Origin of the sequence: Blastococcus jejuensis, from assembly GCF_039534705.1 — a bacterium.
Taxonomy (GTDB): domain Bacteria; phylum Actinomycetota; class Actinomycetes; order Mycobacteriales; family Geodermatophilaceae; genus Blastococcus_B; species Blastococcus_B jejuensis.
Genome location: NZ_BAAAVV010000001.1, coordinates 398,940 through 510,105, shown reverse-complemented (window position 1 = coordinate 510,105; position 111,166 = coordinate 398,940). Strand labels below are relative to the sequence as shown.

Here is a 111,166-nt window from a genome sequence, read left to right as displayed (position 1 = left end):
GTCGAGGACGCTAAGCAGCCGAAGTGGCCAGATCCGGGTGGCTCGGTGAACGCGGGGTGAACGACGGCGGAGCACTGCCTGCACGGGTGAGAGACAGCTCACGTCCGCTGGGTGAACCGCCGCGCGGAGGCGTGGAGCCGGTGGGGTGGCCCGGTAGTCAGAGGGGTCGGGCGGCGCCCGGTTCGCGCCGCCAGGCGACGTCGACCGAGTAGCGACGGAAGCCGCGCCCTTCGTACAGCCGCACCGCGGTGGCGTTGGCCTCCTCCACGTACAGGAGCACCTCGGACAGGCCGCGCGAGCGCAGGTGCGCCAGGCCCAGGTCGGTCAGCGCGCTGCCGAGCCGCATCCCCTGGGCGCCGGGATCGATGCCCAGGACGTACACCTCGCCCACCGGCTCGTCGCCGACGTCACCGGCGGGGTGGACCTTCGTCCAGTGGAAGCCGAGCAGCTCGCCGCCGTCGTCGGGATCGCCCCGCCAGGCGAGCAGGAAGCCGGCCGGGTCGAACCACGGTTCGGCCTGGCGCAGCCGGAGGTCGTCGGCGGTCCAGCTGCCCTGCTCGGGGTGGTCGGCGAAGGCCCGGGCGTTGACCTGCAGCCAGGCGGCGTCGTCCCGCCCGGGCCGGAACGGCCGTACGGCGACCCCGTCGGGCAGCGGCGGTCGTGGGTCGGCGGCGACACCGGCCAGGTCGCGCCGCATCTGCAGCAGCACCCGGGCGCGGGTGTAGCCGCGGCTGGCGGCGAGCTCGGCCGAGCCGGGCAGGTCGCCGTGCGCCCACACCGACAGGCGTCCGGCACCGGCGATCTGCTCGAGCCGGCCGGCCAGCGCGGACCCGACGCCGCGCCGCCGGTGGGCGGGGTGCACGACCAGCTCGGCCGCGCCTTCGTCGAACCGGGCGTACCCGGCCAGGGCGCCGTCCAGGGACGCGGTGACGTCCCGACCCCCGGGAGGGCCGCCGTGCTGGAGGCGCAGCTCGGCCTCCTCCGAGACCGGCCGGACGCCGTCGGCGGCCGCGGCGGCGCGCAGCAGCGCGAGGACGGCGGCGACGCCGTCGGGGTCGAGCCGCTCGGTGTCGGCGATCGCGGGGTCGGACAAGCGCGGGGTCAGACGAGCTCGGCGTCGGCCCCGGCGTGGGCGCTGTTCCCGGGCACGGTCTCCGCGTGGGCCTTGGCGGTCGCGTCGGCCACCTGCTGGTCGAGCTTGTAGCCGACGTTGCGCACCGTGCCGATCAGCGCCTCGTGCTCGGTGCCGAGCTTGGCGCGCAGGCGGCGCACGTGGACGTCGACCGTCCGGGTGCCGCCGAAGTAGTCGTAGCCCCAGATCTCCTGCAGCAGCTGGGCCCGCGAGAAGACCCGCCCCGGGTGCTGGGCCAGGTACTTCAGCAGCTCGAACTCCTTGTAGGTGAGGTCGAGCGGGCGGCCGCGCAGCTTGGCGGAGTAGCTGTGCTCGTCGATGACCAGCTCGCCGGCCTGGGTGACCGCGCCGTCGGCGCCGTCGGCGGGCGTGCTGGCGGCCATCCGGCGGGCGGTGGCCCACTTCAGCCGCGCATCGACCTCGGCGGGCCCGGCGGTGTCGAGCAGGACGTCGTCGACCCCCCAGTCGGCCGACAGCGCGACCAGGCCGCCCTCGGACAGGACCGCCACGAGCGACGCGGCGACGCCGGTCGAGGACAGCAGGCCGCACAGCGTGCGGGCCTGGATGAGGTCGTGGCGCGCGTCGACGAGGACGACGTCACCGGAATCTCCGTCGAGCAGGCTGGACAGCTCGGGGGCCACCACGCGCACCTGGTGGGCGAGCAGCCCCAGGGCGGGCAGCACCTCGGTCGTGGCCTGGCGCGCCGCGGTCATGAGCACGAGTCGCATGTCGTCTCCTCGAGATCTCATCGACGGCGCTGTCGAGGACGAGTAGGCAGGATAGCCGACGTGCCCCCGAACAGCGCGCTTCCACCGGGGACCCGGTCGGTGACGGTGGTCTCCGACGACGGCACGGTGCTCTCCGGGATCGTCGTGCCGGCCGCGGGCGTGCCGTCGCTGACGTTCGTGGTGGCCCACGGATTCACCAACTCGGTGTCCCGTCCCTCCTTCCTGCGGCTGGCCGGCTGGCTGCGCCCGTTCGGGGAGGTGCGGGCGGTGGACTTCCGGGGGCACGGCCGGTCCGCGGGAGGGTCGACCGCCGGTGGCGACCCCGAGACGCAGGACGTGGACGCCGCCGTGGCGGCGGCCCGGGCCGACGGCGCGCAGGCCGTGGTGACGCTCGGACTGTCGATGGGCGGGGGTGCGGTGCTGCGGCAGGCGGCACTCGGGCGGCACCGCCCCGACGCCGTGGTGAGCCTGTCGGCGGTGAGCCGCTGGTACGTGCGCGACACCCGCCCCATGCAGCGGGTGCACTGGCTCCTGGAGACGACGCCGGGGAGGAGGCTGGTCGCCCGGCTGCTGGGCCTGCGGCTGGACGCCCCGTGGCTCGTGCCGCCGCCGGCTCCGCTGCAGGTGGTCAGCGACATCGCGCCCACCCCGCTGCTCCTGGTGCACGGGGACCGGGACGAGTACTTCCCGCTCGAGCACTTCCGGACGCTGGCCCAGGCGGCCGGCCCGGGGGCGACCGCCTGGGTGGTCCCGGGCTTCGGACACGCCGAGAGCGGAGCGACTGCTCCGCTCGTCGAGCGGATCGGGCGCTGGGCGTCTGCGACCATCCGGTCGTGACCTCCGTGCCTGTGCAGTCCCTCCTCCCGGCCCGGGGACACCATCTCCCGGCCGCGGTGGTGTCGCTGCTCGCGGTCGGGCTGCTGATCGGGCTCCCCGAGGTGCTCGGTGACCTCGGCCGCCTGGCCGCCGTCCTGGTGCTCCAGCTCGGCCTGGTGCTCTCGTGGGTGCTGGTGACGGGCGCGCAGGGTTTCGCCGGGTCCCTCGCCGTGGGCGCGGCGGCGGCCGTCGCGGCGGATCTGATGCTGGTGCTGCCCGAGCGCCCGGAGCTGGGCGGGCTGCTGGCGGTCTTCGGCCTGGGCTTCCTCGCGGTCGTCCTGCAGCAGATGCTGCGGCGACCGCGTTCCGAGCTCGTGGCCTCGCTGTCGGGCGGGGTGCTGCTGATCGGCGTGATCGGGGCACTGGGCGCGCTGCTCCTGCTGGGCCGCACGCCGGGTGGCGACGGGCGGGCCGCGCTGGCGCTGGGGGCGGTGGGCGCCGCGCTGGTGGTGGGGCACGTCGTCGATCTCGTGCTCCCGCGCCCGCAGCTGGCCTTCGACGTGCCGCGCGGGGCGGTCGGGCTGGTGCTCGCGGTGCTGGCCGCGGCCGCCGTCACGTGGGTGCTGCGGGACGTCGGCGACCTGGCGGGAGACGTGGCCGCCGCCGGGTTCGGAGCGGCGATCGGCGGGGTGACCGCGCTGACCGCGGTGGCGGCCAGCTACGTGGTCGTGGAGGCGACGGCGGCCGATGACGACGGCGACCTGGGCCCGCACGTCTCGCTCTGGGCGCTCCCGGTCGTCCAGGCGGTGGTGCCGATCGCCGCTGCCGCACCCGTGGCGCTGGCCCTGCAGTCGGTGCTGTGAGGCGTTTTCCGGGTAGGGCGCTGCGGTGAAGGTCCTCGTCGTGCTCGTCGTGATCATCGCCGTCCTGCTCGGGGTCGGCCTGCTGGCCGACCGGGCGGTGGAGCGGTGGGCCGAGGGGTACGTCGCCGACCAGCTGACCCAGCAGGCCGGGCTGGCGGGCACCCCGGACGTCGACGTGCGGGGCTTCCCGTTCCTGACCCAGGCGCTCGAGGGGCGCTACGACGACGTGCGTATCTCGCTGACCGCCGACGAGCTGGGCCAGCAGGGGACGACCGCCGCCGTCCGGCTCACCGGCGTGCACCTGCCCCTCTCGACGGTCCTCTCGGGGGACGTGCAGGAGGTGCCGGTGGACCGGATCGAGGGGACCGCGACGCTCTCCTACGACCTGCTCTCCGACCAGTTGGGCGGCGACAGCACCCTGGGTCCGGAGGGCGACGGGCTGCGGGTGACCAAGACCGTCGAGATCCTCGGGTACACGCTGCCGCTGACCGCGACGGGGACCGTCACCCTCGACGGGGACGAGCTCGTCGTCGACGTGGAGAACGCCTCGGGTGCGGGCGTGGACGTGCCCGGCTTCCTGGTCGACCGGGCCAGCGACCTGCTCGACCTGCGGTACGCGGTCCCCGCGCTGCCCTTCGGTCTCCAGCTCACCAGCGTGACGCCGGCCCCCGACGGCGTGGTCGTCGAGGTCGAGGCGATCGACACGGTGCTGGCCCCGCTGGAATAACCGCGCGGCGGCGCCGGGTTCGTCGGGAGATGAGCGGGATCGGAGCAGCCGTCCTCGGGGCGGTGCTCGTGCTGACGGCCCTGGGCGCCTGGTGGCTGCGCAGCCGGAACGGCGTCGTCCGTCCCGTGGTCGTCGGTCCTGCGGGCAGGGAGGAGGGCGCGGTGGACCCGGTCTTCGACGCCCTCGGCGTGCGCCCCGGCGACGCGGACCTGACCGTCGTCCAGTTCTCGACCGCGTTCTGCGCCCCCTGCCGGACGACGAAGGCGCGGCTGGAGCAGCTCGAGGCCACCCGGCCGGGCCTCGCGGTCGTGCACGTCGACGCCGAGAGCCACCTCGACGAGGTGCGGGCGCTCGACGTCCGCCGGACGCCCACCCTCTTCTACCTCGACCGCGCCGGCACCGTGATCGGGCGCAGCAGCGGAGCCCCGCGGCCCGAGGAGCTCACCGCCCTCGTGGACGCCCGGGTCGGCCCGCGACCGTGATCGGCTACCCTCGCGCCGTGGGCATCCTGCTGACCTCGCGCCGCACAGTGGACCTGTGCCGCGTCGGCAGCTGCCTCTGTCCGACCTCCTAGGTCGGTTCCCCGACCGACCAGACGTGCCCTGTCCGCCGTCTTCGAAGGTCATCCCATGAGTTCTGCCACCCCGTCCGTCGACGTGAGGGGTCCCCGCTTCGCCGCGTGGGTCACCAGCGTCGTGCTCGCCGTCGCCCTGCTCACCGGGAGCGGCGTGCTGGTCGCCGTCCAGGCGGTGGTGTTCGCCGTCGGCGCGTTCGCCGGGCTCCGGTACGCGCCCTACGGCCTGCTCTTCCGCACCCTCGTCGCGCCCCGGCTCGGGCCGGTGCGCGAGCGCGAGGCCGAGGCGCCGCCGCGGTTCGCCCAGCTCGTGGGTCTGCTCTTCGCGGTGGTCGGGGCGGCCGGCTACCTGCTCGGCGCCCCTGTCGTCGGCGCCGTCGCCACGGGCCTGGCGCTCGTGGCCGCCCTGCTCAACGCTGTCACCGGCTTCTGCCTCGGCTGCGAGATGTACCTGATCGCCCGGCGGGCCCTGCCGGCCCGCGCCTGAACGAATCCATCAACGGAGGAACCCGACCATGAGCCGTACCGACGTGCTCGTCACCGCCGACTGGGCCCAGGAGAACCTGGGCAAGCCCGGCCTCGTCTTCGTCGAGGTCGACGAGGACACCACCGCCTACGACGGCGGACACCTCGAGGGCGCGATCAAGCTGGACTGGAAGAAGGACCTCCAGGACCCGCTGCGCCGCGACTTCGTCGACAAGGAGGGCTTCGAGGCGCTGCTCTCCTCGCGCGGCGTCAGCAACGACGACACCGTGATCCTCTACGGCGGCAACAACAACTGGTTCGCCGCCTACGCGTACTGGTACTTCAAGCTGTACGGCCACGAGAGCGTCAAGCTGATCGACGGCGGCCGCAAGAAGTGGGAGCTCGACAGCCGTCCGCTGTCCTCCGACACGGTCACGCGCCCGGCCACCCAGTACACGGCCAAGGACCCCGACCTCTCGATCCGGGCGTTCCGCGACGAGGTCGTGGCCTCGATCGGCTCGAAGAACCTCATCGACGTGCGCTCGCCCGACGAGTTCTCCGGCAAGATCCTCGCCCCGGCGCACCTGCCGCAGGAGCAGGCGCAGAAGGCCGGCCACGTGCCGACGGCCAAGAACATCCCGTGGAGCAAGGCGGCCAACGAGGACGGCACGTTCAAGAGCGACGAGGAGCTGGCCAAGCTCTACGACGAGCAGGGCTACGACGAGAGCAAGGCGACCATCGCCTACTGCCGGATCGGCGAGCGCTCGAGCCACACCTGGTTCGTGCTGCACGAGCTGCTCGGCAAGCCCGACGTCAAGAACTACGACGGCAGCTGGGTCGAGTACGGCTCGCTCGTCGGCGTCCCGATCGAGAAGTGAGCTGACATGTGCGGAGCACCCAAGCAGGGGACCGGCCTCGAGGGGGTCGACCTGACGACGCAGACCGTCATCCAGGGCCAGGTGTGGCACGACGGCGCCCCGGTGGCCGGTGCCTACGTCCGGCTGCTGGACACAACCGACGAGTTCACCGCGGAGGTGGTCACGAGCCCGGAGGGTGAGTTCCGCTTCTTCGCCGCTCCCGGTCAGTGGAAGCTGCGGACCCTGGCGCCCGTGGGCCGCGGCGAGCGGGTCATCTCGGCCGAGGTCGGCATCAACGAGACGACCGTCGCCATCGACTGAGCGCGATGGTGATCGCCTGGCTGATCACCGGGCAACCTGGCTCACCGTCGACCGTGAGCCAGGTTGCCCGTAGCAGATCCAGGACGGCCGGTCAGGCCATGTTCCGGCGACGCAGGTGCCACCCGGTCGCGCACAGCAGTCCGACGACCAGGGCCGCGCCACCGCCCCAGGTCGCGCCGTCGTAGCCGGCCGCACCGAGGTCGGGGGCGGCGAGCGCTGCGGTACCGCCCACACCCGCGGCCACGGCCAGCAGCAGCACCCAAGGCCACCAGGGCGCGCGGTGGTCGGGCATCGCTCGGACCGGCGAGCGCCGCCACCACCGGACCAGCCAGGCGAGCAGCAGCAGAGCCCCGACGAGGCCGCTGGTGTGCTGGAGCCAGCGGTAGCCGGGCAGGGGCCCCCACAGCTCGCCGAGCGCCGGGAAGACCTCCGGGCCCCAGCGCCCGGCGTGGGTGAACTCGTCCCAGAGGACGTGGGTGGCCGAGCCCACGGCGAGCGCGACGAGGGTGAGCAGCACCGTCCGCAGGTCGCGCAGGCGCACCCGCACCCCGAGCGGGACCGCCGCCAGTCGGGCGCGCAGGGCGCGGGGCGCCGCCCAGAGCGCCGGGGCGGCGAGCAGCCCGTGCCAGACGAGCCACGCCAGCGCCCCGAAGAGGACGTCGGTGCTGCCGACCGCCGCGGCCGTGTGCGTGCGGAGCCCCGGGTCGAACGGCAGGTAGAAGGGGATGTCGGGGGCCATGCTCCCGATCACCAGCGCCGAGGCGGGCAGCGGCGTCCGCAGGAACGGCAGGACGGCGGCGGCGTGGCTCGGGGTGAAGGGCATCAGAACCCGATCATGCGGGCCAGTTCCGTCATGGCCCGGTCGAAGAAGCGGTCGCCGTCCTCGACCGACCCGACGAAGTGACCGAAGAGCTCGAAGCTGATCGCCCCGTAGAGCGAGCTCCAGGCCAGCAGCGCGCGCAGCCGGACGGCGTCGTCGAGCGACGGGTGCTCGCCGCCCAGCACGGCGACGGCGTCGTCGCTGACCAGGGCCGCGTCCCGCTCGTCGCCCGCCGGAGGCAGCGCGCCGGCGCGGGCGGCATCGCCGAGGATCCGGCCGAGCACGACACCGACGCGGGAGGCGGCCGCGACGGTGTCCTCCGGCGCCTGGTAGCCGGGGACCGGGGAGCCGAAGAGCAGGGCGTACTCGTGGGGGTGCGCCCGGGCCCAGGTGCGGACGCCGCGGCACACCGCCAGCCACCGCTCCAGCGGCGGCGCGTCCGGCGCGTCGGCCGCTTCGGCCGCGGCACCGAGGTCGTCGTAGCCGTCGATGATCAGCCGGGTGAGCAGGTCGTCGCGGCTCGGGAAGTAGCGGTACACCGCGGACGAGGCCATGCCGAGCTCGCGCGCCACCGCGCGCAGCGAGAGCGCCGCCGCCCCGACCTCGGCCAGCTGGCGCCGGGCGGAGTCGGTGATCTCGGCGGTGAGTTCCGCGCGGGCGCGCTCCCGCGCAGTGGTGACCATGCGGCCAGCATGGCAGAAAGAGAGCGCCGATCGCAAATGTGAGCACTGCTCTTGACAACCGTGTCGTGGAAGCGCGAGCATTGTTCGCGAACGAGAGCACCGCTCTCGTCGAACACGAGGAGACTCCCATGGCACTGCACGTCATCGTCGGCAAGGGCCCGGTCGGCGCCACCACCGCTGCTGCCCTCGTCGAGCGCGGCCATGAGGTCCGCGTCCTCTCGCGCAGCGGGGGCACGAGCACCGCGACCGTCGAGCACCGGCAGGTCGACGCGACCGACGCCGCGGCGCTCACCGCGGCCGCCCGCGGAGCCGACGCCCTCTACAACGCCGTCAACCCCGCCTACCACCGGTGGGCCACCGACTGGCCGCCGGTGGCCACCGCACTGCTGACGGCCGCCGAGCGCACCGGCGCCGTCCTGGTGACGATGGGCAACCTCTACGTGTACGGCCGCCCGTCCGGGCCGATGACTCCGCACTCGCCGCTGGCGGCGACCGACGTCAAGGGCCGCGTCCGGCTGGGCATGTGGGAGCAGGCCCTCGAGGCGCACCGTGCCGGCCGGGTGCGGGTGACCGAGGCGCGGGCCGCGGACTTCGTCGGGCCGCAGGTCCCGGCCGACCACAGCCACCTGGTCCGCCAGCTCCCGGCCCTGCGCGCGGGCCGCCGCGCCTGGGTGGTCGGCGACCCCGATGTCCCCCGCAGCTGGGCGTACCTCCCCGACGTCGCGGCCACCCTCGCCGTCCTCGGCACCGACGAGCGGGCCTGGGGCCGGGCGTGGCACGTGCCGAGCACGGCGCCCCGCTCGCAGCGGGAGGCGCTGGCCGACCTGGCCGCGGCCATGGATGCACCCGAGCCGCGGGTCAGCGGGCTGCCGTGGGGGTTGCTGCGCGCGATCGGCGTGGCGGTGCCGGTGATGCGGGAGGTCGTGGACATCCGGCACCAGTTCGACCAGGCCTTCGTCATCGACTCGGCCGAGACGACGGCGACGTTCGGCATCGCCGCCACCCCGTGGGACGAGGTCGTCGCGGCGACGGTCTCGCAGGCGGCGCTGTCGATCTGATCAGTCGAGCAGGAGATGGACGGCGGTGCCGATGGCCGGTGCCAATCCGATGAGCCACAGGCCCGCGGGCAGCCGCCGGTCGAGGGCCATGCTCGCGCACCCCACTGCACCGACACCCGTCAGCGAGATGAGCAGCAGTGCGGGGATCGAGTCGCCGAGCCGGGCCCAGCCGGAGCGCCCGTCCGCCCAGCCGGTCAGGACCACGAACGCGGAGCAGGCGATGGCGAGCACAGTGCCGTAGACGAGAGCCAGCACGCGGCCCGATCGCGCGAGACGTCGTCGTTCCCAGGCAGCCATTCAGCGGCCGATCGCCATCGCAGCTCCTCGCCGTCGTCCGGCCTCGCTGTCGTCCGGCCCATCGTGGCCCCTCCGGGGCTCTGGTGCCGGTCCGGGGCCGCGTGATTACCGTGGGGCCATGCTGTCTGCCTGGGCCCTGGTCACCCTCGCGGCGCTCGGCTCGCTCGGGAGCGCCTGGGCCGCCTACCGCCTGGCCCGCCGTCCGCGGGTCGCCCGCCGATGAGCGGGCCGACCGAGCTGCCGGTCCCCGACACCGCCGACGTCCGCAGCGGCCCGGAGGTCCATGAGTCGCTGCTGTCGGTGCTGCCGCTGCTGGGCGAGTGGCACGGCGAGGGCCAGGCGGCGGGCGCCGGTGGTGACCACCGCTTCGGCCAGTGGATCCGCTTCAGCCACGACGGCCGCGGATTCCTCGCCTACGAGTCGCGCACGTGGCGGCTCACCGACGACGGCTCGATCGTCGGACCCGACCTGCGCGAGTCCGGGTTCTGGCGCCCCCGCGGGCAGGACGACGTCGAGCTGCTCGTCGCCAGCCCGGAGGGCCTGGTCGAGCTCTACGTCGGCCGGGCCCGGACGACGACGAGCTGGGAGTTGACGACCGACGTCCTCGCGCGCACGCCCGACGCGCCCGACGTGACCCGCGCCGTCCGGCTCTACGGGATCGTCGACGGAGCCCTCATGTACGCCATCGACCGGGCCGGCGGCGACGAGCCGCTGCGCCCGACGATGTCCGCCCGACTGGAACGGATCCGATGAGCACCCCCACCACCCCGCGCGGGGTCGCCGACCGCTACGTCGACGCCCTCTGCGAGCTGGACCCGCTGGTCGCCACGCAGCTGGGCACCCACCCCGGTGACGACCGGCTGCCCGATCTCAGCCCGGCGGGGCTGGCCGCCGAGGAGGCGCTCGAGCGCGCGACGCTCGCCGAGCTCGACCGCGTCCTGGCGGCCGATCCGTCGCTCGACGACGACCCGGTCGAGCGGCGCTGCGCCCGGTTGCTGCGCGAGCGGCTCGGCGCCGAGCTGGCCGCGCACGAGGCGGGCGAGGGGTTCCGGTCGCTGAACAACCTGTTCAGCCCGATCCACGCGATCCGGCAGGTCTTCTCGATGATGCCGGCCGGCTCCGACGAGGACTGGGCCGTCATCGCGCGCCGGATGGCCCGGGTGCCCGAGGCCTACCGCGGCTTCCGGGAGAGCCTGGAGGAGGGCTGCCGGCGCGGGGCCGTCGTCGCGCCCCGGCAGGCGCGGACCGTCGTCGCGCAGCTCGACGAGTGGATGGCCGGGCCGTACTTCGCCGGATTCGTGGCCACCGGACCCGAGGCGCTGCTGCCCGAGCTCGCCGCCGCCGCCCGCGCGGCCGACGACGCCGTGGCCGAGATCCGCGACTACCTGCGGGACGTGTACGCCCCGCACACCGAGGGGACGCCGGACGCCGTCGGCCGGGAGCGCTACGCCCTGGCGGTGCGCCGCTGGACGGGCTCGGACCTGGGTGCCGGCACCGGTCTCGAGGACGCCTACGCCTGGGGCTGGGCCGAGCACCGGCGGATCCTCGCCGAGCAGCGCATCGAGGCCGAGAAGGTCCTGCCCGGTGGCACCCCGATGGAGGCCATGCGCTGGCTCGGGGTCAACGGTCCCGCCGTCGACGGCGTGGAGGCGATCCGCGAGCGGCTGCAGGCCATGATGGACGACGCGATCGCGGCGCTGGACGGCACGCACTTCGACCTCGCCGAGCCCGTGCGCCGCGTCGAGGCGATGATCGCGCCCCCCGGCAGCGCCGCGGCGCCGTACTACACGCGGCCGTCGCAGGACTTCTCCCGCCCGGGTCGCACCTGGCTGCCGACGCTCGGCCGCATCCGCTTCCCGCTCTGGGACCTCGTCTCGATCTGGTACCACGAGGGCGTCCCCGGCCACCACCTGCAGCTGGCGCAGTGGGCCTACGTCTCGAAGGACCTCTCGACCTACCAGGCGTCCCTGGGGTCGGTCGGCGCCAACGTCGAGGGCTGGGCGCTCTACGCCGAGCGGCTGATGGACGAGCTCGGCTACTTCACCGACCCCGGCGAGCGGTTGGGCTTCCTCGACGCGCAGCAGCTGCGGTCGGTGCGGGTGGTCATCGACATCGGCATGCACCTCGGGCTGCCGATCCCCGACGACGCCGAGGGCGCGCTGGCCGAGCACCGCGGGCAGCCGTGGACGCCGGACCTGGCCCGGGCCTTCCTCGGCGAGAACTCCGGCGCCGACCTCGCCTTCCTCGACAGCGAGCTGGTCCGCTACCTGGGCATCCCCGGCCAGGCCATCAGCTACAAGCTGGGCGAGCGGGCGTGGCTCGACGGCCGGGCGGCCGCCCAGGAGGCCCGCGGCGCCGACTTCGACCTCAAGGCGTGGCACATGGCGGCGCTGTCGCAGGGCTCGCTGGGGCTCGACGACCTCGCTGCGGAGCTGGCGCAGCTGTAGGGCCGAGCACCGCCAGCGCCGCGACGGCGACTCCCCAGCCGATGCAGAGGGCCGACTCGAGCTCGGGCACCCCGGCCCACGTGCCGGGGAAGGCGAAGGAGACCAGCCCGACGTACCCGGCGCACAGGCCGGCGCCGATCCCGAGGAACCGCCGGCCCCGCGGCCAGACGGCGGCGAGCAGCGCCAGCGCCGGCAGCGCCAGGGCGAACGCGCCCTGCACGGCGTAGTGGTCGACCCCCATCGTGACGTCACCGATGATCACGCCCGCCCCGCGGCGGCTGCCCGCGAACATGCGCTCGGCGTGCAGGACGCCGGGGACGACGCCGAGCGCCGCCACGACGAGCAGCGGGACCGACAGCGACCGGGCGAGCGGGAGCACCCGCTCGCGCGCCGGCAGCAGGGCGGTGACGACGGCAGCCTCGACGACCAGGACGCCGACGAAGAGCAGCAGGGGCCACTCCAGCCCTGCGACGACCGCCACGGCCATCGTCGCGAACGCGACGAGCAGGGTCGCCTGGGCGGGTGCCGTGCGGTGCGGGGTCACCGCGACGGCCAGGAACGGGCCGCCGACCAGCACCGTCATGAACATCCCCCAGCTCGCCTCGAGGACGACCGGCCAGTCGGGATCCCAGGTGACCGACAGATCGGTCAGCCCGAAGCCGGGGAGGACCAGCCAGGTCAGGGCGAAGAGGACGGCCATGACACGGACGGCAAGGACGCGGACGGCGAGCAGACGCACCGGCGCAGGATGCCTCAGTCGGGTGCGTCGAAGGGCAACGGGTTCACCGTGTCGGCGTCCCAGGTGAACCGCTGGTCGGCCGGGACGGCCGCCGCCTCGATCCCCGGGTGTGCGAGCAGGTCGGCCACGCACGGGGCGGACCCGCCGACGAACGTCGTCACCAGGTCGATGTCGGTGGCCACGACCCACGACCGGTCGTCGGGCCACCACAGCGACGCGCTCTGCTCCGAGGGCTCGTCGGCCATGTTCGCCGCCGCGAGGTCGACCGGTCCGCGCACCAGCCAGTGATCGCGGGCCGGCAGCGCGAGGGTGGGGGCGTCACCGACGATGAACCCGAAGCCGGACCAGACGCCGAAGAACACGTCGTCCGGTGTGCCCGTGTGCCGGCGCAGCACCGCGGCCAGCGCGTCGGCCACGCCCACCGGCAGGTGCCCGCGGGCGGGTGCCTGGTCCCAGAGCGGCGACTGGTCGGCGTCGTCGAAGAACTCCATCGAACCGGTCAGCGAACCCCACTCCATGGCCGGGTGGGCGACGGTCCGGTTGGCGGCGGCGACCTCCGCCCAGCGGACGTCGACGTCGTCGTCCCCCCGGTAGCGGACGGCGGGGTGGAAGACGCGGACGTAGCCGTCGAAGACCGGCGGGACCAGCGACCCGACCACGTGCTCGTCGAAGGGGTGTACGGCGGCGGCGATCCAGGCCCCGGGGGAGACGTCGTCCTCGAGGGGGCGCCCGGCGAACTGCACGGGGAGGAATTTACCCAGGGAACGGACAACCCCCGGGCTGCTCCGCGGCGCTCCACGCGGAGCGGCTCGCGGGCCGACTGGACAACGTCGGCGGCCCGGGGGTCGGGTGACTGTCCGGTTCTCGCTCGCCGCCGTACGACGGACGGGCGATCTGCCGTCGCTCAGACACGAGTCTGAACGGGCGGCCCATCTGGACGGCGGCTAGCGGACAGCCACCTCACGTGTCCTGTAGCTCATCAAGTTACGGACCACCTCCTCTCTCGTGTACGACGACGGTACGTCGCCGAAAACGAGCGCGGCAAGCGCAATTCTCAGCCCTCGGCGAACGGCCGGTCGCGGCGGTCGTCGACCGGGTCCCAGGCGTCGGGGATCCCGTCCTGGTCGACGTCGCGCACCTCCTCCTCGTGGATCCGCTTGTAGCGGCGATTGCGCAGGCGCAGGACGACGGTGGCCAGCAGCGCCGCGGCGAGGGTGCCGGCGAGGATGCCGACCTTGGCGTGGTCGAACGCGGCGCTCCCCGGGCCGTACGCGAGCTCGGTGATCAGCAGCGAGACGGTGAAGCCGATGCCGCCCAGCAGCGACAGCCCGATGACGTCCGGCCAGCCCAGGCTCTCGTCGAGTTCTGCCCGCGTGAAGCGGGAGACCAGCCAGGTCGCGGCGGTGATGCCGACCGCCTTCCCCGCGACCAGGCCGAGCACGATGCCGATCGCGATGCTGTCGCCCAGCGAGGCGCCGAGCCCGGAGATCCCGCCGACCGCGACCCCCGCGGAGAAGAAGGCGAAGACGGGGACGGCGACGCCCGCCGACAGCGGGCGCAGCCGGTGCTCGAAGTGCTCGGCGAGGCCCGGACCGGCCTCCGGGCCGCCGTCCGCCGGCCTGCGCACCACCGGCACGGTGAAGGCCAGCAGCACGCCGGCGACCGTCGCGTGCACGCCGGACTCGTGCATGAGCACCCACGTGAGCGCGGCGAGCGGGAGCAGCAGCCACCACGACCGGATCCGCTTCTGCACCAGGAACCCGAAGGCCGTCAGGGGCAGCAGTGAGAGCAGCAGGGCGGTCACGTTCAGCCCGGCGGTGTAGAAGATCGCGATCACCACGATCGCCAGCAGGTCGTCGACGACGGCGAGCGTCAGCAGGAAGGTGCGCAGTGCGGTCGGCAGGTGGGTGCTGATCACCGCGAGGACGGCGAGTGCGAAGGCGATGTCGGTCGCCGACGGGATGGCCCAGCCGCGGAGGGCGCCGTCGGCACCGCCGAGGTTGACCAGCACGAAGAACAGCGCGGGCACCGCCATGCCGCCGACCGCCGCGGCGACCGGCAGGGCCGCCCGCCGCGGGTCGCGCAGGTCGCCCGCGACGAACTCGCGCTTGAGCTCCAGCCCGGCGACGAAGAAGAAGATCGCCAGCAGGCCGTCGGCTGCCCAGGTGCCCAGCGACAGGTCCAGGTGCAGCGACGCGGGGCCGACGCGGGCGTCACGGAGGGCCTCGTAGCCGGCGCCCCAGGGGGAGTTGGCCCAGACGAGGGCGATCGCGGCGGCGGCGAGCAGCAGGGCCCCGCCGACCGTCTCCCGGCGCAGCACCTCGGTGACGCGCTTGGCCTCGGTCCACGAGCCCCGGCCGAACAGACGGGTGGGTGCGGTGGTCATGGGGGCGGCTCCGGGGGGCAGCAGGGGTCGGTTCGAGAACTGCCGACCAGACTTCCCGGCGCACCTGACGAGCAGGCTACCGGGCGAGCAGCTCCCGGACGCTCGCGGACAGGCCGCCGTCGCCGCGCGGGACGCCGTCGAGCGTGTGCACGGTCGCCGCGGCCCGCACCCCGGACACCAGCCAGACCGCGTCGGCGGCGCGCAGGTCGTCGACGGTGCCCGGCGTGACCGCCGTCGGCCGCCCGGCGTCGGCCGCGCGGGCGAAGAGCCGGGCCATCGTCGTGCCGGGGAGGATGCCGGTCTCCAGCGGCGGGGTGTGCAGCACGCCGTCGGCGGACCACACGACCGTGGAGGTCGGCCCCTCCAGGATCTGACCCTCGAGCGACGTGAAGATCACGTCGTCGGCCCCCCGGGCGGCGGCGTGCCGCAGGGCGGCCATGTTGACCGCGTAGGACAGCGTCTTGGCGCCGCCCAGGAGCCAGGGTGCGTGCGACCGGAAGTCCGCCGGGACGCCCAGGCCGAGCGTGATCACCGAGATGCCGTCGGTGCGCTGGCGGACGACCTCCGCCGGCACCGGGGAGAGCACGGCGAGTGCGGTCGGGGGCAGGCCCTGGCCGAGACCGCGGGTGAGGAAGAGCCGGATCACGCCGTCGGTACCGGGGTCCCAGCCGGCGAGCACGCTGTCGACCAGCGCTCGCCAGACGGTCTCCCCGACGTCGGAGAGCTCCAGCAGCTCCGCCGACCGCGCCAGCCGGGCGAGGTGCGCCGGCAGGTGCGGGGCGCCGGCGCCGACCACCGCGATCGACTCGAAGACGCCGTCGCCGCGTCCCAACCCCAGGTCGAACGCCGTCACGACCGGCTGGTCGGCGGGCACGCGGACCGCCGCGCCGTCGCGCCAGACCGCCACCACTCGTTCGTCGGTCACGGGGGACAGCCTGCCGCACCCCGGGCATAGGCTCCGCGCATGGGTTCCGAGGACGCCGGGGCGCCGCTGGCGCAACGGTTGCGCGCCCGCGGACTGCGGCTGACCGCGCAGCGGGCGCGCGTGCTGGACGCGGTGACGGCGCTGGAGCACGCGACGCCCGAGGCGATCGGAGCCCGGCTGCGCGAGGAGTCCGGCCCGGGCGAGCCGGCACCGGACGCCTCCACCGTCTACCGGAACCTCGAACTGCTCGAGCGGCTCGGCCTGGTGTGGCACACGCACCTCGGCAAGGGGGCGCCGATCTACCACGCGTCGGAGCACCCGCACCTGCACGTGGTGTGCGCCTCGTGCGGCGCGGTCGAGTCCGCCCCGTCCGGGTTGCTGGACGGCGCCGCGGAACGTCTGGCGGCCGATCTGGGTTTCACCGTGGACGTGGGGCACGTCGCCCTGTCCGGCACGTGCCGGGCCTGCAGCGAACGAGCCGGATCGGAGCACTCATGACCGCATCACCCCTGCTCGCCCTCCCCGGGGCGGTGCAGATCGAGGGCGGGGGCACCTCTGGGTACCGCACAGCCGCTCATTACGGCGACCCGCTGCGCGAGCAGCGGACGCTCGCCGAGGGCGCCGGTCTGGTCGACCGCAGCGACCGCGACGTCGTCGTCGTCCCCGGCGCCGACCGGTTGTCCTGGCTGCACAGCCTGACCAGCCAGCACCTCGACCGGCTGGCCGACGGGACGGGCACCGAGGCGCTGATCCTCTCGCCGCAGGGGCACGTGGAGCACCACCTCGTGCTGGCCGACCTCGACGGCACGACCTGGGCCGACGTCGAGCCCGGCACCGGCGAGGCACTGCACACCTTCCTCGACCGGATGCGGTTCATGCTCCGGGTCGAGCCGCGGCTGGTGACCGACGAGTGGGCGGTGCTCGGCGTCGTCGGTCCGACGGCGGCCGACGTCCTGACGCGCGCGGGCATCCCGGTCCCGGCGGCGCCGTACGAGGTGCACGCGCTCGACCAGGGCTTCGTCCGGCGCATGCCGCCGCTCGGCGACGGTGCGGCCACCGTGTTCGACGTCGTGGTCCCGCGGCGAGAGATCGCCGCCATCGGCGACCGGGTGATCGCGGCCGGCGCCGCCCCCGCCGGGTTCCAGGCCTACGAGGCGCTGCGGGTCGAGGCCCGCCGGCCCCGGTTCGGACTCGACTCCGACCACCGCACCATCCCGAACGAGCTCAGCTGGCTGCGCACGGCCGTCCACCTGGACAAGGGCTGCTACCGCGGCCAGGAGACCGTGGCCCGGGTGCACAACCTGGGCCGCCCGCCGCGACGGCTGGTGCTCCTGCACCTCGACGGCGTGAGCGAGGTGCTGGCCGAGCCCGGCACGCCGGTCCTGGCCGGGGCGCGGGAGGTCGGTCGCGTGGGCACGGTGGTCCGCCACTTCGAGCTCGGCGTCATCGCGCTGGCCCTGGTGAAGCGCTCGGTCGCTGTCGACGCGGCGCTCACGGTGGCCGGTTCCACGGCCTCGATCGACGCCGACGACGTGCTCGACGAGACCGACGACACGGCCCGGGAGCGGATCCGGGCGATCCGGTCTGCCACGATCGGCCGGTGACACCCGCCACCCTGCTCACCGTCGCCCCCACCGGGGCGGAGTCGGCCAAGGCCGACGTCCCGACCCTGCCGGTCACCGTCGAGGAGATCGCGGCGACCGCGCGGGACTGCCAGGCCGTGGGCGCGGCCGTGGTGCACCTGCACATCCGCGACGCCGAGACGCGGCCCACGCTCGACCTGGCGCGGGTGGCCGAGGTCGTGGCGGCGGTGCGCGAGTCGAGCGACCTGATCGTGCAGCTCTCCACCGGGGGAGCGGTCACCGACCCGTTCGACGCGCGCCTCGCCGTCCTCGACGCGCAGCCCGACGCCGCCTCGCTGTCGCTGGGAACGGTCAACTTCGGCCGCGACGTCTTCAGCAACCCGTGGGACCTGATCGTGGAGCTGCACACGCAGATGCAGCAGCGCGGGATCGTGCCCGAGTACGAGGTGTTCGACCTCGGCCACCTGGCGACGCTGACCCGCCTGCTCGACAAGTACGGGCCGCCGCACGGGGGTCACGTGCACGTCGACCTCGTGATGGGCGTGCCCGGCGGCATGCCGGGGACGACGCAGGCCCTGGCCGCCTGCCTGCCGCACATCCCGCCCGGCGCCACCTTCGCCGCCACCGGGGTGGGCCGCACGTCGTTGCCGGTGATGCTCGCCGCGCTGTCGGCCGGCGGTCACCTCCGGGTGGGCATGGAGGACACCCTCACCTACGCTCCGGGCGAGCCGGTGCGCGACAACGCACAACTGGTCGCCCGCGCGGCCGGCCTCGCCCGCATCGCCCAGCGCCCGCCGATGAGTACCGACGACGCCCGCAGCTTGCTGGGCATCAAGCCGATGGAGAGAGCCTCATGAGTCCGAAGCCTTCCCCGGCGGGCGGCGCCGCCGTCGACGAGCTGCTCGAGCCGGCATTCCTCGAGAACGCGATGCGCAGCTCCATGACCGACGTGCGGCTGCTGCGCCGGAAGGCCGAGCAGGAGGAGGTCAACCTCTCCTACACCCGCCGCCTGCTGCAGGGACGGCTCGACATCGTGCGTCGCGAGCTGCAGCGCCGGGCCGAGCACGACGGCCGGTCGCTGGTCGACCTGCTGCCCGAGATCCTGTCGGAGAAGGGCCGCGGTCCCGCGCACGGACTGGGGCGGCACCAGACGGTGCAGCCGCACGCGCCGGAGGAGTACGAGTCGTGGGTCAACGCCCTCACCGGGGGCATCGACATCTCCGCGATCTCCGACCTCAGTGACGCCAAGCTGGAAAAGGTGGCGCGGGCGCTGGCCGCCGCCGAGAGCGGGCTGTCCGAGCGCCGGCGCGGCGTGCAGCAGGTGATGGACGCGCTCGCCGCCGAGCTCGGCCGCCGCTACCGCGACGGCGAGGCCGACGTCGCGGCACTCCTCGCCGACGAGGGACGCCACTGAACGGGTGGCCGGACAACCCCGTCCTGGTCGAGGTCTGGCGGTCCGGCTTCCTGGAGTCGGTGCACCGCGGCGCGCTCGTCGTCCTCGCCGCCGACGGGTCGGTCCGGTTCGCGACCGGCGCCGTCGACCGGCCGATCCTGCCGCGGTCGTCGAACAAGCCGGTGCAGGCCACCGCGCTGCTCGCCGCCGGCTGGGTGCCCCGCTCCGGCGAGGAGCTGGCGATCGGTGCCGGGTCGCACAACGGCGAGGACGGGCACCGCGACCTGGTCGCCGGCATGCTGGCCGCCGCCGGGCTCGGGCCCGACGACCTCGGCTGCCCGCCGGCCCTGCCCCAGCACGAGGCGACGAAGGCGGCCTGGCTGGTCGACGGCCGCGCGCCGGAGCGGCTGGCGATGAACTGCTCGGGCAAGCACGCGGCGATGCTCGCGGCCTGCGTGGCCTCGGGCTGGGCGACGTCGGGGTACCTCGAGCGCGACCACCCGCTGCAGCAGGCGATCGAGGCCCGGCTGGGCGAGGCCGCCGGGGAGTCCGTGACGGCGGTCGTGGTCGACGGGTGCGGGGCCCCGCAGCACGCGCTGTCCCTGACCGGCCTGGCGCGCGGCGTGCTCTCCCTGGTCCACGCCGCCGAGGGGTCGCCGGAACGCTCCGTCGCGGACGCGATGCGGGCCCACCCCTGGCTGGTGGCCGGTACCGGCCGGGAGGACACCGACCTGATGACGGCGGTTCCCGGGCTGCTGGTCAAGGGCGGGGCCGACGGCGTCCACGTGGCCGCGCTGCCGGGTGGCGGTGCCGTGGCGCTCAAGCTCGACGACGGCGGTGACCGCGGGCGGACCCCTGCGCTGTGCGCGGGCCTGCAGCGCATCGGCGTCCCGGCCGAGCAGCTCGGCCGGTGGTTGCTGACGCCGGTCAGCGGTGGTGACGGTGTGGTGGGAGAGGTCCGGGCCGCCCCGGCGATAGCCGGCTGACCTGCGCGTTCCGGCGTGACGGGGGTCACGCTCATCTGCTAGCTCTCCCGCTTGCAACTGCTAGCACCCGGGGCTACCGTAGGACACGTGCAGACACCCGGTGAATTCGTCCGCGAGCAGGTGACGACGGTCCGCGAGAAGGTGGACCGGGTCGCCGGTAGCGTGGCGGAGTCCGTGGGCCCGGCCGCGGTCAGCTCGCAGGTCGGCAACTTCATCCGCGAGCAGCGCAACGCCGCCCGCGTGTCCCTGCGCGAACTGGCCCGTACCGCCGGGGTCAGCAACCCGTACCTGTCCCAGGTGGAGCGGGGCCTCCGCAAGCCGTCAGCGGAGATCCTCGCGTCGATCGCCCGGGGCCTGAAGATCTCGGCCGAGTCGCTCTACGAGCAGGCGGGGATCCTCGACCGGCGTTCCGGCAGCCCGGACACCGTTGCGGCGATCCGTTCCGACGAGTCGCTCTCCGAGCGGCACAAGGCCGTGCTCCTCGAGCTCTACGAGACCTATGTCCGCGAGCACCGCGCAGCGCACCCGGCCGCGAAGTCTTCCCACCCCGCCCCCGACACCACGACCTCCAAGGAGTCAGCATGACCGCCACCCAGACCGTGAAGCAGTACGGCGAGTTCGCCGTCACCCACGCCAAGCCCGCCGTCCTCGCCGTCATCGGCGCCGGTGACCTGGCCGTCGAGCGCGCCAAGACCGTGCTCGACCAGTTCCGCAACAAGGCCACCGCCACCGTCGTGGCTCTGCCGGGCGAGGCCCAGGTGCAGGCCGACCTGGCCGTCAAGGAGGCCCGGACCCGGGCCACCGAGGCCGCCGGAACCGCCCGCACGACCGCCCACCAGCTGGCCGTGGCCGTGCGTCCCGAGGCGCTGAAGAGCACCGTCGCCGGCTTCGTGGAGACCGCCCGCACCCAGGCCGTCGCCACCGTCGGCACGCTGGCCGAGCGCGGTGCCGAGGTCGTCGACGACCTGCGCCGTCAGCCCGGTTTCCGCCGCGTCGTCCGTCGCGCCGAGCGCGCCGTCGACGCCGTCGAGGACACCCTTGAGGACGTCCTCGAGGACACCGCCGACGCCGTCAAGGACGCCGCCAACGAGGTGACCTCGGTCGCGCAGAAGACCGCCGCGCGGGCCACCAAGGTCGCGGCCAAGGCCGAGGCCAAGGTCGAGGACGCCGCCGAGAGCACCAAGGCGACCGCGGAGAAGGCCGTCGCCGAGAAGCCGGCCGCCAAGCCGGCCGCCAAGAAGGCCAGCCCCGCCGCCAAGCGGACGCCGGCCAAGGCGACCACGTCGGCGCGCGTCTCCCGCGCCCGCACCGCCAAGCGCGCCAACCCGACGGCCGTTCCCGCCAAGCGCAACGGCTGACGTACGGCACACAGGATCAGGGCCCCCGAGCTGCGCACGCGCTCGGGGGCCCTGTGCTGTCCCGTGAGACGGTGTCCCGGAGACGATGTCCCTGAGACGGGCGGGGAAACGCCGCGGTCGACACCGGGCACCCCGCGACGGGGTGAGCCGACCCTTCGTCCCGGCTGGTCCGGCGCCGCCCGGCGGGTACCCTGCCCGTCATGGGGTTCGACGGGCTGGTCTTCACCGTCCTGGACTACGGGACGCTCGCGCTGGCGCTGTGGGCCTTCGTCGACGCCCTCGTCCGGCCGGCGGCGGGGTTCGTGGCCGCCGGGAAGCTCACCAAGCCCGGGTGGGCGGCGATCACCGGCCTGGCCGTTCTGGTCATCTTCTTCTTCAGGCCGATGAGCTTCCTCGGGCTGCCCGCGGTGATCGCGGCGGTCGTCTACTTGGTCGACGTCCGTCCCGCCGTCCGTGGCCTGCGCCGCGGCAACAGCTGGTGACCGCTTCCCGCTGACCCTCGCGGGGGTGTCGTTGACCGCGCGTAGGCGTGGTCTTATGGTCATACCAACGGCTGCCGAACGGATACCGCCGTTCGCGCGCGCCCGCGCCGACCACCGACGCCCGACCAGGAGGCCCCTGCATGGCCAAGGACGCTCTCGTCAACGAGACTCTGGCGGCGAAGTTCGCCACCGAGAAGGACTCCCCCTACACGCGCTGGGTCGCCGACGAAGGTCTCGACATCATCGCCGCCCACTACGTGCCCGACCTGAAGACCGTCGAGCTCAAGCCGTGGGGCCGCCGCGGTGGCCGGGGCGTGTTCATCAACCACGAGGCGAGCCGCACGTCGAACGACTGCTACGTGGCCGAGATCCCGGCCGGCGGCGCGCTGAACCCGCAGCGGCAGCTGTTCGAGGAGATGATCCTCGTCCTCTCCGGCCACGGCTCGACCAAGGTGTGGAACGACGCGGGCGCCGAGGTCACCTTCGAGTGGGGCCCGGGCGCGCTGTTCGCCATCCCGCTCAACGCCAACCACCAGCACTTCAACGGCTCGGGCACCGAGGTCGCGCGGTTCGTCTCGTCGACCAACGCCCCGGGCATCATCAACCTCTACGACGACATCGACTTCGTCTTCGGCACCGCCCACGACTTCCCGAAGCGCTTCAACGGGGAGCCGGACTACTTCGCGCCCAAGGGTGAGCAGAAGGGCCTGCTGCTCGACACGAACTTCGTCGCCGACTCGATCAACCTGCCCCTGATCGAGGCCAAGGAGCGCGGTGCCGGAGGCGGGCACATCCGCTTCAACATGGCCAAGGGCTCGATGAACAGCCACATCTCGCAGTTCCCGACCGCCACGTACAAGAAGGGGCACCGGCACGGCCCGGGCGCCCACGTGATCATCCTGTCGGGCGAGGGTTACAGCCTCATGTGGCCCGAGGGCGAGGAGCCGCGGCGCTACGAGTGGGGCCCGGGTTCGATGATCGTCCCCCCGAACATGTGGTACCACCAGCACTTCAACACCGGCACCGAGCCGGCCCGCTACCTCGCCTTCAAGCACGAGGTCGTGTCGATCCGCAACGCGCAGGGTGTGCCGAAGGCCTGGATCAGCCAGCGCGTCGGTGGCGACCAGATCGACTACGCCGACGAGTCGTCGTTCGTGCGCGAGACCTTCCGCGAGGCGCTGGCCAAGCACGGCATGGAGCCGCAGATGGAGACCGCCTACGAGCAGGAGCTCGAGTCGCTGCCGCCCAAGCCGGCCGAGGCCGTCTCGGTCTGAGGTGACCCACGCGCACACGCACGAGCACACGCACGGCGGAGTGGACGACGGAAACGACGTCGTCGTCCACTCCGCCTACGTGCCCGACCACGACCACGAGCACGACGACGACGCCGTCCTGCCCCTCGAGGACAACCCGATCTGGCAGCAGGACAACGTCACCCTGCACAGCGTCGGCATGGACATCGGCTCGTCGGGCACCCAGGTCGTCTTCTCCCGGCTGCACCTGCGGCGGATCGGCGAGGAGCTGACCAGCCGCTACATCGTCGTCCGCCGGGACACCGTCTACCGCTCGCCGGTGGCACTGACGCCGTACGCGAGCAGCGAGCACATCGACGCCGAGGAGCTCGGCTCGATCATCGACCGGGCCTACGGCGACGCTGCCGTGGGGCCGGAGACGATCGACACCGGTGTCGTCATCCTGACCGGGGAGGCGCTGCGCCGGCGCAACGCCGAGGCGATCGCGGGGGTGCTCGCCGAGCGCGGCGGGGAACTGGTCACCGCGACCGCCGGCCACAACATGGAGGCGATGCTCGCCGCCTACGGGTCGGGCGCGGCGCGGGCCTCCTACGAGCAGGGCCTGCGGATCCTCAACGTCGACATCGGCGGCGGCACGACCAAGCTCGCCGTCCTCGACCGGGGACGGGTGGTGGCCACGGCCGCCGTGCACGTCGGCGGCCGGCTGCAAGTGGTCGACGGCGACGGCCGGATCACCCGGCTGGACCCGGCCGGCCAGGAGCACGCCGCCCGGGCGGGCTTCGCCTGGGCGCTGGGCGACCGGGCCGACGCGGACCAGGTGCAGGCCGTCGCGGACCGGATGGCCGACACCCTCGTCGCCGTCGTCACCGCCGCCGTCACCGCCGCCCCGCTGCCCGCCGACGTCGAGCGGCTCTACCTCACCGATCCGCTGGGCCCGCTGGGCGAGATCGACGGCGTCATGTTCTCCGGCGGCGTCGCCGAGTACGTGTACGACCGCGAGACCGAGCTCTTCGGCGACCTCGGCGCCCCCCTGGGCCGGGCGCTGCGCCGCCGGGTGGACGACGGCGCGTTCCCGTTCCCCCTGCTCCCGGCGGGGGAGTGCATCCGGGCCACCGCGCTCGGGGCCTCGGAGTACAGCGTGCAGCTGTCGGGCAACACCGGCTGGATCTCCGACCCGGACGCGCTGCTCCCGCGCCGCAACCTGCAGGTGGTCAAGCCCGTCCACGACCTCGGCGAGGAGGTCGACGCGGCTGCCGTCGCCGCCGCGATCCGCCGGCACCTGGTCGCGCTGGACGCCGAGCACTCCGGCGACGACGTCGCGCTGGCGCTGTCCTGGACCGGGTTGCCGACGCACCGGCGGCTGCACGCGTTCGCCGTCGGCGTCCGCGACGGCCTGGCCGAGCGGATCGCCGACGGCCGGCCGCTCTACCTGATGCTCGACGGCGACGTCGCCATGACGCTGGGCCGGCTGCTGCGCGACGAGCTCGGCGTCGGCAACCCGCTGCTGGTCGTCGACGGCCTGTACCTGCGCGACTTCGACTACATCGACATCGGCAAGGTGCGCCACCCCTCCCGCACGGTGCCGGTGACGATCAAGTCCCTGCTCTTCAGCGAGGACCCGAGGGAGACGGCTCAGTAGTCGGCCGGGAGGAGCAGCCAGAGCAGCAGGTAGGCGATGAACTGCGGGCCCGGCAGCACGCACGAGATCACGAAGGCCCAGCGGAGGCCGGTGCGGGACAGGCCGTAGCGGCGGGCGATGCCGGCGCAGACGCCGCCGAGCACGGCGTTGCGCGTGTCGCGGGTGAGCCTCCGGGAAGCGGGGACGGTCATCGCCCGACCCTACGGCTCCCGCCGGCCGTCAGTGCGCGAGACGGGTCGCGGTCCGGTCGATGTGGGTGCGCATGATCGCCTCGGCCGCGGCGACGTCGCGCCGCCGGACGGCGTGCACGAAGTCCAGGTGCTCGTGCGCCCCGCGGTGCCCCATCAGGGGCGCGGCGATCTGCGCCTCCTTGAGCGACATCAGCAGCGGGCCGTGGAAGCTCTGGACGAGCATCTCGACGGCTTTGTTGTGCGTGGAGGCGGCGACCCGGACGTGGAACTCCGCCGACATCTCCATCGTGTAGCGCTGGTCGTCGAGCGCGGTCTGCTGGTCCTCGCAGAGTCGTTCCAGGGCGACCAGGTCCTCCTCGGTGGCCCGCTCGACCACCAGGGGCACGATGCCCAGCTCGAAGACCATCCGGGCCTCGGTGACCTCCGCCGCGGTGAGCGGGCTGAGCTGCAGCAGGTCGGCCAGGCCCTCGCCGAGCCGCGCGTTGGTGGGGGTGGTGACGAACGCGCCGCCGCGGGCGCCGACGCGGACGTCGATCAGGCCGCCGGCCTCGAGCACCCGGAGAGCCTCCCGCACGGTCACCCGGCTGACGCCGAACCGCTCGCAGAGGTCGCGCTCGGAGGGCAGCCGGTCACCCGGACGGAGCCGCCCCTGGCGGATCAGGGTGCGGATCTGGTCGACGATCACCTGGGACACGCGCCCCACGCTGACCGCGCTGAACAGGTCCATGCCGTCGGCCGGCGCGCCGCTCCCGGCCGGCGCGCTGGTCGGACGGGCGGGTTCCTGCTCCACGATCGGCTCCACGGCAGGAGTCTCCCACGGCGGATGCTGCTGGCCGCCGTCCCGGATCCCCCTTTAGGGTCTGACCAATGGACCACCACCCGGCCGAACCGCCCGTCGATCGCCGCCTGCTGATCGCGCACGCGTGCCGGGTGCTCGGCGCCCGCGGGCTCGCCGAGGACGTGCTGGGGCACGTCAGCCTCCGCACCGGACCGGACCGGATCCTCGTGCGCTGCCGCGGGCCGCAGGAGGAGGGGCTGGTGTTCACCCGTCGCGACGACGTCCACGAGGTCGACCTCGACGGCCGCGCGGTGGACGGCGGGGACCTGGCCGGCTGGGCAGTGCCGAACGAGCTGCCGATCCACGCCGAGGTGCTCCGGGCCCGGCCGGACGTCGACGCGGTGGTGCACTGCCACCCGCCGTCGGTGCTCATCGCCGGGCTGGAGGGCGTACCGCTGCGCCCGATCTTCGGCGCGTACCACCTGCCCGCCGCGCGGCTGGCGCTCGACGGCGTGCCGGTCTACCCGCGGTCGGTGCTGGTCCGCCGTCCCGACCTGGGCCGCGAGGTCGCCGCCGCGCTCGGCGCCGCCCCCGTGCTGGTGATGCGTGGGCACGGCATCACCACGGTCGGCTCGGGGCCGCACGCCGTCGAGCAGGCGGTCGGGCGGGCGCTGGCGCTCGACGCGCTGGCCCGGGTGTGCCTCGAGTCGGCCCGCCTCGGCGGGCGGGCGGCCGACCTGCCGCCGGAGGACGTCGCCGAGCTGCCCGACCTCGGCAGCGCCTTCAACGACGTCATGCTGTTCCGCCACCACCTCGCCCGCCTGCGCCACGAGGGACTCCTGCTCGACCAGTGACGTGCTGGAGCGGCCACTCCTCAGGGGCCCGCGCCGAGCGTGCGAGGCGTGGGGGGAGGAGTGGTCCTTTCAGTCCCGGATGTCCTGGAGCAGCCACTCGGTCGGGATCTCCCGCCCCAGGCCGCGCTCGCGGGCCAGTTCGTAGACCCGGCCGGCCACGGCGAAGAACTGTGCGCCCTGGATGTTGCCCCGCTCCGAGAACGTGATCTGGTCGGGCGACGTGCGCACGGGTTCGCCGCCCAGCGCGTCGGCGTAGGTCACCTGCCGGACGGAGTGCGGGGGGCGCCGGATCCGGCCGTGCGTGTGCTCGGCCCAGACCGGGCTGTCCGGCACGGCGCGGTAGGCGAGGAACTCGTCGTCGGGCTGCCACGTCGGGTCGTTGATCGGTGCCGGGCAGGTGCCCAGGCGGAGCCAGACGTCGTACCGCTCGCGGGCGCGGGCGTCGGGCTTGCCGCCGATGGACGTCACGTGCGTGCCCGGCTCCAGCCAGTCGCCGATGATCACCTCCGACGCCGAGTCGGTGCAGCCGGTGACGACGTCGGCGCCCCGGAAGACCTCGCGGGGCTCGTCGACGGCGACCACGTCGAGGCCGTACCGCTCGCCCATCTCCGCCGCGTACCGCTCGCGGTTCGCGGGGGTGGGGCTGTAGACCTGCACCCGCTCCAGGGGGCGCACCTGCAGCAGTGCCTCGAGGTGGGTGCGGGCCATGCCGCCGGATCCGAGCATCCCCAGGACGCGGGCGTCCTCCCGCGCCGCGAGGCGGGTGCCGATCGCCGAGTCGGCGCCGACCCGCATGTGCTGCAGGACGCCGTCGTTGAGCAGGGCCAGGGGCTCGCCGGTGCGGATGGAGAGGAGCAGCACCATCCCGAAGTAGGTGCCCGGCTGCACGCAGAACTTCTCCTGGGTGCGGGTGCCGCCGTACTCGACCTCGGTGAGGACGTCGGACTTCATGCGGATGGCGTAGTAGCCGCTGCTCGCCGACCCGCCCTCCATCGTGCCCCACTGGTAGGCCTGGGCGTCGGTTCCGGTGGGGAACCGGAGGTCGATCCGCGGCCGGCACAGCGTCGTCCCGTCGGCCAGCCCCCGGTAGGAGAGGTCGAGGACGTCGAGCACGTCGGGCATCCGGAGCACGGCGGCGGTGTCGTCGTTGCCGATCAGGAGCACGGGACCTCCCGGGTCACGGCGCGGCCTCGGCGGACGGCTCGGCCGCGCGCGCCTCGGGCACCGGGTCGTCGCGGTGGCGCAGCCGGCGCAGGGTCGGCATCAGCGCGGCGGCCACCGCGGCCGCGGCGATCCCGCTGATCAGCAGCCCGGTGCGAGGCCCCCACTGCTCGCAGATCCAGCCCATCAGCGGCCCGCCGATCGGGGTGCTGCCGAGGAACACCGTCGAGTGCAGGGCGATCACGCGGCCCTGCATGGAGGCGTCGGTGCCGACCTGCAGGACGGTGCGGGCCAGGGTGTTGAAGCTGATGTTGGCGATGCCCAGGCCCACGAGCAGCCCCAGGGCGGCCACCAGCCCCGGCGCCCCGGCCAGCAGAGCGATGACGAGGGCGAACGCGCCGGTCCAGAGGAGCACCGACCACGCGGTGACCCGCTCGCGCGCCGCGCTGCCCAGGGCGCCGATCACCGCGCCGGCGCCCAGTGCCGAGGTGAGCCAGCCGTAGACCTCCGCCCCACCGCCGAGCACGTCGCGGGCGAACAGGGGGAGGACCACCCGGAAGTTCTGGCCGAACAGTGCGACGACGGCGACCAGCAGCATGCAGGCGCGCAGGTCGGGGCGCTGCCAGACGTAGCGCAGGCCCTCCAGCGCCTGGCCGCGCTTCGGTGGCAGCGGGGCGGCCCGGGTGAGCCCGTGGACGTCGATCCGCCAGAGGCTGACCAGCACGGCCACGAAGGAGACCGCGTTGACGGCGAACGCGGCGCCGCTGCCGACCCAGGCGATGAGCAGGCCGGCGATCGCGGGCCCGACCAGCCGCCCGAGGTTGTGGATCGTGGAGTTCAGCGACTGCGCGTTCACGTAGTCCTCGGGCCCGACCATCTCGGTCACGAAGGCCTGCCGGGCGGGGGAGTCGAGGACCGTCACGAGGCCGAGGCCGAGAGCGAGGGCGAACACCATCCACAGCTGCACCAGGCCGGTGAGGGTGAGCACCGCGAGGACCGCCGCCAGGGCGGCGCTGACCGCCTGGGTCGCCATGATCGTCCGCCGGCGGTCCCACCGGTCGACCAGCACGCCGCCCCACAGCCCGAAGAGGAGGGTCGGCAGCGCCTGCAGCGCGGTGGCGACCCCGACCGCGACCGCGGAGTCGGACAATTCCAGGACGAGCCAGTCCTGGGCGACGCGCTGCATCCAGGTGCCGATGACGCTGACCGCGTGCCCGGCGAAGAAGGTGCGGTAGTTGGGCACCGCCAGGGAGCGGAAGGTGCGGGCCGCCCAGCCGCGCGGCTCCGTCGCGGCGCGCTCAGGGGACCGCTGTCGGCGGGGCCGCCACGGCCTGATGCCCACGGGCCCCCCTTGACGAACGGTATGAAGGTATTACCTTAAGCCCTACGACGTGACGCCCCCCACGTCCCGACCCACCCGTCGAAGGAGACGCCCCTCGTGGTCGAGCAGCAGGCCCCCGTGTTCGCCGTGCTCGGCCTCGGCGCGATGGGTGCGCCCGTCGTCGGCCACCTTCTCGCAGCGGGCGTCCCGGTGCAGGTATACGACCTCGATCCCGCAGCCGTGGCGCGGGCGGTCGGGCTGGGCGCCCGTGCCGCCGACTCCGCAGAGGCCGTGGCCCGTGGCGCCGCGGTGGTCGCCATCTTCGTGCCCAGCGACGACGACGTCCGCGAGGTCTGCCTCGGCGAGGGCGGCGTGCTGGCCGGATGCGCCGAGGGCGCCGTCGTCCTGCTCTGCTCGTCGCTCCGGCCCGAGACCTGCCGGGCGGTCGCCGACGCGGCCCCGCGCGGGGTGGCGGTGCTCGACGCCGCACTCACCGGCGGGGTCCGCGGCGCCGAGGCCGGCCAGATCAATCTCCTCGTCGGCGGTGACGCCGCCGTCCTCGACCGGGTGCGCCCCCTGCTGGAGCCGTGGACCAAGGCGGTGCACCACCTCGGGCCGCTGGGCGCGGGGCAGGTCGGCAAGACCGCCAACAACCTCGTGCACTGGGCCCAGATCTGCGCGATCACCGAGGCGCTCGAACTGGCGCGGCGGGGTGGCGTGTCCGTCCCGGTCCTCCGGGCCGCGCTGCAGGACGGCCCGACCGACTCGCGGACGCTGCGCGAGCTGGAGCACATGCGGCTGACCTGGCACGTCAAGGACCTCGCGAACACCGCGGACCTGGCCGGCCGGGTCGGCATGGACATCCCCGTCGCCGAGACCGCGCGCCGGGTGATGGTCGGGACGACGGTCGAGGACGTCGCGCGACTCCTCGCTGACGGCCCGTTGCGGACCGGGGAGTCCGTATAACGCTCCGATAACTGTTGGTCGAATGGTTAGACCATCGTCGTGTCGATGTGTTGACTGCATCACACACCGCACTCGGTTGCACCACTTCCGGTCCCGGGCCCCGGCCCCGTCCTCGATGGAGAGGCACATGCAGCACCGATTCACGGTTCCCCTGGCGGCAACGGCCACGGCCCTGCTGCTCGCGGCCTGTGGTGGGTCACCCACCGCCTCCTCGTCCTCCGACGGCGGTGACGGCCGGGAGGACTCCGACCTCGCCGTCGCGGCCCAGGAGACCTACGACCGGTTCAACGGCATGTCCGGCCAGGAGCGCACGGACGAGCTGGTGGCCTGTGCCGAGGAGGAGGGCGAGCTCAACGTCTACACGTCCAACACCGACATGGACGACCTGATCGACGGGTTCTCCGACCTCTACGACGTCGAGGTCAACAACTACCGGGCCAACTCCGAGACCGTGCTGCAGCGGATCCTGCAGGAGGACGAGGCCGGCTACTACGGCGCCGACATCTTCGAGACCAACGCGCTGGAACTCGGCGTCGCCTCGCAGGAGGGCCTGCTCTACCCGTACCAGAGCGAGCTGCGCGAGTCGGTCCGCGAGGAGGGGCGCTTGTCGGAGGACTGGACCGCGAGCCGGTTCAACGTCTTCGTCGTCGGCTGGAACACCGACCTGGTCCCCGCCGGGGAGGAGCCGACCTCCCTGGAGGAGCTGGCCGAGCCGGAGTGGCAGGGGAAGATCTCCCTCGAGGTCGGGGACGTCGACTGGTTCACGGCGATGCACGACTACTACGTGGACGAGCAGGGGATGGGCGAGGACGAGTTCGTCGACCTGATGACCCGCCTGGCGTCCAACGCCCAGGTGGCCAAGGGGCACACGACCCAGGGCGAGCTCCTGTCGGCCGGCCAGTTCGCCGTCACCGTGTCCTCCTACAGCCACACCATCGACAAGGCCGCCGCCGACGGCGCCCCGGTCGCGTGGCGGCCGGCCAACGGCGACCCGGTCCAGCCGCTCATCGTGCGGCCCAACGGCATCGGACTGGTCCGCACCGCCACCAACCCGTGTGCGGCCATGCTGTTCGTCGACTACGAGCTGACCGGCGGCCAGGAGGTCTTCGCCGAGAAGTTCCGCATCGGCTCGATCGAGAGCGGCGACGACCCGCTGGCCGGCCTCGAGGTCTTCCCGGTGCCCGAGGAGAAGCTGCTCGAGGACCCCGACACCTGGAACCAGCTCTACGAGGACGTCCTCGCCAACGGCCAGGCCCTCGAGTGACCGAGCTCGTCTGACCCGGCCACCCCCGAACCAGCACCGTCCACAGATCCCAGAAGCCACAGAACAGAAGAGAGTGAGCACCCACATGCGGAAGCCCCGCACCGTCGCCCGCACCGCCCTCGCGGCCGGCACCGTCCTCGTCCTCGCCGCCTGCGGCGGCAACCCGACCTCGTCGACCTCCGGCGACGACGGGGGCTCGGAGTCCGGGCCCACCGCGGCCGAGGAGCTCTACGAGGAGCTCGCCGGCCTGTCCGGCCAGGAGCGGCGCGACCGCCTGGTCGAGCTGGCCGCCGAGGAGAACGGCCTGAACCTCTACACGTCGATGACGTCCGACGTCGCGGACGCGGTGACCGAGGCGTTCAGCGACGCCTTCGACATCGACGTCAGCGTCTACCGGGCCGGCTCGGAGACGGTCCTGCAGCGCATCCTGCAGGAGCAGGACGCCGGCTTCGCGGGCAACGACGTCGTGGAGACCAACGCGACCGAGCTGCTCGCGCTCCAGCAGGAAGGGGTCATGGCCCCGTGCATCGACCAGGAGCGGGTCGATCTCGTGCCCGAGGCGGGTCAGTTCGACGACTGGACGGCGACCCGCTTCAACCTGTTCTCGCCGAGCTGGAACACCAACATCATCTCCGGCGACATGGTCCCGACGTCCTGGGAGGACCTCGCCGACCCCAAGTACGACGGCCAGCTGTCCATGGAGCTCGGTGACTACGACTGGTACCTGACCCTCTACGGGTACTGGCAGGAGCAGGGCAAGAGCGACGAGGAGATCAACCAGCTCTTCGCCGACATGGTCGACGGTGCCAAGCTGGTCAAGGGCCACACCGTGCAGGCCGAGCTGATGAGCGCCGGCGAGTTCGGGGTCACCGCCTCGAACTACACCTACATCGTCCAGCGGGCCAAGGCCGACGGCGCTCCGGTCGAGGTCGAGCCGCTGGTCGACCCGGTCATCGCCCGGCCCAACGGCGGCAGCTGCATGAAGACGGCCGAGAACCCGGCCACCGCCATGCTCTTCATGGACTGGATGCTCACCGAGGGCCAGGACGTGATCGTCGAGGAGCAGCTCACGCCGGCCATCGACGAGAGCGGCTCGCTCGAGGGGGTGAGCGTCATCCCGGTGGACACCGAGGCGCTGCTCAACGAGTCGGACAAGTGGAGCGCCGAGTACGACGAGCTCCTCTCCGGCGGCGAGGTCATCGCCGACTGACCGGCACGGGCGGTGCCGCGGGGTTCCCGCGGCACCGCCCGCACCGGCCGTCCCGCCCCCAGATCCACCGCCCCGAGCACACCCCGAGGAGTTCCTTCGCGATGACGCTGACCAGCCCGCCGGTACGGGCCGAGGAGCGCGCCGAGTCCACCGACCCGACGGCAGACCCCAAGCGCTCGGGTCGGACGTCGCCGATCTCCGGGAAGGTCTTCATCGTCGCGGGCGTCGCCGCCGCGATCGGGTACCTCGCCCTGGTCCCCCTCGGCTACCTGATCTGGGGAACCTTCTTCGACGCCAACAACAACCTCGACTTCAGCGGGTTCCAGCGGGCCTACGGCAACGGCCGGATGGGTGAGCTCTGGGGCAACTCGCTGGCCTTCGCCGGCGGCTCGGCGGCCCTGTCGCTCACCGTGGGCACGACGCTGGCCTACCTCAACGTCCGGACGGCGGTGCCGTTCAAGGCCCTGTTCTTCGCCGCGTCGATCGTCCCCCTGATCGTGCCCGGCATCCTCTACACCGTCTCGTGGATCTTCCTGGCCAGCCCGCAGATCGGGCTGCTGAACGCCATCCTCGAGCCGATCACCGGCGGGAACCCGCCGTTCAACATCTTCAGCATCGAGGGGATGATCTGGGTCGAGGGCCTGCACTCCTCACCCATCGTCTTCCTGCTGATGGTCGCGGCCTTCCGCTCGATGGACCCCTCCCTGGAGGAGTCGGCGCTCATGTCGGGCGCCTCCCGGCTGCAGACGCTGCGCCGCGTCACCCTCCCGCTGGTCCGGCCGGCACTGCTGTCGGCGGTGCTGGTCATCCTCATCACCAGCCTCGAGTCCTTCGAGGTGCCGGCGCTCCTGGGCCTCCAGGACGGCATCTACGTCTTCACCAGCCGCATCTACTTCGTGTTCCGCAGCTACCCGCGCGACCTGCAGGCCGCCGGCGCGCTGGCGGTGAGCCTGCTGCTGATCGCCGTCATCGGGGTGATCGTCGCCCGGCTGCTGGCCGGCAAGGGCAGCAAGACCTACCAGACGGTCACCGGCAAGGGCTTCCGGCCGCGTCCGCTGGACCTCGGCAAGTGGAAGCCCGTCGTCGGCGTCGGCATCCTGATCTACTTCTTCGCCACGGTCATCGGCCCGCTGCTGGTGCTGCTCTACGCCGCGCTGCTGCCCTACTACCAGGCGCCCTCGTGGGACGTGTTCTCGCAGTTCACGTTCGACAACTTCCGCGAGGTGTTCGAGATGCGGTCGGCCGCCCGCGCCCTCGGGAACAGCCTCGTCCTGGGCCTCGGGTCCGCCACGATCGTGATGGCGCTGATGTCGGTCGCCGCCTGGATCTCGGTCCGGTCCAAGATCCCTGGCCGCGGCATCGTCGAGCAGCTCAGCTTCGTGCCGCTGGTCATCCCCGGCATCGTCCTGGGTGTCTCGATCTCGTTCGTGTACCTGCGGTTCCCGTTCCCCGTCTACGGCACGCTGCTCATCCTGCTCATCGCCTACATGACCAAGTACATGCCGTACGGCATGCGCTACGCCTCGACGTCGATGATGCAGATCTCCTCCGAGCTCGAGGAGTCGGCCCAGGTCAGCGGCGCCGGCTGGTTCACCACGTTCCGGCGGGTCCTCCTGCCGCTGCTCTCGCCGGGGCTCCTGGCGGGCTTCATCTACATCCTCGTCGTGAGCTTCCGCGAGCTGTCGAGCTCGCTGCTGCTGTACAGCCCGGGCAACGAGGTGCTCTCGATCCTCATCTGGGAGCAGTTCGAGAACGGGTCGTTCAACGTCCTGGCCGCCATCGGCGTGCTCATGGTCCTCGCGCTGGTCGTCATGGTGACCATCGCCTACAAGCTCGGCGCCAAGGTGGGGCTGCGTGAGGACTGATCCCCGAACCCCCCAGCCGGTCCCCCAGAACGCGCACCCGTCCGAAAGGTCCAGGAACATCCCATGCTGAGGATCGACAACCTCGTCAAGTCCTTCGCCGGCGAGAAGGCGCGCGGGAAGAAGAAGGCGCAGGCCGGGCACACGACGGTCTTCGCAGTGAACGACGTGAGCTTCGAGGTCAAGGAGGGTGAGCTGTTCACCCTGCTCGGCCCCTCGGGCTGCGGCAAGACGACCACGCTGCGCTCCATCGCCGGTCTCGAGCGCCCCGACAGCGGCACGATCACCGTCGGCGACCGGGTGATGTTCTCCGCCAAGGGCGCGAGCAACCGCCAGGTGACGAACCTGCCGGCCAACCAGCGTGGTCTCGGGATGGTGTTCCAGTCCTACGCGATCTGGCCGCACATGACCGTGTTCGACAACGTGGCGTTCCCGCTGCAGGTGCGCAAGCGCTCGGAGCGCCCGAGCAAGGCCGAGATCGAGGAGCGCGTCTCCCGGGTGCTCGAGACGATGGAGCTCTCCGAGCAGGCCGGCCGCCAGGCCACCAAGCTCTCCGGCGGTCAGCAGCAGCGCCTCGCCCTGGCGCGGGCGCTGGTCATCCAGCCGCCGCTGCTGCTGCTCGACGAGCCGCTGTCCAACCTCGACGCCAAGCTGCGCGAGTCGCTGCGGTACGAGCTCAAGCGGCTGCAGCGCGAGCTCGGCATCACCTCGGTCTACGTCACCCACGACCAGGTCGAGGCCCTCGCCCTCTCCACGCACATCGCCGTCATGCAGGCCGGCTCGGTCGTGCAGCTCGGCAAGCCGCGGGAGATCTACGAGACGCCGGCCAACAAGTTCGTCGCCGAGTTCATCGGCACCTCGAACTTCATCCCGGGCACGGTGCGGGCCCGCGAGGGCGCCCACGCGTCGGTGGAGACGGTGAACGGAGCGCTGTACCTGGAGTCGGCGATCGATCTGCCGGTGGGCTCCGAGGCCGTCGTGTCGATCCGTCCCGAGGCCGTCCAGCTCTCGCGGGAGAGCCGGCCGGACGCGGCCAACGAGTGGCACGGCACGGTCATGGCGCGGGCCTTCCTCGGCGACGCGGTCGACCACGTCGTCGCCGTGGGCAAGCACGAGATGCGCGCCCGGGTGAACCCGTCGGTGTCGATCGAGCCGGGCACGCAGGTCTACCTCCAGCTGGACCCGGCGAAGATCTCGCTCGTTCCGGTCGGCTGAGGTGCCGCTGCCGGTCGTCCTGCGCAACCGCGACTTCGATCTCTACTGGACGGGCGTCGTCCTCAGCCAGATCGGCACCCGGGGCACCGTCGCGGCGAACTTCTACCACGTCTACGCGCTGACCGACTCCATCGCCTACACCGGGCTGGTGGGGGCCGGCCAGGCCGTGGCGCTGCTGCTGCTCAGCCCGCTGGGCGGGGCACTGGCCGACCGCTACGACCGGCGGCGGCTGCTCCAGGTGGCGCAGGCGGTGTCGCTGCTGGTCGCGCTCGGGCTGACCGTGGTCACGTTCACCGGGGCGGTCGAGGCGTGGCACGTGGTGCTCAGCGTGCTGTTCACCACCGCGGCGGCGACGTTCGACCAGCCGGCCCGGCAGGCGCTGATCCCCGCTCTCGTCGGCCGCCAGCACATCGGCGAGGCGATCGCGCTGCTCAACCCCTCGCGCGAGGTGGCGGTGCTGCTCGGCCCGCTGCTGGCCGGGCTGCTCATCGCGGTGTCGGGGCCGGGCCTGATGTACGCGGTCGACGTCGGCACGTACGCGGCGCTGATCGTCGTGCTCGCGTTCATCCGGGTGCCGCGCCTGCAACCGACCGGGGCGGCGGCGGGCTCGATCTTCGGCAGCATCGCCGAGGGGGCGCGCTACGTCGTCCACCGGCCGCTGATCACCAGCCTCATGGGCCTCGACCTCTCGGCGACCGTGCTCTCGGCCTACCGGGTCCTCCTGCCGGCCATCGCGACCGACGTGCTCGCCGTCGGCGCCACCGGGTACGGCGTGCTGTCCAGCGCGCCGTCGGCCGGGGCGCTGCTGGCGACCTACACGATCTTCCGGGTGGTCAAGCACTCGCGACGGCAGGGCCGGGTGCTGCTGACGGCCACGTTCCTCTACGGGATCGCGGCGATCCTCCTGGCGCAGTCTCCCGGGATCTGGCTCGCCGTCGGGGCGGCGCTGCTGCTCGGCGGTTTCGACGCGATGGCCACCACCATCCGGCACGCGGCGGTGCAGATCGACACACCGGACGAGATCCGCGGGCGGGTCACGGCGTTCTACCAGATGTCCTCGCGCGGCGGCCCGGCGATCGGTGACGTCGTCATGGGCGCGTTCGCCGGTGTCGTCGGCCCGGTCGTGGCGCTCACGGTCGGTGGCCTCGGGCCGATGCTCGTGGCCCTGGGCTTCTGGTCGCGGCCGAACGTGGTGCGGGACTACCCGGGGGTCGTCGACGAGGAGGAGCCGGAGCCGGTCGCGCCGCCGGACGCCCGCCCGACCGCGGCCGAGACGCCCAGCAGCAACTGACGGTGAGCTTTCGGTACCGAAAGCTCCCGCCTGAGCGGCAGCTTTCGGTACCGAAAGCGAGCTACTTGGGCTGGCAGACCACGTCGACGAGCGCCGGCGTGCCGGTGCGCTGGACGTGCTCCGCGGCCCGGCGGACGGCGGCCTGGATGTCGTCGGGGTCCTCGATCGGCCCCTCCGCCCACCAGCCGAAGGACGTGGCCAGCGCGGCGAAGTCGGGCGCCGGGGTGTCGATGGCCATGCCGATGTGTGCCCGCGCGACGGGGGTGCCCCGCTGCCGGGCCAGCCGCTCCTGGTGCTCCCAGTCGTTGTAGTACGCGCGGTTGTTGAACATGACCACGAGCAGCGGCAGCTCGTAGCGGCTGGCCACCCAGAGCGCGCCGGCGTCGAACATCAGGTCGCCGTCGGGCTGCAGGTCGACGACCAGCCGGCCGGTGCCCTTGTGCGCCAGCGCGACACCGAGGGAGATGCCGATCTGGGTCGCGGTGCCCAGCTGCTTGCCGGGGTGGCGGTGCGGGGCGTCGAAGTCCCAGGTGCGCAACGCCCACTCGGCGGCGGTGCCGGCGGTCAGCACCCAGTCGTGCTCCTGCACGACCTCCCAGACCTCGGCGGCCAGGCGCGCGGTGGACACCGGGACGGAGTCGTGCACCTCCTCGGCCTTCTTGCGCCAGCCGGCCCACACCTCGTCGTGCCGCAGCGCCAGGTCGGCCTTCCACTCCTCGCGCCGCGCCTGCCGCGCCGGGTCGTCCCCGGCCACGATCCGCCGGCACTCCTCGAGCAGCAGCGGGAGCGCCACGGCGGTGTCGGCCGTGACCTGCAGGTCGGTGGGCAGCAGCTCGGCGTAGTCCTCGCTCCACGACGAGATGCCGACGTCGTTGAAGCCGATGTCGAGGACCGTCGCGCCGGGGGCCAGCCGCGAGGTGATCGAGCGGGTCGTCGACTCCAGCTTCTGGGTGGGCTTGCCCATGTCCTTGACGTCGACGAAGAGCACGCAGTCGGCGTCCTCGATCACTGGGCTGCCGGTGACGTTGAGCGGGTGCCGGTTCGGGAAGTTCAGCCGCCAGTGGGTCTCGACGACGCCGATGCCGACCAGCTCGGCGAGCTCCACGAGGGTGTGGAAGCTCTGTGGGTCGCGGCCGGCGTAGGCGGGCACGATCACCGGGCGCTGCGCCGCGCAGAGCCGCTCGGCGAGTTCGCGCAGCGCCGCCGGCTCGGGGGCGAGGCGGGACGGCACGGTGGCCAGCCGGGGGAGGTCCTCGAGCGGCACCGGTTCGGTCACCGGCGACTCCTGCAGGCCGGCGTCCAGGGCGATGTAGACCGGGCCGCGGGGTTCCTCCATGGCGATCCGGTAGGCCCGCGCCAGCACGGTCTGCACCGAGGGCAGGCTGCGCGGCTCGTGGTCCCACTTGGTGTAGGCGCGCACGGCCTCGCCCTGCACGTTGGCGGAGTGGATCCAGTCGATGTTGGGCCGGCGGCGGTCGTGCTCGGCCGGCCCGGAACCGCCCAGCACCAGCACGGGGCTGCGGTCGATGTAGCTGTAGTAGACGCCCATCGTGCCCTGCAGCAGCCCGACGAGGTCGTGCAGGATCACCGCCATCGGCTCGCCGGTGGCCTTCGCGTAGCCGTGGGCGAGGGCGACGGCGATCTTCTCGTGCGGGCACTCGATCATGGTGATCGCGTCGCCGCCGTAGTTGACCAGCGAGTCGTGCAGGCCGCGGAACGACGAGCCCGGGTTCAGGGCCACGTAGCGCAGCCCGAGTCCGCGCAGCACGTCGACCATGACGTCGGAGCCCCACTGCGGCTCGTCGTAGGGGGCGAAGTTGTCGCCGATGGGGTGGTGCTTGTCCTTCGACGCCGGGTGCTTCTCGGTCACGCGGGGCCTCCTGTCTCGATGCGGGAGCGGTCGAGCGCGGCCAGCACCTCGTCGGTGGTGCGCACGCGGCAGACACGGGGGAAGACCTCGTCGGCGAAGAAGGAGCGCTGCGGCTCCCGGCCGGTGAGGCCGTCGCGGACGACGACGACCTGCAGGTCGAGGTCGCGCGCGGCGTAGGCGGTGGCGGCCACACCCACGTGGGTGGAGCCGCCGACGAGCAACAGGGTGTCGGCCCCGCGGGCACGCATGGTCGGCAGCAGGCAGGTGCCCTCCAGCGCCGACCAGCGGTGCTTGGGGACGTCGACGTCGCCGGGCTGCTGGCCGAGCTCGGCCAGGGTCCGGTACGCCGGGTCGCCCTGGCCCGCCGGCGGCCGGTCGGGCCGCGGATGCTCCGGCCCGAAGGCGCGGTGCTTCCCGTCGAGGTCCGACAGCGAGCGGGCGAGGTCGAGGCCGTCGGCGCGGTGGTCGGCGCGGGCCCAGGCCACGACCGCGCCGCGCTCCCGGCAGCCGTCGGCCAGGCGCCGCACCGTCGGGATCACACCCGCGGCCTCCGCGGCCGGCCGGTAGATCTCGAGCAGGTCGAAGACGCAGAGCACCGTCCGACCCGGTTCCAGGCGCTCCGCGCCGCGGAAGAGGGCCGGGTCCGCCGCGAGACTCACAGCAGCGTCACCGTGACCGACTTCTCCCGGGTGTAGGACACCAACTCCTCGGGGCCGTTCTCCTGGCCCAGCCCGCTGCGCTTCCACCCGCCGAAGGGCATGCCGGGCGGGCGCTTGCCGGTGCCGTTGACGTACACGTAGCCGGCCTCGACGGCCGCGGCGGTGCGCAGCGCGGTGCTGACGTCGTTGGTCCAGACGTTGGCGGTCAGGCCCAGCGGCAGGGCGTTGGCGCGGCGGACGACGTCGTCGACGTCCCGCCAGCCGAGGACGGCGATCACCGGCCCGAAGATCTCCTCCCGGACGACGGTCATCTCGTCGTCCAGGTCGGTGATCACGGTCGGCCGCAGGTAGAAGCCGCGGTCCAGGCCGGGCGGCCGGTCGCCGCCGAAGGCGACCGTGGCGCCCTCCCGCCGGGCGGACTCGACGAACCCGGTGACCCGCTCGTAGTGCGCCCGGAACGACAGCGGACCCACCTGGGTGTCCTCGTCCTGCGGGTCGCCGATGCGCAGCGCGGAAAGGCCGCGGTACAGCGCCTCGAGGAACGGCCCGCGGACGTCGTCGTGCACGAACAGCCGGGTGCCCGAGCCGCAGGACTGGCCGGTGGACCGGGAGATGTTCATCCCGGCGATGGCGGCCGTCGCGGCGCGCTCGGGGTCGACGTCGGGGAAGACCAGGACCGGGTTCTTCCCGCCGAGCTCGAGGCTGACGTGCTTGATCTCGTCGGCGGCGCCGTGCAGCACCGCGCGCCCGGTCGGCACCGAGCCGGTGAACGCGACGCGGGGGACGTCGGGGTGCGCGACCAGCCGCCCGCCGACCACGGGCCCGGCGCCGGTGACCACGTTGAGGACGCCGGGCGGGAGGATCTCGCCGGCGATCCGGGCCAGCTCCAGCGCCGACAGCGACGTCTGCTCACCGGGCTTGAGCACCACGGCGTTGCCGGCGGCGAGGGGTGCGGCGGACTTGCCGGCGGCGAACTTCAGCGGGTGGTTGTACGGGATGATCCGGGCCACGACGCCGTAGGGCTGGCGCAGCGTGTAGCTGAGCGAGCCGTCGGCCGGGGGGGCGGTGCTGCCGCGGGTCTGCGAGGCGATGCCGGCGAAGTAGTCCAGCTCGCCGGCGCCGCCGTCGACGTCGGCGCGCATCGCGGTGATGGGGGATCCGCCGTCGCTGGTGTCCAGCCGGGCCAGCAGTTCCCGCTCCTCGCGGATCGCGCCGGCCAGCTCGCGCAGCAGCGCCGCGCGCCTGGCCCAGCCCAGCGCGGCCCAGCCGGGCGCGGCCTGCGCCGCCGCGGCCACGGCCGCGTCGACGTCCTCGGCGGTCCCGGCGGGGAAGGTGCCGATCGTCTCCTCGGTGGCGGGGTTCTCCGACTCGAGGACGCCGCCGTCGCTGGCGTCGCGCCACTCGCCGCCGATCATCATCTGCCGGTGGGGCAGTGTCTCCCGGGCTGTCGCGGTCATCGCGGGGCCACCTTCACGTGCACGACGGCGACGGCGCCGGACAGCGCCTCCTTGAGCGCGCGGCCCAGCGCCGGCGCGAGCTCCTCGGGCTCGGTGACCGGGCCCTCCGCCCAGCAGCCGTAGGAGACGGCGAGGCCGGCCAGGTCGACCGGCGGGTCGCTGATCCGCATGCCGATCCAGCTGTTCTGCTCGGGCCGGCCGCGGTGCCGGGCCACCTCGGCCTGGTGCGGCTCGTCGTTGTAGAAGCTGGAGTTGTCGTTGACCACGACCAGCGCCGGGATGCCGTAGTGCACCGCCGTCCAGAGGGCCGAGGACGCCATGAGCAGGTCGCCGTCGCCGATGATGCCGACGCCGAGCTGACCCCGGTCCCGGGCCGCCAGCGCACCGCCGACCAGGGCGCCCGGGCCGTACCCCACGCCCCCGCCGCCGGAGTGCCCGAGGTAGCTGCCGGCGCCCGGGAACTCCCAGACGCCCTCGGGCCACGTGCGGGTGTTGCGCAGGCAGAGCAGGTGGTCGACGTCGCGGACCGCGGCCCACGTCTCGGCCACCAGCCGGGCGGGGGAGATCGGCCGGTCGTCCCAGCGCGCCCGCACCGCCTCGAGCTGGGCGGCGCGCAGCTGCTGTGCCCGGGCGGTGACGGTGGCGCGACGCTCGTCGGCGGCAGCCAGGTCCCGCCCCTGCAGGGCCTCCACCAGCTGCGCGACGCCGGTGAGCGGGTCGGCGAGCAGCTGCACGTCGCGCGCCACGGGGCTGCCGAAGGCGTTGGTCCACGACGGCTGGGCGAGGTCGCCGTGCGACAGGTCGATGACGACGGGGCCGTCGGTCGCGACCGGGGCGGTGCCCCGCGGGCCGCGGTCGGGCCGGTGCAGCAGCGCGTTGAGGTCCACGACGTCGATGGCCAGCACGACGTCGGCCTCGCGGAGCAGCGCCGCGTCGCCCGTGCAGTTCTGCGGGTGCCGGGTGGGCAGCACGACGGTGTTGCGGTCGTCGCGGTAGGCGCACCCGAGCAGCTCGACCAGCCCGGCGACGGCGGCGGTGGCGCGCGGGTCGAGGCCCACCCGCCCCGCGACGACGACGGGGAACCGGGCGCCGGCGAGCAGCTCCGCGGCCTGGGCCAGCGACGCGGGGTCGGCCGCGATCGGCGGGGCGGGGGCGTGCCGCGTGTGGTCGGGCAGCGGGACCGGGGCGTCGAGCCGCGCCTCCTGCACGCCGGCGTCGAGGCTGACGTAGGCCGGGCCCTGGGGCGCGGACAGCGCGCGCTGGCGGGCCCGGACGACGTCGGCGGCGAACGCGGCCGGCGTTATCGGTTCGGCGTCCCAGACGGTGAAGTCGCGGACCAGCTGCGCCTGGGTGGTGGCCGAGTGGATCCAGTCGATCGGCCGCCGCTGGGCGGGGTCGGCGGGGCCGCTGCCGCCCAGGAGCAGCAGCGGCGTCCGGTCGCAGAACGCGTCGTAGACCGCCATCGAGGCGTGCTGCAGGCCGACGAGGTCGTGGATCGCGGCCACCCCGAGCCGGCCGGTGGCCTTGGCCCAGCCGTGCGCGAGGGCGACCGCCACCTCCTCGTGCAGGCAGAGGAGCAGCTGCGGGTCGGTGTTGCCGCCGTGGTTGACCAGCGAGTCGTGCAGCCCGCGGAAGGAGGAGCCGGGGTTCATCGGCACGTACGGCACGTCGAGCTCGTGCAGCAGGTCGACGACGACGTCGCTGCCCCACTCGGCCGGCCCGCGCTCGGCGGGCACCCCGACCGGACGCTCGACGCTCACGCCGACGCGCGTTCGGCGTCGGCGGCGGCGCGGAGGTCGTCGGCGCCGACGCGGCCCGGGTCCAGCGCCAGCTCGGGGCGCGAGCCCATGGCCGAGAGCACCAGCTTGCGCACCCGCCGGCCGTCGAGCCCGTCGAGGCGTTCGGCCAGATCGGCGACCAGGTCGCCGTCGTCGGCCAGGCCCGCCAACCCGGGGAAGACCGCGGCCGACTCGGCCAGGGTCTGCCGCAGGATCTCGGCGATCGTGTCGCGGTCGGGCAGGCCCAGGCGCAGCACCAGGTCGGCGCGGTCGAGGAACGCCTCGTCCACGGCGGCCGCGAAGTTCGTCGTCCCCAGGACCAGGACCTGCGGGCAGGTCCTCCGGAGGAGATCGAGCCCGGAGAGCAGCGCGTCGGTCGCGCGGTGCACGTCGACCGGGTTGGTCTCGAAGCTCGCCGTGCTGCGGCGGACCGCCAGCGCCTCGATCTCGTCGACCAGCACGATCGTGTGCGGCCGGCGCGCGGCGAGCTCGGGCAGCGTGTCGGAGAACAGCCGCAGCACCGCCCGCGGGCCCTCGCCGAGCATGTCGCTCGGGAACGCGTGCGGGTCGATCTCGACGAACGTCGTCGCCCCGCGCGGAGCCAGGGCCAGCGCCACCTTCTGCGCGAGACCCTGGCAGAGCGTCGTCTTCCCGGTGCCGGGCGGGCCGGAGAGCAGCACCAGCCCGTGCGGCGCACCGTTGAGCTGACCCAGGGCCCGGCCGTGCCGGAGGATCAGCAGGCTGGTGCCGAGCAGCCGCTCCTTGAGCCCGGGCGGGGTGAGGATGCTCTCCCAGGGGCCCTCGTGATGGTCGGCCGGCAGCGCGTGCACCCCCACGATCCCCGGGGGGTAGTTCGCCGCCGGGCCGACCGAGCTCAGCGCCATCCCCGTCACGGCCAGGTGGGACGCTCGACGGCCGGCCAGTCGATGGTGGTGATGTCGCCGGCCTGGGCGTCGCGGATGTGGTCCGGCGGCTCCTCGAAGAGCACCAGCGGGTCGCAGAGCACCCGCATCGTCTCCAGCAGGCTGTCGAACATGTGGATCCGGACGACCTTGGCGGTGTTGTCGGGGTCGTCGTTGAAGTGCTGGTGCCACAGGAAGTGGTCGACCACGATCAGGTCGCCCTTCTTCCACGGGTGGTTCTCGCCGCCCTCGGGCTCGGTGCCCAGGTAGGAGTGGCCGGAGCCCTCGAGGACGTAGAGCCAGGCCTCGCCGGGGTGCCGGTGCATCGACTGGCGGCGGCCGGGGCCGATCTCGAACATCGCCATGGTGATGCCCGACGCCTGGTAGCCGATGGCCTTGTCGAGCAGGAACGTGGTGCGGGTGCCGCGCGGGCTGTTGAGCAGCTCGAGGGACTCGTAGTCGGTGTGCAGCCGGCCGGTGCGGCGCTCGTTCTGCTGGCGGGCGATCCGGCGGAGGCGACGGGCGTAGGGGTCGTCGCCGGCCGGGCCCTCGCTGACCGGCGGGCGCGGGGCGAGGGTCTCGAACGCGGCGTGCCCCGCGTCCTCGATCACGCTCATGCCCATCGTCTCGAGCATCGGCTCGCTGGAGAAGGTGAGGTAGCGCAGGGGGGCGGTGGCGCCGCTCTCGACCCCCGTGCGGTGCCACGCCCAGCAGGGGAGGTGCACCGAGTCGCCGGGGGCGACCGCGATGTGCTCGCCGTCGATCTCGAACCAGCCGGCGCCGCCGACCACGAGCACCATCGCGTCCCACGAGTGCCGGTGGACCGTCGTGGTGACGCCGGGGTCGATCTCGTGGACGAGCGCGTCCATCGTGCGGGTCTGGCGGTCGCCGTCGGCGCCCACGTAGACGCCGACCCGGGAGCCGCGGGCGGTCTCGACCAGCGGGGCGTCCTCGACGCGGACGACGGTGCGCCAGTTGGCGCGCCACTCCTCGACGAACTTCTTCCGGCGACTCTTCTGCACGAAGTAGTGGCTGACCGCTGTCGTCGTCCGTGTGCTCATCGCGTGGTGCTCATCGCGTGCATCGACCCCTGTGTCGGCATAAAGGACTAACCATTGGTCCTGGGATCGTGTCAAACGGCACTGGCAGTGCGCAAGGCCACATCCCGGAGCCACCCCATGTCGATCAGCCCAGCAGGGAGTCGCCGCGTTCCAGGGTCGCGATCATCGCCACCCGTCGGGCGTGCTCGGCGCCCTTGAACGGGGTGGTCAGCCAGCTCGCCACCACTTGCTCGGCGAGGTCCGGGTCGATCACCTTCGCGCCGAGCACGAGCACGTTGGCGTCGTTGTTCCCGCGCGAGATCTCCGCGTGCCACACGTCGGGGCACAGGCCGGCGCGGATGCCGGCGATCTTGTTGCAGGCGATCACCTCGCCCTGCCCGCTGCCCCCGACGACGATCCCGCGGTCGGCGGTCCCGGCGACCACGCGGCGGCAGACGTCCTCGCACAGCGGCGGGTAGTCGATCGTCCCCGCGGCCTCGTCGGCGCCGCGGTCGTCGACGACGTGGCCGGCGGCCCGGAGCGCCTCGATCAGCCGGCGCTTGAGCCCTACCCCGTTGTGGTCCGCCGCGATGGCGATGCGCACGTCAGGCGGTCAGGTCGCGGGTGCCGGGGGCGAACACGTCCTCGAGCGCGGGGGCCGTGGCCAGGATCTTCTGGTCGACCGCGTGCCGCAGCAGCTCCTCGAGCACCGCGCGGTTCGGCTCGATGCCGTAGGGGAGCGGATCGGCGCCGGTCAGCTCCATGACCCGGGCGTACATCCGGTCGGTCTTGTCGCGGACCTCGCCGGCGCGCAGGCGCTGCACGTAGAGCTGCTTGGACCGGGCGAACGCGTCGAACACCTGCGGGCCGAGCTCCGGGCGCTCCGCGAGCAGCTCGTCGCGGATCACCACCAGGTGGTTGATGGGGTACAGGCCGCGGTCCGTCAGCGCCGCGAAGCCGGCCTCGACGGGGTCCGGGATGAGCGGCGCGGCGTCGGGGGAGTCGATCTCGACCCCGACGACGGCGGCGAGCTCGCCGCTGGCGAGCATCTCGTCGAGCTCCCGGCCGGGCGGGATCGACTCGACGTTGGCCGGCGGCCGGTAGTCGGCCACGTGCTCGTCGCCGGAGAGCACCCAGGTGATCGAGTCGAGGTCCACGCCGTGCTCGGCCGCCAGGATCGAGCGGGCCCACACGCCGGTGGTGACCGTGTACCCGCGGCTCACCCCGACCTTCGTGCCCTCGAGGTCCTTCGGGTGGGTGATGCCGTGCCGGGTGTCGACGGTGATGGCGGAGTGGTGGAACCCGCGGACGAGGAACGCGGGGACGGCGGTGAACGGCACGCCGTGCGCCTTGGCGGTCAGGTACGTCGTCAGCGCCATCTCGCAGACGTCGAACTCGAGGCCGCGGACCATGCGGCGGAAGGCCTGGACGAGGACCGGCACCTCCTCGAAGTCGAACCGGAAGCCCTCCGGCACGACCGTGCCGTCCTTGAGTGCCTGGTTGTTCCCCTGGGTGCGCGTCACGGCGCGCAGGTGCAGGTCCGCCATGTGGCCGGACGCTAGCACGCTGATGGTCAGACCATAAGACCGTCGACTAAGGTGCCCTGGGACATAGGGTCGACGGTGGGCAAGGGCGAGGCGAGGAGTGGGAATGGCTGAGCAGGTTCTGGCGGCGGTCCGGACCGGGCCGGGGACGACGGAGATGCGCGAGTTCCCGATGCCGGAGATCGGCGACGACGCCGCGCTGCTCAAGATCGAGGTCGCCGGCATCTGCGGCACCGATGTGAAGCTCTACCGCAAGCCCACGATCGACGAGCCGGTGATCATGGGCCACGAGAACGTCGGCATCGTCGCGCGCGCCGGCGCCCAGTGGTCGCGGATCCACGGTCTCGAGGAGGGCGACCGGATCTTCGTCGAGCACTACGTCGGCTGCATGCACTGCGCGTGGTGCCGGGCCGGCGAGTACCGGCACTGCGAGCTCACCGATTGGCGCACGAACCCCGACGCCCGCCGCTACGGCTACACCTCGTCGAACAACCCGGGGCGGCTGTGGGGCGGGTTCTCCCAGTACATGTACCTGCCCTGGAACGCGGTCACCCACAAGGTGCCCGACGGCGTCTCCGCCGAGCTCGCCGGCCTGGTCACCCCGCTGTCCAACGGCATCGAGTGGGCGCTCAACGCCGGCAAGGTCGGCTACGCGCGGACCGTGCTCATCCAGGGGCCCGGCCAGCAGGGCCTGTCCCAGGTCGTCGCCTCGAAGCAGGCCGGCGCCTCGCTCATCGTCGTCAGCGGCACCACCCGCGACGCCGGCCGGATGGAGCTCGCGAAGGCCCTGGGCGCCGACGCGGTCATCGACGTCCAGCAGGAGGACGCGCTCGCCCGCGTCCTGGAGCTCACCGGCGGCGTCGGGGTCGACGTCGTCCTCGACTGCACCTCCGGGGCCGGCACGGCGCCCGTGCTGCTCGGCATCGACGCCCTGAAGCGGCGCGAGGGGATCATGGTCACCCAGGGCGAGGAGGCGGCGTTCCCCGACTTCCCGCTGAAGCGGATGACCGAGAAGTGCATCACCCTCGCCAGCGCTCGCGGGCACAGCTACCGCTCGGTCGAGCTCGCCCTGGAGCAGCTGGCCTCGCACCGCTTCCCGCTCGAGCGGCTGGCCACGCACAGCTTCGGGCTCGAGGACGTCGACCACGCCATCCGCGCCCTGGCCGGCGAGACCGGCGAGGACGCCCTGCACATCTCCCTCAAGCCGTGGGGCGACGCGTGAGTGCCGTCCGCGGGGACGTCGTCGTCACGAACATCGCCCGGGCCGACCGCGTGGCGGTCGACGGGCTGGCGGCGCTCGGCGTGGCCACCGTGCACGAGGCCCAGGGCCGCACGCACCTGCTCGACCCCGCGCTCCGGCCCGTGTACGCCGGTGCCCGCGTGGCCGGCACCGCGGTCACGGTCAGCCTGCCGCCCGGCGACAACTGGATGGTGCACGTCGCGGTCGAGCAGTGCACCGAGGGCGACGTGCTGGTCATCACGCCGACGAGCCCCTCCCAGGCGGCCTACATCGGCGACCTGCTGGCCACCAGCCTGTCCGCGCGAGGCGTGCGCGGCGTGATCCTCGACGCGGGCTGCCGCGACGTCGCCGACCTGACCGCGATGCGGTTTCCCGTGTGGTCGCGCCACGTGTCGGCGTTCGGCTGCATCAAGGAGACGCTCGGCAGCGTCAACGTCGGCGTGGCCTGCGCAGGGCAGTGGATCGAGCCCGGGGACGTCGTGGTCGCCGACGACGACGGCGTCGTCGTCGTCCCCCGGCGCCGCGCCGCTGCCGTCCTCGACGCCGCCCGCGCCCGCGAGCAGCGCGAGGCGGCCATCCGGGAGCGGTACCGCGCCGGCGAGCTCGGGCTGGACATGAACGACATGCGGCCGCGACTGGCCGCGAAGGGCCTGACCTACGTCGAGCAGGAGCCCGACCGGTGATCATCGACATCCACGGCCACTACACGACGGAACCGGCGCAGCTGAAGCGCTTCCGCCAGGCGCAACTGGCGGCGGTCGAGAGCGGCTCGGCCGCCCCGCAGCTGGACTGCATCAGCGACGACGAGCTGCGCGAGAGCGTGGAGACCAACCAGCTGCGGGTGCTGCGCGAGCGTGGCGGCGACCTGATGATCTTCTCGCCGCGGGCGTCGGGCATGGAGCACCACGTGCCCGATCCGGTGACGGCGGTGGCCTGGGCGCAGGCGAGCAACGACCTCGTCGCCCGCATCGCCGACCTCTACCCGCAGCACTTCGCCGGGGTGTGCCAGCTGCCGCAGACCCCGGGTGGGTCCCAGGACCACGTCGTCGCCGAGCTGCGGCGCTGCGTCGAGGAGCGCGGGTTCGTCGGCGCCAACCTCAACCCCGACCCCTCGGGCGGCTTCTGGACCTCCCCGCCGCTGACCGACCCGTACTGGTTCCCCGTCTACGAGGCGCTGGTCGAGCTCGACGTGCCGGCCATGGTGCACGTGTCCACCTCGTGCAACCCGGTCTTCCACGCCCTCGGTGCGCACTACCTCAACGCGGACACGTCGGCGTTCATGCAACTGCTCGAGGGCGACCTGTTCGCGCGGTTCCCGACGCTGCGGCTGGTCATCCCGCACGGCGGCGGCGCCGTGCCCTACCACTGGGGCCGCTACCGCGGGCTGGCCATGCGCATGGGCTGGCAGGACCCGGCCGAGCTGCTGCGCAACGTCTTCTTCGACACCTGCGTCTACCACCAGCCGGGCATCGACCTGCTGACCCGCGTGATCCCGACGGAGAACATCCTCTTCGCGTCCGAGATGCTCGGCGCCGTCCGCGGCGCGGACCCCGAGACCGGCATCGAGTGGGACGACACCAAGCGCTACCTGGACGCCGCGCAGCTGAGCGGCAAGCAGCGGGACGCCGTCTTCGAGGGCAACGCCCGGCGGGTCTACCCCCGGCTGGCCGCGCGGCTGGAGGGGAACTGATGGCCCGGCTGCACCTGACCTTCGCCTGCGGCGACTACGACCGCACCCGCGCCCTGGAGGACGGGACGGTCCGGCCCGACGGCATCGACCTCACCTACCTGCGGCTGCCCGTCGAGGAGACCTTCTTCCGGATGCTCCGGCACCGGGAGTTCGAGGTCGCCGAGATGTCGATGTCCTCGTACGTGAAGTCCCTGGACCTCGACGAGCCACCGTTCGTCGCGCTGCCGGTCTACACCTCGCGGCAGTTCCGGCACGCCGGCATCTTCGTCAACGCCGACTCCGGGATCGAGAAGCCGGAGGACCTGCGGGGCCGGATCGTCGGGACGCCGGAGTGGCAGCTGACCGCGGGCGTGTGGATCCGCGGCATCCTCGCCGACCACCACGGCGTGCCGGTCGACTCGGTCGAGTACCGGACCGGTGGGCAGGAGACGCCGGGCCGGGTCGAGAAGGCCGCGGTCGACCTCGGGGAGCGGATCCGCATCTCGCCCATCGGCCCGGAGCAGACGCTGGCGCGGATGCTCGCCGACGGCGGGATCGACGCCTTCCAGGGCCCGCGCGTGCCGTCGTCCTTCGTGCCCGGCGGGCGGGTGCGGCGGCTGTTCGCCGACCCGGTCGCGGCCGAGAAGCAGTACTTCGCCGAGACCGGGATCTTCCCGATCATGCACGTCGTCGTCGTCCGCAGGGATGTCTACGAGCGCCACCCGTGGGTGGCCCAGACGCTGACGAAGGCGATGACCGTCGCGAAGAACCGGGCCATGGCCGAGCTGTACGACTCCTCGGCGCTGCGGTTCATGCTGCCCTGGCTGATCCCCGGCCTCGAGGAGGCGCGGTCGCTGCTCGGCGCGGACTACTGGTCCTACGGGCTGGGCGCCAACGAGCACGTCCTGGACACGTTCCTCCGCTACCACCACGACCAGGGGCTGTCCCGCCGGCGGTACGCGCCCGCGGAGCTCTTCGCGCCCGAGGCGACGGAGAACTTCGTCATCTGAGGGGCGGTGCCACCGTCAGGCGGCTGCCATCAGCAGCTGCTTGAGCGGCGTGGCCTCGTCGGCGGCACGGTCGGCCGGGATCGTCGCGCCCTGGGTGAGCGCCTTGCGCACCACCATGTAGTCGGGCGGGCTGTTCACCGCGTCGACGGCGAGCAGCCGGCCCGCGCGGTAGTAGAGGACGGCGAACTTCTCGCTGTCGGGCTCCCCGCGGACGACGAACTCGTCGTAACCGGTCGACAGGCCGGCGATCTGCAGGCGCAGGTCGCCCTGGTTGGACCAGAACCACGGCACGTTCGGCGCGCGGTCGGGCGCGCCGACGATCGCCGCGGCCGCGGCGGTGGCCTGGCTGACCGCGCTGTTCACCGACTCGAGGCGCACCCGCCCCTCGCCGGTGAGGGGGTGCGGGAGCACCGTGCAGTCGCCGGCCGCGACGACGGTGGGCTCGCTGGTGCGTGCCCGGGCGTCGACGACGATGCCGCCGTCGCACTCGAGGCCCAGCTTCTCGGCCAGCTCGGTGCGCGGGATGACGCCCACGCCGACGACGACCAGGTCGGCCGGCAGCTCCGTCCCGTCGGACAGCAGGACGGCCGCGACCCGCCCCTCTACCTCGCGGAAGGCGGTGACCGTCGCGCAGGTGAGCACGGCCGTCCCGCGGCGCTCGTGCGCTCGGCGGTAGAACTCGGAGACGACCGGGGCGACGGCGCGGCCGATCAGCCGGTCGGTCGCCTCCACCACGGTCACCGACGCACCGAACGACCGCGCGACCGCCGCCGCCTCGAGGCCGATGAACCCGCCGCCGACGACGACGACGCGCGCCGCGCCGGTCAGCTGCGCGCGCAGCACCGTCGCGTCGTCGACCCCGCGCAGATAGCAGATGCCGGCGAGGTCGGCGCCGGGCACGGTGAGCCGGCGGGCGCTCGCCCCAACCGTGAGCGCGAGCCGCTCGAACGGCAGCTCCCGCCCGGACGCGGTGCCGGCGATCCCCGTCGCGGAGGCGTCCGAGGCCAGCGTGACGTCGGTGACCTGCTCCCCGCAGACGAGGTCGATGCCGGCCTCGCGGTAGAAGGCGGGGGTGCGGAAGGCGAGCGTCTCGGGCCCCGCGGTGCCGGCGAGGAAGTCCTTGGACAGCGGCGGGCGCTGGTAGGGGGCGTGCGGCTCCTCACCGATCAGCGTGATCGGCGCGGTGTACCCGAGCTCGCGCAGCGACACCGCCAGCTGCAGACCGGCCTGGCTCGCGCCGACGACGAGCGTGCCGGCGCTCACCGGGGGTCCCGGAGCCTGGGCGGCATCGCGTGCCCCTCTCGACGAGTGTCAATGGTCAGACCATTCCACGATAGCGTGCATCGTCGCGCCGTCCAACCCTCGCGCGCGGACGCTCCCCCCGCTCAGTGACCTTCGGCCGCCACCGCGGCGGCCGCGACGGCCGCCGCGCCCGGCTCGAGGTAGGAACCGCCGCGCACCACCGGTGAGAGGTCCGCGGCGAGCTCGTAGTGCAGCGGCATGCCCGTGGGGATGTTCAGGCCGAGCACCTCGTCGGGGGACAGCTGGTCGAGGTGGGCGACCAGGGCCCGCAGCGAGTTGCCGTGGGCCACCACGAGGACGGTCTGGCCGCTGCGGAGGTCCGGCGCGATCACCTCGCGCCAGTACGGCAGCAGGCGGGCGGTGACGTCGGCCAGGCTCTCGGTGCGCGGCAGCGTGCCGGCGGGGAGGTCTGCGTACCGCGGGTCGGCGGCGGGATCGCCCGGGGTGCCGGGTTCGAGCGGCGGGGGTGCGACGTCGAAGGAGCGTCGCCACAGCAGGTACAGGTCGTCGCCGAAGCGCTCGCGGGCGACCGTCCGCGCCATGCCCTGGAGGGCGCCGTAGCAGCGCTCGTTGAGCCGCCAATGCCGCCGGGTCGGCACCTCCGGCCGGCCGAGCGCGTCCAGGACGATCGCGCCGGTCCGCACGGCGCGGGTGAGCACCGAGGTGTGCACGACCGTCGGCAGGAGGCCGGCCTCGCGCAGGAGGGCGGCGCTGTGCCGGGCCTGCGCCTCGCCGCGCGCGGTCAGGTCGACGTCGACCCAGCCGGTGAACAGGTTGCGGGAGTTCCACTCGCTCTCGCCGTGGCGGAGGACGACGAGCGACGGCATGCGGCGACCATAGCGACACCGGGACGTTCGTGGTCTAATGGACAGACCAAAGCACTTCGATGTGGCGAGCCTCGCCGGCTGCCGCCGATGCAAGAGGCCGACGAGAGGACCGCGACCCGTGCCGAAGGTGATCTACGTGAGCGCTTCGGGCGCCGAGCAGGCGGTCGACGCCCTCGATGGCGAGTCCGTCATGGCGACCGCCGTCAAGAACGGCGTCCCCGGGATCATCGGCGAGTGCGGCGGCAACGCCTCCTGCGCGACGTGCCACGTGTGGGTCCGGGACGAGTTCCTGTCTCTCGTCGGGGAGCCGGGCGAGATGGAGGACGACCTCCTCGATCTCGGCGTCGGCGACCGCCGGGCCGGCAGTCGCCTGTCCTGCCAGATCACCTGCACCCCCGAACTGGACGGGCTCACGGTCGACGTCCCTCCGGAGCAGGCCTGACGGCGGTTGACACCGCTCACCCAAAGGTATGACAGTTAGCCCTCCTGCTCCAGCCGGGCTCGCAGGGCAGTAGCGCACAGGGAGAAGAGACGCATGCTCCGCAGGGAGATCAACGAGCTGCTGACCCAGACCGGGCCGGGCACGCCCATGGGCGAGCTGTTCCGGCAGTACTGGTTCCCCGCCTGCCTCGCGGAGGAACTGCCGGAGGACGGCGCCCCGCCGGTCCGGCTCAAGCTGCTCGGCGAGCGGATGGTCGCCTTCCGCGACAGCTACGGCCGCTACGGCCTGATCGACGAGTTCTGCGCGCACCGCGGCGCCTCGCTCTGGTTCGGCCGCAACGAGGACGGTGGCCTCCGCTGCCCGTACCACGGCTGGAAGTACGACACGACCGGGCAGTGCACCGAGGTGCCCTCGGAGGCCGACAACTCCAGCTTCGCCGAGAACGTGAAGCTCACGGCGTACCCGCTGGTCAAGATCGGCGACATCCTCTGGACCTACATGGGCGACCCCGCGAAGCAGCCGCCGCTGCCCGAGTACGAGTTCGCGCTGGTCCCCCCGGAGCAGACCTACACGTCCAAGCGCTGGCAGCAGAGCAACTGGCTGCAGGCCTTCGAGGGCGGGATCGACTCCAGCCACGTCACGTTCCTGCACTCCGGCGGCCTCAAGAGCGACCCGCTGTTCAAGGGCGCCAAGGGCAACCAGTACAACCTCAACGACACCAAGCCCTTCTTCGAGGTCGCCGACAGCGACGGCGGCCTGTTCGTCGGCGCGCGCCGCAACGCCGAGGAGGGCCAGTACTACTGGCGGATCACGCCCTGGGTGATGCCGAACTTCACGATGGTCCCGCCGCGCGGCGACCACCCGATCCACGGGCACTTCTGGGTGCCGATCGACGACGAGAACTGCTGGGCGTACAGCTTCGACTACCACCCGGTGCGGGCGCTGACCCCCGAGGAGCGGCAGGCGATGATCGACGGGCACGGGGTGCACAGCAAGAACATCCCGGGCACCTACCGGCCGGTCGCCAACATGGACAACGACTACCTGATGAACCGCGAGAAGCAGAAGAGCGGCGAGTGGTACTCCGGGGTCGAAGGGATCGCGATCCAGGACTCGTCGCTGCAGGAGAGCATGGGCCCGATCGTCGACCGGACCAAGGAGCGTCTGGTGCCGGCCGACAGCGGCATCATCAAGGCCCGGCAGAAGCTGCGGAAGGCCGCGCTCGCGCTGCGCGACCACGGCACCACCCCGCCCGGCGTCGACCCGAAGCACCACCACGTCCGCTCGGCGGCCGTCGTCCTGCCCCAGGCCGAGGCGTTCCTCGACGCCGCGCGCGAGGACGTCACGGTGCGTCCCGGCATGCCGGTGAGCTCCGTCTGATGGGCAGGGTCTGATCGTGGTCGTCGACACCAGCCTGCTCAGCAGCTGCGCCAAGGCGGCGTCGGCCGCGGAGGCGCGCTACCGGATCGACCGGCCGATCGCGCCCTCGCGGGCCGGGCGCGTCGTGGCGCTGGACGCCGGCGCCGCCGACGTGCTCGCGCGCACGGCCCAGCTGGAGTGGGCCAACGCCCGGTTCTACGTCTGCGAGTCGGCCGGGGAGGACGCCGAGAGCGTCCTGCTCCGTGGCATCGACGGTGGCCCCGCGACGCTGGCCGACGAACTGGCCAGCGCGTCGGTTGTGGTCATGGTCGCCACGAGCGACGCCGGGGCCGACTGCGCGTACGCGCTGGGCAAGGCGTGCTGGGAGCGGGGCGTGCAGACCGCCGGGCTGGTCCTCGGCGACGGCACCGACGAGGGCACCGCGGCCGCCGCGGCGGTGGCGGCACTGCGCCCGCACGCCCGGGTGCTGCTGCCGAAGGCCGACGAGAGCGACGTGGTCGAGCTGCTGAGCGCGCTGCGTGTCTAGGGGGCGGCGTGTCTGACCGGGTGAGCCTGCGCGACCTGCAGGCGATGAAGGACGGCGGACGCAAGATCGTCGGCGTCGTCGCGTGGGACTACCAGGTCGCGCGGATCGTCGACCGAGCCGGCGTCGACCTCGTCTCCGTCGGTGACACCGTCGGGGTCAACCTCTGGGGGCACACGAACCCCTTCGAGGTGACGATGGAGGAGATGCTGGTCGTCGCCAAGGCCGTGCGCCGCGGCGTGCAGCGGGCCCTGGTGAGCGTCGACTTCCCGTTCGGTCCGCTGCAGGAGGGCGCCGACAGCGCGGTCCGGGCCGCGATCCGGTTCGTGAAGGAGGCCGGCGTCGACATGGTCAAGCTCGACGCCGCGTCGGACTACCTCGACGCCGTCGAGGCGGTGACCCGCGCCGGCATCCCGGTGTTCGCGCAGTTCGGCATCACGCCGCAGACCGCGCTGCGCTACGGCGTCGAGTACAAGGCCATCCCGACGGCGGCCGACGCCGTGCCGGTGGAGCTGAAGGACGAGCTGATCTCCGAGGCCAAGCGGCTCGAGGACGCGGGCGCGGCCCTGCTCAACTTCACGAACTCGGGCCCGGTGGTGGGCGCGGCGGTCGCCGACGCCGTCACCGTCCCGGTGGTCGGCGGGTTCGGCGGCGGCCCCTGGCTCGACGGCCGGATGCGCATGGTGAACGCCGCCATCGGCTACGCGGCGTCGGCGATCGACGGCGCGCCGGACACCTACGTCAACGTCGCGAAGCTGACGCTGGAGGCCATGACGGCCTACGCCGACGACGTCCGGTCCGCCCGGCAGCTGCCCGGCGGCATCCCGGTCCCGAACCCCTAGGAGAACCACCCGTGCCCACCGCCGTCGCCGACGGGATCCCGACCCGCTACGAGGTGACCGGGGACGGTCCGCCGCTGCTGATGTTCTCGCCGGGCGGCTTCGACTCGACGCTGGAGAGCTGGCGGACGGTCGGCGTCTACAAGCGGCTGAACCTGCTCGCGCACCTGGAGCAGCGCTACACCTGCATCACCTTCGACCGGCGGGAGTCGGGGCGCTCGGGGGGCCGGCTGGAGCGGATCTCCTGGTCGGACTACGTGCGGCAGGGGCTCGGGCTCCTCGACGCCCTCGGCGTCGACTCCGCGCACCTGATGGGGGGCTGCGTCGGGTGCTCGGCGGTGGCCGCCATCGGCGTCGCCGCCCCGGAGCGGGTGCGGTCGATGGTGCTGTACTCGCCCGCCGGGGGCGTGAAGTACCGGATGAAGCAGCACTCCCGGTTCGAGCAGCACCTCGCGTTCGTCGACGAGCACGGGCTCGGCGCCGTCGTGGACCTGGTGCGGTCCTCGGAGGCCAGCTTCACCAAGGACCCGCGGGTCGGGCCGTGGAACAGCGTGCTCCGGACCGACGCGGCGTTCGCCGCGGCCTACGCCGCGGCCGATGCGGCGCGCTACCGGGTGACGGTCGCCGGGCTGGTGCGGCTGATGTTCGACCGCGACACCGTGCCGGGGGCCGAGCCGGAGGACCTGCTCCGCCTCGACGTCCCGGCCCTCGTCGTCCCCGGTCAGGACGAGTCGCACGCCCCGTCCGCCGCCCGCTACCTCGAGGAGTGCCTGCCCCGGGTCGAGTACTGGGACGTCCCGGTCGTCGACCAGACGGAGGAGACGGCCCCCGCCCGGATCCTGGAGTTCCTGGACGGCGTCGAGGCCGCGCGCTAACTGCCCGGCAGCCAGCGCGGCACGCGCTCGAGGTACTCCTCGTAGGCACGGCCGAACGCCGCCGTCAGCCGGGCCTCGTCGGCCGCGACCCGGCGACCGAACCACGGCCCGGCCAGGGCGAGGGCGCCGATGGCCAGCGGCGAGCGCGTGACCAGGGCAGCCCCGGTCATGAAGGTCAGGTGGCCCAGGTACATCGGGTTGCGGGTCCAGGCGTAGACGCCGTCGGTCACCAGCCGATCGGGCATTCCCTGCGACATGCCGGGCGGGCCACCGGCCCGGCCGGTCCGGTAGCTGCCGGCCAGCTTGTAGGCGGCGAAGCCGGCGGCCAGCAGCGGGGTGCCGGAGGCGTGCAGCCGGGCCCGCCGCAGGCCCTGTTCCGCGAGCAGGGCCAGGGGCAGGGCGACGAACGTGCGAGTCGACGTCGAGCGCAGGGACAGCCTCATGTGGTGGTGCCTTCCGTGCTGGGGTGGCGCGCCCGCCTGGACAGGCGGGCGGAGAGGACGGCGGGGGCCGCGATGAGCGCGCCGCCGAGGGCCAGCGCGACGGCCACGGGGGCGAACGTCACGATCCCGGCGGCGCCGAGCGGGGCGACCAGCAGCGCGGCGGCGCGGAAGGTTCCCGACGCGGCGATCGCCTCGCCGCGCTCCTCGCGGTGCACCGCCTCGGCCGCGACGGCGGGCCCGGCGGTCTGGAGCGCCCCGGCCCCGAGACCCGACACCACCAGCGCCAGCGCGACGAGCGCGGCGGACGTGGCGAACGGCCCGACCGCGGCGGTGCCCGCCCCCGCGGCGAGCGCCCCGACGACGAGGGAGAGAGCCAGGCCGCGAGCACGAAGCCGGCCGACCACGCCGGACCCGGCGAGCTGGGCGCCGTTGGCCAGGGACACCAGGAGCCCGATCGCCGCCGTCGTCTGGCCGGCGGCCTCCAGGGCCACGGGGACGTAGGAGCCGAGCAGCCCGCGCCACGCACCGGAGGACACCGCGGCCCAGCAGCCGGCGTCCACCCCGGGACGGCGCCAGATCCGGCCCGGCGGACGGTCGGCCGGAGGGGTGAACGGGGGGAGCCGGTCGAGCAACAGCGTCGGGACGCAGGCGGCGGCGGCCAGCGCGGTGGCGACGGCGAGGGCGGCCGACAGCGAGCGCTCTCCGACGTACCCGGCGACGACCGGGCCGATCAGCAGGCCGGCGGCCGAGACGAGGTTGATGACGGCGAGGCCCGACACGGCCGGCCGGTCGCCGCGGACCATGTGGGTCTGGCTGCCGGTCCAGAAGAAGGCGCGTGCCACGCCTTGCAGGAGGTGTGCGACGGCGAACGGGACCAGCGCGGTGGTGAGCGCCGCGGCGGCGTTGGAGACGGCGAGGAGGACCGCAGCGGCCAGGATGAAGGTCCAGTCGGGGAACCGGTTCATCCAGGCGCCCATGCCGATGCGGGCCAGCATCTGCGCGAGGGCGCTGAGCGCGACGAGCAGGCCGACCTGGACCCCGCTGTAGCCGGCTTCGAGGGCCAGGAGGGGCAGCGCGACGCTGGCGATGCCGAGGGCGACGGAGAAGACGAGCGCGGCCGTGGTGGTGGCGGCGGTGTCCCGCAGCGAGGACCGACGGGTGTCCTTCGCAGCGGTCATGGGTCTCCCTCGGGGCGGTGGGCGGGCCGGGAACAGAGCGACGGCGTCCCCGCGGGCGCGAGCCGCGGGGACGCCGTCATCGATGTGCGGGGTCGATCAGGCCTGACCGGCCAGCTCCCCGACCCGGCTCTGCTCCGTGTACTCCGGGGAGTCCTCCAGGTAGGCCACGTTGTCGTAGCCCAGGTGCTTGAAGAGGCGGTTCTGGAAGGACAGCACGCGCAGCGGGGTGCCGTCGGCGGCGAAGATCTGGCAGACGTGGTTCTGCGGGACGTAGACCGTGTCGCCCTGCTTGAACTCGTGGCGGGTGGGCTCCTTGGCGATCCGCGCGTAGTACTTCTCCGCGATCTCGGCCTCCACCTCCCACATGAGCGCGTAGCCCTCGCCCTCGAGGATGTAGTGCACCTCGTCGGCCATCTTCCAGTACTTGCCCGAGCGGCCGCCGGCGGGAATCTGCAGCTCGAGGGCGTCGACGGAGAACTGGCGCGCGTCGGTGCGCTCCGGGGCGTTCATGACCCGGACCCGGCCCAGCTGCGTGGTCTCCCAGGTGCAGTCGGAGGGCTTGATGACCTTCTTGCGGTCCAGGACGCCGGGCGTCCAGATCGCCGACCAGTCCTCGCGGGGACCGAAGCGGTCCTCCTCCTCCACCGGACCGCTGCGGCCCTGCTGGATCAGGCCCATGAACATCCAGGAGCACTTGGCCTTGACGACCAGGGCGACGGCCTTCTCGGGGTACGGGTTGAAGTGCCTGTGCACCGAGTCGGTGTGGACGAAGACGAGGTCGTCCTTCTCCCAGTCGTAGCGCTGGTCGTCGTGGATCTCGTAGCCCTTGCCCTCGAGGATGTAGAAGGCGGCCTCGTTCTGGTGGCCGTGGCCGTGGTTGCTCGACTCACCGGGCAGCTCCACGAAGTGGACCTGCAGGGTCTGGGTGAGGAAGTCCTCGTCGCCCGGGCCGATCCGCCACCAGGTGCGGCTCTTCTCGCTGTCGCCGGAGTGGCCGACCTTGGCGTCGTCGACGACGACGCTGTCGTCGCGGACCCGCTCGGCGGCCAGCTGGGCCTTGCGGAAGTGGCCGAGCCCGTAGGTCTCGGACGTCAACCCCCTGACGAAGACGCGGCCCTTCTTGCCCATGTCTGCCTCGCAATCTGTTCGGTGGTGCCTGGCCCGTGGGTCGGACGTCGCGGCCGGCCTCAGACGAGGAGTCGTCGAGGCGCGCGCGGCGGCGGTGGCGACGCCGGCGATCTGGAGCAATGGTCTGACCTTTGTATCACGCGTCACTACGGGAGGGAAGCGGGCTCACCTGGTGAAGACGCCGTCGGGCGGCTCGGGGGAGGCGACGGCGTAGGCGTCGTGGACCGGCGGGGCGTCGCCCACGAAGCGGTCGAGGTCCGCGCCGTCGACGACGCGGGAGGGCATCGGATCGCCGGCGCAGCGCCGGGTGAGCGCGGCCAGCGGCAGGTCGGCGTCGGAGGCCACGGCGACCAGGTTGCCGAACCGGCGGCCCCGGAAGGTGCCGGGCTCGGCGAGCAGGCAGACGTGGCCGAAGACCGCGCGCAGGGTGGCGGCCTGTGCGCGGGCGAAGCGCAGTGGCGGGCCGTCGGCGACGTTGGCGGCGAACACCCCGCCCGGTCGCAGCACGCGCTGCGCCTCGGTCGCGTACTCGACGCTGGTCAGGTGGGCGGGGGTCCGGGCGCCGGCGAACACGTCGCTGAGGACGACGTCGGCGCTGGCGGTGGGCAGGGTGCTCAGACCGGCGCGGGCGTCGGCGGCGCGGACCCGGATGCGCGCCTGCCGGGGGAGCGGCAGGTGGGCGCGGACAAGCTCGGTGAGCGGCTCGTCGATCTCCATCACCCGTTGCCGGGACCCGGGGCGCGTCACAGCCAGGTAGCGGGGGAGGGTGAGGGCGCCGCCGCCGAGGTGGACGACGTCGATCGGGGCGCCGGGCGGAGCCGCGAGGTCGAGCACGTGGCCCATCCGGCGGACGTACTCGAACTCCAGGTGCGCCGGATCGTCGAGGTCGACGTGCGACTGCGGGGTCCCGTCGACCAGCAGCATCCAGGAGGCGTCGCGGTCGGCGTCGGCGAGCAGCTCGGCGATGCCGCCGGCGACCGGAGTGGGCCCCGGCGGGACGAGCATGGGTGGGGTCCGCTGCGGTCGGGGCACCGCCTCATCGTCCCCGGAGGAGGGATTCGGCGGTGCGGTCGCCCTCGACGTCGACGTCCGCCGGTCTGCCCCAGAGGCGCAGCAGGAGCTGGGTGGCGGTGCCGGACAGGTGGGCGTGCTCGTTCCCGGATGCCCTCGGTGCCACGGTCACCGTGCCGCGGTCCACGCGGACCGACCACGTGCGGCCGGTGTCCGTCGCGGTGACCGCCACGGCGCGGTCGGCGCTCACCAGCGGCTCGGTGTGTGCCCAGCGGGGGACGACGACCGTGAGCAGCTCGTCGACGCCGTCGTCGGCCAGCGCGGGCTCGACCGGCGCGAGGGGGATGCCGGCGGCGGATTCGAGGTCCATCCGGTGCACGGTGAGCTCGTGTGCCTGGCGACGCGCCCAGGAGGCGGCGACCTTCTCCGCCGCGGGACTCATGTGCCAGGCCGGCGCCGTCGGTGGGGTGTCGCGCAGGGCGGTGACCAGCGTGGCCAGACCGTCGCCGTACCAGTCGAGGAGTCCCTCGGACGGCGGTTCCTGCCGGGCTGCTGGTCCCGGGGGCTCGGTGGTGCCGGCGCGCAGGATGGCGGTCGCCCAGCGGTGCACCGTGCCGAGGTGGCCGACGAGGTCGCGCGCCCGCCAGTCGGGGATCCAGGGGACGCGGGCGTCGAGGTCCGTACCCGCGGGGGTCGCGCGGAGCTCGAGCTCCTGCGCGATCACGCCGAAGCGCTCGCCCTCTCCGGCGACGGCCGCGATCCACCGTTGCCGCAGCGCCTCGCCGGCGAGTGGTTCCACACGTCCATCGTGCCGCAGGTCGCTCGATCTCAGCCTGCCCCGGAACGCTTCCCCGCACTGCTGCCGGGACTGCCCCCGACGACCGCTCATCCGGTCGGTGGGTGGGCAGTCGGTCGACGGCACGAGAGCGGTGGGTCAGAAGGGCGGTGGGTCAGAAGGGCGGTGGGTCGACGGGCTGGGCATCCCTCGCCGGTGGCGGCTCGGGTTGATCCGACGTCGACGGGAGGTCGTCGGTGCCGAACGGGATCGGGTGGGTGACGATGCGCTCACCGCTGGGGAGGGTCCACTCGAGGCCACCGTCGGCGCGACGCCGCAGCCGCCAGCCGGGTGCCTGGTGGCTGAGCCGGTGGTGGTGGCGGCAGAGGCAGCAGAGGTTCTCCGCGGACGTCGGCCCGTACGGGTAGGGCACGACGTGGTCGAGGTCGCAGCGGACCGGCCGGGCGCGGCAACCGGGGAACCGGCAGCGCCTGTCGCGCGCGCGGACGTACCTGTCGAGCGGGTCCGACGGCCGGTATCGATCGGTGGCTGGCGGCGGTCCGAGCCCGCGGCCGGCCGGCGGGTGGGTGCACGGCCGGCGACCGCTCCGGCAGGCCCGCCGGTGGCACGCAGCCCTCCGACGCACTTCGAAGGCGTCGGTGAGGGCGAGAAGTGCCCCCGAGATCTCGTCGATCACGGCGATGGTGGGCAGCGACGCCAAGGCCGTGCCCCCCTTCGTGCGGAGGCCCAGGAGCGCGGCGACGTCGGCCACGGCCTGCTCGTCCTGGCTGCTGACCGTCGGTGTGCTCTCAGCGCCGTCCTGACCGTCGGGAGGGGCGGGCGAGTCAGCGTCGTCGTCCGCGGCCGTGCTCGGGGCCGGTGCCGCCGGCTCAGCGGAGGCATCGTCGGGCGGGGTGCCGTCAGCCGGTGTGCACTCGGCGGACGGGCGGGGCAGCAGACCCAGGGCGTAGGCCATCTCGCGGATCTCGAGCGCGGACACCGCCATGCCGTCGAGCTCGCCGGGCTCGTCGCCGCCGGAGAGCGTCCGCGCAGGTGCGACCACGGTCAGGGTCACCTGCACCGGCGGCTGGCCGGCCGACCCCTGGCCGATCAGCAGATCGGCCAGGCAGTCGGCCATCCGCTGGTCCTTGGTGCGCTCGTCCCCTGGACTCTTGCAGGCCTCGGCGAGCGCCTCGAGGCGCCGGTAGCACGCACGGGTCACCGGCGCCGACATCATCGCGGTCAGCGACGCCATCCCGTCCCGGTCGCCGTACATCCGCACCGAACGGTCCCGCAGGGCCCGGGCCAAGCGCTTCGCCGCCGCCGACGCGTCAGCGCGGAGCGCTGCTCGCCGGGCGGTCTCCCGGAGTTGGGCCGCGGTGCGCCCCGGCGCCTTGGCCATGAGCGCGGACTCGACCCCGGCCCGGATCTCGTCGTCGAGGCCGGCGACCCAGTCGACCATCACGCGGACGTGGGCCCACGAGATCACCCCTGCGTCGAGCGCCGCCAGTGTTGCCGGTAGCCGCTCGACCAGGCCGATCGACTCGGAGAGCAGTACGCCGGCGGTCCGGGAGGGGAGGTGCAGCGTCGCCATCACCTCGTCGACGGCCCACTCGCTGACCTCCGTGAGCGCCGACGGCCGCGCGGCCCGTGACGCGGCCGCCGCCGCACCCACCTCGTCATCGGGCCGGTCCAGCTCGTCGGCCGGCCGGCACGCCGCGAACGCGGCCAGTTCGCGGGCCTGCACCGCAGCCAGCCGGTTCTGCTCCTCGGCCGCCGCTTTCGCGGCCGCGAGGTGGGCTGCGCCGGACTCGAGCAGTCGGGCGAGCCGGTCGCACTCCTCGCCGAGGGGTGCAGGGCCGGCGGGGGTGGCCTGGGACGGAGCAGGCGATGGAGCGGGGGGCGGGACGTCGGGCAGCGGGGGGTCGCCAGCGCGGCCGTCTGCGTGCGCCGCATCGGGCGTGACGGGACGGCCGTGGGGGCGGAAGCTCCCGGCGAGCTCGAACACGGTCTCGGGCAGGCCGAGGAAGTCGTGCAGAGCACGCTCGACGGCAGACGTCTGGCTGTACACCCACCCCGCTCGGTCATCGAACACGTGTTCGATCATAGGCGAAGTGCGGCGCCCTGACCAGCGGAGATGCGACCTGTGGACAAGCCTCTCAGCTGTGGACGACGAACCCGCTCACGTCGGTGCCACGGACGACCATCGCACCGTGACCTCACCGTGCCGCCACCTCCGCGACGACCCGACCATCGGCCACCCCTGGGCCGCGAGGCCCTCGACGGCCGCGACCCATCGCTGGCGCGGGCCGAACGTCGACAGGCCGGCCGCGGCCGCCCACGCAGCGTCGAACGCGGTGAGGAAGTCGTGCACCGGCTGCCCGGGCACGTTGTGGTGGATCAGCGCCTTCGGCAGCCGTTCGGCGAGGTCCGACGGGGTGCTGATGTCCGACACGCGGGTCGACAGCGTCAGGGTGAGGGGACCGTCGGTGTCGAGCGCGACCCAGGCCGAGCGCCGGCCCCACTCGTCGCACGTCCCCTCGACGATCAGCCCGCCAGGCGCCAGCCCTGCGCGCATCGTGTCCCACGCCTGCGCGGCCGAGTCCAGGTCGTACTGGCGCAGGACGTTGAACGCCCGCACGAGCACGGGCTGCAGGCCGGCGAGTTCGAAGCCGCCGACGCGGAAGTCGACGCGGGGCGGGTCGCGGTCGGTCGCGACGGCGGCCACGCGGGACGGGTCGATCTCCAGCCCGACGACCTCCAGGCCGTTCACCTCCGGGCCCAGGCGTTCCACGAGTTCCAGCGTCGTGACGGCGGAGGACCCGTACCCGAGGTCCACGACGAGCGGGCGGGTCGAGTCGCGCAGTCGCGGGATCTGGGTGGCCAGCAGCCAGCGGTCCACCCGCCGCAGCCGGTTGGCGTTCGTCGTACCCCGCGTCGGGAGGCCGAGCGCACGGGCCCGACCGGCCGCCAGTCGCGGCGCCTTCCGGCTGGGCTGAGGTGACAGGGATGCCCGTGCCTTATCGTCGCTCCCCGCCTCCTTCACCGGTCGGCAGCGTAGTCCCGGCTAGCGTGGGGCCGTGCAGGTTCGACATGACGTCCGGCTGGCGGACCTCACCACTCTCGCCGTCGGTGGGCCCATCGAGCGGCTCGTCGAGGTCGAGGACGCCTCCGAACTCGTCGCAGCCGTCCGCGAGGCGGACGAGGCGGGCCGGCCGCTGCTCGTCCTCGGCGGTGGCTCCAACGTGGTCGCCCCCGACGAGGGGTGGCCGGGGGACGTCGTCGCGGTCCGCACGCGTGGCATCGCGCGGTCGGGGGCCACCCTCACTGTGCAGGCAGGCGAGGAGTGGGACGCGCTCGTCGCCCACACCGTCGTGCACGAGCTGGCGGGCATCGAGGCACTCGCCGGCATCCCCGGCTCGACCGGGGCCACACCGGTGCAGAACGTGGGGGCCTACGGCCAGGAGGTCGCCCAGACGATCACCGCGGTGCGCGTCTACGACCGGGCGGAGAAGGCCGAGCGCGTGCTGGCGCCCGCCGACTGCGGGTTCGCCTACCGCGACAGCCGGCTCAAGCAGCACCCGGGCCGGTTCGTGGTCCTCGACGTCACGTTCGAGCTGTACGTGGGCGCGCGCTCGCGACCGGTCGGGTACGCCGAGCTCGCGCGCCGGCTCGGGGTCGAGGTCGGCGGGACGGCGCCGCTGGCCGACGTGCGGGACGCCGTGCTGGAGCTGCGCCGCGGGAAGGGGATGGTGCTCGACCCGGCCGACCCCGACAGCCGCAGCGCCGGGTCCTTCTTCACCAACCCGGTCGTCCCCGCCGCGCGGTCGGTCGACGGCTGCCCGAGCTGGCCCGCCGGCGACGGGCTGGTCAAGCTCAGCGCGGCCTGGCTCGTCGAGCACGCGGGCTTCGGCAAAGGCACCCGCGAGGGTCGCGTCGGGACGTCGTCGCGCCACAGCCTCGCGCTGACCACCGAACCCGGAGCGACGGCGGCCGAGCTGCTCGCCTTCGCCGACCGCGTGACCGCCGCCGTGCAGGAGCAGTTCGGCGTCACCCTCGTCCGCGAACCGACGGCGGTCCGGGCAACTGCCGAGGGGTGAGTCCGGTCGTGTCCTCGATCGCGTCGAGGTAGGCCTGGAAGGACACCGCGCTCCTCTCCGGGTCAGCCCTCGCGGGCAACCTTGTGCTGGGCGGCTTGCGCCAGCGGCCGCACGACCAGCAGGTCGATGTTCACGTGGTGCGGCCGGGTGACCGCCCAGGCGATGCAGTCGGCGATGTCGTCGGCCACGAGCGGTTCGCGCACCCCGCGGTAGACGGCGTCGGCCTTCTCCTGCGACCCGAGCCGGTTGAGCGAGAACTCCTCGGTGCGCACCATCCCCGGCGCGATCTCCATCACGCGGACGGGCTCCCCGTTCAGCTCGAGCCGCAGCGTCTCCGCCAGCGTGTGCACTCCGTGCTTGGCCGCGGTGTACGAGGCGCCGCCCTCGTAGGAGATGAGCGCGGCGGTCGAGCTCACGAACAGCACGTCCCCGGCGCCTGACGCGCGCAGCGCGGGCAGCAGTGCCTTCGTGAGCCGCACGCTCCCGAGGACGTTGACCTCGTAGGAGCGCGCCCACGAGTCCAGGTCCGCCTCGGCCACCGGGGCGGCGTCGAACGCCCCACCGGCGTTGTTCACCAGCACGTCCACCCGGTCCAGCGCTCCGGCGAAGGCCGTCACCGACGCGTCGTCGGTCACGTCGAGCGGCAGCGCCCGCGCCCCGATCGACGCGGCCAGCGACTCCAGGCGGTCCACCCGCCGGGCGCCGACGACGACGTCGAATCCCTCGGCCGCCAGCCGGCGGGCCGTCGCGGCGCCGATGCCGCTCGACGCCCCCGTGACGACGGCGACTCGACCACGTGCCGCAGGGGTCGGTGAATGGGTCGGTTCGGTACCGGGCATGAAGCACATCCTGGCGCTGTTGCAGGATGAAGAGTCGACAGGGGGCCGATCCCGGCCCCGAAGCAGCGGAGAACCGAGCGGGAGGTCGCACGTGCCCGCTCGCCGTCTGCCCCGCCCCGGCGCGCCCCGGCGGGTGGCGACGCTCTCGGTGCACACCAGCCCGCTCGACCAGCCCGGTGCCGGCGACGCCGGCGGCATGAACGTCTACATCGTCGAGGTGTCCCGCCGCCTGGCCGAACGCGGCGTCGAGGTCGACGTCTTCACCCGCGCGACCTCGAGCGACCTCCCGCCCGTCGTCGAGATGGCGCCCGGGGTCACCGTCCGGCACGTGAGCGCCGGGCCGTTCGAGGGCCTCGGCAAGGAAGAGCTCCCCGGTCAGCTCTGCGCCTTCACCGCCGCCGTGCTCCGCGAGGAGGCCCAGCACGAGGAGGGCCACTACGACCTCGTGCACTCGCACTACTGGCTGTCCGGCCAGGTCGGCTGGCTGGCCCGCGACCGGTGGAGCGTGCCGCTCATCCACACCGCGCACACCCTCGCCAAGGTCAAGAACGAGGCACTGGCCGACGGCGACCGCCCGGAGCCGCGCTCGCGCGTCATCGGTGAGGAACAGGTGGTCGCCGAGGCCGACCGGCTGGTGGCCAACACCGACGAGGAGGCGCGGCAGCTCGTCCGGCACTACGACGCCGACCCCGCGCGCACCCTCGTCATCCCGCCGGGCGTCGACCTGGACCGGTTCGCCCCCGGCGACCGCGCCGCCGCCCGCCGCGCCGTCAGCGTCCCCGCCGACGCACTCGTGCTGCTCTTCGTCGGCCGCATACAGCCGCTGAAGGCCCCCGACGTCCTGCTGCACGCCGCCGCCCGCCTGGTCGCCGACGACCCCGTGCTGCGCCCCCGCCTGCGCGTGCACGTCGTCGGCGCCCCCAGCGGCTCCGGCCTCGAGGCGCCCGAGCAGCTCCAGAAGCTCGCGGGGGACCTCGGCATCGCCGACGTCGTCCACTTCTTCCCGCCCCAGCCGCCCGACCGGCTGGCCGAGCACTACCGGGCCGCCGACGTCGCCGTCGTCCCCAGCCACAACGAGTCGTTCGGTCTCGTCGCGCTGGAGGCGCAGGCCTGCGGCACGCCCGTGGTCGCGGCAGCGGTCGGGGGCCTCCGGACGGCGGTGCGCGACGGCGTCTCCGGCGTCCTCGTCGCCGGCCACGACCCGGCCGACTACGCCGTGGCCGTGCGCGCGGTGCTGGCCCGCCGGGAGCTGCTCTCGGTCGGGGCCCGGCGGCACGCCGCCCGCTTCTCCTGGGACCGCACCGCCGACGCCCTCGTCGCCGCGTACGCGTCCGCGGCCGAGGAGATGGCCGGCGTCGTGCGCCGCCCCTCGCTGGACTGGGCCGTCGCCCCGCTGCGCGCGCTCCCCGGGATGCAGGTCGCACGATGACCGGGGCCGCGCGGTCCCTGGCCGAGCTCGACGAGGTCATCGGGCAGACGCTGCGCGACGCCGACCTCGTCCACGAGCACCCGGCCCCGGGGAAGTGGCTGGTCGACCTCCCCGGCACCAAGAAGCTGAAGACCGTCTGCGGCCTGATCGTGGGCGAGCACGCGCTGCGGGTCGAGGCCTTCGTCTGCCGCCAGCCCGACGAGAACCGCGAGCAGCTGTGGACGTTCCTGCTGCAGCACAACGCGCGCATGTACGGCGTCGCCTACTCGATCGACGCCGTCGGTGACATCTACCTGACCGGCCGGCTGCCGCACGCCGCGATCACCCGCGAGGAGATCGACCGCATCCTCGGCGCCGTGCTCAGCTACGCCGACGACGACTTCAACACGATGCTGGAGATCGGCTTCGGAACGTCGATCCGCCGCGAGTGGGACTGGCGGGTCAAGCGCGGGGAGTCCCTGCGCAACCTCGAGGCGTTCGCGGCCTTCGCCGACCCGGATCGGCGGCCGGACGCCGTCCCCGATCGGCGCCCCGCCACGGACCCGGCCTCGCCCGACGCCCGGCGGTGACCGCCCGGGACCAGGTGGCGGCGCCCGAGCACGCGAGTCCGGGCTACGCGCGGCGCTGGTGGGTGCTGGCCACCATGACGGTGTGCCTGCTCGTGGTGATCATGGGCAACACGATCCTCAACGTCGCCCTCCCGACGCTGCAGCGCGAGCTCGGCGCCACCCAGGGGGAACTGCAATGGGCGGTCGACGCCTACATCGTCGTCTTCGCCGGCCTGCTGTTCTCCTGGGGGCTCGTCGGTGACCGCATCGGCCGCCGGAAGGTGCTGCTGATCGGGCTGACGATCTTCGCCGTCGGCTCCGTGCTCGCCGCCCTGGGCGACGGGCCGGTCGACCTGATCGCGTACCGCGCGGTCATGGGGATCGGCGCCGCCGCGGTGCAGCCGACCACCCTCGCCGTCATCACCAACGTGTTCCCCCCGGGGGAGCGGGGCCGGGCCATCGGCATCTGGGCCGGGGCCGCCGGCATCGCCGTCGCCGGTGGACCGCTGGCCGGGGGCGCCGTCCTCGAGCACTTCTGGTGGGGCGCGGTCTTCCTCGTCGGCGTCCCGGTCGCCGTCCTGGGCATCGCCGGCGTGCTCGCGTTCGTGCCGGAGTCGCGCGACCCCTCGCCGGGACGGCTGGACCTGCCGGGCGTGCTGCTGTCCATCGTCTCGCTGGCCGGGATCGTCTTCGGCATCATCCGCGGCGGCGCCGGGGAGGGCTGGACGACGCCCGGCGTGCTCGGCCCGTTGCTCGGCGGACTCCTGCTGCTGGGGGTCTTCATCCTGCTGCAGCGGCGTTCCGAGCAGCCGATGCTCGACCCCACCCTCTTCCGCAATCCCGCGTTCTCGGCTGCGGCGGCCGCGCTGGGGCTCACCTTCTTCGCCCTCCTGGGCTCGACCTTCTACCTCGTCTACTACCTGCAGGGCGTCCGCGACTACAGCCCGCTGGAGAGCGGCGCCGCCCTCATCCCGACCGCGGTGGGCATGATGATCATGGGCCCGCGCAGCTCCGCCCTGACCGAGCGCTTCGGCGCCAAGGCCGTGTGTGCCACCGGGTTCGCGCTGATCGCGGCGTCCTTCCTCGGCACGCAGTTGCTGGATCTCACCTCGCCGGTGTGGCTGCTGCTCGCCGTCCTCGGCGTGCAGGGCCTCGGGATGGGCGCGGTCATGGCCCCGGCGACAGAATCGATCATGTCCGTGGTCCCGCGCGAGAAGGCGGGCGCGGGGGCCGCGGTGAACAACTCCGTGCGCCAGGTCGGCGGGGCGCTGGGTGTCGCGCTCCTCGGCTCGGTGCTCACCGCCTCCTACGCGGCCCACCTCGGGACGGCCGCCGACGCGCTGCCCGCCGGTGCCCGGGCGGAGGCGCGCCAGTCGATCGTCGCGACGCTGGAGGCGGTGCGCACCGTCGAGGCCGACGGCGACGAGGAGGCGGCCCGCGCCGCGGCCGAGGTCGTGGCGCCGGCCCGGGAGGCCTTCGTCTCCGCGATGCACGTGACCGCTGTCGGCACCGCCGGCGCCAGCGTGGTCGCCGGGATCGTCGTCCTGATCTGGCTCCCGGGACGGCGACAGCGTTTGAGCGCCGTCACTCACTGACCCGAAGGTGCAACACTCGGTTGACGTCCTGACCCTCCGCCGCTCAGGCTGGGCACTCCGAGCAGCCGGGACTCCCCGCGCCGACAGAGGGGAGTCCGTGTGCCAGACCGGCGCGATCCCTTCGCCCCCCTGCTCGAGAACGGCCTCGCCGCGCTGCTGCGCGACCACGCGCGCGCCGGTGCCGCCACCCACGCCGTCCCCACCGGGGGCGCCCCGCAGCCGGTCACGCTCTACGGCGACGGCCGGCAGCGGATCAACCTGGGCAGCAACAACTACCTCGGGCTCGCCGGCGACCCGCGCGTGCTCGACGCGGCCACGGCGGCCCTGCGGCAGTACGGGTCGAGCACGTCGGGGAGCCGGGTGCTCAACGGCACCACCCGGCTGCACCTGTCCCTCGAGGAGGAGCTGGCCGACCACTACGGCACCGAGGCGGCCGTCCTCACCTCGTCGGGCATCAACGCGAACGTGGCGCTGCTGTCGACGATCGGCAGCCCCGGCGACGTCCTGCTCGTCGACGCGCACGCCCACGCCAGCGTGCACGCCGGCGCCGCGGCCAGCCGGGCCACCGTCAGCCGGTTCCGGCACAACGACATGGTGTCGCTGACCCAGCGTCTCGAGCGGCTCGACGACCGGGCCGGCGCCGTGATCGTGGTCGACGGCGTGTACTCGATGACCGGGGAGCTCGCGCCGCTGGCCGACATCGCCGCGCTGTGCGACCGGTTCGGCGCCCGCCTCGTCGTCGACGAGGCGCACGGGCTCGGCGTTCTCGGCGACGGCGGTCGCGGCGCGGTCGAGAAGGCCGGCGTGCTGCACCGCGTGGACGCCGTCACCGTGGCGTTCAGCAAGTCGCTGGCCAGCGTCGGGGGAGCGGTGATGACGTCCCGCGCCGCCGCCGACGGCATCCGGGCCTCGGCGCTGCCCTACGTGTTCAGCGCCGCCAACGACCCCGCCTCGGTCGGCGCGGCGCTCGCCGCCCTGCGCATCCTGCGCGCCGAGCCCGGGCGCATGGCCCGCACGCGCGAGAACGGCGAGCTGCTGCGCCGCGCGCTCGCCGGGGCCGGCGCCACCCCGCTGCCCGGCCGGGGCGCGGTCATCGCCGTCCCGACCGGCGACGAGGAGGTCACCGCGACCGCCTGGCGGGCCGCCTTCGACGACGGCGTGTACGTCAACGCCGTCGCCTACCCCGCCGTGCCGCGCGGCCAGGGCGTGCTGCGCCTGTCGGTGATGGCGACGCACACCGAGGAGCAGCTCCGCACCGCGGCCGAGGTCGTCGCCGCCGCCGTCCGGGCGGCCCGCGACGACCTCGCCGACCGCGCCGTCGCCTGATCGCGCTGTCGTCCGAGGTGGGGCGCCGACGGGGTTAGCGTGGAGCGCGATGCCGGACAGCCCGCCCGCGGCCGAGCGGCGGGGCCGCGCCCTCATCGGCGTGGTCGCCGCCTCGGCGCTGGTCTACCCGCTGCTCGTGTGCGCGGTGCGCCTCGTCGTCGCCCAGCTGCTCACCACCGACGTCTCCGCTGTCGTCCTGTGGCTGGCGCTCGGCGTCGTCTGCAGCGTTGCGGTCGTCGCCGTCGTCCGGTGGGGCGCGGCCCGCCGCGTCCGGAGCCCGTGGCTGCTCGCCGGCCTCGCACCTCCCGCGCTGTTCGAGCTGTGGCTGCTCTGGCCCCAACTCGCGCCCTGAACGGCGTCCGGCAGGATGACGGCGTGACGACCTCCCCGGGAACCCTGGTGCTGCTCCGCCACGGCGAGAGCGAGTGGAACAAGGCCAACCTGTTCACCGGCTGGGTGGACGTCCCGCTGTCGGAGACGGGCCGGGTCGAGGCCGCCCGCGGCGGGCAGCTGCTCGCCGAGCACGGCCTGCTGCCCGACGTGCTGCACACCTCGGTGCTCAAGCGGGCGATCACCACCGCCGAGCTGGCCCTGGCCGAGGCTGACCGGCAGTGGATCCCGGTGAAGCGCTCGTGGCGGCTCAACGAGCGGCACTACGGCGCGCTGCAGGGCAAGGACAAGGCCGCGACGCTCGCCGAGTACGGCGAGGAGCAGTTCATGGTGTGGCGCCGCTCGTACAGCATCCCGCCGCCGCCGATCGAGCCTGGCAGCGAGTTCTCCCAGGACGGCGACGCGCGCTACGCGTTCCTGCCGCCGGAGGCCCGCCCCGCGACCGAGTGCCTGGCCGACGTCGTCGTCCGGATGCTGCCCTACTGGTACGACGCGATCGTGCCGGACCTGCGCAGCGGCCAGACGGTGCTCGTCGCCGCGCACGGCAACAGCCTGCGCGCCCTGGTGAAGCACCTCGACGGCATGGGCGACGACGAGGTGGTGGGCCTGAACATCCCCACCGGGGTGCCGCTCCGCTACGACCTGGACGGCGACCTGCGCCCGGTGAAGACCGGCGGCGAGTACCTCGACCCCGAGGCCGCCGCCGCGGCCATCGAGGCCGTCAAGAACCAGGGCAAGAAGTAGCAGCTCAGCTGGTGGTGGCCTCGTACCGCTCGCCGGTCACCAGGTAGACGACCCGGCGCGCGACGCTGACCGCGTGGTCGGCGAACCGCTCGTAGTACCGGCCGAGCAGGGTGATGTCGATCGCGGCCTCGACGCCGTAGGGCCAGTCCTCGGAGAGCACCTGGCGGAACAGGCCGCGGTGCAGCCGGTCCATGGCGTCGTCGTCGGTCTCGAGCTCGCGCGCCGCCTCGATGTCGCGCTTGGCGACGACGGTGCCGGCCTTCGTCACCAGCAGCTCGGCCACGTGCCCGGCCTCGAGGAACGCCGGGCGGACCTCCTGGGGGACGGCGTGGTCCGGGAAGCGCATCCGCGCGACCTTGGCGATGTGCTCGGCGAGGTCGCCCATGCGCTCGAGGTCGCTGGCGATGCGGGTGGCGGTGACGATCGTCCGCAGGTCGGTGGCCACCGGCTGCTGGCGGGCCAGCAGCGTGAAGCACCGCTGGTCGATGCTCTCCCGGGTGGCGTCGATCTGCTCGTCGCCGGCGATGACCAGGTCGGCGAGGGCGACATCGGCGTCGAGCAGCGCGGTCGTGGCCGTGCTCATCTGCGAACCCACCGCGTTGGCCATCTCGACCAGGCAGGTGCGGATGTCGTCCAGTTCCTCGCGGTAGCTCTCCCGCATGGGTCGTCCTCCTCGTCGTGGGCGCCCGGTGCTGCCCCGTCCGCCAGCCAGATTAGGCCGGTGCCGTCCGGTTCCCCTGGCGAGGCGGTGAACGGGCGCCCACAGCCAGGTGAACACTGACCCGGATGGGCCACGAACGGGTGTCGAGCGCAGCAGCCCGAGCCTGCGACCGACCTAGCATCGAGGCGTGAGTCCTTCGGTCGCCCTCGTGGTCGGCCTCGTCCTGGGAGCGGTGGTGGCCGCCACGGTCATCCTCCGCTACCGCAGCGACCCCGACGCGCCGGCCACACCGCCCGAGGTGCTGGTGCTGCCCGAGGCGGCCCTGGCCCGGCGCCTGCTGGACCTCATGGACCCGGCCGTGGTGTTCCTGGACGTCGACGACGCGGTGCTGCTGGCCAACCCGGCCGCCCGCGCCCTGGGCATCGTGCGCGGCAGCCGGCTGCTGGTCCCCGAGCTGGTCGACATCTCCCACCAGGTGCGTGCCCGCGGGAGCCGGCGGGCCGACGTCCGCCTGCCCGGCGACCTGGCCGGCACCGGTCCGCGCCTGCTCGGCGTGCACGGGGTCCGGCTCGCCAGCGGCACCACCCCGCCACCGGCGCCGGTCGCCCTGGTGCTGATCGACGTCACCGAGACCCGCCGCGTGGAGGCCGTCCGCCGCGACTTCGTGGCCAACGTGGGCCACGAGCTGAAGACCCCCGTCGGCGCCCTCGCGCTGCTGGCCGAGGCGATCGAGGGGGCCGCCGACGACCCGGAGGCGGTGCAGCGCTTCGCCGGCCGGATCGCGCACGAGGCCGACCGCCTCGCCCGGCTGGTCCGCGAGCTGATCGACCTGTCCCGGCTGCAGGGCGGCGAGCCGCTGCCCGAGTTCGCGCCGGTCGACGTCGACACCGTCCTCGCCGAGGCCGTCGACCGCACCCGCACCGCGGCGCTGGCCAAGCAGCTGGAGATCGTCGTCGGCGGCGAGACCGGCCTGGTCGTGCGCGGGGTGGAGAGCCAGCTGGCCACCGCCGTCACCAACCTGCTCGCCAACGCCGTCGCCTACAGCGCGGGGGAGAACCGCATCGCGGTGGCCGCGCGCGCCCGCTCCGGCTTCGCCGAGATCACGGTCACCGACAGCGGCATCGGCATCCCGCGCAAGGACCGGCTGCGGGTGTTCGAGCGCTTCTACCGGGTCGACCAGTCCCGGGCCAGCAGCACCGGCGGCACCGGCCTGGGGCTGGCGATCGTCAAGCACGTGGCGAACAACCACGGTGGATCGGTGAGCGTGTGGAGCGAGGAGGGCCTCGGGTCCACCTTCACGCTGCGGATCCCGCTGGACGCCGCGACCCCCCTGCCCAGCACTGCTCCTGTCGACGCTTCGAAGGGATCCTCATGACCCGGGTGCTCGTGGTGGAGGACGAGGAGTCCTTCTCCGACGCGCTGTCCTACATGCTGCGGCGGGAGGGCTTCGACGCGGTCGTGGCGGGCACCGGCCCGGACGCCCTGGCCGAGTTCGACCGCGGCGGTGCCGACATCGTGCTGCTCGACCTGATGCTCCCCGGCCTGTCGGGCACGGAGGTCTGCCGCGCGCTGCGTTCGCGGAGCGCGGTGCCGATCATCATGCTGACGGCGAAGGACTCCGAGATCGACAAGGTCGTGGGCCTGGAGCTCGGCGCCGACGACTACGTCACCAAGCCGTACTCCGCCCGGGAGCTGGTGGCCCGGATCCGCGCCGTGCTGCGCCGGCGCGGCGAGGCCGGCGAGACCCCCGCCGAGGGGGTGCTGGAGGCCGGCCCGGTCCGGATGGACGTCGAACGGCACGTCGTGTCGGTCGACGGGGAGCTCGTGGCCCTCCCGCTGAAGGAGTTCGACCTGCTCGAGTTCCTGCTCCGCAACGCCGGCCGGGTGCTCACGCGCGGCCAGCTCATCGACCGGGTGTGGGGCTCGGACTACGTCGGGGACACCAAGACCCTCGACGTCCACGTCAAGCGGTTGCGGGCCAAGCTCGAGCCCGACCCGGCCAACCCGAAGTACCTGCTGACGGTGCGGGGACTCGGCTACAAGCTGGAGGCTTGAGGCCCCGTCCAGAGGCTCGCCACGAGCGTGCGAGTGGTGAGGGGGACGGGGTCCTTTCTCAGGCGGGGACGAGCTCGCGGGTCTCCCGGCGGGTCTCCCAGCGGCGGCCCGTCCGGTAGACGTGCACGCCTCCGCACGCGGGGCACTCGACGTGCATCGCGATGTGGGTCGGGTGGTTGGTGACCGCTCGGATGCGGTGGTCGGCGACCAGCTCGTCGGTCCTCGTCACGGGGCAGGTGATCAGCAACATGGGAGAAGCGTGCTCCCGGTCGCCCGCACTGACGAGTGGCAGAAGTGACCGCTATCGCATGTTTTCTGCCATAGTGTCCGTATGGCAGAGAAGGACCGCCCGCTGGTCGTGAGCGTGGTCGTCGCCGACGGGCTCGTCGGATCGTTCGGGCTCGGCGTGAGCGCCGAGGTGTTCGGTTACGACCGCCGCCACATGGGTCTGCCGCGCTTCGACTTCGCGCTGGTCAGCGAGGCGCCAGGGGTGCTCCGCACCGACACCGGCATCCCGATCACCGTCGAGCACGGCCTGGAGCGGCTGGCCCGGTCCGACATCGTCCTGATCACCGCGTGGGAGCTGTTCGACCGGGTGCCCTCGCCGGTGCTGCTGGACGCGTTCCGGGAGGCGTACGCGCGCGGGGCGATCATCGTCAGCCAGTGCACCGGCGCGTTCGTCGTCGCCGAGGCCGGACTGCTCGACGGCCAGCGGGTGACGACGCACTGGAAGTACGCGGGCGAGCTCGCGGCCCGGTTCCCGGCCGTCCACGTCGACCCGTCGGTGCTCTACGTCGACAACGGGCAGGTCATCACCGGCGCGGGGACGGCGGCCGGGATCGATGCCCTCCTCCACCTCGTGCGCCGCGAGTGGGGTGCCGCCGCGGCCAACGCACTGGCCCGCGAGATGGTCGTCCCACCGCACCGCGACGGCGGCCAGGCCCAGTTCATCGACGCCCCGGTCCCCGCCTGCGAGGACGATCTGCTGGGCGCCGTCCTGGAGTGGGCCTCGGCCCACCTGGCCGACGACATCAGCGTCGACGGCCTGGCCCGCCGCGCCCTGATGAGCCCGCGCAGCTTCGCCCGCCGGTTCAAGGCCACCACCGGGACGACGCCGCACGCCTGGCTGCTCGCCCAGCGGCTGGCCGCCGCCGAGGCGCTGCTCGAGGAGAGCGACGCGCCCGTGGAGGAGATCGCCCGGCTGGTCGGCTTCGGCACGGCGGCGGGCCTGCGCGACCAGTTCACCCGGCGCCGCGGGGTGTCACCACGGGCCTATCGCCAGACGTTCCGCGCCGGGGCCCGGTCAGGCCCCGGGGCGGCGCCGGTGCAGCTCGACGGGTACCGGGCTGGCGGGATGCACATCGGGGCTGGCGGGGTGGGGAGCAATCAGCCCCTGGTCGAGACGGAGCTCGGTCAGCCGGCGTAGCTCGTCGTAGGCGGGCCGGCCGAGCAGGGCCACGAGTTCCGGGCCATAGGTCAGCACGAGCGGCTCCGGGCTGACGTGCGCGACCGGGGAGCCGGTGCACCACCAGTGCAGGTCGTGCCCCCCGGCGCCCCAGCCGCGCCGGTCGAACTCGCCGATGCTCGTGACGAGCACCGTCGTGCCGTCGGGGCGCTCGACGTGCTCCTGCTCGCGGCGCACGGGCAACTGCCAGCACACGTCGGGCTTCGTCGTCAGCGGGTGGACGCCGGTGCGCACCGCCATCCGGTGCAGCGCGCAGCCGCTGCCGCCCGGGAACCCGGGCCGGTTCAGGAACACGCAGGCACTGTCGACGACGCGGGTGCGCTGCGCGCGCACGCCGTCGGCGTCGTCCCCGTCCTGCTCCGTCCACGCCGCGCGGCCGACCGGCGCGAGCTGCCAGTCCTCGTCGGTGAGCTGTGCGACGGCGCCGGTCACGCGGGAGAGGTCGTCGTCGTCGGTGAAGAAGGCGCCGTGGCTGCAGCACCCGTCGTCGGGCCGGCCCTCGACCACGCCGGCGCACCCGCGGCCGAAGATGCACGTCCATGCCGAGGCCAGCCAGGTGAGGTCGCCGCGGACGACGTGCCCGGGGTCGGCCGGATCGACGAACTCCACCCACTCGCGCGCGAAGTCGAGCGCGACCTCGTCGGGGGGATCGGTCGCCACGTGGCCAGCCTAGAGAAGGACCCAGGCAGACTGGGCCCATGCGGCTCGGAGTGCTGGACGTCGGATCGAACACCGTCCACCTGCTGGTGGTCGACGCCCACCGGGGTGCCCACCCGACGCCGATGCACGACGAGCGGTTCGTCCTGCGTCTCGCCGAGCACGTCGGCGACGACGACCTGCTCTCGCGGGAGGGCGAGAAGGCCCTGACGAAGGCGGTCCAGGCCGCTCGCGAGCGCGCCACGAGCCTGGGCTGCGACGAGTTCATGGCGCTGGTGACCTCGGCGATCCGGGAGGCGCGGAACGGTCTGGCCGTGCTCGCCCGGGTCCGCGAGGCGACCGGCGTCGAGCTGCAGGTCCTCACCGGTGAGGACGAGGCCCGGCTGACCTTCCTCGCCGTGCGCCGCTGGTTCGGCTGGAGTGCCGGCCAGCTGCTGGTCCTCGACATCGGCGGCGGCTCGCTGGAACTGGCCAGCGGCATCGACGAGGACCCCGACGTCGCGCTCTCCCTGCCGCTGGGCGCCGGGCGCATGACCCGCCGGTTCCTGCCCGCCGCCCGCGAGGGCGGTCGGCCGGATCTGGCTGCGCTCGGGGAGCTCGATCGGTACGCGAGCGACCTGCTGGGGCCGGCGGCGGACAAGCTGCGTTCGGCCGGGCGGCCCGACCTGGTGGCTGCCACCAGCAAGACGTTCCGCACGCTGGCCCGGCTGACCGGGGCCGCGCCGTACTCCGCCGGGCTGCGGGTGCCGCGGAGGCTCCGCATGGAGTCGCTCGAGCAGTTGCTCGGCTTCGTGTCCCGGATCGAGTCGGGCGCGCTGGCCGAGTTGCAGGGCGTGTCGCCGGCGCGTGCGCACCAGGTTCCCGCTGGAGCGGTTGTCGCTGCCGCAGCAATGCGCGCCCTGGACGTACCGTTCGTGCGGATCTGTCCGTGGGCGCTGCGGGAGGGTGTCATCCTGCGCAGGCTGGACTCGATGGGAGGGGTGTGATGGCCGACGACTGGAACCCGGACACGGGTGGCCGCTCGCTCGCCGAGATCCTCCGCGAGGCCGGCATCGAGCGGGCCAACCGCGCCAACCGCAGGCGCAGCTGGGACGACCCTGACGAGACCGCGATCCGGCAGCGGCGCGCCGAGGCTGCCGCCGACCGCTCCAACACCGGCGGCTTCGGGCGGCGCAAGAGCGACTTCGCCGACCGCGTCGAACAGCAGGCTGCCGCCGAGTCAGGTGGCCGGAAGTCGTCCGGCCGGGAGCCCATGGCCCGCGAGCCCATGGCCCGCGAGCCCATGGCCCGGGAAGCGATGGCCCGGGACGCGATGGCCCGGGAAGCGAAAGCGCGGGAGTCGATGGCCCGCGAGGCCGTGGGCGATCGCCGGCAGAGCCGGCGGGCGGCGCCCGAACCCTCCACCGCGGCGATCCCTGGCCTCCGGCCCGACCGCAAGCCCGGCGTCCCGCATCCCTCCGGCCCGATCCCGTCCGGCCCCATCCCGTCCGGGCCGCTCCTGTCGGGGTCGCTCTCCGACGCCCCGCTGCGCGAGCGACGGTCCACCGGCCGGGTGTCGTCCGGACGCGACCGGCTGGCTCCCCGCGCCTCGATGCCCGGCTCCTCGGCGCCGCCCCGGGCACCCGAGGCCGACTCGCACCCTTCCACCGGGCCCATCCCGGTCGTCCGGCCCGAGGACTTCGACGACGCCGACCTCGAGGCGACCCCGCGCGAGAGCGCCATGGCCTGGCTGCGCTTCGCCGGTGAGCTGCTCATCGCGCTGGCCGCGGGCGTCGGCGTCTACTTCGCGGCCACCCTGCTCTGGGAGCAGGTGCCGCACCTCGCGGTGTTCCTGGCGCCGTTGTCCGTGGCCGGTCTGGTCGCCGGTGTCAGCATGTGGCGGCAGCGGCAGGGCCGTGACGCCATGGGACCGCGGTTGCTGGCGCTGCTGGTCTTCGCCGGGACGTTGCTGACGATCGCCCCGGCCGCCGGGCTCCTGGCTGCCGGTTCCTAGCCGGTTCCTAACCCGTCGCGAACCGCTCCACGATCGCCGCGCCGAAGGCGTCGAGGTCGTCGGGCTTGCGGCTGGTGATCAGGTTGCCGTCGACGACGACCTCCTCGTCCACCCACTGCGCCCCCGCGTTGCGGAGGTCGGTCTGCAGCGACGGCCACGAGGTCATGCGCCGTCCGCGGACGACGTCGGCCTCGGCCAGCACCCACGGCGCGTGACAGATCGCCGCCACGGGCTTGCCGGCGTCGATGAACGCCTTCACGAACGCGACGGCATCGGCGTCAGCGCGCAGGAAGTCACCGTTGATGACGCCGCCGGGCAGGACCAGCCCGCCGTACGCCTCCGGATCGGCCGCGGCGAGGGCGACGTCGACCTTCTTCGTGTCGGCCTTGTCGATGTGGTCGTAGGCGGTGATGGTGCCGCTCTCCTGCGAGACCAGCTCCGGCTCCGCGCCCGCCTCCACCAGCGTCTGCCAGGGCTGGTCGAGCTCGACCTGCTCCACGCCGTCCGTGGCGAGGACCGCCACTCGCATCCCGCTCAGTTCTCCTGCCATGCAGGCCCGGCTACCCCGGGCCCGGACGGGGCACACGCGGGCGCACTACGGTTTCCGACGTGCTCGTTCGCCGTTCGCTGCTCCGCCGTCTGGGGGTTGGCCGCTTCGTGGCCGGCGCCCGCCTCGACGACGCGGTCCGCGTCGCCGGCGAGCTCGTCGCGGACGGACGGCGGGTCGCGCTCGAGCACGTGCCCGGCCGCGGGGACGACGTCGCGGCCGAACTCGTCACGCTGGCCTCGCGGGTGCGCACCGCCGGGCTGGCCGACTCCTGCGAGCTGACCGTGCCGGTCGACCGCGTGGGCCGCACGGCCGCGGGGGAGATCGGCCGGGCCGGTCTCGCCGTCGTCCTGGACGGGACGCCTGCGGACGTCGACGCGCTCGCCGACGACCTGCCCGGTGCGGGCGTCGTCGTCCGGGCGGGGGAGCCCGGCGCCGAGTCCCGGTGCCGCGCCCTCGCGTCGGGGCACGTCCGGCTGACCTCCGGCCGGGGTGCCGACGCCGACCTGGCGTTCGTGCGCTGCCTGAACGTCCTCATGGCCGCGGGTGGACGACCCGCCGTCGCCACCTCCGACCTCCGTCTGATCGCCATCGCCGGTGAGCGCGCGGCCTGGAACGGCCGCACGCCCGACAGCTGGGAGCACGTCATGCCCTACGGGGTCCGCACCGCCGAGCAGCACCGGTTGGTCGCCGCCGGTCTCACCGTCCGGGTCGCCGTGCCCTCGGGCCCCGGCGCTCCCGCCGTCCTCGCGCGTTCCCTGGCCGGGCTGGCGTGAGCGCCCCGGCTCGCCGCGGCCTGGCCATCATCGGGGGCGGGAAGATCGGCGAGGCCCTCCTCTCGGGCCTGATCCGGCGGGGCGGCCCCGACGGCATCCTGGTCTGCGAGCGCAGCGCGGCGCGCGCCGCGGAGCTGGCCGAGCGCTACCGGGTGCCCGCCGTCGACCTCGGCGAGGCCGCGGTGCGGGCACGCGTGCTGCTGCTGGCGGTCAAGCCGCAGGACATCGACGCGCTGCTGGAACGGCTGGCCGAGCACGTCGACGAGGGGCACCTCGTCGTCTCGGTGGCCGCCGGGGTGCCGACGGCGCGCCTCGAGGCCGCGCTGCCCGCCGGGGTGCCGGTCGTGCGGGTGATGCCGAACACTCCCGCGCTGGTCGACGAGGGCATGAGCGTGCTGTCGGCCGGCGCGCACGCGGGCGAGGCCGACCTCGACGAGGCCGAGGCGCTGCTGGCCGCCGTGGGCAAGGTGCGCCGGGTGCCGGAGTCGCAGCAGGACGCCGTCACGGCGCTGTCGGGCAGCGGGCCGGCGTATTTCTTCTACCTGGTCGAGGCGATGGTCGACGCCGGCATCCTGCTCGGCCTGCCCCGCACGCTGGCCTTCGACCTCATCGTGCAGACCGCCCTGGGCGCCGCGGTGATGATGCGGGACTCCGGCGAGCACCCGGTGCAGCTGCGGGAAGCGGTCTCCAGCCCCGGTGGGACGACGATCGCCGCGATCCGGGAGCTGGAGAAGCACGGGGTGCGCGCCGCGCTGATGGCCGCGATCGAGGCAGCGCACGCCCGATCGGTGGAGCTGGGGCGCCGGAGCGACGAGAGCCGCTGACCCTAGCGCGTCACGGACGAGGAAATGTCGACTCAGCGTGATTGATGGTGCTCGTGTCGCAATGACGCGCCGAACCACATGTCGACGGGGCGACATATATGCACATCTGCCCAGGACGGACCGGTCCGCCTGTTCGATTCATCCATCGCTCCTGTCCCATGTGTCCCCTTACGCTCTGTTGCAGCACGTGCGTGTTCAGTTGCCGGTGGGGAAGCCGGCGCCACGACACGAGCTAGGTCCGGAGACGAAGACATGACCATGCCCCAGCGCTCAGCCGCCCCCGCCCTCGCCCGTCCGGGCGTGCCCGGCCCGCGGCCGATCGGTCGCCCCATGGCCGCCACGATGGCCCGCCCGGTGCCCGCCGCCCACCCGGCCGCGATGCCCGTCGGCCGCCCGAGCGTCCCGGCCCCCCGCGCCGCCGTCACCTTCCTGACCGTCGCCGAGGTCGCCGCGATGATGCGCGTCTCGAAGATGACCGTGTACCGCCTGGTCCACGCCGGCGAGCTCTCCGCCGTCCGCGTCGGCCGTTCGTTCCGCGTGCCGGAGCGCGCCGTGCAGGACTACCTCCGCGACGCCTACACCGACATCGCCTGAGATCTCCCCGACGTTCCCGGTTCGCCCGCGGCAACGGCGCCGCGGGGCGGCCGGTACGCTCGGTCGCCGGATGATTCGCGGGCTGCGCCTGTGGATCACGGTTCGAGCTGATCCATTTCGTCACGACGTCGGGAGCACCACGTGGGTTCGGTCATCAAGAAGCGGCGCAAGCGGATGGCGAAGAAGAAGCACCGCAAGCTGCTGAAGAAGACGCGCGTTCAGCGACGCAACAAGAAGTGAGCTGACGCTCGTGCCGCCCGCCGTCGTCCTGGTCACCGGTGTGAGTCGGTGGCTCGGTGGTGCGCTGGCGGCCGAGCTCGCAGCCGATCCGGCCATCGGCCGGGTCATCGGGGTCGACACCGTGCCTCCGTCACCGACGATGCTGCGTCGGCTCGGCCGCACCGAGTTCGTGCGCGCCGACATCCGCAACCCGCTGATCGGCAAGGTCATCGCCGCGGCGTCGGTCGACACGGTCGTGCACATGAACATCAGCTCCACCCCCGCCGGCTCCGGCGGGCGGGCGCCGATGAAGGAGCTCAACGTCATCGGCACGATGCAGCTGCTCGCGGCCTGCCAGCGGGCGCCGTCGGTGCGCCGGTTCGTGCTGAAGTCCACGAGCGCCGTCTACGGCGCCTCCTCGCGCGACCCTGCGGTCTTCACCGAGAAGATGCAGGCACGCCGGGTCCCGTCGGGCGGCTTCGCCAAGGACAGTCTCGACATCGAGGGCTACGTGCGGGCGTTCGCGCGGCGGCGTCCCGAGGTCGAGGTGGCCCTGCTGCGGTTCACCAACTTCATCGGCCCGCGGATCGACTCGTTGCTCACCGGGTTCTTCCGGATGCCCGTGGTCCCCACGGCGCTGGGCTACGACGCACGCGTCCAGCTGCTGCACGAGGACGACGCCCTGGCCGTGCTCGCCCGCGCGACGACCGGCCCCTTCGTGGGCACGGTCAACGTCGGCGGCGAGGGCACCCTGCTGCTCTCGCAGGCGATCCGGCGGCTGGGCCGGGTCCAGCTGCCCATCCCCAGTCCGGCCCTGGGCTCCATCGGCCGGTTCTCCCGGCGGTTCGGCTTCGTCGACTACTCGCCCGAGCAGATGCGCTTCCTGAACTTCGGCCGCGTCGTCGACACGACCGTGCTGCGCACGGAGTTCGGCTACACGCCGCGCTACACGACGACCGCCGCGCTCGAGGACTACGCGCGCACGCTCGAGCCGGTGGTCTCGCCCCGGCTCGTCGAGTCGACGGCGTCGCAGCTCCGTTCCGCGCTGGCGCGGGTCGGTGACACCGCCACGGCGGTGGGGGAGCGGCTGCATCCGACGCCGCCGTCGCCCGGTCTGCGGGCGGTGCGCGATGCCTGAGGCCCGGGTGATCCCGCTACGCCCCGACGACGACGAGCCCTACGTCCAGCCGGCCGCAGCGACCGGCTGGGAGGACCAGCTCGCCGGCGGTCTGGAGTTCCTGCGGCGCCGGCTGACCGGCGAGTACGAGACCGACGAGTTCGGCTTCGACCCCGACCTGACCGACCACGTGCTCCTCCCGCTGCTGCGGCCGCTGTTCAACCGCTGGTTCCGGGTGGAGAGCCAGGGCATGGAGAACGTGCCGTCCGAGGGTGGGGCGCTCGTCGTCGCCAACCACTCCGGCACCGTGCCGGTCGACGCGATGATGACCACCGTCGCGCTGCACGACCAGCACCCGGCCGAGCGCCGGCTCCGGCTGCTGGGCGCCGACCTGGTCTTCGAGCTGCCGTTCATCGGGTCGATGTCGCGCAAGATGGGCTCGACGCTGGCGTGCAACGAGGACGCCGAGCGGCTGCTGACCGAGGGCGAGCTCGTCGGCGTCTTCCCCGAGGGGTTCAAGGGGATCGGCAAGCCGTTCCGCGAGCGGTACACCCTGCAGCGGTTCGGTCGGGGCGGTTTCGTCACCGCGGCGCTGCGCACCGGGGTCCCGATCATCCCGTGCGCGATCGTCGGCGCCGAGGAGATCTTCCCGATGATCGGGAACGCGAAGACCGCGGCCCGGCTGATGGGGCTGCCCTACTTCCCGATCACGCCGACGTTCCCGCTGCTCGGCCCGCTCGGGCTGGTGCCGCTGCCCTCGAAGTGGCTGATCGCGTTCGGCGAGCCCATCGAGACGGCGTCCTACGGTCCGGCCGCGGCCGAGGACCCGATGCTGGTCTTCAACCTCACCGACCAGGTGCGCGAGACCATCCAGCACTCGCTCTACCAGCTGCTCCTGCAGCGCAAGAGCGTCTTCGGGTGAGCGCCTCCACCGAGGCCTGGTGCACCGATGAGGAGCTCACGGCCGCGCGGCTGCGTTTCGCCGCCGGCATCGCCGGCTACGTCCATCCCGCGGCGTACGGACTGGCCCGGCTCGACGGGGAGAGGCTCACCTTCGGTGCGGTGAACGACGTCGGCCACATCCACCGTCTCCCGGGCGCCGTCCTGGCGTCGGTGTGCGGTTACACGTCGCGGACGGCGACCTTCCCGCTGGGCGACGCTGACCTGGACGAGGCCATCAGACGGTTGGCCCCCGCGGAGGCGGCGGTCCACTGGGAACATCCGAATCTCTGGTCGTGGCGCGAGCTGCGCGACGGGGCATCGCCCTCGAGCACCTTCGTGGCGTTCTTCGTGGCCGACGCGGCGGACGATCCGGTCAATGCCCACGACCACGACTTCCGCGCACGATTGGGTGGACCGGTCGAGTCTGTGCGCTGATCGGCAGCTTTCCCGGCCCGATGTGCCGATCTGCGCACACTGCTGCGCGTGGCCGGGCCGGCCGACCCCTGGTCACGTCTGAAGGCTCACCAGGGGAACTTCTCGCGTCTCCTCAGGGCGATCGCGCCGCCCACGGCCGCGCCGGACAGCGCTGCGGCACCGACCGCGGGCAGGCCGTACTTCGCCGCCTTGCGGCCCGTGCGGAAGTCGCGGATCTGCCAGCCCCGGCTCCGCGCGATCGCCCGCAGCTCGGTGTCAGGGTTGACCGCGACGGCGGTGCCGGTGAGGGAGAGCATCGGCAGGTCGTTGGCCGAGTCGCTGTACGCGGTGCACCGGGACAGGTCGAGCCCCTCGCGCTCCGCGAGGGCCATGACCGCCTCGGCCTTGGCCGGGCCGTGCATCATCTCCCCGACCAGGCGGCCGGTGTACTTGCCGTCGACCACCTCGGCCACCGTGCCGAGCGCACCGGTGAGGCCCAGCCGGTGGGCGATGATCGACGCCAGCTCGACCGGGGTCGCCGTCACCAGCCACACCCGCTGACCGGCGTCGAGGTGCTTCTGCGCGAGCGAGCGCGTGCCGCCCCAGATGCGGTCGGCCATCAGCTCGTCGTAGATCTCCTCGCTGGCCTCGACGATCTCGGAGACCGGCCGGCCGGCGACGAACGCCAGCGCGTTCTCCCGGATGGCGTGCACGTCGTCGGCGCTGCCCTCGTTGCCGGCGATGCGGAACTTGGCCTGCTGCCAGACGAACCCGGCCATGTCGCGGGTGGTGAAGTACTTGCGGGCGGCCAGCCCGCGGGCGAACCAGAACAGCGACGCGCCCATCATCATCGTGTTGTCGACGTCGAAGAACGCGGCCCCGGTCGGGTCCGGCTCGGCGGTCGGTGGTCCCTCGACCTCGGCCGCGGCGGCCGACGCCGCGCCGGCGACGTGGGCGCGGGTCTCCTCGTCGATCTCGGAGCGTGCGGAGCGGCGGCCGCTGAACGGCAGACGCGGCACGGCGACCTCCCCCTGTGTGCTCGGTCCGGTGGAACCCGGACCTGACCCTAGCCGGGACCCGGCGGGGTCTCTGGGGTGGTCGGTCGGTGGTCAGTCGGTGCAGTCGCCGAGCACGATCGGCCCGAGGCAGAGCTCGAGGGTGGGCTGCGGGGAGGACGTGGCCGGGCTGCTCGTCGACGCGCCGGGCAGGCTCGGCAGAGTCGTCGGCAGCGTGGTCGGCAGCGTCGTCGGGAGCGGGATCGTCGGGGTCTGACCGCTCGGCACCTCGGCGGTGGGCAGGCCACCCGGGTCGGAGCCGGTCGAGCCGCCGCCTGCGTCGGTGCCACCGGGAACGGCCGGCGTGGTCGGGGTCGCGGCCGTCGTGCCTCCGGAGTCGGAGCCCGGGGCGGGCGTGGGGCCGTCGCTGCCACCGGCGGCCGGCGGGGTCGACGGCTGGTCCACGCAGAGGCCGGGCACGGGGCCGATGGCGTCGGTGCTCTCGATCGGCGGTCCCGCCGCGCAGCCGAGGACGTCGGTCAGCGCGACGGTCCGGATGTCGATGTCCTCGAGCAGCGCGAGGGACGCGTCGAGCTCGTCGACGGTGGACTCCGGCACGGCGCCCCTCAGCCCGGCCAATCCGTCGGCCTGCTCGGCGGTCCAGGCGGCCAGCAGGTCCAGCGGGGCGTCGTCGCCGGTCTCGACCGCGCGGTCGGCCAGCCAGGAGGCGCCCTCGGCGGTCTGGTCGTCCATCGTCGCGAGGGTCTCGAGCACCAGTGTCGGGTCGCCCCCGGCCGCCAGGACGACGGTGCCCTCGGACGACGACCCTCCGGCGGCCGGCAGTGCCGAGGTGCCCGACGCGGTGAGGTCCTCGAGCTCGTGCAGGCGGGTGCGGGCGAACTCGAGCAGCGTCTGCCCGCGCCCGTCACCGGCCAGCGCGAGCTGGGTCTGCTCGGTGCCGCGCTTCAGTCCGTACAGGGCATCGCCCGGGCCGGCGTCGGTGGAGACCGCCACCAGGGTCGCCAGGGCGGTCACGCCCATGGCGGCTCCGGCCAGACCGGCGGTCAGCCGGCCGCGCCAGCGTGACGGGGCGGCGTCCTCGGCGCGGGTGACCAGCCGCTTCCACGGCGACACCGGCGCCGGGGCGGGCGATCGGACGGCGGCCATCGCGACCAGCCGGGCGCGGGTCTTCGACTGCCACGCGGGATCGGGTTCGCCGTCGAGGTCCGACGCCAGCGCGTGCAGGCGCGCGACGACCAGATCTTCTCGGGCCGTGCCCGAGCGGTCCGTCACGCTCATGTCCTGCCTCCGGTCCCCGTGAACACGGGGTGGCTCATGCTCGGCGCACCCCGCTGCACACGTTCCAACGAGGGGCGACGATATTCGGTTACGCCCCCGACGAAGGCCTTTTCGCTCATCTCAGACCGTCCGGGAGCAGACCGGCGAGACGGCGCACGGCGCGGTGCTGGAGCGCCTTGATGGCGCCGTCCTTCTTGCCCATGATCTCGGCGGTCTCCGACACCGACAGGCCGTGCAGGAAGCGCAGCACGATGCACTCCTGCTGCTCGCTCCCGAGCTGCTGCACGCACTCCAGCAGCTGCTTGTTGGTCAGGTGCGCCACCACCGCGTCCTCGGGGCCGTCGGTGGCCCGGTCGGCGTCGCGCATGTCGGCGGTCGTGACCTCCAGGCGGTACCGGCTGCTCTTCACCTGGTCGCGGATGATGTTGCGCGCGATCGTGACCAGCCACGCGCCGACGTCGCGCCCCTGGAAGGACAGCGAGTCGATGCGACGCAGCGCGCGCACAAACGTCTCGCTGGTGACGTCCTCGGCGGTCGCCCGGTCGCCCACCCGGTTGTAGGCGTAGCGGTGGACCAGCGTCACGTAGTGGTCGTAGAGCTCCCCGAAGGCCTCGGCGTCGCCGTCCTGCGCGCGGCGGACCATGCCCCAGACATCGGGCCCGGTCGCCGGAGGGACGACGTCGGAGAGCCCGGCCTCGGCGAGGTCGACGACGTCCGACGGCTCCGGCACGTCGGCGACGATGTTCGGCTCGGTCCCGTCCTCGGGCACCGCGAGCGCCTCGGTGCTCGCCCGGGGGACCGGGGTCGGGCGGGGCCGCCCGTCCGGCAGGAGATGCCCGTCGGGTGTCGGGCGCGGCCGCGGCGACGGACGGGGACGCGGGTTCGGCCGGGCTTCCGGCGGGCGCGGCGGCGACCCGGCGGTCGACCGCTCGGCGTCCAGCGGGTGGGCCATGCGGGCGTTCGACCTCCTCGTCGGCCCGCCGTGCCTGGACCGTTTCCTCCCCGGCGCGGCCGCCGGGCGACGGCCGCGCAGGCTGCGGGGCTCCTCCCATGGTGACAACATCGCCCCAGCCCGTCCACGCGGGACGCAGATCAGCACGTCCGGACGCACCCGTTCGGGCGTGTGCAGCCGCAGCGAACGACAGGAGATGTCGAGTGTCCGAGGCAGGCATGTCGCTGGCCGCGCTGGTGCGCTCGGCCGCCCGGCGCCGCCCGGACGCGCCCGCGGTGGTCGCCGGGGAGCGGCGGCTGAGCTGGGCCGAGCTGGACGAACTGGTCGACCGCGCCGCCGCGGGCTACGCCGCACGCGGCCTCGAGCCCGGCAGCCGCGTGGCCGTGCAGCTGCCCAACGGGGTGGACTGGGTGCGGGCGGCCGTCGGAGCGTTGCGCGCCGGGCTCGTCGTCGTCCCGGTGAACACCGCCTACACCGATCCCGAGCTCGAGTACGTGCTCACCGACTCCGGCGCCGGCCTGCTGGTGGCGGCGGCCGAGCGCGCACCGGTGGCCGGCGTCCCGGTCTGCGCCGGGCCGCCGACCTCCGACGGACCGCCGCCGGAGCCGGCCGAGGACCCCGCGTCGGTCGCCTTCCTCTGCTACACCAGCGGCACGACCGGGCGACCGCGGGGCGCGATGCTGACCCACGCCGCCCTGCGGGCCAACCAGGAGCAGTGCCTGAAGCTGTCCCCACCGGTGGTGCGGGAGGACGACCGGGTCCTGCTCGTGCTCCCGCTCTTCCACGTGTACGGCCTCAACGCCGGGTTCGGGCTGGTCGCGGCCACGGGCGCGTGCGCCGTCCTCATGGAGACCTTCGACCCGCGGCAGACGCTGGCGGTCATGGAGGCGGAGCACGTCACCGCCGTCCCCGGTGCGCCGCCGATGTACCAGGCGTGGCTGGCCGCCGCGGACGCTGGTAACCGCGACGACCCCACCCACCCCGACGCCGGGCTGCGCCGCGCCTTCGCCGCGATGCGCATGGCCTCCTCGGGTGCGGCGCCGCTGCCGGAGGAGGTCTGGACGGCGATGCGCGACCGCGCCGCGGTGACCGTGTGGGAGGGCTACGGGCTCACCGAGGCCGCCCCGGTCGTCGCCAGCACCCTGGCCACCGGGCGGGCCAAGCCCAACTGCATCGGCGGTCCGCTGCCGGGCGTCGACCTCGAGCTGCGCGACACCGCCGCCACCGAGGCGGACCCGGAGCGGCAGGCCGGCGACGACGAGAACCTCGAGGGGCCGGGCGAGATCTGGATCCGCGGTGCCAACGTCTTCTCCGGCTACTGGCCCGACGGCGCCGACGGGCCCGACGCGGAGGGCTGGCTGGGCACCGGCGATCTCGCCTACCGCGACGCCGACGGCGACCTGCACCTCGTCGACCGCCGCAGCGACCTCGTCCTGGTCAGCGGGTTCAACGTCTACCCCGCCGAGGTGGAGCGGGTCCTCGACAGCCACCCCGCCGTCGCCGAGAGCGCCGTGATCGGCGTCCCCGACCCGCGCACCGGGTCCGCGGTGCGGGCGGTCGTCGTCCTGGTGCCGGGGGAGAAGCTGACCTTCGAGGAACTGCAGGCGCATGCGGCGGCGTCGCTGGCCCGCTACAAGGTGCCGACGTCGGTGAACTTCCTGCCGAACCTGCCGCACTCGCTGACCGGCAAGGTCAGCCGTGCCCGGCTCCGCGAGCTGGGTCTCACCGGGGACAACCTCACCGGGGACGACGGCCGCACCGGGGACGACGGTGTCTGAGCCCGCCCCCCGGTTGCAGCTGATGACCCGCGTCGGCTGCCACCTGTGCGAGGTCGCGGCGGAGACCCTGGACCGCATCGCCGCCGAGTTCGGCGAGGCGCCCCGGTCGATCGACGTCGACTCCGATCCCGACCTGCAGGCCGAGTACGGCGACCGCGTCCCGGTGGTGCTGCTCGACGGCCGCGAGCACTCCTACTTCACCGTCGACGTGGACCGGCTGCGGCGGGACCTCGGGGGATAGGTGCCGCGTCGGGCCCCCCTCCCGGGGGACGGCCCGGGCCCGGTTAGGGTGGCGTCCACCACAGCGGGAGGCATCCGGGCCGGTCAGCCCGGCTTTCCGGGGCTCTGCGGGGCGTCGGCGACTTTGTTCCGGCGTTCACAAGCGGTTACCGTGGCGGGCGAGGGCGTCCCGCCCCCCGCCACCGTCCCCGTATTCCCGATATGTCAGCGCCTGCCTCCGGTCCTGCCGGGGAGACGGGTGCGACCGCTGTGGAGAGCCCGTGATCCAGCCGCGGCCCCGGACCATCCCGGAGGCCACCGTCGCACGCCTGGCCGTGTACCTCCGGGTGCTCACGACGCTGGCCGACGGGGGCCGGGGCACCGTCGCCTCGGGGGAGCTGGCCGAGGCCGCCGGAGTGAACCCGGCCGGGCTGCGCAAGGACCTCTCCCACCTCGGCCCGTGCGGCGTCCGCGGCGTCGGCTACGAGGTGCGGACGCTGCGCGACCGGATCGCCCGCGTCCTCGGCGTCGAGCGGTCCCGGGCCTGCGTGCTGGTCGGCATCGGCAACCTGGGCTCCGCCCTGGCCGACTACGCCGGCTTCGGCACGCGGGGGTTCGAGTTCGTCGGCCTGTTCGACGCCGCCCCCGCCCGCGTGGGCCAGCACATCGGCGGCCTCACCGTGCGCCCCCTCGCCGACCTCGAGGACGTCGTGGCCGCGACCCGCGCCTCCATCGGCGTGATCACCACCCCCGCCGAGGTGGCGCAGTCGATCTGCGACCGGCTCGCCGCGGCCGGCGTCCGCAGCATCCTCAACTTCGCGCCGGTGACCCTCGCGGCGCCGCCCGGCGTCGACGTGCGCAAGGTCGACCTGTCCGTCGAGCTGCAGGTGCTGGCGTTCCTGGGCCAGCAGCGGCTCGTGGAGGAGGTCTCGTGAGCCTCCTGGCAGTGGGCATCAGCCACCGGACCGCCCCGGTCGCGCTGCTGGAGCAGTTCGCGATGGGCCCCGACGACCGCGCCAAGGCCCTGCACGAGCTCGTCGAGAGCGACCACGTCAGCGAGGCCCTCGTCCTGGCCACGTGCAACCGCATCGAGGTCTTCGCCGAGGTCGAGAAGTTCCACGGCGGCGTCACCGACGTCAGCCGGGTCCTGGCCCGGCAGGCCGGTGCCTCGGTCGAGGAGCTCTCGCCCTACGTGACCGTCCACTACGAGGAGCAGGCGGTCACGCACCTGTTCACCGTCGCCGCGGGGCTGGACTCGATGGTGGTCGGCGAGACGCAGGTGCTCGGCCAGCTCCGGGCGGCCTACGCGCTGGCCCGCGAGGAGGGCACCGTCGGCCGGGCCCTGCACTCGGTCGCCCAGCGCGCCTTGCGCGTGGGCAAGCGGGTGCACTCCGAGACCGGCATCGACCGGGCCGGCGCCTCCCTGGTGTCGGTCGCGCTCGACCGTGCGGAGGCGCGGATCGGCGGGCTCGCCGGACGGCGGGTGCTCGTCGTCGGTGCGGGCTCCATGGGCGCCCTGGCCGCCACCACGCTCGGCCGCCGCGGCGCCGACGTCGTCGTCAGCAGCCGGACCGAGGAGCACGCGCAGCGGCTGGCCACGAGCGTCGGCGGGCGCGCCGCCGAGCTGACCGCGCTGCCCACCGAGCTGGCCGCCGCCGACGTGCTGCTGACCTGCACCGGCGCCACCGGGACCGTGATCGGCACCGACGTCGTCGTCGGCGCGATGGACGACCGCGACGGGCGGCCGCTGGTCGTCGTCGACCTCGCCCTGCCCCGCGACGTCGATCCCGGCGTGGCCGGTCTGCCCGGGGTGCACGTCGTCGACCTCGCTCTGCTGCAGGGCGAGCACGAGGGCGGCCCGGTCGCCGCCGACGACGTCGTCGCGGCGCACGCGCTGATCGAGGCCGAGACGGCGCTGCTGCGCGCCGAGCGCCAGGCCGCAGAGGTCGCGCCGACGGTGTCGGCCCTGCGCAGCCAGGCCGCCGAGGTCGTCGACGCCGAACTGCTCCGGCTGTCCTCGCGGCTGCCCGAACTCGACGCCCGGCACCGCGCCGAGATCGCCCGTACCGTGCGCCGCGTCGTCGACAAGCTGCTGCACGAGCCCACCGTGCGCGTGAAGGAGCTGGCCGCCGACCCGGGCGGCACCGACTACGCCGGTGCGCTGCGGGCCCTGTTCGGCCTGGGCATCGACGCCGAGCCGGCCGACGGCGCCCTCGCCGAGGCCGTCACCGTCGACCCCGACCAGCGGGCCGGTGAGGCCTCGTGACCGCCCTCGTCACCTCCACCCTGCGGCTCGGCACCCGCGCCAGCGCCCTGGCCACCACCCAGTCGCAGCTGGTCGCCGACGCCATCACCGCGGCCACCGGGGCGAGCGTCGAGCTCGTGCTCATCTCCACGGAGGGCGACCGCTCCTCGGCCGCGATCCAGCAGCTCGGGGGCACCGGGGTCTTCGTGGCGGCGCTGCGCGAGGCGCTGCTGGCCGGCGAGGTCGACCTGGCCGTGCACAGCTACAAGGACCTGCCGACCGCCCCGGCGCCGGGCCTGATCCTGGCCGCCGTCCCGGCCCGCGAGGACCCGCGGGACGTGCTCGTCGCCCGCGACGGGCTCACCCTCGGCGAGCTGCCCGCCGGGTCCACCGTCGGCACCGGCGCACCCCGCCGGGCCGCCCAGCTGCGCGCGCTCGGCCTCGGGCTGGAGATCGTGCCGATCCGCGGCAACGTCGACACCCGCATGGCACGGGTCGCCGAGGGCGACCTCGACGCCGTCGTCCTCGCCCGGGCCGGGCTCGCGCGCCTGGACCGGCTGGCCGCGGTCACCGAGACCCTCGACCCGCTGCAGGTGCTGCCCGCGCCCGCGCAGGGCGCGCTCGCCGTCGAGTGCCGCACCAGCGACTCCCGCACCCGCGAGCTGCTCGGGCGGCTCGAGCACCCGGTCACCCGGTCCTGCGTCGTCGCCGAGCGCAGCGTGCTCGCCGCCCTCGAGGCCGGCTGCAGCGCCCCGGTGGCGGCCTACGCCGAGGTCGCCGAGGGCGAGACCGGCCCGGAACTGTTCCTGCGCGCGTCGGTGACGGCGCTGGACGGCGGCGACTCCGTGCGCGGCTCCGTCACCGGCCCCCTGACCGACGCCTCCGCCCTCGGGCGCGCGTTGGCCGCAGACCTGCTCGACCGCGGCGCGGCCGAGCTCATGGTGGTCCCCCAGTGACCGCCCCCCAGACCCCCGCAAATCGAGCCCTCATCAGGGCCAGAAACAGGAGCACGCGATGACGCGCAACCGCGCGACCAACGGTTCCGCCGGCAAGGTCGTCTTCGTCGGCGCCGGCCCCGGCGACCCCGGCATGCTCACCGCCCGCGCGCAGGCCGCGCTGGCCCAGGCCGGCCTGGTGATCGTCGACCCCGACGTCTCCGCGGCCGTGCAGGACGAGGTGCGCGGCCAGCACGCGGAGCTCGAGCTCACCCCCGCCACCGGTGAGCCCGCCGAGGTGGCCAAGGCCGCCGTCACGGCGGCCAAGAGCGGCACGGTCGTCGTCCGGCTGGTCGCCGGCGACCCGTACACCTCCGACGCCGCGGTCAAGGAGGTGCTCGCCGTCGGCCGCACCTCCGTGCCGTTCGACGTCGTGCCGGGCGTCGCCACCGCCACCGCGGTGCCGGCCTTCGCAGGGGTGGCCCTCGGCGGGACGGCGATCACCGCCGACCTGCGCGGCGGCGCCGACCTCACCGCGCTGGCGGCCGCCGTGACCTCGACCGGCGGCACGCTGGTCCTGCAGGCCACCGCCGAGGACCTGCCCGACGCCGCCGTCGGCCTCGTCGAGGCCGGGCTCGGGGGCAGCACCCCGGTGGTCGTCACCACCGGCGGCTCGGGGACGGCGCAGAAGAGCGTCACCGCGAAGCTCTCCGCCGTCGCCGAGAAGACCGCCGGGCTGGACGCGCTGACCGGGCCGGTCGTCGTCACCGTCGGTGCCGCCGTCGACAAGCGCGCCAAGCTGTCCTGGTGGGAGAGCCGGCCGCTGTTCGGCTGGCGGGTGCTGGTGCCCCGCACCAAGGACCAGGCCGGTGAGATGAGCGACCGGCTGCGGGCCTACGGCGCGGTGCCGGTCGAGGTGCCGACCATCGCCGTGGAGCCGCCCCGCAGCCCCGCCCAGATGGACCGGGCGATCAAGGGCCTGGTCACCGGCCGGTACGGGTGGATCGTGTTCACCTCGGTCAACGCCGTGAAGGCCGTGCGCGAGAAGTTCGCGGAGCTGGGCCTCGACGCCCGCGCGTTCGCCGGCGTCAAGGTCGCTTGCGTCGGTGAGCAGACTGCGCAGGCGGTGCGCGACTTCGGCATCGTGCCGGAGCTCGTGCCGACCGGCGAGCAGTCCAGCCAGGGCCTGCTCGCCGACTTCCCGGAGTACGACGACGTCCTCGACCCGATCAACCGGGTGCTGCTGCCCCGCGCCGACATCGCCACCGAGACCCTGGCCGCGGGCCTGGTCGAACGCGGGTGGGAGATCGACGACGTCACCGCCTACCGGACCGTCCGCGCGGCCCCGCCGGCGGCCTCGGTGCGCGAGGCGATCAAGGGCGGCGGCTTCGACGCGGTGTGCTTCACCTCGTCGAGCACCGTGCGCAACCTGGTCGGCATCGCCGGCAAGCCGCACGCCAAGACCGTCGTCGCGGTGATCGGTCCCGCCACGGCGGCCAGCGCCCAGGAGTTCGGTCTCCGCGTGGACGTGCAGCCGGAGACGGCCGCGGTCGCCCCGCTCGTCGACGCGCTGGCCGAGTTCGCCGCGGCCCGGCGCGCCGAGGAGGAAGGCGAGGGCAAGTGACCGGGTTCGCCCGCGGGCGTCGGCTCCGGTCGACGCCCGCGCTGCGGCGGCTGACGGCGCAGACGCGCCTGGCGCCGGCGGACTTCGTGCTGCCGGTGTTCGTCAAGCAGGGGATCGACGCCCCAGTTCCGATCTCGGCGATGCCCGGCGTCGTCCAGCACACCCTGGACTCGCTGCGGAAGGCCGCGCACGAGGCGGCCGAGGCCGGTATCGGCGGGCTGATGCTGTTCGGCATCCCGGGCGAGAAGGACGCGATCGGGTCACAGGCCGACGCGGCCGACGGGATCGTCAACGTCGCCCTGCAGCAGTTGCGGGCCGACCTCGGCGACGAGCTGGTGCTCATGGCCGACCTGTGCCTGTGCGAGTACACCGACCACGGGCACTGCGGCGTCGTCACGCCGGCCGGTCTCGTCGACAACGACCCGACGCTGGACCGCTACGCCGCGGTCGCCGTCGCCCAGGCCCAGGCCGGGGCCCACCTGATCGCGCCCAGCGGGATGATGGACGGCCAAGTCGCCGCGATCCGTCGCGCCCTGGACGGCGCCGCACACACCGAGACGCCGATCCTGGCCTACGCCGCCAAGTACGCCTCGGGCTTCTACGGCCCGTTCCGCGAGGCCGCCGAGGGTGCCCCGCAGTTCGGCGACCGGTCGACCTACCAGATGGACCCGCCCAACGCCGACGAGGCGCTGCGCGAGGTGGCCCAGGACATCGCCGAGGGCGCGGACGCGGTGATGGTCAAGCCGGCGCTGCCCTACCTCGACATCGTCGCGCGGGTTGCCGACGCGGTGCACGTGCCGGTCGCGGCCTACCAGGTGAGCGGCGAGTACGCGATGGTCGAGGCGGCCGCCGCCAACGGCTGGGTGGACCGCGAGCGAGCCATCCTCGAGACGCTCACCGCCATCCGCCGCGCCGGCGCCGGCACGGTGCTCACGTACTGGGCCGTCGAGGCGGCGCGGCTGCTGGCGCGCGCCTGATCCGGTGACGCCGTACGTCGAGCACGGGAGTTCGTGGCGGCCGTTCTGGCTGGTCGCCGGCGCGCTCGCGGTGTTCCTGGGGCTCGACCTCGCCTTCCCCGGCCCCGACATCCCCCCGCTGCTCTGGCTGGTCGCCATCGCGGCGGTCCTCGGCGTCGTCGCCGGCGGCACGCTCTCGGCCCGGCGCATCTGGACCGTCCGGGTCGACGAGCACGCGCTCGTCGTCGGCCGGGAGCGGGTGGCCCTGTCCGAGGTCGACGTCGACCACCTGCGGGCGGTGGACGCGGGCGTCGACGCCGGGGCGCCGGTGCTCGGCGGCGGCTGGTCGGTCCCCAAGGGCCGGACCGGGCTGCCGCTGAAGCTCGCCGACGGCCGCACTGTGCTGGTCCCCACCCGCGACCCTGCCGCCCTGCGGGCCGCGCTGCTCGATCCGCGAGGGACACTGGGGTCGTGACCTCGCTCGACAACCTGCCCTACCCGTACGAGGCCCCCGTGTCCGCGGAGCTGTTCGCCCGCGGGCAGGAGATCACGCCGGGCGGTGTCAACAGCCCCGTCCGCGCTTTCCGGGCCGTCGGGGGGACGCCGCGCTTCATGGTCTCCGGCTCGGGTCCGTGGCTCACCGACGCCGACGGGCGCCGCTACGTGGACCTGGTCAGCTCCTGGGGGCCGATGATCCTCGGCCACGCCCACCCGGCCGTCGTCGAGGCCGTGGCCGCGGCCGCCCGGCGCGGGCTGTCCTTCGGTGCACCCACCGAGGGCGAGCTGGACCTGGCCGAGGAGATCCGCGACCGCATGCCGCCGGTCGAGCGGGTGCGGCTGGTCAACTCGGGCACCGAGGCCGTGCTGTCGGCCGTCCGACTGGCCCGCGGCGCCACCGGCCGGCCGCTCGTCGTCAAGTTCGCCGGCTGCTACCACGGCCACGTGGACGCGCTGCTCGCCTCCGCCGGCTCGGGGGTGGCCACCCTCGGCCTGCCAGACACGCCGGGCGTCACCACGGGCGCCGCCGCGGACACCGTCGTCCTGCCCTACAACGACGTCGCCGCCGTCGAGAAGGTGTTCGCCGAGCGCGGGGCGGACATCGCCTGCGTCATCACCGAGGCGGCCGCGGGCAACATGGGCGTGGTCCCGCCCCTGGACGGGTTCAACACCGCCCTGCGCCGGATCACCGCCGCGCACGGCGCGCTGCTGATCGTCGACGAGGTCATGACCGGGTTCCGGGTGTCGCGCTCCGGCTGGTACGGCCTGGACCCGGTCGACGCCGACCTGTTCACCTTCGGCAAGGTCATGGGCGGCGGCCTGCCGGCGGCCGCGTTCGGCGGGCGGCAGGACCTCATGGCGCAGCTGGCCCCGACCGGGCCGGTCTACCAGGCGGGCACCCTGTCCGGGAATCCGGTCGCGGTGGCCGCCGGCCTGACCACGCTGCGCCTGTGCACCGACGAGGTCTACGCGCGGTGCGACGAGGTGTCGGCCGTGCTCCGCGGCGCGGCCAGTGCCGCCCTGTTCGCCGCCGGGGTCCCGCACCGCATGCAGCAGGCTGGCAACATGTTCTCGGTCTTCTTCGTGCCCGACGAGCGCCAGGTGCGCGACTACGACGACGCCCGCACCCAGGACGTCGCCCGCTACACCGCCTTCTTCCACGCGATGCTGGCCCGCGGGGTGTACCTGCCGCCGTCGGCGTTCGAGGCCTGGTTCGTCAACGCCGCCCTCGAGGGGGAGGCACTCGACCGCGTGCTCGAGGCGCTGCCGGCCGCCGCGCGGGCCGCCGCCGAGGTGGGGGCATGAGCACGAGCTCCGGCACCACGACGGTCCACCTGCTGCGCCACGGCGAGGTGCACAACCCGGCGAAGATCCTCTACGGCCGGCTGCCCGGCTACCGGCTGTCCGCTGCCGGCGAGGAGATGGCCTCCGTCGCCGCGAAGTGGTTCCTCGACCGGGACGTCACCCACCTGGTGTCCAGCCCCCTGGAGCGGGCCCAGCAGACCGCCGCGCCCATCGCCGCCGCGCTGTCGCTGCCGGTCACGATCGACGAGCGGCTGATCGAGGCCGGCAACGCCTTCGAGGGGCTGCGGGTCGGCGTCGGCGACGGTGCACTGCGCGTCCCGAAGCACTGGTGGAAGCTGCGCAACCCGTTCCGGCCCTCCTGGGGCGAGCCGTACGTCGAGATCGCCGCCCGGATGCTCGCCGCCGCGGAGGCCGCCCGCGACGCCGCCCGGGGCCACGAGGCCGTGCTGGTCAGCCACCAGCTGCCGATCTGGACCCTGCGGCTGCACGTCGAGGGCCGCCGGTACGTGCACGACCCCCGACGCCGGCAGTGCGGCCTGGCCAGCGTCACGTCCCTGACCTTCGACGGCGACAAGATCGTGGGCGTCTCCTACGCCGAGCCGGCGGGTGCGACCGACCCCGACGCGGTGCCCGGCGCATGAGGCGATGCCTGGCGTTGCTTGCGGCGGCCGGCGTCCTCGCCGGCTGCTCGACGGGCGCGAACGCCGTCGACGTCAACAACGGCGGGGAGTTCCGCTTCGTCGCGGGCACCCCGGCCGGCGAGGTGATCCCGGAGGACCAGCGCGCCGCCGCTCCGGAGTTCTCCGGCACCCTCCTCGGGGGCGACGACTTCGACTCCGGTCAGCTGGCCGGGAACGTCGCGGTGCTCAACTTCTGGGGGTCGTGGTGCGCCCCGTGCCGGGTGGAGACGCCGGAGTTCAGCGAGGTCGCCGAGGAGACCGCCGACGACGGCGTGCAGTTCCTCGGCATCAACGTGAAGGAGACCAGCGAGCAGTTCGCGGTGGCCTTCGTCGACCGGTTCGCGATCTCCTTCCCGTCGCTCTACGACCCCCGCGGCGAGGTGGCCCTGGCGTTCCGCGACTACCCGGCGAACGCGATCCCGTCCACGATCGTCCTCGATCCGCAGTACCGGGTGGCGGCGGTGTACACCGGTGAGGTCGCCCAGGACGACCTGCGGCAGGTGCTCGACCGGGTGCTGGAGGAGGGCTGAGCCGTGGGAGAAACCTTCAGCGGCCTGGTCACCGACGGCCCGCTCCTCGTCGCCGCGGCGGTCGCCGCGCTGGTCGGCCTGATCAGCTTCGCCTCGCCGTGCGTCCTGCCGCTGGTGCCCGGTTACCTGGCCTACGTGTCCGGGCTGGTCGGCACCGGGACGCCGGGCGAGGAGCCCGCCGGCTCCGGGGGCGCGACCACCGCCGTCCGCACCTCGGTGTCGCCGCGCACCCGCATGGTCCTCGGGGCGGTGCTGTTCGTCCTCGGGTTCACCGTGGTCTTCGTCGCCGTCGGGACGGCGTTCGGCGGCCTGGGCCGGCTGCTGCTCCAGCACGCCGACGTCCTCAACCGCGTCTTCGGCGTCGTCACGATCCTCGTCGGGCTGGGCTTCCTCGGCTGGCTGCCCCTGCTGCAGCGGACCAAGCGGCTCTCCGCCCGCCCGGCCGCCGGCCTGGCCGGGGCGCCGCTGCTGGGCATCGTGTTCGGCCTGGGCTGGACCCCCTGCCTCGGCCCGACCCTCTCGGCGGTCTACTCGCTGGCCTTCACCGAGGCCACGGCCACCCGGGGGGCGCTGCTCGGGCTGGCCTACTGCGTGGGCCTGGGGGTCCCGTTCGTGCTCGTCGCCCTCGGCGCGCGCTGGGCGATGGGCGCCACGTCCTTCCTGCGCCGGCACGCGCGCACGGTCACCCGGGTCGGCGGGGCCGTCCTCGTGCTGGTCGGCCTGATGCTGCTCACCGGGGCCTGGACCGAGCTCATGGGCTGGCTGCGTTCGTGGCTGGCCGCCACCGGCTTCGGGGAGAGCGCGCTGTGACGGTTCTGGACCGGCCCGCCGTCTCGGCACCGGGCCCCTCGGCTCCCCGCCGCGGCGCGGGCCTGCTGCTCCAGTGGTGGCGCCGGCTCACCGCCATGCGGACGGCGATCATCCTGCTGTTCCTGCTCGCGCTGGCCGCCGTCCCCGGTTCGCTGCTGCCGCAGCGCTCGCTCTCGCAGAACAACGTCACGCAGTACTTCGCCGACAACCCGACGCTGGCGCCGATCCTCGACCGGCTGTACCTCTTCGACGTCTTCAGCTCCCCGTGGTTCGCCGCGGTCTACCTGCTGCTGTTCGTCTCGCTGATCGGGTGCGTGCTGCCGCGGGCCCTGGAGCACGCCCGGGCGCTGCGGGCCGCGCCGCCCCGCGCCCCGCGCCACCTGCTGCGGTTGCCCGACTCGGGTGAGCTGCGCAGCACGCTGCCGCCGGCCGAGGCGCTCGACGTCGTCGAGGAGGAGCTGCGGGTCCGCCGCTTCCGCGTCGTCCGTCGCTCTGCCGACACCGCCGGGGCCAGCGGGGGCGAGGTGTCGGCGGAGAAGGGCTATCTCAAGGAGACCGGCAACCTGCTGTTCCACCTGTCGCTGGTGGCCCTGCTGCTGGGGCTGGCCGGCGGCAAGCTCTGGGGCTACGAGGGCAGCATCCTGGTCACCGAGGGCCAGGGCTTCTGCAACTCCTTCCAGCAGTACGACACCTACTCCGCGGGTCCGTTGGTCGACAGCGGGGACCTCAGCCCGGTGTGCGTCGACCTCGAGGACTTCCGCGCCGAGTACGAGGAGGACCTCACCGCCTCGTCCTTCACCGCCGACATCCGCTACGGCGGCCCCGGCGAGGAGGGCCGGGCCACGACGATCGGCGTCAACGACCCCCTGCGGATCGACGGCGACCGGATCTACGTCACCGGCCACGGGTTCAGTCCCACGTTCGCGGTCACCCTCCCCGACGGGCGGGAGTACACCGACCTGTCGGTGCCGTTCCTGCCCTCCGACCAGACCACCCTCGCCAGCCAGGGCGCGCTCAAGCTGCCCGACGTCGGCACCGGCAGCGACGACCAGCTCGCGCTGGAGGGCTTCTTCGCGCCGACCGGCGTGGTGCAGGGCGGAATCCTCACCTCCATCGACCCCCGGCCGCTGGACCCGCAGGTCGCGATCGTCCTGTACGAGGGCTACCTGGGGCTGGACTCCGGCATCCCGCAGTCGGTCTACTCGCTGGACGCGACGCAGATCGACCGCGGCAGCCTCGAACGGGTCGGGGCCGCCAACCTCGAGGTCGGCGAGTCCGTCGAGCTGCCCGACGGCACGTCCGTCGCGTTCACCGGCTTCCGCGAGTTCGCCGCGCTGCAGTTCTCGCACGACCCGGGGCAGCTGTGGGTCCTCGGGTCGGCGGTCAGCCTGCTCGTCGGGCTGCTCGGCATGCTCCTGGTGCGCCGCGAGCGCGTGTTCGCCCGCGTCGGCGCCCCGTCCGGCGACGGCGGTACCGTGCTGACGGTCGCGTCGCTCATGCGGGGCAGCGGGGAGAGCGCACCCCGGTTCGCCGCCTTGTCCGACGAGCTGGGCACCGTGCTCGCCGCGCGTGCCGACTCTGCTCGATCCCGCACGTCTGCTTCGGAGGTCCCCCCGCGTGAGTCCTGACCAGTCGTTGGCCGACCTGTCGGACACGTTCTTCACGGTCAGCGTCGCGCTGTACTCCGTGGCCCTGGTCGCCTTCTGCGCGCAGCTGGCGTTCGGCCGTCGTCCGGTGCGGGAGCGCGAGCTGGTGGGGGCGGGTCCTGCCGGGTCCGCGACCGACAGCCACCCCGACGTCGAGCCGCCCGCGGCGAACCGGTGGGGCGCGATCGGGATCGGGCTGACGATCCTCGGCGCGCTCACCCACGCCGCGGTCATGATCACCCGCGGCATGGCCGTCGACCGGTTGCCGTGGGGCAACATGTACGAGTTCGGCACGGCCGTCGTGCTCGTCGCCGTCGTCGCCTACGCCGTGCTGGCCGTGCGCGCCCCCGCGCTGCGGCACATGGGTGCCTTCGTGCTGGGCCCCGTCGTCCTCGCGATGGTCGGGATCGGCCTGTTCCTCTACGCGCCGGCCGCACCGCTGGTCGCGGCCCTGCGGTCGTACTGGCTGGCCATCCACGTGACGTCGGCGATCCTCGGCTTCGGCATCTTCTTCGTCAGCGGCATCGCGAGCCTCCTCTACCTGCTCCGAGTCCGGCACGACGCCCGCGCGGTCGAGGGGGAGACGTCGATCCTCTCCCGGCTCCCGTCGGCGGCCGGGCTCGACCGGGTGGCCCACCGCACCGCGATCTTCGGCTTCCCGATCTGGACGTTCGCCGTCATCGCCGGGGCGATCTGGGCCGAGAGCGCTTGGGGCCGGTTCTGGGGCTGGGACCCCAAGGAGACCTGGTCGTTCGTGGCGTGGGTCGTGTACGCCGCCTACCTGCACGCCCGCACCACGGCCGGCTGGCGCGGGCGGCCCGCGGCCTGGGTCAACGTGGTCGGGCTGGCGGTGATGGTGTTCAACCTGCTGTTCGTGAACCTCGTCTCGACCGGCCTGCACAGCTACGGCGGCGTCTGACCGATCACGCTGGGTGATCGATCCCTGCGGGGCCCCCGGCGCCGATGGCGTGACGAACACCGGGTCGGCGTGCTTCCATGCCTCCGCAGGAGCGCCCGATCGCCGGGCCGCGTCGCACCGGAGGTCACCGTGGGTAAGCACGCCGCGCCGGGATCGTCCTCGCACCCGCTCGTGGCGGCCGCCCTCGCGCAGCGCACCGCCGAGGGAGGCGCGCACCGGGGCGGGCGCCGGCCCGCGAGCGAGGGGCCGGTGGGGTGGCCCGGTCCGTCCTCCCCGGACGGCGGGGGCCTGGGGTGGCCGGGGGACCTGCCGGCGTCCGACGCCACCGACGGGGACGGCGAGGCGTCCGACGACCCTGCGCCACGCGCGGCGCGGCGCGGCTGGCGGCGGCTGCTCGGTCAGGCGCCCGCCGCCTGAGAGCAACCGGGTCAGGCGTTCTTGCTGCCGTCGTCGCGGCGGGCCCGCCGCTCGAGCTCGCGCAGGAACTCCGGGTCGTCGTCGGGGGCCAGCGGCCGCGCCGGGCGCTGCGGCCGCGGGCGGCGCATCGGGCGCGGACCGCTCCCGAGCCCACCCGGGTTCTTCGTCGCGCGCAGGATGAGCACGACGACGATCACCGCGACCACGAGCAGCACCGGAACGATCACTCTTCCACCCCCACGTCCGCACCCACCCTACGTCGGCGGCGATACTCGGTGACGAGTTGAGTCCCCCCGAACGGAGATCTGTCATCGACGCCGTCGACCAGCAGCTGATCGACCTGCTGCGAGCCAACGGCCGCGCGAGCTACGCCGAGCTGGCCCGGCAGGTCGGGCTCTCCTCCCCGGCCGTCACCGAGCGGGTGGCCAAGCTCGAGGCGTCCGGCGTGATCACCGGCTACCGGGCCGTCATCGACCCGCCGTCCGTCGGCCTCGACGTCACCGCGCTCATCGGCGTCATCGAGAGCGACGCGGTCGACGAGCTCGGTGTCGAGGAGGCCATGCGGGCGATGCCACAGGTCGAGGACTGCTGGCGGGTCGCCGGCAGCGAGGGCTACGTGCTCAAGGTGCGCGTGACCGACATCCCGGCACTCGAGGCCACCATCGGGGCGTTGAACCGGATCAGGGGCGTCGCCCGCACCCGCACGACCGTCGTGCTCTCCACCAAGTGGGAGGGCCGGCATGGGTGACGACGTCGCGTGGGCGGCCACAGGGCACGGCCCGACAACCACATGGGAAGGTCGGCATGGCTGACGACACCGCAGTCCCCGGAAGCCCCACCGGAGGCCCGGCCGTCCCGCCGAGGGTCTTCCCGTGGCTGGTCATGTACACCGTCGGCCGGCTCTCCATCTGGGCGCTGCTGACGCTGATCCTCTGGATGGCCGGGCTGGACTTCTTCTCCGGCCTGCTCTTCGGCCTGCTGCTGTCGCTGCCGGTCGCCTACGTGGTGCTGCGCCCGTCGCGGGATCGGCTGACCGAGGCGCTGGCCGCGCGCAGCATGGCTCGCCAGGCGGCCAAGGAGGACCTGCGGAACCGGCTCAGCGGGGAGTGACGCTCACCCGCTGACCGCGATCCCCGCGGCCAGCAGCACCCCGGTGGCGAGGGTGAGCCGGCCCGTGCCCGCCAGCGCGCCGATCAGGGCCGGGCCGCGGCCACCGGTGAGCACGGTGCGCGCCGGTGGCACGGCCAGGGGGACGGCGAGCAGCCCGAGGAGTGCCCACGGTCGCCCGACCCCGATCCCGGCGACGACCGCGAACACGACGACGAACAGGCCCACGTAGAGCAGCCGGGTGGCGCGGTCGCCCAGCAGCACGGCCAGGGTCCGCTTCCCGGCCGCGGCGTCGCCCACGATGTCGCGCAGGTTGTTGACCACCAGGATGTCGACGATCAGCAACCCGATCGGCACCGACGCGGCCACGGCGAGGCCCTCGACCGCCCGGGTCTGCACGAACGTGGTGCCGACGACGGCGACGGGCCCGAAGAAGACGAAGACGAACACCTCGCCCAGCGCCCGGTAGCCGTACGGCAACGGTCCGCCGGTGTAGGTCCACGCGGCCGCGATGCAGACCGCGCCGACGGCGACCAGCCACCAGCTCGACAGCGCCGCCAGCGCCACACCGGCGACGGCGGCCACCCCGAAGGCGAGCCCGGCGGCCAGCAGCACCTGGCGCGGCGAGGCCGCTCCCGAGCCGACGAGGCGCATCGGCCCGACGCGGTCGGCGTCGGTGCCCCGTGTGCCGTCGGAGTAGTCGTTGGCGTAGTTGACCGCCACCTGCAGCGCGAGCGCGACCACGAGCGCGAGCAGGGCCGGCACCAGCCGGAAACCGTCGAGGGCGACCGCGACGCCGGTGCCGACGAGGACCGGGGCGAGCGCGGCCGGCAGCGTGCGCGGCCGGGCACCGGCCAGCCACTGGGCAGGGGTGGCCACTAGGGATGCACCGCCACTAGGGATGCACCGCCACCAGGGATGCACCGCCACCAGGGAGCACCGTCACGGTGCGCCCACCGCCGCCGCGACGGCGCGACGGTCGGGCTTGCCGGTGTGCAGGGTCGGGACGGTCGCCACGACGTGCAGCTCCCGGGGCGCCGCCGGAGCCCCGAGCCGCTCGGTCACCCAGGCGCGCAGCGAGGGCAGGGCGGGCTCGGCACCGGCGGCGGGGACGACGGCCGCGACCACCCGCTGCCCCCACTCGTCGTCGGGCCGGCCGAACACCACCGCGTCGGCCACGTCGGGGTGCTCGCGGAGGGCCGACTCCACCGCGGTCGGCGCGATGTTGACCCCGCCGGTGACGACGACGTCGTCCACCCGGCCGGTGACGGTGAGCCGGCCGTCGGCGAGCCATCCGGCGTCGCGGGTGCGGAACCAGCCGTCGACGAAGGCCGCCGCTGTCGCGGCCGGGTCGAGGCGGTAGCCCAGGGCGAGGGTCGGCCCGCTCAGCTCGACCCCGCCGCCGGAGATGCGCACGCCGACGCCGGTCAGTGGCTCCCCGTCGTACACGCAGCCACCGGCCGTCTCGGTCATCCCGTAGGTCGTCACCACCCGGACCCCGGCATCCCGGGCGCGGGCGAGCAGGCCCGGATCGGTGGCGGCGCCGCCGACGAGGACGGCGTCGAACGCCCGCAGCGCCTCGGGCTCGGCGTCGAGGAACCGGAGCAGCTGGGTGGGCACGAACGAGACGTAGCGCCGGTCACCGATCGGCATCCGGGCCACGGCCGCCGCGAGCGGTTCCCCCGGCGCCAGCGCGGTCGGGACGCGGCCGGTCAGCACGCTGCGGCAGAGCACCTGCAGGCCGGCCACCGCCGAGACGGGGAGCGCAAGGAGCCAGCTCCCCGCGCCGCCGAGCCGGTCCAGGGCCGCCGACGCCGAGGCGCGCACGGCCGCGGCCGGCAGCAGCACGCCGCGCGCCCGGCCGGTGGAGCCGGAGGTGACGACGACGAGGTCCGCGCCGGCCTCGACCGGCTCCTCGGGCCGCAGTGCCGCCTCCGCGGCCGCCACGACCGAGGCGGGTCCGGAGGGCAGGACGGCCAGCGGGCGCGCCCCGTCGAGGGCGGACCGGATGTCGTCGACGGTGAGGTCGGAGGCGGGGACGAGGGCGAGGTGTCGGGCGCTGCTGCTCCCCGCCCGTCCGCCCACGGACGGCAAGCCTACGGGGGTCCCGAACTACGCTGTGCGGCGTGATCACGGCCGTGTACCGGGTGCCGCTGCGCATCCGCTTCCGCGGCATCGACGTACGCGACGGGCTGCTGGTGCGCGGCCCCGCGGGCTGGGGCGAGTTCTCCCCGTTCTGGGACTACGACGTCGCCGAGAGCAGGCGCTGGTGGGGCGCCGCCGAGGAGGCCGCCGTCGAGGGCTGGCCGCCGGCGGTGCGCGGGACCGTGCCGGTCAACGTCACGGTGCCGGCGGTGGGTCCCGAGCAGGCCCGGACGATCGTCGCGGATTCGGGCTGCCGGACGGCCAAGGTGAAGGTCGCCGAACCCGGCCAGACCCCGGCCGAGGACCTCGCCCGCGTCGAGGCGGTCCGCGACGCCCTCGGTCCCGACGGGGCGATCCGGGTCGACGCGAACGGCGCCTGGGACGTCGACACCGCGGCGCAGCGCCTCCGGGAACTCGGCCGGGTGGGGCTCGAGTACGCCGAGCAGCCGTGCCCCACGCTGGCCGACCTGGCCCGGCTGCGCCGCCGGACCGACGTGCGGATCGCCGTCGACGAGGGCGTCCGGAGGTCGGCCGACCCGCTGCGCGTCGACCTGCGGGAGGCCGCAGACGTCGTCGTCCTCAAGGTGCAGCCGCTGGGCGGCGTCCGCGCGGCGCTCCGGGTCGCCGAGGCCCACGGCCTGCCCTGCGTCGTGTCCTCCGCGCTGGAGAGCTCGGTCGGCATCGCCGCCGGCGTCGCCCTGGCCGCGGCGCTCCCGGAGCTGCCGTTCGCCTGCGGGCTGGCCACCGTCGCGCTGTTCACCGACGACGTCACCAGCACGCCGCTGCTGCCCGTCGACGGGGAGCTGCCGGTGCGCCGTGTCGAGCCGGACCGGCTCGACGCGGTCGCGGCCGACCCGGAGACCGCGGCGCGATGGGCCGCACGGCTGGCGGCGGTGAGGGCCCCGTGAACCCCGCACCGCAGCTCGGCCACGTCCTGGTCGACGAGCTCGTGCGCGGCGGTGTCACCGACGCCGTCCTGGCGCCCGGGTCCCGCTCGGCGCCCGTCGCGCTGGCGCTCGCCGCGGCCGAGCGCGACGGCCGGTTGCGGCTGCACGTGCGGATCGACGAGCGGACGGCGGCGTTCCTGGCGCTCGGGCTGGCCAAGGCGTCGGGCCGCCCGGTTCCGGTCCTCACCACCTCGGGGACGGCCGCGGCGCACCTGCACGCGGCGGTGCTGGAGGCCGACGCGAGCGGGGTGCCGCTGCTGGCCCTCACCGCCGACCGGCCGGCGGAGCTGCGCGCGACCGGCGCGAACCAGACGATCGACCAGCCCGGGCTCTACGGCGGGGCGGTGCGCTGGGCCGCCGATCTGGCCGCGCCGGAGGCCGGCCGCGAGGAGGCGCAGAACCGTTACTGGCGGTCGGTGGTGTCCCGGGCTCTGCTCGTCGCCCGAGGTGACCTGACCGCCGATCCCGGCCCGGTGCACCTCAACCTGGCGTTCCGCGAGCCCTTGCTGCCCGACGACGGCGAGCCCGCGGTCGACGGGCAGTGGGCGGGCCGGTCCGGCGGGCAGCCGTGGACCTCGGCCGCGTCGCCGCCGCGGACCGAGCGGGCGGCGGCCTCCGGCCCGCTGCGCACGCTCGTGGTGGTCGGCGACGCCCCGCCCGCGCTCGGGCAGGCCGCCGCGGCCCTCGCGGACAGCTGTCGCTGGCCGGTGATCGCCGAGCCGAGCAGCGGAGCATGGGGGGCAGAGGAGGCGCTGCGCGGCGGGTCGCTGCTGCTCGGTGTTCCGGCCTGGCTGGCCGCCCACCGGCCCGAGCGGGTGCTGGTCGTGGGCCGGCCGACGCTGGCGCGCAGTGTCTCCGCGCTGCTCGGTGATCCCGCGGTGCGCATCGAGATCGCCGCCGGCGCGCCGCGGTGGGCCGACGCCGCGCGGGGTGGTGCCGTCGTCTCCCTCGGCGTCCCGGCCGACCGGCCGGGCGAACCGGTCGCGCCCGGCTGGTCCGGGCTCTGGCGCGACGCCGCCGCGCGCGTCGGCGCCGCCGTCGACCGGCTGCTCGACGCCCGGCCCGAGCTGACCGCGGCACGACTGGCGCGGGACGTCGTCGCGGCGCTGCCCCCGGGAGCGCTGCTGGTGCTGGGTTCCTCGACGCCCGTCCGCGACGTCGAGCGGCTGGCGAGCCCGCGTCCCGACGTCACGGTGCTGGCCAACCGGGGGGTCGCGGGCATCGACGGCACGATCTCGACGGCGGTCGGCGCGACCGTCGCCCGCGGTGGCCCGGCGGTCGCCCTGCTGGGGGACCTCACGTTCCTGCACGACCTCACCGGCCTGCTGCTCGGCGACGGCGAACCCGCGCCGGACCTGACCCTGGTGGTCCCCGACAACGACGGCGGCGGGATCTTCGCGCAGCTGGAGCCGGGGGCCGACCGGCACGCCCGCGACTACCGCCGGGTGTTCGGCACCCCGCACGGCCGCGACCTGGTCGCCGTCGCGGAGTCGCTGGGGTGGGCGGCATCCCGGGTGTCGACGGCCGCCGAGCTCCCGGACGTGCTGCGGCTGGGAGGCCCGCGGGTCGTGGTGGTGCGCACCGATCAGCGTGCCGAGGCCGATCTGGCGCGTCAGGTGCGGGAGGCGGCGGCGCAGGCGCTGGCCTGATCCCTCGTTTCTTGCGGATCCCTTGCGGTTCCCTCGACGGGGGCCTGCGGTTGCCCCCGCATCGTCCTTGCTGTCACCGGGACCGTCCGGACCCGGCCAGTCGAGGAGAACGACGTCATGAACAGCAGCATCAGCCCCCTGCGCCGCCTCGCGGTGACCGGAGCGATGATCGGTGCCGCGGTGTTCGGCTCCGTGGCCCTCGCTCCCGCCGCGTCCGCTGACGAGTCGGCCCCCGTCGTGGAGGCCCCCGTCGTGGAGGCCCCGCTCGTCGAGGCACCCGCCGAGGCACCCGTCGCGGAGGCCCCGGTCGTGGAGGCCCCGGTCGTGGAGGCTCCCGTCGTGGAGGCCCCGGTCGCGCAGGCCCCGGTCGCGCAGACCGCTCCTGCTCCCGCCCCGGCCCCCGTCGTCGAGCCCGCGCCGGCCCCCGCGCCCCCGCCGGTCATCTACGACAAGAACGGCAAGCCGCTGAAGGCCCCCGAGGCGTGCACCGCCAAGGACCTCGACGAGCACGCCAAGCAGTCGGCCCAGGCCGGCCGGCTGGCCGCGGCGTTGAACTCGGCTGCGGTCAAGCTCCACGATGCCGCCACCAAGCTCCGCGGCCAGGCCGCGAAGTCGTCGACCTCGATGGCGCGGATGCTGAACGCCGTCGCCAACGGCTCGGACGCGGCCGCCCGGCTGCTCGAGCAGCGCGCGGCGCAGCTCCTCGCCGACTCCGCCGTCCTGCACTGCATCCCGGAGGGCGGCGGCCGGTTCTGACCGGCCGAGCCTGATTCCCGACCTGACCAGCGACGACCGTCGACCCCCGCAGACAGGAGACCGGAGATGAGCACCGTGCCCGCCCGCATCATCGCCGCGCTCCGCCTCACGGGAGTCACGGTCGTCCTGGCCGCGGGGATCGCCGGCTTCGCCACCGTCGACACGGCCCCCGGCCCGGCGCCGGTCCAGCTCGACCTGGCCGTCGTCACCGCCGGCTGACCGCCGGCCGGACCTTGCGTCGTTCTTGCGGTTCCCGCGCGGGAACCGTGCGGACGGTCGCGGATCGTCGTCTCCGAGACGGAGTCCACCCCGGACTCCCCAGCACTGGAGGTACTGCCATGAACCGCATCGCATCGACCATCGCGGCCGCCGGCATCGTCCTGTTCGGCAGCGTCGCGCTGGCCCCCGCCGCCTCGGCGGCTCCGGTCCAGGACGGTCCGAGCTACGTGATCGACGGGCCGAGCAACGGCAAGGGCCCGGCCGCCTTCATCGTCACCGACCACGGCCGTGTCCCGGTCTTCTTCTGCATCGCGGACTCGAAGGCCCACGCCAAGAAGTGCACGCCGATCGGCGACGACAGCAGCGGCCGCTTCTGAGCGGCGCGCTGGGAGGGGCTCGGGGAGGGGATCAGCCCTCCAGGGCGGCCTGGAACGCGGCGAACTTCGACTGCGTCTCGGCCAGCTCGGCGACCGGGTCCGACCCGGCGACGATCCCGCAGCCGGCGAAGAGCCGGGCGCCGTTCGATCCGGTCAGCTCCGCGCAGCGCAGCGCGAGACCGAACTCGCCGTCGCCCCGGGCGTCCAGCCAGCCGACCGGCCCGGCGTAGCGCCCGCGGTCCATGCCCTCCAGCTCGGCGATCAGCGCCGCGGCGTCCGGGGTCGGCGTCCCGCACACGGCCGCCGTCGGGTGCACGGCGCCGACGAGCTCCAGGAGCCCGGCCCGGCCGCGCGACCCGCTGCGGCGCTGCGTGCCGACGACGTCGCTGGCCAGGTGCCGGACGTTGGCCAGCGTGAGCAGCTCCGGCTCGGCCGGTGCCGTCAAGCGGGTGCAGTAGGGCTCGAGGGCGCGCACCAGCGAGTCGACCGCCAGCTCGTGCTCGGCGCGGTCCTTGGCCGAGCCGATCAACCCGGCGGCCAGACGCTCGTCCTCGGCGCCCGCGCCCCGGGGGGCGGTCCCGGCGAGCACCCGCGCCGAGAGCTCCCGGCCGGTCCGGCGCAGCAGCAGCTCGGGGGTGGCGCCGAGCAGCCCGTCGACGGAGAAGGTCCAGCAGTCGGGGAACCGGTCGGCCAGGCGACGCAGCAGGCGGCGCGGGTCGAGCGGCGCGTCCGCGGAGACGAGCAGGTCCCGGGCGAGGACCACCTTGGCCAGGTCACCGGCCGTGATCCGCTGCACCGCGTCGGCGACGGCTGCGCACCAGGTGGCCGGGTCCAGCGCACCGTCGGCGTACCGCAGTCGCAGGGCCGGACCCTCGTCGGGCAGGTCCACCGCTGCCACGGCGCGGGGGTCGATCGCGCCGGTCGCCGTCACCCAGCCCACGCCGTCCCGGCGGCCCACCACGACCTCGGGGACGACGAACACCGACGTCCCGGCGGTCGGGTCGAACGCGATGCTGGCGAACAGGACCGGGCCCGACCCGGGCAGCCCGATCTCGTCGTCGACGTCGAGGTCCGCGGTGTACTCCGCCCACCACCGCGCGGCGTCGGCCAGCGCGGTCGGACCCGACACCTCCAGGCGGGCGGCCTCGCCCCACCCGACGAGCCCCTCGCCGTGGCGCACCCAGGAGAGCGCCCCGTCGGCCGGCAGCAGCCCCAGCAGCTCCCCGGCGGCGTCCGCCCGCACCGTGCTCACCGTGCGCGCCGGGGCGTCCGGCGAGGTCAGGGCGGCCGCAGTCACCGCCCCAGCGTAGGAGGCTCTGTAGCGTCCTCGCCGTGGGAGACCGGGGAGAGGATGCGCACAGCGCCGGCCTGCGGGCCGGCCTGGACAAGCGGCCGGCCGACGTGGCCGCGATGTTCGACCGGGTCGCCCGCCGCTACGACCTGACCAACACGGTGCTCTCGGGCGGGCGCGACGCCGCCTGGCGACGGGCCACCCGGGAGGCGCTGGACCCCCGGCCGGGGCAGACGATCCTCGACGTCGCCGCAGGCACGGCGGTCTCGACGGTGGAGCTGGCCGCCGGGGGCGCCAGCGCGATCGCGTGCGACTTCTCCCAGGGGATGCTCCGGGCCGGGGCCGCGCGTCCGGTGCCCAAGGTGGCCGGAGACGCGATGGCACTGCCCCTGGCCGACGAGAGCGTCGACGGCGTCGTCATCTCCTTCGGGCTGCGCAACGTCGCCGACCCGGATGCCGCGCTGCGCGAGTTCCGGCGGGTCACCCGGCCCGGCGGGACGCTGGTCGTCTGCGAGTTCTCCAGCCCCACCTGGGCGCCGTTCCGGACCGTCTACACCGAGTACCTGATGCAGGCGCTGCCCCGGATCGCCCGCGCCGTCAGCAGCAACCCCGAGGCCTACGTCTACCTGGCGGAGTCGATCCGGGCCTGGCCCGACCAGGCCGCGCTGGCGGGGCGCATCCAGGCAGCCGGCTGGTCCGACGTCGCCTGGCGCAACCTGACCGGCGGGGTCGTCGCCCTGCACCGCGCCCGCCGTTCCTGATGGTCGAGCCCGCGGTCGTCCTGAGGACCCGATCCCTTCCTTCGGCGTACGACCATCCGCACGCCTCCGACGAGGCGAGGCTGATCGCCGAGCGCGGCACGGTGCTGCGCGCGCAGGTCGGCTCCGGTGTGCACGGCACGTCTCTCAGCGGCCAGGACGACCGCGACGAGCTGGGGCTCTGCCTAGAGCCGCCGCAGTTCGTGACCGGTGTGGCGCGCGTCCCCGCTGGGCTTTCTCGGACGCGCACGGTGGCGTTCGAGCAATTCCATCGGCACACGGCGTGGGACCGGCCGGGCGGACTCGCCAACCGTTCCGGCGCCGGCGATCTCGACGT

120 protein-coding genes and 1 pseudogene (1 of these 121 running past the window's edge) are annotated in these 111,166 nt (G+C 74.0%); 79 read left to right on the top strand and 42 right to left on the bottom strand.

Annotation, left to right across the window (positions count from 1 at the left end; genetic code table 11):
• Nucleotides 1–157 precede the first annotated feature (157 nt).
• Both mshD and ABD644_RS02500 read right to left on the bottom strand, forming a co-directional pair.
• On the bottom strand, nt 158–1,093 hold the full coding sequence (gene mshD / locus ABD644_RS02505) for a mycothiol synthase (protein ID WP_344686918.1): 936 nt from the start codon (nt 1,091–1,093) through the stop codon (nt 158–160).
• An 8-nt stretch (nt 1,094–1,101) separates the two neighbouring features.
• Nucleotides 1,102–1,860, bottom strand: a complete 759-nt coding sequence (locus ABD644_RS02500; protein ID WP_344686917.1) for a winged helix-turn-helix domain-containing protein — start codon at nt 1,858–1,860, stop codon at nt 1,102–1,104.
• 99 nt (nt 1,861–1,959) lie between these two features.
• On the opposite strand from ABD644_RS02500, the gene ABD644_RS02495 reads away from it, so the two are divergent.
• From ABD644_RS02495 to ABD644_RS02465, 7 genes are all read left to right on the top strand, one after another.
• Nucleotides 1,960–2,697 carry an alpha/beta hydrolase gene (locus ABD644_RS02495; protein WP_344686916.1) on the top strand — a complete coding sequence of 246 codons (738 nt, stop codon included), beginning with the start codon at nt 1,960–1,962 and terminating at the stop codon, nt 2,695–2,697.
• Complete coding sequence (locus ABD644_RS02490; protein WP_344686915.1) at nt 2,694–3,539, top strand: hypothetical protein; 846 nt, start codon at nt 2,694–2,696, stop codon at nt 3,537–3,539. The genes ABD644_RS02495 and ABD644_RS02490 overlap by 4 nt, the downstream gene beginning before the upstream one ends.
• 25 nt (nt 3,540–3,564) lie before the next feature.
• On the top strand, nt 3,565–4,266 hold the full coding sequence (locus tag ABD644_RS02485) for an LmeA family phospholipid-binding protein (RefSeq protein ID WP_344686914.1): 702 nt from the start codon (nt 3,565–3,567) through the stop codon (nt 4,264–4,266).
• 29 nt (nt 4,267–4,295) lie between these two features.
• Nucleotides 4,296–4,748 carry a thioredoxin family protein gene (locus ABD644_RS02480; RefSeq protein ID WP_344686913.1) on the top strand — a complete coding sequence of 151 codons (453 nt, stop codon included), beginning with the start codon at nt 4,296–4,298 and terminating at the stop codon, nt 4,746–4,748.
• Nucleotides 4,749–4,895: 147 nt separating this feature from the next.
• A complete protein-coding gene (locus ABD644_RS02475) occupies nt 4,896–5,327 on the top strand; it encodes a DUF4395 domain-containing protein (RefSeq protein WP_344686912.1) in 432 nt (143 codons plus the stop codon).
• 28 nt (nt 5,328–5,355) lie between these two features.
• Nucleotides 5,356–6,183, top strand: coding sequence for a sulfurtransferase (locus tag ABD644_RS02470; RefSeq protein WP_344686911.1), 828 nt, complete (start codon nt 5,356–5,358; stop codon nt 6,181–6,183).
• A 6-nt stretch (nt 6,184–6,189) separates the two neighbouring features.
• Nucleotides 6,190–6,483 carry a DUF1416 domain-containing protein gene (locus ABD644_RS02465; RefSeq protein ID WP_344686909.1) on the top strand — a complete coding sequence of 98 codons (294 nt, stop codon included), beginning with the start codon at nt 6,190–6,192 and terminating at the stop codon, nt 6,481–6,483.
• Nucleotides 6,484–6,574: 91 nt separating this feature from the next.
• Here the strand turns inward: ABD644_RS02465 and ABD644_RS02460 are convergent, their stop codons facing one another.
• Together ABD644_RS02460 and ABD644_RS02455 are read right to left on the bottom strand one after the other, a co-directional pair.
• The gene (locus ABD644_RS02460) at nt 6,575–7,306 is read right to left on the bottom strand and encodes a DUF4184 family protein (protein ID WP_344686908.1); all 732 of its coding nucleotides are present in this window, start codon (nt 7,304–7,306) and stop codon (nt 6,575–6,577) included.
• Complete coding sequence (locus ABD644_RS02455) at nt 7,306–7,986, bottom strand: TetR/AcrR family transcriptional regulator (protein WP_344686907.1); 681 nt, start codon at nt 7,984–7,986, stop codon at nt 7,306–7,308. The genes ABD644_RS02460 and ABD644_RS02455 overlap by 1 nt, the downstream gene beginning before the upstream one ends.
• A 128-nt stretch (nt 7,987–8,114) precedes the next feature.
• Here ABD644_RS02455 and ABD644_RS02450 point away from each other — a divergent pair, with 128 nt between their 5' ends.
• Nucleotides 8,115–9,044, top strand: coding sequence for an NAD-dependent epimerase/dehydratase family protein (locus ABD644_RS02450; protein WP_344686906.1), 930 nt, complete (start codon nt 8,115–8,117; stop codon nt 9,042–9,044).
• Here ABD644_RS02450 and ABD644_RS02445 read toward each other — a convergent pair whose 3' ends face one another.
• Nucleotides 9,045–9,299, bottom strand: coding sequence for a hypothetical protein (locus ABD644_RS02445; protein ID WP_344686905.1), 255 nt, complete (start codon nt 9,297–9,299; stop codon nt 9,045–9,047). It abuts the gene before it with no gap.
• Between the two features lie 261 nt (nt 9,300–9,560).
• Between ABD644_RS02445 and ABD644_RS02440 the strand changes: the two genes are divergently transcribed.
• Both ABD644_RS02440 and ABD644_RS02435 read left to right on the top strand, forming a co-directional pair.
• Complete coding sequence (locus ABD644_RS02440; RefSeq protein ID WP_344686904.1) at nt 9,561–10,094, top strand: heme-binding beta-barrel domain-containing protein; 534 nt, start codon at nt 9,561–9,563, stop codon at nt 10,092–10,094.
• On the top strand, nt 10,091–11,788 hold the full coding sequence (locus tag ABD644_RS02435) for a DUF885 domain-containing protein (RefSeq protein WP_344686903.1): 1,698 nt from the start codon (nt 10,091–10,093) through the stop codon (nt 11,786–11,788). Before ABD644_RS02440 ends, ABD644_RS02435 begins: the two co-directional genes overlap by 4 nt.
• Here the strand turns inward: ABD644_RS02435 and ABD644_RS02430 are convergent.
• The 4 genes from ABD644_RS02430 to ABD644_RS02415 all read right to left on the bottom strand — a co-directional run bounded on the left by ABD644_RS02430 (nt 11,709) and on the right by ABD644_RS02415 (nt 15,838).
• Nucleotides 11,709–12,527 carry a hypothetical protein gene (locus ABD644_RS02430; RefSeq protein ID WP_344686902.1) on the bottom strand — a complete coding sequence of 273 codons (819 nt, stop codon included), beginning with the start codon at nt 12,525–12,527 and terminating at the stop codon, nt 11,709–11,711. The two genes, ABD644_RS02435 and ABD644_RS02430, sit on opposite strands and share 80 nt — an antisense overlap.
• A 14-nt stretch (nt 12,528–12,541) precedes the next feature.
• The gene (locus tag ABD644_RS02425) at nt 12,542–13,270 is read right to left on the bottom strand and encodes a hypothetical protein (protein ID WP_344686901.1); all 729 of its coding nucleotides are present in this window, start codon (nt 13,268–13,270) and stop codon (nt 12,542–12,544) included.
• A gap of 311 nt (nt 13,271–13,581) precedes the next feature.
• Nucleotides 13,582–14,913 carry a Na+/H+ antiporter NhaA gene (gene nhaA / locus ABD644_RS02420; protein WP_344686900.1) on the bottom strand — a complete coding sequence of 444 codons (1,332 nt, stop codon included), beginning with the start codon at nt 14,911–14,913 and terminating at the stop codon, nt 13,582–13,584.
• A gap of 76 nt (nt 14,914–14,989) precedes the next feature.
• The gene (locus ABD644_RS02415; protein ID WP_344686898.1) at nt 14,990–15,838 is read right to left on the bottom strand and encodes an aminotransferase class IV; all 849 of its coding nucleotides are present in this window, start codon (nt 15,836–15,838) and stop codon (nt 14,990–14,992) included.
• Nucleotides 15,839–15,877: 39 nt separating this feature from the next.
• On the opposite strand from ABD644_RS02415, the gene ABD644_RS02410 reads away from it, so the two are divergent.
• From ABD644_RS02410 to ABD644_RS02365, 10 genes are all read left to right on the top strand, one after another.
• On the top strand, nt 15,878–16,336 hold the full coding sequence (locus tag ABD644_RS02410; RefSeq protein ID WP_344686897.1) for a Fur family transcriptional regulator: 459 nt from the start codon (nt 15,878–15,880) through the stop codon (nt 16,334–16,336).
• Entirely contained in the window at nt 16,333–17,442 is a 1,110-nt protein-coding gene (gene ygfZ / locus ABD644_RS02405; protein ID WP_344686896.1) for a CAF17-like 4Fe-4S cluster assembly/insertion protein YgfZ, read from the top strand. The genes ABD644_RS02410 and ygfZ overlap by 4 nt, the downstream gene beginning before the upstream one ends.
• The gene (locus ABD644_RS02400) at nt 17,439–18,278 is read left to right on the top strand and encodes a beta-keto acid cleavage family enzyme (RefSeq protein ID WP_344686895.1); all 840 of its coding nucleotides are present in this window, start codon (nt 17,439–17,441) and stop codon (nt 18,276–18,278) included. Before ygfZ ends, ABD644_RS02400 begins: the two co-directional genes overlap by 4 nt.
• Entirely contained in the window at nt 18,275–18,835 is a 561-nt protein-coding gene (locus tag ABD644_RS02395; protein ID WP_344686894.1) for an RsiG family protein, read from the top strand. The genes ABD644_RS02400 and ABD644_RS02395 overlap by 4 nt, the downstream gene beginning before the upstream one ends.
• Nucleotides 18,832–19,800 carry an asparaginase gene (locus tag ABD644_RS02390; protein WP_344687194.1) on the top strand — a complete coding sequence of 323 codons (969 nt, stop codon included), beginning with the start codon at nt 18,832–18,834 and terminating at the stop codon, nt 19,798–19,800. The genes ABD644_RS02395 and ABD644_RS02390 overlap by 4 nt, the downstream gene beginning before the upstream one ends.
• 87 nt (nt 19,801–19,887) lie before the next feature.
• Nucleotides 19,888–20,385, top strand: coding sequence for a helix-turn-helix domain-containing protein (locus tag ABD644_RS02385; protein ID WP_344686893.1), 498 nt, complete (start codon nt 19,888–19,890; stop codon nt 20,383–20,385).
• Entirely contained in the window at nt 20,382–21,158 is a 777-nt protein-coding gene (locus tag ABD644_RS02380; protein WP_344686892.1) for a hypothetical protein, read from the top strand. The genes ABD644_RS02385 and ABD644_RS02380 overlap by 4 nt, the downstream gene beginning before the upstream one ends.
• 200 nt (nt 21,159–21,358) lie before the next feature.
• Nucleotides 21,359–21,640, top strand: a complete 282-nt coding sequence (locus ABD644_RS02375) for a DUF2516 family protein (protein ID WP_344686891.1) — start codon at nt 21,359–21,361, stop codon at nt 21,638–21,640.
• Between the two features lie 140 nt (nt 21,641–21,780).
• Nucleotides 21,781–22,914: a cupin domain-containing protein gene (locus ABD644_RS02370; RefSeq protein WP_344686890.1), complete on the top strand. Its 1,134-nt coding sequence runs from the start codon at nt 21,781–21,783 to the stop codon at nt 22,912–22,914.
• A 40-nt stretch (nt 22,915–22,954) separates the two neighbouring features.
• Complete coding sequence (locus tag ABD644_RS02365; RefSeq protein ID WP_344686889.1) at nt 22,955–24,532, top strand: ethanolamine ammonia-lyase reactivating factor EutA; 1,578 nt, start codon at nt 22,955–22,957, stop codon at nt 24,530–24,532.
• Here ABD644_RS02365 and ABD644_RS02360 read toward each other — a convergent pair.
• Entirely contained in the window at nt 24,526–24,723 is a 198-nt protein-coding gene (locus ABD644_RS02360) for a PspC domain-containing protein (protein ID WP_344686888.1), read from the bottom strand. The two genes, ABD644_RS02365 and ABD644_RS02360, sit on opposite strands and share 7 nt — an antisense overlap.
• A gap of 28 nt (nt 24,724–24,751) precedes the next feature.
• Nucleotides 24,752–25,525: a FadR/GntR family transcriptional regulator gene (locus tag ABD644_RS02355; protein WP_344686887.1), complete on the bottom strand. Its 774-nt coding sequence runs from the start codon at nt 25,523–25,525 to the stop codon at nt 24,752–24,754.
• A gap of 65 nt (nt 25,526–25,590) precedes the next feature.
• Here ABD644_RS02355 and phtC point away from each other — a divergent pair, with 65 nt between their 5' ends.
• Nucleotides 25,591–26,355 (top strand): 3,4-dihydroxyphthalate decarboxylase, encoded by a 765-nt coding sequence (gene phtC, locus ABD644_RS02350; RefSeq protein WP_344686886.1) that lies wholly within the window; start codon nt 25,591–25,593, stop codon nt 26,353–26,355.
• Between the two features lie 69 nt (nt 26,356–26,424).
• On the opposite strand, the gene ABD644_RS02345 is transcribed toward phtC, so the two are convergent.
• Together ABD644_RS02345 and ABD644_RS02340 are read right to left on the bottom strand one after the other, a co-directional pair.
• Nucleotides 26,425–27,519: an ornithine cyclodeaminase family protein gene (locus ABD644_RS02345; RefSeq protein ID WP_344686884.1), complete on the bottom strand. Its 1,095-nt coding sequence runs from the start codon at nt 27,517–27,519 to the stop codon at nt 26,425–26,427.
• Between the two features lie 13 nt (nt 27,520–27,532).
• A complete protein-coding gene (locus tag ABD644_RS02340; protein ID WP_344686883.1) occupies nt 27,533–28,858 on the bottom strand; it encodes an MFS transporter in 1,326 nt (441 codons plus the stop codon).
• 96 nt (nt 28,859–28,954) lie between these two features.
• Between ABD644_RS02340 and ABD644_RS02335 the strand changes: the two genes are divergently transcribed.
• The 6 genes from ABD644_RS02335 to ABD644_RS02310 all read left to right on the top strand — a co-directional run bounded on the left by ABD644_RS02335 (nt 28,955) and on the right by ABD644_RS02310 (nt 36,645).
• Nucleotides 28,955–29,803 (top strand): NAD(P)-dependent oxidoreductase, encoded by an 849-nt coding sequence (locus tag ABD644_RS02335; RefSeq protein WP_344686882.1) that lies wholly within the window; start codon nt 28,955–28,957, stop codon nt 29,801–29,803.
• Nucleotides 29,804–29,930: 127 nt separating this feature from the next.
• Nucleotides 29,931–31,067 (top strand): ABC transporter substrate-binding protein, encoded by a 1,137-nt coding sequence (locus ABD644_RS02330; protein WP_344686881.1) that lies wholly within the window; start codon nt 29,931–29,933, stop codon nt 31,065–31,067.
• An 85-nt stretch (nt 31,068–31,152) separates the two neighbouring features.
• Entirely contained in the window at nt 31,153–32,277 is a 1,125-nt protein-coding gene (locus ABD644_RS02325) for an ABC transporter substrate-binding protein (RefSeq protein WP_344686880.1), read from the top strand.
• 101 nt (nt 32,278–32,378) lie between these two features.
• Complete coding sequence (locus ABD644_RS02320; RefSeq protein ID WP_344686879.1) at nt 32,379–34,142, top strand: ABC transporter permease; 1,764 nt, start codon at nt 32,379–32,381, stop codon at nt 34,140–34,142.
• A 63-nt stretch (nt 34,143–34,205) separates the two neighbouring features.
• Nucleotides 34,206–35,354, top strand: a complete 1,149-nt coding sequence (locus ABD644_RS02315) for an ABC transporter ATP-binding protein (protein ID WP_344686878.1) — start codon at nt 34,206–34,208, stop codon at nt 35,352–35,354.
• Between the two features lies 1 nt (nt 35,355).
• A complete protein-coding gene (locus ABD644_RS02310; RefSeq protein ID WP_344686877.1) occupies nt 35,356–36,645 on the top strand; it encodes an MFS transporter in 1,290 nt (429 codons plus the stop codon).
• Between the two features lie 61 nt (nt 36,646–36,706).
• On the opposite strand, the gene ABD644_RS02305 is transcribed toward ABD644_RS02310, so the two are convergent.
• The 8 genes from ABD644_RS02305 to ABD644_RS02270 form a co-directional block, all read right to left on the bottom strand.
• Nucleotides 36,707–38,515, bottom strand: coding sequence for a thiamine pyrophosphate-binding protein (locus ABD644_RS02305; protein ID WP_344686875.1), 1,809 nt, complete (start codon nt 38,513–38,515; stop codon nt 36,707–36,709).
• The gene (locus tag ABD644_RS02300) at nt 38,512–39,174 is read right to left on the bottom strand and encodes an isochorismatase family protein (RefSeq protein WP_344686874.1); all 663 of its coding nucleotides are present in this window, start codon (nt 39,172–39,174) and stop codon (nt 38,512–38,514) included. Before ABD644_RS02300 ends, ABD644_RS02305 begins: the two co-directional genes overlap by 4 nt.
• Nucleotides 39,171–40,631 (bottom strand): aldehyde dehydrogenase family protein, encoded by a 1,461-nt coding sequence (locus tag ABD644_RS02295; RefSeq protein ID WP_344686873.1) that lies wholly within the window; start codon nt 40,629–40,631, stop codon nt 39,171–39,173. Before ABD644_RS02295 ends, ABD644_RS02300 begins: the two co-directional genes overlap by 4 nt.
• Nucleotides 40,628–42,391 carry a thiamine pyrophosphate-binding protein gene (locus ABD644_RS02290; RefSeq protein WP_344686872.1) on the bottom strand — a complete coding sequence of 588 codons (1,764 nt, stop codon included), beginning with the start codon at nt 42,389–42,391 and terminating at the stop codon, nt 40,628–40,630. Before ABD644_RS02290 ends, ABD644_RS02295 begins: the two co-directional genes overlap by 4 nt.
• Nucleotides 42,388–43,293, bottom strand: coding sequence for an AAA family ATPase (locus tag ABD644_RS02285; protein ID WP_344686871.1), 906 nt, complete (start codon nt 43,291–43,293; stop codon nt 42,388–42,390). Before ABD644_RS02285 ends, ABD644_RS02290 begins: the two co-directional genes overlap by 4 nt.
• A gap of 5 nt (nt 43,294–43,298) precedes the next feature.
• Nucleotides 43,299–44,372, bottom strand: a complete 1,074-nt coding sequence (locus ABD644_RS02280) for a cupin domain-containing protein (protein ID WP_344686870.1) — start codon at nt 44,370–44,372, stop codon at nt 43,299–43,301.
• 124 nt (nt 44,373–44,496) lie between these two features.
• Nucleotides 44,497–44,955, bottom strand: a complete 459-nt coding sequence (locus ABD644_RS02275; protein WP_344686869.1) for an RpiB/LacA/LacB family sugar-phosphate isomerase — start codon at nt 44,953–44,955, stop codon at nt 44,497–44,499.
• A gap of 1 nt (nt 44,956) precedes the next feature.
• A complete protein-coding gene (locus ABD644_RS02270) occupies nt 44,957–45,898 on the bottom strand; it encodes an ABC transporter substrate-binding protein (RefSeq protein ID WP_344686868.1) in 942 nt (313 codons plus the stop codon).
• 103 nt (nt 45,899–46,001) lie between these two features.
• Between ABD644_RS02270 and ABD644_RS02265 the strand changes: the two genes are divergently transcribed.
• The 4 genes from ABD644_RS02265 to ABD644_RS02250 are packed head-to-tail and all read left to right on the top strand — an operon-like array spanning nt 46,002 to nt 49,814.
• On the top strand, nt 46,002–47,117 hold the full coding sequence (locus tag ABD644_RS02265; protein WP_344686867.1) for a zinc-dependent alcohol dehydrogenase: 1,116 nt from the start codon (nt 46,002–46,004) through the stop codon (nt 47,115–47,117).
• Nucleotides 47,114–47,818 (top strand): 4-carboxy-4-hydroxy-2-oxoadipate aldolase/oxaloacetate decarboxylase, encoded by a 705-nt coding sequence (locus tag ABD644_RS02260; protein ID WP_344686866.1) that lies wholly within the window; start codon nt 47,114–47,116, stop codon nt 47,816–47,818. The genes ABD644_RS02265 and ABD644_RS02260 overlap by 4 nt, the downstream gene beginning before the upstream one ends.
• Entirely contained in the window at nt 47,815–48,825 is a 1,011-nt protein-coding gene (locus ABD644_RS02255) for an amidohydrolase family protein (RefSeq protein ID WP_344686865.1), read from the top strand. The genes ABD644_RS02260 and ABD644_RS02255 overlap by 4 nt, the downstream gene beginning before the upstream one ends.
• On the top strand, nt 48,825–49,814 hold the full coding sequence (locus tag ABD644_RS02250; protein WP_344686864.1) for an ABC transporter substrate-binding protein: 990 nt from the start codon (nt 48,825–48,827) through the stop codon (nt 49,812–49,814). Before ABD644_RS02255 ends, ABD644_RS02250 begins: the two co-directional genes overlap by 1 nt.
• Nucleotides 49,815–49,829: 15 nt before the next feature.
• Here ABD644_RS02250 and ABD644_RS02245 read toward each other — a convergent pair whose 3' ends face one another.
• Nucleotides 49,830–51,077, bottom strand: a complete 1,248-nt coding sequence (locus ABD644_RS02245) for an NAD(P)/FAD-dependent oxidoreductase (RefSeq protein WP_344686863.1) — start codon at nt 51,075–51,077, stop codon at nt 49,830–49,832.
• A 122-nt stretch (nt 51,078–51,199) separates the two neighbouring features.
• On the bottom strand, nt 51,200–51,943 hold the full coding sequence (locus tag ABD644_RS02240; RefSeq protein WP_344686862.1) for a 2,3-bisphosphoglycerate-dependent phosphoglycerate mutase: 744 nt from the start codon (nt 51,941–51,943) through the stop codon (nt 51,200–51,202).
• Nucleotides 51,944–52,079: 136 nt separating this feature from the next.
• Between ABD644_RS02240 and ABD644_RS02235 the strand changes: the two genes are divergently transcribed.
• The 5 genes from ABD644_RS02235 (at nt 52,080) to ABD644_RS02215 (ending at nt 56,002) form a co-directional block, all read left to right on the top strand.
• Nucleotides 52,080–52,385 (top strand): 2Fe-2S iron-sulfur cluster-binding protein, encoded by a 306-nt coding sequence (locus ABD644_RS02235; RefSeq protein ID WP_344686861.1) that lies wholly within the window; start codon nt 52,080–52,082, stop codon nt 52,383–52,385.
• A gap of 93 nt (nt 52,386–52,478) precedes the next feature.
• Nucleotides 52,479–53,765 (top strand): aromatic ring-hydroxylating dioxygenase subunit alpha, encoded by a 1,287-nt coding sequence (locus ABD644_RS02230; protein ID WP_344686860.1) that lies wholly within the window; start codon nt 52,479–52,481, stop codon nt 53,763–53,765.
• Between the two features lie 16 nt (nt 53,766–53,781).
• Nucleotides 53,782–54,291 carry a hypothetical protein gene (locus tag ABD644_RS02225; RefSeq protein ID WP_344686859.1) on the top strand — a complete coding sequence of 170 codons (510 nt, stop codon included), beginning with the start codon at nt 53,782–53,784 and terminating at the stop codon, nt 54,289–54,291.
• Nucleotides 54,292–54,299: 8 nt separating this feature from the next.
• The gene (locus tag ABD644_RS02220) at nt 54,300–55,130 is read left to right on the top strand and encodes a 3-methyl-2-oxobutanoate hydroxymethyltransferase (protein ID WP_344686858.1); all 831 of its coding nucleotides are present in this window, start codon (nt 54,300–54,302) and stop codon (nt 55,128–55,130) included.
• A gap of 11 nt (nt 55,131–55,141) precedes the next feature.
• On the top strand, nt 55,142–56,002 hold the full coding sequence (locus tag ABD644_RS02215) for an alpha/beta fold hydrolase (RefSeq protein WP_344686857.1): 861 nt from the start codon (nt 55,142–55,144) through the stop codon (nt 56,000–56,002).
• On the opposite strand, the gene ABD644_RS02210 is transcribed toward ABD644_RS02215, so the two are convergent.
• From ABD644_RS02210 to ABD644_RS02180, 7 genes are all read right to left on the bottom strand, one after another.
• The gene (locus ABD644_RS02210) at nt 55,999–56,445 is read right to left on the bottom strand and encodes a methyltransferase family protein (RefSeq protein ID WP_344686856.1); all 447 of its coding nucleotides are present in this window, start codon (nt 56,443–56,445) and stop codon (nt 55,999–56,001) included. The genes ABD644_RS02215 and ABD644_RS02210 overlap by 4 nt on opposite strands.
• Nucleotides 56,442–57,623, bottom strand: a complete 1,182-nt coding sequence (locus tag ABD644_RS02205; protein WP_344686855.1) for an MFS transporter — start codon at nt 57,621–57,623, stop codon at nt 56,442–56,444. The genes ABD644_RS02210 and ABD644_RS02205 overlap by 4 nt, the downstream gene beginning before the upstream one ends.
• Before the next feature lie 96 nt (nt 57,624–57,719).
• Entirely contained in the window at nt 57,720–58,751 is a 1,032-nt protein-coding gene (locus tag ABD644_RS02200) for a cupin domain-containing protein (protein ID WP_344686854.1), read from the bottom strand.
• 165 nt (nt 58,752–58,916) lie between these two features.
• Nucleotides 58,917–59,756 (bottom strand): spermidine synthase, encoded by an 840-nt coding sequence (locus tag ABD644_RS02195; protein ID WP_344686853.1) that lies wholly within the window; start codon nt 59,754–59,756, stop codon nt 58,917–58,919.
• 31 nt (nt 59,757–59,787) lie between these two features.
• A complete protein-coding gene (locus ABD644_RS02190; protein WP_344686852.1) occupies nt 59,788–60,561 on the bottom strand; it encodes a maleylpyruvate isomerase N-terminal domain-containing protein in 774 nt (257 codons plus the stop codon).
• A gap of 151 nt (nt 60,562–60,712) precedes the next feature.
• Nucleotides 60,713–62,632, bottom strand: a complete 1,920-nt coding sequence (locus ABD644_RS02185) for an HNH endonuclease signature motif containing protein (RefSeq protein ID WP_344686851.1) — start codon at nt 62,630–62,632, stop codon at nt 60,713–60,715.
• An 87-nt stretch (nt 62,633–62,719) separates the two neighbouring features.
• Nucleotides 62,720–63,439, bottom strand: a complete 720-nt coding sequence (locus ABD644_RS02180; protein ID WP_344686850.1) for a class I SAM-dependent methyltransferase — start codon at nt 63,437–63,439, stop codon at nt 62,720–62,722.
• A gap of 178 nt (nt 63,440–63,617) precedes the next feature.
• Here ABD644_RS02180 and ABD644_RS02175 point away from each other — a divergent pair, with 178 nt between their 5' ends.
• The gene (locus tag ABD644_RS02175) at nt 63,618–64,637 is read left to right on the top strand and encodes a UDP-N-acetylmuramate dehydrogenase (RefSeq protein ID WP_344686849.1); all 1,020 of its coding nucleotides are present in this window, start codon (nt 63,618–63,620) and stop codon (nt 64,635–64,637) included.
• 62 nt (nt 64,638–64,699) lie between these two features.
• Here ABD644_RS02175 and ABD644_RS02170 read toward each other — a convergent pair whose 3' ends face one another.
• On the bottom strand, nt 64,700–65,476 hold the full coding sequence (locus ABD644_RS02170; protein WP_344686847.1) for an SDR family oxidoreductase: 777 nt from the start codon (nt 65,474–65,476) through the stop codon (nt 64,700–64,702).
• Between the two features lie 91 nt (nt 65,477–65,567).
• Between ABD644_RS02170 and mshA the strand changes: the two genes are divergently transcribed.
• The 6 genes from mshA to ABD644_RS02140 all read left to right on the top strand — a co-directional run bounded on the left by mshA (nt 65,568) and on the right by ABD644_RS02140 (nt 71,508).
• Entirely contained in the window at nt 65,568–66,905 is a 1,338-nt protein-coding gene (gene mshA / locus ABD644_RS02165; protein WP_344686846.1) for a D-inositol-3-phosphate glycosyltransferase, read from the top strand.
• Entirely contained in the window at nt 66,902–67,474 is a 573-nt protein-coding gene (locus tag ABD644_RS02160) for a type III secretion system chaperone family protein (RefSeq protein ID WP_344686845.1), read from the top strand. The genes mshA and ABD644_RS02160 overlap by 4 nt, the downstream gene beginning before the upstream one ends.
• Nucleotides 67,471–69,048: an MFS transporter gene (locus ABD644_RS02155; protein WP_344686844.1), complete on the top strand. Its 1,578-nt coding sequence runs from the start codon at nt 67,471–67,473 to the stop codon at nt 69,046–69,048. Before ABD644_RS02160 ends, ABD644_RS02155 begins: the two co-directional genes overlap by 4 nt.
• A 99-nt stretch (nt 69,049–69,147) precedes the next feature.
• The gene (locus tag ABD644_RS02150) at nt 69,148–70,374 is read left to right on the top strand and encodes an aminotransferase class I/II-fold pyridoxal phosphate-dependent enzyme (RefSeq protein WP_344686843.1); all 1,227 of its coding nucleotides are present in this window, start codon (nt 69,148–69,150) and stop codon (nt 70,372–70,374) included.
• A 49-nt stretch (nt 70,375–70,423) separates the two neighbouring features.
• Nucleotides 70,424–70,726, top strand: a complete 303-nt coding sequence (locus tag ABD644_RS02145; RefSeq protein WP_344686842.1) for a hypothetical protein — start codon at nt 70,424–70,426, stop codon at nt 70,724–70,726.
• Between the two features lie 23 nt (nt 70,727–70,749).
• Nucleotides 70,750–71,508 (top strand): phosphoglyceromutase, encoded by a 759-nt coding sequence (locus tag ABD644_RS02140; RefSeq protein WP_344686841.1) that lies wholly within the window; start codon nt 70,750–70,752, stop codon nt 71,506–71,508.
• 4 nt (nt 71,509–71,512) lie between these two features.
• On the opposite strand, the gene phoU is transcribed toward ABD644_RS02140, so the two are convergent.
• Nucleotides 71,513–72,169, bottom strand: coding sequence for a phosphate signaling complex protein PhoU (gene phoU, locus ABD644_RS02135; RefSeq protein WP_344686840.1), 657 nt, complete (start codon nt 72,167–72,169; stop codon nt 71,513–71,515).
• A 187-nt stretch (nt 72,170–72,356) separates the two neighbouring features.
• On the opposite strand from phoU, the gene ABD644_RS02130 reads away from it, so the two are divergent.
• Nucleotides 72,357–73,544, top strand: coding sequence for a sensor histidine kinase (locus ABD644_RS02130; RefSeq protein ID WP_344686839.1), 1,188 nt, complete (start codon nt 72,357–72,359; stop codon nt 73,542–73,544).
• Entirely contained in the window at nt 73,541–74,224 is a 684-nt protein-coding gene (locus ABD644_RS02125) for a winged helix-turn-helix domain-containing protein (RefSeq protein WP_344686838.1), read from the top strand. Before ABD644_RS02130 ends, ABD644_RS02125 begins: the two co-directional genes overlap by 4 nt.
• Before the next feature lie 58 nt (nt 74,225–74,282).
• Here the strand turns inward: ABD644_RS02125 and ABD644_RS02120 are convergent, their stop codons facing one another.
• On the bottom strand, nt 74,283–74,474 hold the full coding sequence (locus ABD644_RS02120) for a hypothetical protein (RefSeq protein WP_344686837.1): 192 nt from the start codon (nt 74,472–74,474) through the stop codon (nt 74,283–74,285).
• Between the two features lie 81 nt (nt 74,475–74,555).
• On the opposite strand from ABD644_RS02120, the gene ABD644_RS02115 reads away from it, so the two are divergent.
• Entirely contained in the window at nt 74,556–75,650 is a 1,095-nt protein-coding gene (locus tag ABD644_RS02115) for a helix-turn-helix domain-containing protein (RefSeq protein ID WP_425547361.1), read from the top strand.
• A 45-nt stretch (nt 75,651–75,695) separates the two neighbouring features.
• Here ABD644_RS02115 and ABD644_RS22780 read toward each other — a convergent pair.
• Nucleotides 75,696–76,196 (bottom strand): annotated as a pseudogene (locus tag ABD644_RS22780) (DUF3109 family protein); the annotation flags it as partial.
• A gap of 191 nt (nt 76,197–76,387) precedes the next feature.
• Here ABD644_RS22780 and ABD644_RS02105 point away from each other — a divergent pair.
• Together ABD644_RS02105 and ABD644_RS02100 are read left to right on the top strand one after the other, a co-directional pair.
• Nucleotides 76,388–77,332 carry a Ppx/GppA family phosphatase gene (locus ABD644_RS02105; RefSeq protein WP_344686835.1) on the top strand — a complete coding sequence of 315 codons (945 nt, stop codon included), beginning with the start codon at nt 76,388–76,390 and terminating at the stop codon, nt 77,330–77,332.
• Complete coding sequence (locus ABD644_RS02100; protein WP_344686834.1) at nt 77,332–78,339, top strand: hypothetical protein; 1,008 nt, start codon at nt 77,332–77,334, stop codon at nt 78,337–78,339. Before ABD644_RS02105 ends, ABD644_RS02100 begins: the two co-directional genes overlap by 1 nt.
• Before the next feature lie 7 nt (nt 78,340–78,346).
• On the opposite strand, the gene ABD644_RS02095 is transcribed toward ABD644_RS02100, so the two are convergent.
• Nucleotides 78,347–78,889 (bottom strand): type 1 glutamine amidotransferase domain-containing protein, encoded by a 543-nt coding sequence (locus ABD644_RS02095; RefSeq protein ID WP_344686832.1) that lies wholly within the window; start codon nt 78,887–78,889, stop codon nt 78,347–78,349.
• A 59-nt stretch (nt 78,890–78,948) separates the two neighbouring features.
• On the opposite strand from ABD644_RS02095, the gene ABD644_RS02090 reads away from it, so the two are divergent.
• The 7 genes from ABD644_RS02090 to ABD644_RS02060 all read left to right on the top strand — a co-directional run bounded on the left by ABD644_RS02090 (nt 78,949) and on the right by ABD644_RS02060 (nt 83,793).
• Entirely contained in the window at nt 78,949–79,662 is a 714-nt protein-coding gene (locus tag ABD644_RS02090) for a hypothetical protein (RefSeq protein ID WP_344686831.1), read from the top strand.
• Nucleotides 79,659–80,486 (top strand): pyrroline-5-carboxylate reductase, encoded by an 828-nt coding sequence (gene proC / locus ABD644_RS02085; RefSeq protein ID WP_344686830.1) that lies wholly within the window; start codon nt 79,659–79,661, stop codon nt 80,484–80,486. The genes ABD644_RS02090 and proC overlap by 4 nt, the downstream gene beginning before the upstream one ends.
• A 258-nt stretch (nt 80,487–80,744) precedes the next feature.
• A complete protein-coding gene (locus ABD644_RS02080) occupies nt 80,745–81,080 on the top strand; it encodes a helix-turn-helix domain-containing protein (protein ID WP_344686829.1) in 336 nt (111 codons plus the stop codon).
• Between the two features lie 141 nt (nt 81,081–81,221).
• Complete coding sequence (locus ABD644_RS02075; protein WP_012854759.1) at nt 81,222–81,320, top strand: 30S ribosomal protein bS22; 99 nt, start codon at nt 81,222–81,224, stop codon at nt 81,318–81,320.
• Nucleotides 81,321–81,330: 10 nt separating this feature from the next.
• On the top strand, nt 81,331–82,437 hold the full coding sequence (locus ABD644_RS02070; protein WP_344686828.1) for an NAD-dependent epimerase/dehydratase family protein: 1,107 nt from the start codon (nt 81,331–81,333) through the stop codon (nt 82,435–82,437).
• On the top strand, nt 82,430–83,338 hold the full coding sequence (locus tag ABD644_RS02065; RefSeq protein ID WP_344686827.1) for a lysophospholipid acyltransferase family protein: 909 nt from the start codon (nt 82,430–82,432) through the stop codon (nt 83,336–83,338). Before ABD644_RS02070 ends, ABD644_RS02065 begins: the two co-directional genes overlap by 8 nt.
• Nucleotides 83,335–83,793, top strand: coding sequence for a hypothetical protein (locus ABD644_RS02060; RefSeq protein WP_344686826.1), 459 nt, complete (start codon nt 83,335–83,337; stop codon nt 83,791–83,793). Before ABD644_RS02065 ends, ABD644_RS02060 begins: the two co-directional genes overlap by 4 nt.
• Nucleotides 83,794–83,879: 86 nt before the next feature.
• Here the strand turns inward: ABD644_RS02060 and ABD644_RS02055 are convergent, their stop codons facing one another.
• From ABD644_RS02055 to ABD644_RS02045, 3 genes are all read right to left on the bottom strand, one after another.
• Nucleotides 83,880–84,791, bottom strand: a complete 912-nt coding sequence (locus ABD644_RS02055) for an HAD family hydrolase (protein WP_344686825.1) — start codon at nt 84,789–84,791, stop codon at nt 83,880–83,882.
• A gap of 90 nt (nt 84,792–84,881) precedes the next feature.
• Entirely contained in the window at nt 84,882–86,066 is a 1,185-nt protein-coding gene (locus ABD644_RS02050; RefSeq protein WP_344686824.1) for a DUF5667 domain-containing protein, read from the bottom strand.
• Between the two features lie 115 nt (nt 86,067–86,181).
• Complete coding sequence (locus ABD644_RS02045; RefSeq protein ID WP_344686823.1) at nt 86,182–87,018, bottom strand: sigma-70 family RNA polymerase sigma factor; 837 nt, start codon at nt 87,016–87,018, stop codon at nt 86,182–86,184.
• A 203-nt stretch (nt 87,019–87,221) separates the two neighbouring features.
• Between ABD644_RS02045 and ABD644_RS02040 the strand changes: the two genes are divergently transcribed.
• The 15 genes from ABD644_RS02040 (at nt 87,222) to ABD644_RS01970 (ending at nt 101,580) form a co-directional block, all read left to right on the top strand.
• Complete coding sequence (locus ABD644_RS02040; protein ID WP_344686822.1) at nt 87,222–88,796, top strand: AMP-binding protein; 1,575 nt, start codon at nt 87,222–87,224, stop codon at nt 88,794–88,796.
• A complete protein-coding gene (locus ABD644_RS02035; protein ID WP_344686821.1) occupies nt 88,789–89,037 on the top strand; it encodes a glutaredoxin family protein in 249 nt (82 codons plus the stop codon). Before ABD644_RS02040 ends, ABD644_RS02035 begins: the two co-directional genes overlap by 8 nt.
• 259 nt (nt 89,038–89,296) lie before the next feature.
• A complete protein-coding gene (locus ABD644_RS02030; RefSeq protein WP_344686820.1) occupies nt 89,297–89,950 on the top strand; it encodes a redox-sensing transcriptional repressor Rex in 654 nt (217 codons plus the stop codon).
• Nucleotides 89,947–91,281 (top strand): glutamyl-tRNA reductase, encoded by a 1,335-nt coding sequence (locus tag ABD644_RS02025; protein ID WP_344686819.1) that lies wholly within the window; start codon nt 89,947–89,949, stop codon nt 91,279–91,281. The genes ABD644_RS02030 and ABD644_RS02025 overlap by 4 nt, the downstream gene beginning before the upstream one ends.
• Entirely contained in the window at nt 91,278–92,216 is a 939-nt protein-coding gene (gene hemC, locus ABD644_RS02020) for a hydroxymethylbilane synthase (protein ID WP_344686818.1), read from the top strand. The genes ABD644_RS02025 and hemC overlap by 4 nt, the downstream gene beginning before the upstream one ends.
• Before the next feature lie 58 nt (nt 92,217–92,274).
• Nucleotides 92,275–93,819, top strand: coding sequence for a bifunctional uroporphyrinogen-III C-methyltransferase/uroporphyrinogen-III synthase (locus tag ABD644_RS02015; protein ID WP_344686817.1), 1,545 nt, complete (start codon nt 92,275–92,277; stop codon nt 93,817–93,819).
• Nucleotides 93,816–94,796 carry a porphobilinogen synthase gene (hemB, locus tag ABD644_RS02010; protein WP_344686816.1) on the top strand — a complete coding sequence of 327 codons (981 nt, stop codon included), beginning with the start codon at nt 93,816–93,818 and terminating at the stop codon, nt 94,794–94,796. The genes ABD644_RS02015 and hemB overlap by 4 nt, the downstream gene beginning before the upstream one ends.
• Nucleotides 94,797–94,800: 4 nt before the next feature.
• Entirely contained in the window at nt 94,801–95,250 is a 450-nt protein-coding gene (locus ABD644_RS02005) for a hypothetical protein (protein ID WP_344686815.1), read from the top strand.
• A complete protein-coding gene (hemL, locus tag ABD644_RS02000; RefSeq protein WP_344686814.1) occupies nt 95,247–96,578 on the top strand; it encodes a glutamate-1-semialdehyde 2,1-aminomutase in 1,332 nt (443 codons plus the stop codon). Before ABD644_RS02005 ends, hemL begins: the two co-directional genes overlap by 4 nt.
• Nucleotides 96,575–97,219, top strand: coding sequence for a histidine phosphatase family protein (locus tag ABD644_RS01995; protein ID WP_344686813.1), 645 nt, complete (start codon nt 96,575–96,577; stop codon nt 97,217–97,219). Before hemL ends, ABD644_RS01995 begins: the two co-directional genes overlap by 4 nt.
• Entirely contained in the window at nt 97,216–97,788 is a 573-nt protein-coding gene (locus tag ABD644_RS01990) for a TlpA family protein disulfide reductase (protein WP_344686812.1), read from the top strand. The genes ABD644_RS01995 and ABD644_RS01990 overlap by 4 nt, the downstream gene beginning before the upstream one ends.
• 3 nt (nt 97,789–97,791) lie before the next feature.
• A complete protein-coding gene (locus ABD644_RS01985) occupies nt 97,792–98,598 on the top strand; it encodes a cytochrome c biogenesis CcdA family protein (RefSeq protein WP_344686810.1) in 807 nt (268 codons plus the stop codon).
• Nucleotides 98,595–100,226 (top strand): cytochrome c biogenesis protein ResB, encoded by a 1,632-nt coding sequence (gene resB, locus ABD644_RS01980; RefSeq protein ID WP_344686809.1) that lies wholly within the window; start codon nt 98,595–98,597, stop codon nt 100,224–100,226. The genes ABD644_RS01985 and resB overlap by 4 nt, the downstream gene beginning before the upstream one ends.
• Nucleotides 100,216–101,163 (top strand): c-type cytochrome biogenesis protein CcsB, encoded by a 948-nt coding sequence (gene ccsB, locus ABD644_RS01975; protein ID WP_344686808.1) that lies wholly within the window; start codon nt 100,216–100,218, stop codon nt 101,161–101,163. The genes resB and ccsB overlap by 11 nt, the downstream gene beginning before the upstream one ends.
• Nucleotides 101,164–101,292: 129 nt before the next feature.
• Nucleotides 101,293–101,580: a hypothetical protein gene (locus tag ABD644_RS01970; RefSeq protein ID WP_344686807.1), complete on the top strand. Its 288-nt coding sequence runs from the start codon at nt 101,293–101,295 to the stop codon at nt 101,578–101,580.
• Nucleotides 101,581–101,591: 11 nt separating this feature from the next.
• Here the strand turns inward: ABD644_RS01970 and ABD644_RS01965 are convergent, their stop codons facing one another.
• Nucleotides 101,592–101,807 carry a hypothetical protein gene (locus tag ABD644_RS01965; RefSeq protein WP_344686805.1) on the bottom strand — a complete coding sequence of 72 codons (216 nt, stop codon included), beginning with the start codon at nt 101,805–101,807 and terminating at the stop codon, nt 101,592–101,594.
• A gap of 56 nt (nt 101,808–101,863) precedes the next feature.
• Here ABD644_RS01965 and ABD644_RS01960 point away from each other — a divergent pair, with 56 nt between their 5' ends.
• Nucleotides 101,864–102,328, top strand: a complete 465-nt coding sequence (locus ABD644_RS01960; protein ID WP_344686804.1) for an Lrp/AsnC family transcriptional regulator — start codon at nt 101,864–101,866, stop codon at nt 102,326–102,328.
• Nucleotides 102,329–102,384: 56 nt separating this feature from the next.
• Entirely contained in the window at nt 102,385–102,690 is a 306-nt protein-coding gene (locus tag ABD644_RS01955; RefSeq protein WP_344686803.1) for a DUF4229 domain-containing protein, read from the top strand.
• A gap of 3 nt (nt 102,691–102,693) precedes the next feature.
• Here the strand turns inward: ABD644_RS01955 and ABD644_RS01950 are convergent, their stop codons facing one another.
• Both ABD644_RS01950 and menE read right to left on the bottom strand, forming a co-directional pair.
• On the bottom strand, nt 102,694–103,566 hold the full coding sequence (locus tag ABD644_RS01950; protein ID WP_344686802.1) for a 1,4-dihydroxy-2-naphthoate polyprenyltransferase: 873 nt from the start codon (nt 103,564–103,566) through the stop codon (nt 102,694–102,696).
• A 63-nt stretch (nt 103,567–103,629) separates the two neighbouring features.
• The gene (gene menE, locus ABD644_RS01945) at nt 103,630–104,772 is read right to left on the bottom strand and encodes an o-succinylbenzoate--CoA ligase (RefSeq protein WP_344686800.1); all 1,143 of its coding nucleotides are present in this window, start codon (nt 104,770–104,772) and stop codon (nt 103,630–103,632) included.
• Nucleotides 104,773–104,813: 41 nt separating this feature from the next.
• On the opposite strand from menE, the gene ABD644_RS01940 reads away from it, so the two are divergent.
• From ABD644_RS01940 to ABD644_RS01920, 5 genes are all read left to right on the top strand, one after another.
• Entirely contained in the window at nt 104,814–105,740 is a 927-nt protein-coding gene (locus ABD644_RS01940; RefSeq protein ID WP_344686798.1) for an o-succinylbenzoate synthase, read from the top strand.
• Nucleotides 105,737–107,428 (top strand): 2-succinyl-5-enolpyruvyl-6-hydroxy-3-cyclohexene-1-carboxylic-acid synthase, encoded by a 1,692-nt coding sequence (gene menD / locus ABD644_RS01935; RefSeq protein ID WP_344686797.1) that lies wholly within the window; start codon nt 105,737–105,739, stop codon nt 107,426–107,428. The genes ABD644_RS01940 and menD overlap by 4 nt, the downstream gene beginning before the upstream one ends.
• 117 nt (nt 107,429–107,545) lie before the next feature.
• Nucleotides 107,546–108,184 (top strand): hypothetical protein, encoded by a 639-nt coding sequence (locus tag ABD644_RS01930; protein ID WP_344686796.1) that lies wholly within the window; start codon nt 107,546–107,548, stop codon nt 108,182–108,184.
• A 66-nt stretch (nt 108,185–108,250) separates the two neighbouring features.
• Nucleotides 108,251–108,403, top strand: coding sequence for a hypothetical protein (locus ABD644_RS01925; protein ID WP_344686795.1), 153 nt, complete (start codon nt 108,251–108,253; stop codon nt 108,401–108,403).
• Between the two features lie 119 nt (nt 108,404–108,522).
• Complete coding sequence (locus tag ABD644_RS01920) at nt 108,523–108,780, top strand: hypothetical protein (RefSeq protein WP_344686794.1); 258 nt, start codon at nt 108,523–108,525, stop codon at nt 108,778–108,780.
• 31 nt (nt 108,781–108,811) lie between these two features.
• On the opposite strand, the gene ABD644_RS01915 is transcribed toward ABD644_RS01920, so the two are convergent.
• Entirely contained in the window at nt 108,812–110,077 is a 1,266-nt protein-coding gene (locus ABD644_RS01915; RefSeq protein ID WP_344686793.1) for an isochorismate synthase, read from the bottom strand.
• A gap of 35 nt (nt 110,078–110,112) precedes the next feature.
• Here ABD644_RS01915 and ABD644_RS01910 point away from each other — a divergent pair, with 35 nt between their 5' ends.
• Both ABD644_RS01910 and ABD644_RS01905 read left to right on the top strand, forming a co-directional pair.
• Nucleotides 110,113–110,832, top strand: coding sequence for a demethylmenaquinone methyltransferase (locus tag ABD644_RS01910; protein WP_344686792.1), 720 nt, complete (start codon nt 110,113–110,115; stop codon nt 110,830–110,832).
• Nucleotides 110,832–111,166, top strand: partial view of a DNA polymerase beta superfamily protein gene (locus tag ABD644_RS01905; RefSeq protein WP_344686791.1) — the 5' end (the start) only. The gene runs 544 nt beyond the window's last position; only the first 335 of its 879 coding nucleotides appear in the window; it begins with the start codon at nt 110,832–110,834; its stop codon lies off the right edge, out of view. The genes ABD644_RS01910 and ABD644_RS01905 overlap by 1 nt, the downstream gene beginning before the upstream one ends.

Bases quoted from the DNA above. Each gene is read 5' to 3' on its own strand.
- phoU (WP_344686840.1), bottom strand. From the start codon at position 72,169: ATGCGGGAGAGCTACCGCGAGGAACTGGACGACATCCGCACCTGCCTG.
- ABD644_RS02265 (WP_344686867.1), top strand. From the start codon at position 46,002: ATGGCTGAGCAGGTTCTGGCGGCGGTCCGGACCGGGCCGGGGACGACG.
- ABD644_RS02480 (WP_344686913.1), top strand. From the start codon at position 4,296: ATGAGCGGGATCGGAGCAGCCGTCCTCGGGGCGGTGCTCGTGCTGACG.
- ABD644_RS02295 (WP_344686873.1), bottom strand. From the start codon at position 40,631: ATGACCGCGACAGCCCGGGAGACACTGCCCCACCGGCAGATGATGATC.
- ABD644_RS02285 (WP_344686871.1), bottom strand. From the start codon at position 43,293: ATGGCGCTGAGCTCGGTCGGCCCGGCGGCGAACTACCCCCCGGGGATC.
- ABD644_RS02240 (WP_344686862.1), bottom strand. From the start codon at position 51,943: ATGCCGTCGCTCGTCGTCCTCCGCCACGGCGAGAGCGAGTGGAACTCC.
- ABD644_RS02100 (WP_344686834.1), top strand. From the start codon at position 77,332: ATGGCCGACGACTGGAACCCGGACACGGGTGGCCGCTCGCTCGCCGAG.
- ABD644_RS02230 (WP_344686860.1), top strand. From the start codon at position 52,479: ATGCTCCGCAGGGAGATCAACGAGCTGCTGACCCAGACCGGGCCGGGC.
- ABD644_RS02205 (WP_344686855.1), bottom strand. From the start codon at position 57,623: ATGACCGCTGCGAAGGACACCCGTCGGTCCTCGCTGCGGGACACCGCC.
- ABD644_RS02460 (WP_344686908.1), bottom strand. From the start codon at position 7,306: ATGCCCTTCACCCCGAGCCACGCCGCCGCCGTCCTGCCGTTCCTGCGG.
- ABD644_RS02050 (WP_344686824.1), bottom strand. From the start codon at position 86,066: ATGAGCGTGACGGACCGCTCGGGCACGGCCCGAGAAGATCTGGTCGTC.
- ABD644_RS02065 (WP_344686827.1), top strand. From the start codon at position 82,430: ATGCCTGAGGCCCGGGTGATCCCGCTACGCCCCGACGACGACGAGCCC.
- ygfZ (WP_344686896.1), top strand. From the start codon at position 16,333: ATGACCGCATCACCCCTGCTCGCCCTCCCCGGGGCGGTGCAGATCGAG.
- ABD644_RS02435 (WP_344686903.1), top strand. From the start codon at position 10,091: ATGAGCACCCCCACCACCCCGCGCGGGGTCGCCGACCGCTACGTCGAC.
- ABD644_RS02395 (WP_344686894.1), top strand. From the start codon at position 18,275: ATGAGTCCGAAGCCTTCCCCGGCGGGCGGCGCCGCCGTCGACGAGCTG.
- ABD644_RS02410 (WP_344686897.1), top strand. From the start codon at position 15,878: ATGGGTTCCGAGGACGCCGGGGCGCCGCTGGCGCAACGGTTGCGCGCC.
- phtC (WP_344686886.1), top strand. From the start codon at position 25,591: ATGGACCACCACCCGGCCGAACCGCCCGTCGATCGCCGCCTGCTGATC.
- ABD644_RS02465 (WP_344686909.1), top strand. From the start codon at position 6,190: ATGTGCGGAGCACCCAAGCAGGGGACCGGCCTCGAGGGGGTCGACCTG.
- ABD644_RS02375 (WP_344686891.1), top strand. From the start codon at position 21,359: ATGGGGTTCGACGGGCTGGTCTTCACCGTCCTGGACTACGGGACGCTC.
- ABD644_RS01995 (WP_344686813.1), top strand. From the start codon at position 96,575: ATGAGCACGAGCTCCGGCACCACGACGGTCCACCTGCTGCGCCACGGC.
- ABD644_RS02270 (WP_344686868.1), bottom strand. From the start codon at position 45,898: ATGGCGGACCTGCACCTGCGCGCCGTGACGCGCACCCAGGGGAACAAC.
- ABD644_RS02095 (WP_344686832.1), bottom strand. From the start codon at position 78,889: ATGGCAGGAGAACTGAGCGGGATGCGAGTGGCGGTCCTCGCCACGGAC.
- ABD644_RS02470 (WP_344686911.1), top strand. From the start codon at position 5,356: ATGAGCCGTACCGACGTGCTCGTCACCGCCGACTGGGCCCAGGAGAAC.
- ABD644_RS02210 (WP_344686856.1), bottom strand. From the start codon at position 56,445: ATGAGGCTGTCCCTGCGCTCGACGTCGACTCGCACGTTCGTCGCCCTG.
- ABD644_RS01920 (WP_344686794.1), top strand. From the start codon at position 108,523: ATGAACCGCATCGCATCGACCATCGCGGCCGCCGGCATCGTCCTGTTC.
- ABD644_RS02170 (WP_344686847.1), bottom strand. From the start codon at position 65,476: ATGCCCGGTACCGAACCGACCCATTCACCGACCCCTGCGGCACGTGGT.
- ABD644_RS02330 (WP_344686881.1), top strand. From the start codon at position 29,931: ATGCAGCACCGATTCACGGTTCCCCTGGCGGCAACGGCCACGGCCCTG.
- ABD644_RS02105 (WP_344686835.1), top strand. From the start codon at position 76,388: ATGCGGCTCGGAGTGCTGGACGTCGGATCGAACACCGTCCACCTGCTG.
- ABD644_RS02475 (WP_344686912.1), top strand. From the start codon at position 4,896: ATGAGTTCTGCCACCCCGTCCGTCGACGTGAGGGGTCCCCGCTTCGCC.
- ABD644_RS02500 (WP_344686917.1), bottom strand. From the start codon at position 1,860: ATGCGACTCGTGCTCATGACCGCGGCGCGCCAGGCCACGACCGAGGTG.
- ABD644_RS02115 (WP_425547361.1), top strand. From the start codon at position 74,556: ATGGCAGAGAAGGACCGCCCGCTGGTCGTGAGCGTGGTCGTCGCCGAC.
- ABD644_RS02080 (WP_344686829.1), top strand. From the start codon at position 80,745: ATGCCCCAGCGCTCAGCCGCCCCCGCCCTCGCCCGTCCGGGCGTGCCC.
- ABD644_RS01925 (WP_344686795.1), top strand. From the start codon at position 108,251: ATGAGCACCGTGCCCGCCCGCATCATCGCCGCGCTCCGCCTCACGGGA.
- ABD644_RS02145 (WP_344686842.1), top strand. From the start codon at position 70,424: ATGCCGGACAGCCCGCCCGCGGCCGAGCGGCGGGGCCGCGCCCTCATC.
- ABD644_RS02125 (WP_344686838.1), top strand. From the start codon at position 73,541: ATGACCCGGGTGCTCGTGGTGGAGGACGAGGAGTCCTTCTCCGACGCG.
- ABD644_RS01955 (WP_344686803.1), top strand. From the start codon at position 102,385: ATGGCTGACGACACCGCAGTCCCCGGAAGCCCCACCGGAGGCCCGGCC.
- nhaA (WP_344686900.1), bottom strand. From the start codon at position 14,913: ATGACCACCGCACCCACCCGTCTGTTCGGCCGGGGCTCGTGGACCGAG.
- ABD644_RS02380 (WP_344686892.1), top strand. From the start codon at position 20,382: ATGACCGCCACCCAGACCGTGAAGCAGTACGGCGAGTTCGCCGTCACC.
- ABD644_RS02195 (WP_344686853.1), bottom strand. From the start codon at position 59,756: ATGCTCGTCCCGCCGGGGCCCACTCCGGTCGCCGGCGGCATCGCCGAG.
- ABD644_RS02160 (WP_344686845.1), top strand. From the start codon at position 66,902: ATGACCGGGGCCGCGCGGTCCCTGGCCGAGCTCGACGAGGTCATCGGG.
- ABD644_RS02120 (WP_344686837.1), bottom strand. From the start codon at position 74,474: ATGTTGCTGATCACCTGCCCCGTGACGAGGACCGACGAGCTGGTCGCC.
- ABD644_RS01990 (WP_344686812.1), top strand. From the start codon at position 97,216: ATGAGGCGATGCCTGGCGTTGCTTGCGGCGGCCGGCGTCCTCGCCGGC.
- ABD644_RS02250 (WP_344686864.1), top strand. From the start codon at position 48,825: ATGGCCCGGCTGCACCTGACCTTCGCCTGCGGCGACTACGACCGCACC.
- ABD644_RS02325 (WP_344686880.1), top strand. From the start codon at position 31,153: ATGCGGAAGCCCCGCACCGTCGCCCGCACCGCCCTCGCGGCCGGCACC.
- ABD644_RS02320 (WP_344686879.1), top strand. From the start codon at position 32,379: ATGACGCTGACCAGCCCGCCGGTACGGGCCGAGGAGCGCGCCGAGTCC.
- ABD644_RS02015 (WP_344686817.1), top strand. From the start codon at position 92,275: ATGACGCGCAACCGCGCGACCAACGGTTCCGCCGGCAAGGTCGTCTTC.
- ABD644_RS02280 (WP_344686870.1), bottom strand. From the start codon at position 44,372: ATGAGCACACGGACGACGACAGCGGTCAGCCACTACTTCGTGCAGAAG.
- ABD644_RS01930 (WP_344686796.1), top strand. From the start codon at position 107,546: ATGAACAGCAGCATCAGCCCCCTGCGCCGCCTCGCGGTGACCGGAGCG.
- ABD644_RS02370 (WP_344686890.1), top strand. From the start codon at position 21,781: ATGGCCAAGGACGCTCTCGTCAACGAGACTCTGGCGGCGAAGTTCGCC.
- ABD644_RS02045 (WP_344686823.1), bottom strand. From the start codon at position 87,018: ATGGCCCACCCGCTGGACGCCGAGCGGTCGACCGCCGGGTCGCCGCCG.
- ABD644_RS02455 (WP_344686907.1), bottom strand. From the start codon at position 7,986: ATGGTCACCACTGCGCGGGAGCGCGCCCGCGCGGAACTCACCGCCGAG.
- ABD644_RS02440 (WP_344686904.1), top strand. From the start codon at position 9,561: ATGAGCGGGCCGACCGAGCTGCCGGTCCCCGACACCGCCGACGTCCGC.
- ABD644_RS02200 (WP_344686854.1), bottom strand. From the start codon at position 58,751: ATGGGCAAGAAGGGCCGCGTCTTCGTCAGGGGGTTGACGTCCGAGACC.
- ABD644_RS02360 (WP_344686888.1), bottom strand. From the start codon at position 24,723: ATGACCGTCCCCGCTTCCCGGAGGCTCACCCGCGACACGCGCAACGCC.
- ABD644_RS02315 (WP_344686878.1), top strand. From the start codon at position 34,206: ATGCTGAGGATCGACAACCTCGTCAAGTCCTTCGCCGGCGAGAAGGCG.
- ABD644_RS02450 (WP_344686906.1), top strand. From the start codon at position 8,115: ATGGCACTGCACGTCATCGTCGGCAAGGGCCCGGTCGGCGCCACCACC.